The sequence below is a fragment of the Ruminococcus sp. 5_1_39BFAA genome (genome assembly GCF_964240875.1).
In the GTDB taxonomy this organism is placed as follows: domain Bacteria; phylum Bacillota; class Clostridia; order Lachnospirales; family Lachnospiraceae; genus Blautia_A.
Genome location: NZ_CAXSVO010000002.1, coordinates 346,030 through 461,372 on the forward strand (window position 1 = coordinate 346,030; position 115,343 = coordinate 461,372).

Consider the following 115,343-nt stretch of genomic DNA (forward strand, 5'->3'; position numbering starts at 1 on the left):
TGATGAGTATTGAGATCGATGGTGATGAGAAAGCAACAGCCCGTTTTGTAGACAGCCTTAAGATCTTTGAGAGAGGCTGCTCATGGGGCGGTTTTGAGAGTCTTGCCATTGCTTACACCTACAACTGGAACGAAAAACAGCAGGAATTCCTTGGTGTAAACAGAAGCATTGTAAGACTGCATTGTGGTTTGGAAGGCGCGGAAAATCTGATCGAGGATCTGAGACAGGCCCTTGAGAATGTATAATGAGGTGGATTATGGGAACGAAAGAGAAGAAAAAACCCAGTTTGGGATTGGCGATTTTGCCTCTGGTAGTGATGTTTGTTGTTTTATTTACAGGTCTGGTGATCTACAGTATCGATATTAAGATTCTGTTGCTGATTTGTGCGGCATTTACCACGATTCTCTGTATGATTCTGGGATATACGTGGAAAGAGGTTGAAAATGAGATCGTCGAAAAGCTTGCAAAAGCATTTCCGGCTATCATGATTCTGATCACCGTTGGTTTGATGATCGGTGCATGGATTGTAAGCGGCACCATCCCATTCCTGGTAGTGATCGGATTGAAGATCATCAACCCGAAATTTATTATTGTAACTTCCTTCCTGGTAACGGTAATTCTTTCTGTCAGCACAGGTACCTCCTGGGGAGCAGCAGGAACCGTAGGCGCAGCCCTTATGAGTGTTGCAGCCGGTATGGGAGCACCGCTTCCGGCAGTAGCCGGAGCCATCGTAGCCGGAGCATATTTCGGAGATAAAATGTCTCCGCTCTCTGACAGTACAAATATGTCTGCCATTGCATCCGGTACAAACCTTTATAAACACATCGGACATATGTTTTACACTACAGTACCGGGCTTTATCATAAGCTGTATTGTATATGTCATTGCTGGTATATCCTTTGCGAGCAGCGGCGAGATCAGCCAGGTAGATGCGATTATTGAAGCGCTGGAAGCTCTGTTCAATTTGAGCATGCCGGTAGGCTTGCTTCTCCTTGTACCTCCGGTCATTATTGTGGCAGGCTCTCTGATGAAAAAACCAACCATTCCGGTTATGATGATCTCTTCTGCTGTTGCAGTACTCATCGCAATGGCCGTACAGGGATTCTCCTTCTCAACCTGCGCAGCTAGTATGTTAGGCGGATTCAAAATGGAGATGTTTGCAAATCCTGCAATTGATCTGGAAAATGTTGCGAAAGAGGTACCGAATCTTCTGCAGCGAGGCGGTATGTCTTCCATGATGAATACAGCATTAATGGCATTCTGCGGATTTGCGTTTATCGGCGCTCTGACTGTAGCCGGATGCCTGGATGTCATTCTGTCCCGCATCATGAAGCACATCCACAGCACAGGTCAGCTTATTACGATCACAGCAGCACTTGGCGTAATCATCATCACAGTTATTGGTGAAGCATGTGTTACCTTCCTGATGCTGGGCGGACTGTTCAAGGATGAATATATTCGAAGAGGTCTGGAGACAAAGAACCTGTCCCGTACGCTGGAGGACAGTATCACAGTCGTAGAACCACTGGTACCATGGTCCCTGGCAGGTGTGTTTATGACTTCCACCTTAGGCGTTTCCACTGTACAGTATGCTCCGTGGGCATGCCTCTGCTACACAGGTGTAATCTTCGCGATTATCTGGGGCTTCACAGGCTTTGGTATTGCAAAGATTAAAAAAGGTGGAGATAACTACGAGGAATACGTAGAGCTTACAGGAAAAGAACTGTAATTGCAGAAAACAGATAAGTAAATAGAAATAAAGGCTGGTGAATCAAGAGGATTCGCCGGCCTTTTCCAATTTTAAAGAAAAACCGTAGTTATTGATGGTGTCAATGGCATCCAGCGCTGCTGCGGAATTCATAGACTGAATCGCCTTAGCCAGAGTAAGATGATCCGGGACGGTAGTCAGCCAGATGGAGTCGTTTTCGCAGTCAGCATCCGCTCTGCGTACGAAACGGTGATCCCGGATCTTATTGATCAACTGATGGACCGCATTGTTTTGTCCCATTTTATAAAGCTGGCTGTGAAAGCTGTGGTCAAGAGTATGGCTGTAAACATTATCCTGGCAGAGAGCCAGCATCTCCTCCGCAATGGAGACAAGCTTTTCTTTCTGCTCCGGTGTGCCGCGGGTAATGGCATTTAAAACAGCCTGGTGGTCCAGAGCGGACTGCAGTTCCTGCAATTCTTCCAGCGTGCAGTTCCTTAAGCGGATAGAAAGTACATTTTGCTCACCGTAAAGATTGCTGACAAATACGCCGCTTCCGGTTTTGATGTAGATCAGACCGCGGTCTTCCAGAATACGGAGAGCTTCTCTGACAGAATTCCGGCTTGTCTGCAGCATGGACGCCATGGTGCGCTCAGAAGGCAGTTTATCTCCGGGCTGCAGGTCATTTACTTTGATGTAACTGTAAATAGAATCGGAAATTTTAATATATAAAGATTGTTTTTCAACAGGTTTTAGAGCTATAATTTCTTTTTTCATTTTTGCCTCATGATTTCTTAAGATATTATGAATATGGTATTACTTTTGGGACATTCTTGACTCATTATAGACAAACTGTGAAAAAACGTCAAGTCCGGTTCCATATATTCCTATGGGGTTCATATCCGTAAGACTGTACTTTGTACATGAATGAAAAGATTTGGTATTGACAGGTTAAGAAATTGTGATATACTTTGATAATCAAAATATTTTAGAATAAAATAAGATAACAGGAAGATAATTATGGTAGGAAAAATAATCGGAACTGGTTCTTACATACCTGAGCAGGTCTGGGAGAATGAAAAATTGTCCCAGATGGTGGATACCAACGATGAGTGGATCAGGGAACGGACCGGGATTGCGAGAAGACATATTGCAGGGAACAGGGAGCCCACTGTTTATATGGCGGCGGAGGCGGCAAAGGCCGCTTTGGACAATGCGGGAATCCGCGCAGAAGAGGTGGATCTGATCCTGGTGGCAACCATTTCACCAGGCGAGATCATGCCATGTACCGCGTGTGGGGTTCAGGAGCGGATCGGCGCTTCACGGGCCACCTGCTTTGATCTGAGCAGCGCCTGTACCGGATTTTTGTTTGCCTTAAATACTGCCCAGGCATATCTGGGAATGGGAATTTACCGGACTGCTCTTGTGATCGGCGCGGAACGCCTTTCCAATCTTACTAATTGGAAAGACCGCGGTACCTGTATCCTGTTCGGAGACGGCGCAGGAGCGGCAGTGCTGCAGGCATCTCCGGAAGGTTTTTACGTCCAGGTGACACATTCCACAGGAGAAAAGGGCAGCGTGCTCACATGCACCAGCAGGAACCAGGAAAAATACGAGGATATTCCGGCAGCAGCGGAAACCTATATGCAGATGGATGGAAAGGAAGTCTTTAAATTTGCAGTTTCCAGAGAACCGGAGGTAATACGGGAGCTGTTGGAACAGTCAGGTAAAAAGCAGGAGGAGATTCGTTATTACCTTCTTCATCAGGCAAATGAGCGGATCGTAAAGTCCGTTGCCAAACGCCTGGGAGAGAGCATGGAGAAATTTCCTATGAACATTTCGCAATACGGAAACACTTCTTCTGCCAGCATCCCTATATTAATGGACGAACAGAACCGGAAAGGGGCATTTTCATCGGGAGATTTCCTGGTGCTGTCCGGTTTCGGCGGAGGGTTGTCCTACGGGGCAAGCCTGCTTAGATGGTAAAACGAAGAAAGATAAAACCGGAAATACCGCCGGATTCATCGGCGCTAATACAGATAATATAACAATATTAACAAATATGTCTAAGGAGAAAAATTTATGTTAGAAAAAATCATGGAAATCGTAGCAGACTCATTAGGAACAGAGGTTGGAACACTGACAGAGGAGACATCCTTCAAGGAGGATCTGGGTGCAGATTCCCTGGATTTATTTGAAATGGTCATGGCTCTTGAGGAAGAGTTTGATGTAGAAATCCCATCCGAGGATCTGGAAGGTATCAAGACCATCGGTGATGTGGAAGAGTATCTCAAAAAGCTGCAGTAAAACCGGAAAAACAGGAGGCGGATCTTCATGAAAACAGAGCTTACCGAATTACTAGGGATCGAATATCCCATTATCCAGGGAGGAATGGCATGGGTTGCGGAATACCATCTTGCAGCGGCTGTTTCCCAGGCTGGCGGCCTTGGAATCATCGGCGCAGCCAATGCTCCGGCAGAATGGGTGCGGGAGCAGGTGCGTGAGGCGAAAAAGCTGACCCACAAGCCTTTTGGGGTAAACATTATGCTTATGAGCCCCTATGCCGATGAAGTGGCAAAGGTCATTGTAGAGGAAGGGGTGCAGGTGGTTACCACAGGTGCCGGAAACCCTGAAAAATATATGAAAATGTGGAAGGAAGCCGGAGTCAAGATCATTCCGGTCATTGCATCTGTTGCCCATGCAAAGCGTATGGAGCGCTGCGGAGCAGACGCGGTGGTGGCAGAGGGAACCGAGTCAGGCGGACATATCGGTGAGACAACCACACTTGTTCTGGTACCTCAGGTTGCAGACGCAGTGAAGATTCCGGTGATCGCAGCCGGAGGGATCGCAGACGGACGCGGGATCGCTGCAGCGTTTATGCTGGGTGCGAAAGGCGTTCAGATGGGTACGCATTTTGTGACAACAGAAGAATGTCAGGTGCATCAGAATTATAAGGACATGATCCTGAAAGCAAAGGATATTGACACCAGAGTAACAGGCCGATCTACCGGGCATCCGGTTCGGACATTGAGAAACCAGACAACAAGGGAATATCTGAAAAAAGAGGCAGAAGGAGCATCCTTTGAGGAGCTTGAGCAGTTGACAATAGGCGGCTTAAGACGGGCGGTAATTGACGGTGATGTGACCACAGGAAGCGTAATGGCAGGCCAAAGCGCAGGTCTTGTCAAGGAGCAGATGACCTGCCGGGAGCTGATCCAAAAGCTTGTAAAGGAAACCCAGGAGTGTCTGAAAGGAACCGTTTTTTATGAGTAAGATCGCATTTATTTTCCCGGGCCAGGGAGCACAAAAGGCAGGCATGGGAAAGGATTTCTATGATACATATGAAACCTCAAGACAGATCTTTGACCAGGCAAGCCAGTGGCTTTCCCTGGATATGAAGGAACTTTGCTTTGAGGAAAATGACAGGCTGGATCTGACAGAATATACACAGGCTGCGCTGGTGACCACCTGCCTGGCAATAGAGCAGGTAATGGAAGAAAAGGGACTTCACCCGGATGTAACTGCAGGCTTAAGCCTGGGAGAATACTGCGCCATTGCGGCAGCAGGAGGCATGACGGTAAAGGATGCCATCACTACAGTGCGAAAAAGAGGAATCCTGATGGAGCAGGCAGTTCCGGCAGGACAGGGCTCTATGGCAGCCGTTTTAGGTATGGACGGAGCGCAGATCGAGGCGGTGACAGACAGTATAGAAGGAGTTGGGATCGCCAATTACAACTGTCCGGGTCAGATCGTCATTACAGGCAAAAAAGAGGCTGTGGAGGAGGCTTCCCTTAAGCTTAAGGAGGCTGGGGCAAGGAGGATTTTACCATTAAATGTAAGCGGTCCGTTCCATTCGGAAATGCTTACAGAGGCAGGTAAAGAGCTGGGAAGAGTCCTGGAAAAGACAGAGCTTTCCCCGTTGAAAATCCCCTATGTCACAAACGTAACAGCAGAATATATAACGGATATCGGGAAGACAAAGGAGCTTCTGGCAAAGCAGATTTCCTCGTCCGTGCGCTGGCAGCAGAGCGTGGAGAATATGATCGCACAGGGTATTGATACCTTTGTGGAGATCGGTCCTGGGAAAACTCTGGCGGGATTTATAAAGAAAATCAGCCGGGATGTAAGGATTTTTAACGTCCAGACAGTAGAAGATGTTGACAAGGTTTTGGCAGAGATCGGGAGAGAAGCATGACAGAAAAAAAGGTAGCAGTTGTGACAGGCGCATCCCGGGGGATCGGCAGGGCCATTGCGTGTGAGCTGGCATCCCGGGGAATGTTTGTCATCATTAATTATAATGGTTCCAGAGAAAAGGCAGAGGAAGTAAAGGCTGAGATTGAGGCAAAGGGCGGCGAAGGGGAAGCCTGTCAGTGTAACGTGGCGGACTATGAAGCGTGCCGGAGCTTTTTCAAGGAAATTGTACGGAAACACGGACATATAGATGTGCTGGTAAACAATGCCGGGATCACAAAGGACGGACTTCTGATGGCTATGACCGAGGAGGATTTTTCCAGAGTTGTGGACACAAACCTAAAGGGAACCTTCCACTGTATCCGCCATGTTTCCCGCCAGATGCTGAAGCAGAGAAGCGGACGGATCGTGAATCTGGCTTCGGTAGTAGGAATCTGCGGAAATGCGGGACAGGCGAATTACGCTGCATCCAAGGCTGGGGTCATCGGACTGACAAAATCAGCGGCAAAGGAACTGGCATCCCGGGGAATTACCGTAAATGCCATTGCACCGGGATTTATCCGGACGGATATGACCGAGGTACTTTCGGATAAGGTGAAGGAAGAAACCGCGAAAATGATTCCAATGGGAAGCTTTGGCGAGCCGAAGGATGTGGCGAAGGCAGCAGTCTTTCTTGCGTCAGAGGAGGCGCGGTATATCACTGGACAGGTCCTGTGCGTGGACGGCGGCATGGCGATGTAAAACCAGTTAAAATTTGGAGGTTATTATGAAACGAAGAGTGGTGGTAACGGGGCTTGGAGCGGTTACGCCCATAGGAAATGATGTGGAAACCTTCTGGAAAAATGTGAAAGCCGGAACGGTTGGGATCGGAGAGATCACGAGGTTTGATACCTCTGACTATAAGGTAAAGCTGGCTGCTGAGGTAAAGGATTTTTCCGCAAAAGAAAGAATGGATGCAAAAGCGGCGAGGCGTATGGCGCTGTTTTCCCAGTATGCGGTAGCGGCGGCAAAGGAAGCGCTTGCGGATGCGGGGATTGAGATGGAAAAAGAGGACCCGTTCCGGGTTGGCGTGATCGTCGGTTCCGGTATCGGAAGCCTGCAGGCAATGACAGAAGCGCAGCAGAAGCTTATGGAAAAGGGACCGTCCAGAGTGGATGCACTTCTGGTGCCCAAAATGATTTCCAATATGGCGGCAGGAAATATTTCCATTGCGACAGGAGCGCGTGGAAAATGCACCAATGTGGTAACGGCGTGTGCTTCCGGCAGCCATTGTATCGGAGATGCGTTCCGTGCCATCCAGTATGGGGATGCGGAGGTGATGGTCGCAGGCGGCGCGGAAAGCTGCGTATGTCCTGTGGGAATCGCAGGATTTACCAATCTGACGGCATTGAGCACAAGTGCGGATCCCTATCGGGCATCCCTTCCCTTTGACAAAGAGCGGAACGGATTTGTGCTGGGAGAGGGCGCCGGAGTGGTAATTTTGGAGGAACTTGAACATGCCAAAGCCCGCGGAGCCAGGATTCTGGCAGAGGTTGCAGGCTATGGCGCTACGGCGGACGCATATCACATTACCTCCCCTGTGGAGGATGGAAGCGGCGCCGCCAGAGCCATGACCGATGCCATGAAGGAGGCCGGGATCGAGCCGGGAGAGGTGGACTATCTGAATGCCCACGGAACCGGAACTCACCACAATGATTTATTTGAGACAAGGGCCGTCAAAGCAGCCTTTGGAGATGCTGCGAAGAACCTGAAGATCAATTCCACAAAGTCCATGATCGGACATCTTCTGGGAGCAGCAGGCGGCGTGGAATTTATTGTGTGCGTGAAGTCCATTCTGGATGGATTTATCCATCAGACAGTAGGTACAAAGGAGACTGAGGAGGAGCTGGACCTGGATTACTGCATCGGTGCTCCGGTATACCAGGAGGTAAAATACGCCATGAGCAACTCTCTTGGCTTTGGCGGACACAACGCCACATTGCTTGTAAAAAAGTACGAATAAGGGGGCAAATACAATGGAATTTGAACAGCTTATACAGTTAATTGACCATGTATCGGATTCAAAAGTCACCTCTTTTCAGTATGAGGGAGAGAACCTCAAGCTGTCCATGGAATGCGGAGCAGTGCAGACCATTATCACGGGAAATGCAGATTTGGCAGAGCAGGGAACAGTGGGAAACGGAGCGCTTCCTGCAGGTTTTTTGGCTGAGGAAAAGGGAGGAGAGAAGAAGGAGATCCCGGAGGGAAATCTGATAAAATCGCCCCTTGTGGGAACCTTTTATGCAGCGCCTGCCGAGGATGCTGAGCCTTTTGTAAAGCCGGGAGATAAAGTGAAAAAAGGGCAGGTGCTTGGCATCGTGGAGGCTATGAAGCTGATGAATGATATTGAAAGTGATTTCGACGGCGAGGTAGCTGAAATCTATGTAAAAAACGGCGATGCCGTAGAGTATGGAATGCCATTATTCAGGATTAAATAGCGAGGAAAATATGAACCATTTAAACATAAAACAGATTGAGGAAATTCTTCCCCACCGCCATCCTTTTTTGCTGGTGGATTATATCGAAGATTATGTGCCGGGAGAATTTGCAGTGGGATATAAATGCGTGACCTTCCGTGAGGATTTCTTTCAGGGACACTTTCCGCAGGAGCCGGTAATGCCGGGGGTCTTGATCGTGGAGGCGCTGGCGCAGACAGGGGCGGTAGCCATTCTGTCAAAGCCGGAAAACCGGGGCAAGATCGCTTATTTCGGCGGAATCGACAAATGCAGGTTTAAGACAAAAGTTTGCCCCGGCGATAAGCTACGTCTGGAAACCAGGATCATTAAGCAGAAGGGGCCTGTGGGAGTGGGCGAGGCGATCGCCACAGTAGACGGAAAACTTGCGGTGAAGGCAGAGCTGACATTTATGGTTGGATGAAGCAACATTTAGCCGAAGGCTGGACGATTGCGGAATAAAAGGTGAGGTTATGATTCGAAAATTGTTGATCGCCAATCGGGGGGAGATTGCGGTGCGGATTATCCGTGCCTGCAGGGAAATGGGAATTGCATCCGTGGCGGTTTATTCTGAGGCAGATAAAGACAGTTTACATGCACAGCTTGCTGATGAGGCAATCTGCATCGGGCCTGGTCCTTCCTCTGAAAGCTATCTGAATATGGAGCGCATTATGAGCGCAACTATGGTTTCCGGGGCGGATGCCATCCATCCGGGCTTTGGATTTCTTTCGGAAAACGCAAGGTTTGCGGAAATCTGTGAGCAGTGCGGCGTTACCTTTGTAGGTCCGGGATCAGAGGTTATCCGGAACCTGGGTAACAAGCAGATTGCGCGCAATACCATGACTGCAGCGGGAGTTCCGGTGATCCCGGGAACGGATAAACCCATTTTAGACCCAAAGACAGGTGCAAAAGAAGCCAAAAGGATAGGCTATCCGGTCATTATAAAGGCCGCTTTGGGCGGCGGGGGAAAAGGCATGCGAACGGCCTTTTCTTCGGATGAATTTGAACTGGCATTTCAGACAGCACAGAAGGAAGCGCAGATCGCCTTTGGTGACGGTACTATGTACATTGAACATTTTGTGGAGCATCCCAGACATATTGAATTTCAGATCCTGGCAGACAGCCAGGGGCATGTGATCCATCTGGGCGAGCGGGACTGTTCCATACAGAGAAACCACCAGAAAATGATCGAGGAAGCGCCCAGTGCGGCAGTTTCTGAAAGGCTGCGCCGCCAGATGGGAAAGGCGGCAGTGAAAGCTGCAAAGGCAGCCAATTATGTCAATGCAGGAACCATTGAGTTTCTGTTGGAAAAGAATAACAATTTTTACTTCATGGAAATGAATACCCGGATCCAGGTGGAGCATCCCGTGACCGAGTGGGTGACGGGGTTTGACCTGGTGAAGGAGCAGATAAAGATTGCCTCAGGCGAGCCACTTTCTATTACACAGAAGGATGTGAAAATACAGGGACATGCCATTGAGTGCAGGATCAATGCGGAAAATCCGCAGAAAAATTTCAGACCGTCGCCCGGGACCATTACCGGGCTGCATCTTCCGGGAGGACAGGGAATCCGGGTGGATACTGGCATTTACAATGGGTATCAGATCCCTCCTTATTACGATTCCATGCTGGCAAAGCTGATCGTCCACGGTGAAGACCGCCAGGATGCTATCGCAAAAATGAAAAGCGCCCTGGGAGAGGTGATCATTGAAGGCGTGGATACCAATGTTGACTATCAGTTTGAGATTTTGAACAATGAGGATTATCAGGCTGGGAACCTTGATATCGGATTTTTGAGCACCCATGAAATCGGGGGAGTGAAGGTAGATGAAGCTTAATCATACATTTAAACGCACGGTGACAGAGCCGGTTTTTGATGTAAAAGATGAAAATATTGAGAAGCCGGAGGTTCCAGAGGGACTGCTGAAAAAATGTAATGCCTGCAAATCCGCAGTTTTTGTGGAGGAGGTCAGGCAGAATTATTATATCTGTCCCCACTGCCGCAATTATTTCCGCGTCCATGCTTACCGGAGGATCGAAATGATCACAGATGAGGGAAGCTTTGAGGAATGGGACAAAGGGCTGCATTCCGGCAATCCTCTGCGCTATAAGGGCTACCGGGAAAAGGTCGAGGGACTCCGGGAAAAATACGGGCTTGATGAGGCTATCATTACCGGAAAGGCTTTGATCGGCGGAAATCCGGCAGTCCTGGGTGTCTGCGACAGCCGCTTCATGATGGCAAGTATGGGAGAAGTGGTTGGTGAAAAGATTGCCAGGGCGGTGGAGCGGGCGACCAGGGAGAAGCTTCCGGTAATTATATTTGCCTGTTCCGGAGGGGCCAGGATGCAGGAGGGAATCGTCTCTCTGATGCAGATGGCGAAAACCGCGGCTGCCCTGAAACGTCACAGTGATGCCGGGCTTTTATACATCAGTGTACTTACCAATCCCACGACAGGGGGCGTGACTGCAAGCTTTGCCATGCTGGGAGATGTGATCCTGGCGGAGCCGGGAGCGCTGATCGGGTTTGCCGGACCGCGTGTGATCGAGCAGACAATAGGGCAAAAGCTGCCGAAGGGCTTTCAGAAATCGGAATTTTTGCTGGAGCACGGCTTTATTGACAGGATTGTGGAAAGGGAAAATTTGCGGGAGGAACTGAAGCTGCTTCTGGAAATGCACAGTGAGCAGAGCAGGGAGGAGCGAGGTAGTCTCCTGGCAGATCAAACCATGGAGCTTTTGAAGGATGAATCCATACTTCATGACTGCAGCACCATTCCTGACATTATCCGCGGCATCCTGGCTCATCCGTCACTGGTTGGAAATGAAGGGGTCAAAAAGCAGATCACGGAAATTGTGTTTGAGGAAAAAAGCCCCCTGAAAAAGGTGGATGCGTGGGAGCATGTAATGCTGGCGCGGGATAAGGAAAGACCTACAGGCAAGGATTATATTGAGCTGCTTTTTGAGAATTTTACGGAATTCCACGGGGACAGATATTTTGGCGACGACAGCGCTGTGATCGGAGGAATTGCCTGCTTTTACGGGCTGCCTGTGACAGTTATTGTCCAGGAAAAGGGACAGGGGACAAAGGAAAATATTGCCCGCAATTTTGGCATGGTTTCCCCGGAGGGCTATAGAAAGGCGCTCCGCCTCATGAAGCAGGCGGAAAAGTTCGGACACCCTGTCATCTGTCTGGTAGATACACCGGGGGCCTTCTGCGGGCTGGAAGCGGAGGAGCGCGGACAGGGAGAAGCGATCGCCCGGAATCTCTATGAGCTGTCCGGTCTTGCTGTACCGGTGCTTTCCATTGTGATCGGGGAAGGCGGAAGCGGCGGCGCTCTTGCGCTGGCTGTGGCGGACGAGGTTTGGATGATGGAAAATTCCGTTTACTCCATCCTTTCCCCGGAGGGCTTTGCGTCAATCCTGTGGAAGGACAGCAAGCGCGCAAAGGAAGCAGCCGGAGTGATGAAGCTTACCGCCAGGGATTTGGAAAAGCTTGGGATCGTAGAGCATGTGATCCGGGAGAAAGAACGTCTGACAAGAGACAATCTGGGAAAAACCACGGACAGAATGAGTCTTGGCATTGCCGCATTCCTCGCCGGGTACGGAGCGCTGTCCCCGGAGAAGCTGGTGGAGAAAAGGTATCAGAGATTCCGAAAATTGTAGCTGTGCAAAAATCATGGTAAAAAATCACGTTTTATGCTATACTAACACAAGCAGATTATAAATTTGTACAGATGCGGGGAGAAAGAGCGTGAAAAGCAGGGAAGTCATAAACGATGTGTTAGTACACCTTTTTAACGAGATAATGGAACTGGAAGAGCAGGCTATCATAACAGAAGAGTATAAGGATATTTCTAACAACGATATGCACATCATGGAAGCGGTAGGACTGGGCGGAAATAAAATGTCTGACATTGCCGCAAAGCTGAATATTACGTTGGGTTCGCTTACCACCTCTATGAACAGTCTGGTAAAAAAAGGATATGCGGAACGGGAGCGGAGCGAACAGGACCGCCGTGTGGTTTTCATTCATCTTACGGAAAAAGGCCGCAGGGCATACCATCATCACGCGGAATTTCACCGCAAAATGGTGGATGCGGTTATGGACACACTAGACGAAACGGAGATTCCGGTTCTGGGTAAGGCTCTGGAAGGACTTGCCGGCTTTTTCAGGCAGTATAGAAGCTGATATGATTACCATTGAATTAGAGAATTTTGATTTGGAACAGATCTGCAATTCCGGTCAATGCTTCCGCATGAAAAAAATCAGTGAAAACAGATATGCCGTTCACGCGGCTGACAAATATCTGGAGATAGAACAGGAAAAAACGCTGGTTACGTTCCATTGTGAGGAGACGGAATTTCTGTTTTTCTGGATATCTTATTTTGACCTGGATGCGGACTATGGAAGGTACATAAAGGCGATCAATCCCAGAGATCAATATCTGAACAGGGCGGCAGAAACAGGAAACGGAATCCGGATTTTGCGCCAGGATTTATGGGAAATGATCGTATCTTTTCTGATTTCCCAGCAGAATAATATTGTGAGAATCAGACGCTGTATTGAGAATATTTGTACACGCTTTGGAGAAGAAAAAACAACCTGGGATGGGAGAACATATTATGCGTTTCCCAAACCGGAGGCGCTTGCGATGGCTTCTGAGGAGGAGCTTCGTGACTGCAATCTGGGGTACCGCGCCAAATACGTAGCGGGAACAGCCAGAGCAGTGGCGGCAGGTGAGATTTCGCTGGAAGAAATCAGCTCCATGCGGTATAAAAAAGCGAAGGAGCAGCTTTTGACCCTTTATGGCGTAGGGGAAAAGGTGGCAGACTGTATCTGTCTTTTTGCACTGCATCATTTGGAGGCGTTTCCCATTGACACCCACATCCGCCAGGCTTTGGATGCCCATTATAAAAGAGGCTTTCCCAACCGGAGATATAAAGGGATGCAGGGCGTTATGCAGCAATACATTTTCTACTATGAATTGACACAGAAAAAGTAAAAGAGAAAGACGCAGTACCGGTCAGGTTACTGCGTCTATTTTTAATCCGTCATCAGAGTCATCATATTGGACGTCACCGCCCTTTTCGCCTTCTATCACGATGCGGTTAGGCAGGCAGATGATGGTCCCGCCGCCCTCATCAATGGCGCGCTGATGGATGCAGAGCTGGTCGGGGCAGTTTGCTTCAGTCATCCGTACTTTCCCATCCTTGATCTCACATACATTTGTGTCATTAATCCTGATCACCTGATCCTTCGAAAGGGAATAAGTGCCGTACTCTTCCCCGTCCACCGTAATGCGGATCGTCTGGTGGCTGCCACTTCGGGCAAAGCTCATTCCAATCCACAAAATTCCTGCCAGAACCAGGAACCCCAGGATAAAAATCATCTCTTTTTTTTTCAAATGGATAAACCTCTCGTATCGCTTATGTGACAGGAAACAGGGCATTCGACATTTTTCGCTCTTGCAACCTGCTGGTATCGTTGGTATAATTTTCTTGGGTGCTGCCATAACGGTAGGCGGCTAGTCCCTCTTCAGAGGGACTGTGACTCTCTGTTTACATAGAAATCCTCAGATATGTTCTGATGGAAATCTTGTTAAGGAGGAGATGCCGATGTTGACGCTCGAAGGCCTGATCGCTGTCATCAGCTTGTGTATGACGGCGTTTGGGCTGGGTTACTCAATAGGAAGCAATAGTAAGTCACAAAAATAGCCGCCCGGATCCAATAAGCTGAGCGGCATTTTTGTTCAATCAATTTATGTGGACTAGCCGTCTATCGGCAGCACTCTTTCTATAATCATATTATCACCAGATGGGTGATATGTCAAAGATTTTCTAAAAACATTTCACAAACCTGATAAAAGTATAGCAATAGGAAAGAAGATAATCCTGTGAAACCGCTTTGATAGGATTGAAAAGTGTGATAGAATAGCAATGCAATAGGATTGTTTTATGGCTTGAAATGAAGGGATGAAGTAAAATGAAGAAAAAAGCGATATCATGGACATTGGCGCTCTGCGTGTGCGCAGGCGTGTTTGCAGGAATCGGGGAAAAAGAAGCTTTCGCAGAGGAAGCCTCTGTGATCAATGTAGGCGCTCTGAAAGGTCCTACCGCCATGGGAATGGCGCAGATGCTGGACAATGAGGAATGCAATTTTACCATCGTAGCATCTCCGGATGAGATCGTTCCGATGATCGTGCAGGGAAAAATGGACATCGCCGCAGTTCCGGCGAACCTGGCAGCAGTCTTGTACCAAAAGACAGAAAAAAATGTCAGCGTTTTAGCTGTGAACACGCTGGGCGTTCTTTATCTGGTGGAAAACGGTGAAACCATTCAGTCAGCAGAGGATTTAATGGGAAAAACCATCTACGCCAGTGGCAAGGGAGCAACACCGGAATACGCCTTAAATTCTGTACTGACAGCAAACGGGATCGATCCGGAAACAGACGTTACCATAGAATATAAATCGGAACACACAGAGGTTGTGGCTGCCCTTGCGGCAGACCAGACAGCAGTCGGCTTGCTGCCCCAGCCATTTGTAACAACAGCCCTTACTAAAAATGAAAACCTGCGGGTCGCACTTGATCTGAACGATTTGTGGGAGTCCTCCGTAACGGACGACAGCCGGCTTGTGACAGGCGTAGTATTGGCAAGAAACGATTATCTGCTGGAGCATGAAGCAGATGTAGACGCATTTATGGACGCATATAAAGCATCCGTAGAATTTGTAAACAGCGATGTGGAAGCGGCAGCAGAGATCATTGGCGCACACGATATTGTTACAAAAGAGGTTGCACAAAAAGCGATACCGGAATGCAGCATCGTATTCATGGAAGGCGACGAAATGAAGACCATTCTTTCCGGCTATCTGAACACGCTGAACGAGCAGAACCCGGAAATTATCGGAGGACAATTACCGGATGAAGACTTCTATTACAAGCGATAAAAAGCGGATTCTGGCGGCTGCATTTTGGATTCTGATATGGCAGCTTGCCAGTATGTGGCTGAAGCAGGAGATACTTTTGGCATCTCCTGTTTCTGTTATAAAAAGACTTGGAGAACTGATCCTTACCGCAGATTTCTGGCTGTCTGCAGGCTTCAGCTTCGTCAGGATCGTTCTGGGATTTCTATTGGGACTTGCAGCCGGAACCCTCCTGGCCGTGATATCCTACGCATTTACCGTTGCCGCAGTCCTTTTCAATCCCCTGATCACAGTGATAAAATCCACTCCAGTGGCATCCTTTATCATCCTGTGCCTGATCTGGATCCCGTCCAGAAATCTCTCCGTTTTTATCTCCTTTCTGATGGTCCTTCCGGTAGTCTACACCAACATTTTGGAAGGCATCCGTCAGACGGACAGGCAGCTTCTGGAGATGGCAGATGTATTCGGCGTGAACCTGGGAAGAAGAATTCTCTACATTTACGTTTCTCAGGTCATGCCCTATTTTCTCACCGGCTGCAGACTGTCCCTGGGACTGTGCTGGAAAGCAGGCGTGGCAGCCGAAGTCATCGGCATCCCCTCCGGTTCCATCGGAGAAAAACTATACCATGCAAAAATATACCTGAACACACCCGACCTGTTCGCATGGACGATTGTGATCATCCTGATCAGCTTTCTGTTTGAAAAACTTTTCCTGTCCGTTGTAAAAAAACTAATGGAAATCTTAGAGAGGCGGTAAAAAAGAATGGATATTGTAGTTCAAAACATCGAAAAATCCTTCGGCTCCCAACAGGTCCTAAAGAATTTTTCATACACCTTTCCGGCAGGAAAAACCACCTGCATCATGGGCGAATCCGGATGCGGAAAAACCACCCTTCTGCGCATCTTAATGGGCCTGGAAAACCCGGATTCCGGAACCATAACAGGCATCCCCAAAGGAAACCTCAGCGCCGTCTTCCAGGAAGACCGCCTGTGTGAAAACCTCAGCGCCGCCGCAAACCTCCGCCTGGTGAAAAAAAATCTAACTCCCCAGGAGATCGAAAATGCCTTCCAGGAAGTAAACCTCAAAGACGCATGGAATAAACCCGTCCGTACCCTAAGCGGCGGAATGCGCCGCCGAATCGCCATCCTCCGCGCCCTCGCCGCCGAAGCCGACTGCATCCTCATGGACGAACCCTTCAAAGGCCTGGACGAAGAAACCAAACAACGCACCATCCACTACATCCAAACCCGCACCAAAGGAAAAACCCTAATCATCGTAACCCACGAGGAAAAGGAAATATCTCTACTAAACCCTGAATCCATATTAAAAATGTAACCAAAAACCCCGCGCCGCAAGCGGGCCAAAAGGGGGAGCCAGGAGCTTGTTTGGAAATTCATTCCTGCAATCTGCACTTCCCACTTTGCGGTATATTTGCCCCGCACTCGGTCAGCGTAGCCCGCTACGCTTCCCTCATTTGGAGCAAATCTCCCACAAATTGTGAAGCACATCTTGCAGAAAGCAATTTTCAAACAAGCTCCCGGGGGAATGCGGCCTTCGCTCTCCGAGATTGCCCCCTCGCCTTAAACTCCATTTTTGTTACAAATATCCCCCAAACAACACCTCTCACAATAAGGCTTAGTCCTCGCCGTACAAACCTCTCTTCCATGATACACAAGCCTATGGCAGAAATCGCTCCCCTCCTCCGGAGGAACAATCTTCCAAAGTGCCATCTCCACCTTTTTCGGCTCCTTAATATTATCCACCAATCCAATCCTGTTCGTAAGCCGGATACAATGCGTATCCGTCACAATAGCCGGTTTTCCAAACACATCTCCCATGATCAGATTGGCGCTTTTCCTTCCCACCCCGGGAAGCTTCAAAAGCGCATCGAAATCCTCCGGAACCTTATCCTGATATTGCTCATGAAGGATCTTCATACATGCGCTGATATCCCGCGCCTTGCTTCTTCCCAAGCCGCAGGGCTTTACAATGGCCTCAATCTCATTCACATCCGCATTTGCCATAGCCTCAACCGTAGGAAATTTTTCATACAGATCCTTTACCACAACATTAACCCTTGCATCCGTACACTGCGCAGCAAGACGGACACTTACCAGAAGCTTCCATGCCTGGTCATAATCCAGAGTACAGTCTGCCAGGGGATATTCATTTTTTAATCTCTGAATCACTTCCAGAGCAAGTTCTTTTTTGGTCATATGTTTCCTTTCTGCAGGCAAAATATGCCTGCCCTTATCAGATTTTTTTCAATTCCAGGCGGCGGTTTACCTGCTGGAACGCAAAGTAAAAAACAATTCCTTTTAAAATGCTGGAAAGGGTTAGCGCCCACCATATACCGTGTAATCCCAGCGGCGTTCTGGTGAGGATCAGAGCCAGGGGAATCCTGGCGCCAGTGAGCGCAATGCTGATAATACTGCACAGCTTTGTCTTTCCAAGACCGGAAAGAGCGCCGACAGTCATCAGCTCAATGCACATAAAAGGTTCGCTGAAACCGATCACGATCAAGTAACCTACAGCTACAGAAATAACATCTTCTTCATGGAAGAAAAGTCTTGCAATAGGGCGTGGGAAGAATACAAATAAAGCTGTGATAAACAGTCCCCATACTGCCAGAACGCGGAAGGAAATCCTATAACCTTTCCGGATCCTGTCCGGCTGTTTTGCACCATAGTTCTGCGCCATAAAAGCGTTGAGCGCAGCCCCGAATCCGTCTGCCGTATTCCAGGAAATGGATTCAATCTGCCCTCCCACACGCTGGGTTGCTATGGCTCCCGGACCAAAAACGGCAACCATCCTGGTAAGAACCATGGAAATCATACAGTAAACCGTTCCCTGAAGCGCCGTGGGTATCCCAATTCTGAAAACAGCACGGTAATAGCTGCTTTCTATTCTGGAAAACAGCCGGATCTCCCGCAGGATATTGGCGGTTGCTCCCCTTCGGAAAATCCCGGCAAGCAGCACTGCCATAACAAGAATCTGCGCTGTGACTGTGGCGATAGCAGCTCCGGTAACTTCCAGCCTTGGAAATGGTCCCACCCCCAGGATCAGAAGCGGATCCAGGATCATGTTGGTTACAAGCCCTGCCAGATTAGCCTTCAGCGGTGTTTGGGAATCACCCTGTGCGGTATACAATCCTGTGAGCGTAAATGTCATATAAGAAAAAATGATCAGTCCGCAGGTTATCTGCATATAATCCCTTGCATATCTATAAGAAAGCGCATCGCCTATCTGAAAAAAGCTCAGCAGAGGATCAGTGAAAAGCAGGGACAGGACAGTAAAAAGCGCTGCAAACAGCAGTGTGAGCTGTATGGCGGCACAGGAATATTTTATGGCAGATTCTCTGTCGCGCCGTCCCAGCGCCTGAGCCGTATTGACCTGCCCGCCCATTCTTGCCAGGGATACAAGTCCCTGGGAAAGCCAGACATACATGCCGCCGACCCCAATCCCTGCCACAGCCTTGGAACCCAGCAGACCGATCCACGCCATATCTGTGATGTTATACACGGTTGACAAAAAGGAAGAGGCCATGATAGGCAGAGCAAGCTCTGTCAGTGTTCTAAGAATCGGACCTCCTGTAAGGTCCAGTTGTTTTTGGTTCATAAAATCAAGTCCTTTGTATATTGCTTTCATTATTGTAATAGGTGTCGCAGAATTTGGCAAGAGGTGAGTTTTCTAAAGGATTGAAGGGTTACAAGAAAGAGGGTTGTATGGTATAATGTGAACACTTGATGAGCGCAAGCCGCAAGGCGAAGTGCGAATCTAGTGAGAACATATACCTGGACACTTAGAGAATGCAAGCCGAAGGCGCAGCATGAACTTAGTGACCATGGTATAATGTGAACACTTAACGGGTGCAAGCCGCAAGGCGAAGTGCGAATATGTGAACACTTGATGAATGCAAACAGAAAGAAGCGATAAATTATGTCACACTCTATGACACAGGATGAGAAGTATAAAATGATGACAGAGGCGCCCATTCCGCCCCTGATAGGAAAGCTGGCCGTACCGACTATAATCAGTATGCTCATAACCTCCATTTACAATATGGCGGATACATTTTTCGTAGGCAGGATCGGAACCAGCGCAACAGCAGCAGTAGGAGTTGTTTTTCCCATTATGGCGATCATTCAGGCACTGGGATTTTTCTGCGGTCACGGTTCGGGCAATTGTATCTCCCGTCACCTTGGCTCAAAAGATACCAAATCAGCAGGCCAGCTTGCAGCAACAGGCTTTTTCGGCGCACTGATATTGGGGATTGTTACCATGATACTGGGACTTATTTTCTTAGACCCTTTGTCAAGGCTTCTCGGCTCCACAGAAACGATCCTCCCCTATACACGGGACTATCTCCGCATTATTCTCATCGGAGCTCCCTATATGACGGCGCAGCTAGTGCTGAACAACCAGCTTCGTTTTCAGGGAAATGCTTTCTATGCCATGATAGGAATCACTACGGGAGGCGTGCTGAACATTGCGCTTGACCCGCTGTTTATCTTCACATTCCACATGGGAATTTCCGGTGCAGCGCTGGCAACCATCATCAGTCAGTTTGTAAGCTTTGTGCTGCTTCTATATGGCATTAAGGCGTCGGGATGTATTCCCATCAGATTGCGGAACGTAAGTCTGAATCTCGACAGGATCAGAGAGATTGCCGGAGGCGGACTGCCTTCCCTGTTTCGCCAGGGACTTGCCAGCGTGGCGACTATGGTGCTGAATATTGCGGCAAATCCATACGGCGACGCAGCTATAGCGGCCATGTCCGTAGTAAGCAGGATCTCTATGTTTGCCAACTCCGTGCTGATCGGATTTGGGCAGGGCTTCCAGCCGGTATGCGGTTTTAATTACGGCGCAAAGAAATACGGACGTGTCAGAGAGGCATTCTGGTTTTGCGTTAAGGTTTCCACAGCCGTGTTGCTGGTACTGGCAATTTTGGGCGGAATATGTTCCGGAAGCCTGGTAGGAATCTTCCGAAAGGATCCGGAAGTAATAGAGATCGGTACGCTGGCTTTGCGTTTCCAATGTATTACGTTCGTGCTGAATGGCTGGATAGTTATGAATAATATGATGATGCAGACCATGGGAAAAACGACGTATGCCTCCGTTCTGGCAGCCTCACGACAGGGACTTTTCTTTATTCCAGCAATCCTTATCCTGCCTCAGTTTTTGGGCCTCCTGGGAATTCAGGCGGCACAGGCGATCGCAGATGTGTGTACGATGGTTGTGACAACGATCGTGTACCGGATCGTGCAGAAGGAGCTGGCGCGCGAAGAAAAGATGACAGCCGGAAAATCATGAGGGAAAGGGATCAGGAAACATAAAATGGAATGGTTGGATATTGTAGATGAAAACGGCATTCCCACAGGAGAAATCGTGGAGCGCACTAAAGCCCACGCAGAGGGGATACGCCACAGAACGGCGCATGTATGGCTGATGCGCGACAGGGGAAAAGGAATGGAAGTTTTGCTGCAGAAACGAAGTGCAGATAAAGATTCCTTTCCGGGATGTTATGATATTTCCAGCGCAGGTCATATTCCGGCGGGGGTGGATTACCTGCCCTCTGCGATCCGGGAGCTGAAGGAAGAACTGGGACTTGACGCAAAGGAGGAGGACTTTCATTTTTGCGGCAGGAGAAGCCTGTATTGGGAGGACATTTTCTACGGAAAAAAGTTTGCGGATAATCAGGTAACGAACGTGTATTATTTATGGAAAGATGTGGAACCAGAGCAGCTTACGCTTCAGGAGTCAGAGGTGGAATCCGTAAAGTGGATGAATCTTGAAGCGTGTAAAGCAGGGGTAGAAAAACGTACATTTCCCACTTGTATCAGTCTTGAGGAGCTTTATATGCTGCCTATAAAACACATGGAGGATAGAAATGAAAATACGAATGTATAATGTGGGCTGCGGCGATTGCTTCTGTATACGCGACAGAGGAAAGAGCCTGCTGGTGGACTTTGGTACCTGCAACAGCCGGATCAACGGACAGCCCAGAAGTGAGATTTTTGATGTGATCATCTCAGATCTGACCACCATTTCTCATAAAAATCTTCTGCTGACACATTTTCATCTGGATCATTTATCCGGCCTTTTATATATGATAAAAAAGCGCAGAAGCGCATACGAATTTGGAAAAATCTATCTTCCCGATGTTTTTTCAGAGCCGGAAATGAGCCATACTCTGGCATTGCTGTTACTGTCGGATTTAATGAAAAATACGTATCTTCCAAGTAAACAGATCAGCCTTTTTGCGCTGGTTGAGGCGTTGTGCAGAAGGCCCCAGAGGATAGAGCTTCTTTGTAGGGGAAAAGAGTTTGAGGGAAAATATCAGGCCCTCTGGCCGGATAAGGAGATAATCAAGACAGAGGCAGAAGAGGCTTATGAAAAGATCATGCAGAATCATGAGGAAGCAATGGCGGCTCTGACTGATTTTGCAGAAGGCCTGCGCCAACTCGTGTGGAGCATGACAGGGGAAGAAAAAAAGCATCCGTCCTTTGCTGTTATTGACAGGGAGTTTAAGGAGCTTAGAAGCAGAGGGGATTTTCAGCAGCTTTTGTCTGCGCTGGAGGGAGAAAAGGTGAACCTCCGGCAGTTTAAAAATAAGATCAGCATTGTATTTCAAAACGCCAGAGATGGAGAATTGAACCTGCTTTTTACAGGAGATGTGCAGCAGGAGCATCTGAAACAGATTGCGGAGAATTACGACGGAAAATATCCTCTCCATGACCATTACTGGTGCATTAAGGTTCCACATCATGGCTCGCAGACTCACTTTTTTGACTTTGCACCATATACTCCTGAGAATATGCTGATATCCAACGGTATATACTATGCGGATAGGAAGAAGCAGGCCGGGGCATACCGTACATCGGCTCAGTATGCAGGGCTTTTCTATATCAATGACGCCCATATGTACTGTTCGGACTGCAGGTGCTGCGATGGATACCGGAATGGCTGTACCTGTAAGGAATGCGATATAATCGAGCCTTTGTATTACAAAGACATTTAAAAATAACGGAGAGAATCTGACAGGAGGCGTATATGAGAAAAGCAGACTTTGGGCTGGTAGCATTGGATGATGAGCAACTGGTACCGGTGGACCGGGTAGGAGATTTTGAAGTAAGGCCAGGATTTTACGAGATTAATGGGGCTACAGCGCTGCCAAACGGAGTGAATTTTACTATACATTCTCATTATGCGGTTTCCTGCGAGCTGCTTCTTTACCATAACGGGGAAAAGGAGCCGTATGCGGTTCTGCCCTTCCCTGACAGCTACCGGATCGGCAAGGTTTACTCTATGATCGTGTTCGGATTAAAGATCACGGACTTTGAGTATGCATACCGTCTGGATGGGCCTTACAATCCGGAGAGAGGGCTTCTTTTTGATAAGAGCAAGCCCCTTCTGGACCCTTATGCGCGTGCAGTAACGGGACAAAGAGAATGGGGAAAAAATCCAAATGAGGGCTATGGCTATCGGGGATGTGTGGTGGTAAATGATTTTGACTGGGGAAAGGATTGCCAGCCCCGGCATTCCATGCAGGATATGATCATTTACGAGATGCATGTGAGAGGTTTTACCAGACACAGTTCCTCTGGGGTGGAGCATCCCGGCACTTTTGCGGGAGTGCGGGAAAAGATTCCTTATCTGAAATCACTGGGAATCACAGCGGTGGAGCTGATGCCGGTATTTGAGTTTGATGAAACCATGGCGAAGCGTGAGGTAAATGGGAGAACCCTGCTGGATTACTGGGGTTACAACACGGTTTCCTTTTTTTCGCCTAATACAAGCTATTCTTCTCAGCAGGAGCTTAACCGGGAGGGGGAAGAACTGAAAAATCTCATCCGGGAGCTGCACCGGAACGGGATTGAGGTGATCCTGGATGTGGTGTTTAATCATACTGCGGAAGGAAACGAAAAAGGGCCGTTTTTTTCTTTTAAAGGGTTTGATAACAAAATTTACTATATGCTGACTCCGGATGGACATTATTATAATTTCAGCGGGTGCGGAAATACCCTGAATTGTAATCATCCGGTGGTGCAGCAGATAATTCTGGAGTGTCTGCGGTACTGGACCGTTACCTATAGAATTGATGGCTTCCGTTTTGATCTGGCGAGCATCCTGGGACGGAGTGAGGATGGGCTTCCTATGAATCAGCCGCCTCTTTTGAAAAACCTGGCCGCGGATCCGGTGCTGGGAGATGTGAAGCTCATTGCGGAGGCATGGGATGCAGGCGGGCTTTATCAGGTGGGAAGCTTTCCGGCGTGGAACCGCTGGGCGGAATGGAACGGAAAATACCGGGATGATATGAGAAGCTTTTTGAAGGGCGATTACTGGTTTGCGCCGGCGGCTGCGAAGCGGATCAGCGGTTCTCCTGATCTGTATACAGGGCAGTACCGCGGCTATAATTCCTCCATTAATTTCCTCACCTGCCACGATGGATTTACTCTGTATGATCTGTATTCCTATAACAATAAGCACAATTGGGATAACGGATGGGATAATACGGACGGAGCAGATGACAATCGGAGCTGGAACTGCGGGGCGGAGGGAGATACCGATGATCCTGAGATCATCCGGCTTCGGAAGAGATTGATACGAAACGCGTGTGCTGTGCTGATGTGCAGCAGGGGAACCCCTATGTTTCTGGAAGGGGATGAGTTCTGTAATACAAGATATGGAAATAACAATCCTTACTGCCAGGACAACGAGATTTCCTGGCTGGACTGGGGTGATCTGGAGAGAAACAGGGATATTTTTGAATTTTTCCGGTATATGATAAGATTCCGGAAGGCGCATCCGGCGATCAGGGGAAGTGAGTACCCATCGAAGCTTGGGTTTCCGTTTATCAGCGTACACGGTGAGATTCCATGGAAGGGAGAGATCACGGAAAACAGCCGTTTTTTAGGTGTGTTGTTTGCGGGTTTTGACCCGGAGCGGGGGGAAGAGGATCTGGTGTATCTGGCAATAAATGTGTATTGGGAAGCGCAGGAAATCTATTTGCCGCCGTTGCCGGAGGGTTATAAATGGAGGGTCTGTGTCAATACAGGAGAAGAAAATGGTCTGCCGGAGGAAGTATATGTGGAAGACAGATTCTGGATGAGAGACAGGTCAGTGGCAGTGTTTCGGATCTGATACAGAAGGGTTCCGTCAAATATACTATTTCAACGTCGTCCTATCGCATCCACTCGCCGTTAGCAGCAGACCATTGTTCGATAAATTCTTTGTTATTAACTGTTGCGGAGAATGGTTTTGCCAAAAAGACTTTTATTATTTTCAGAACCGTACTGTAATCATCCGTTTTAATATTGATTTTACGAACAAAGGCTTTCCATTTTTTCTGCATTGCTACATCGCCATCAAATTTCATAACCTGTTCAAATTGTTCAAGAGTAAAACTGTGTTCACGATTAGCAAAGGTCTTTCTGAGCGCTTCAGACAAAATCTTGCCATCAAAATTAAATTTATTTGCAAGATAGTATATATCATAATAGTCTTTCATTCTGCTGGAGAATTCCATTAAGCTTAAAATTGCGTCCAATTTCTCTGCCACAGTTGTTTCAAGGGAATAAGTATTTACCATTGGTGCAGTGAAATTTGCGAGTTGCGTTGGAATTCTTCGCTTTTCCTGATTTGGAACAATAACATCGCCAACTCCGAAATCTATGCTGAATGGAGTGCGTGTGTTTTTAATACGGGCAATTAAGGCTGCTCCGATGCCTGCGTATTTTTTGGCTATTGCAATAGGGGCAATGCTTTTGATCTCAAAAGTGACAAAATCATTACCTGTATCACAAGAGATGATTTCTTCTAATACCGTCCGCAACTGTTCCGGCGTATTTGGAATTCTTCTAAGAAGAAAATCCACATCAAGAGTTACCCGGCTGTCAAAATTTGTAACAGAATAGATGAACAATCCGCCTTTCAGAACCAGGTTTTCTGCATATTTTGATTTTTCCAGACGGCGCAGAAATTCTTCCTGACAAAAGAGCTGTAGGCAGAGCTGATAACTTCTTCCGCTTTCTTTAGCCTTGTTTTTTAATCGTGCAAGCACAGAGGCTCCTATATCAGCCATTTAACAACACCTCCATTACATTCATAACTTTTGCATACAGCCGCATTCTTTTGGCATACTTTGAAAGATTGCTTAAATTCTTCTTCTCATCAACGACATAAGCGTTAAGCGCTTTATTAAATAGCTCATGATCAAGTTTTGTACGGTATTTAAAACAGTCACATATTGTACGTTCTCTGTCGTATACCGAAAGAGCTACGCCATTAAAATTATCAACTATTTTGCCAAGTTCCATATATTCTTTTTGAATATAATAAGCTTTCATTGAAATTTCCTGCATTCGTCTTGCAGTTCTTGACATAGAACGAGGGATCGCAATAGACCATTCACGAGGAGCAAAGTCATTATAGCCATAATGAAACAATGCAGATTCGACACAAATGACTCCCTGCGGAAGCAGTGTCGCAATTAGTTGCTCATCGGTTATATCTTTACTTTGGGGAAGTTGATAATAGCCATGTCTTATACGTTCTATAACTCCTTCATTACAAAGTTTAGCCACATCATAATTTTCAAGCCCTGCCATAATAAAATCAGAAGTTCTGGCAATCCCTCCAGATTCTTCAATTATATTTTGAACAATTTCTATTTTATTCAAGTCAAGACACACCAACTTTCTGCACGCACTATTTTGAAACTGTATGTTTAATTATTATAGCACATGAATCAACAAGCTACAATAATAAATGACACGCACTCTATAATTTCTGCGTGTTAAATTAAAATTTTCTTTCCATTCGTGTTTTCGTGTGGCGGTTTATAAATAAACTATATTGAGATACAAGGCATTTGGGCGCCTTCCTTAGGGAGGTGCCCAAATGACCGCGTTTTTTGACGGCTTACAGATAATTTACAGCCAGGATCGCAGCTCCGAGAACAGTAAGAACAACGCCTGTTGCACGGTTCAGTGTGATGGCGCTTGCTTTGTTTGCAAATCTGGCTGCGATTCTTGCCCACAGGAGTGTGGAAAGAACGCAGAAAACCAGGCACCACATATCAGGAGCGCCGCCGATGGCAAAGTGGCTGACAGCTCCGGTAAAGGCGGTGAAAGCCATGATAAAAACACTGGTTCCTACGGCAGTTTTTAATTCGTATCCCAGAACTGTGGTAAGGATCAGGAGCATCATCATGCCGCCGCCCGCACCTACGAATCCGCAGATAAATCCAATGAGGGTTCCGCAGAGAACAGATTGGACAAAGCGTTTTTTAGCGCTGACGGAAGCCATGGATTCTTTGGTGGTCATGACTGGCTTTACGATGAATTTAATGCCCAGAAGCAGAGTCATAAATACGGAAAAATTGCCCATGGCATGACTTGGAACAAGGCTGGAAACCCAGCTTCCTACCATGGTAAAAAGCAGTACCGTAACCATCATGGTAAGGCCGTTTTTGATGTCAAGATTTTTATTTTTGCCATAGGTATAGGCGCTTACGGCGCTGGCTAATACATCGCTGGCAAGAGCGATCCCCACGGCCTGATATGCGGGAATATGCAGGAATGTGATGAGCATGGGACTGATAACAGCAGCAGCGCTCATACCTGCAAAGCCGGTTCCCAATCCGGCGCCGATGCCTGCTATAAAACAGATAAGCAGTTTATACCACATATGTTTATACCTCCTTTAATGTGTCGCGGATAGCGGCGTTGATTTTCCTTGAAATGCGTTCCAGAACGGCAACCTCCTCCTGGGAAAGACTGCCGAATATCCGGACGAATATTTGACGCTGAGCTTCCTGCCCGGCGGTCACGATTTGGGAGGAGGCGGGCAGAAGCTTCAGATGAACGGTTTTATTATTACCGGAATGAAGAGTGCGTTCCAGATATCCCTTATCCTCCAAAAGGTGCAGGCAGGTGGATACATGGGATTTGGTAAAGCGTTTCTGCTCTACAATATCTCTTGCCGTATCGTAGCCCGGATTATTGGCGAGAAACAGCAGAATGTCCAGCTCCATCCGGGAAATGTGGTACTGAGAGCAAAGCGGCTCCATAGTGCGGTCATAGATTTTTTTGGTTAATGTGGAATTGCTGCGGTATTCAGCAAGCATTTCCTGAGGTTTTTTCACGATCAGACACCTCCAATATAGTTCTTTTTAGAACAAAAATATTGTAGCATATAATTGGTACTTGTCAACAGTTTTGGGGAATTTTCATGAAAATATCATTGGGCGGGAAAAATCAAAAAGCTTTTTTAAAATTACAGGAATGTGTTATACTGGATAAAAGGTAAAACCATGGAGATGGAAAGGAGATGTGCCATGAAGCGGTTGTTGGTTGTTGTGGACATGCAGAAGGATTTTATAGACGGGAGTCTTGGAACAAAAGAAGCCCAGGCGATCGTGCCAAAGGTTGCAGAAAAAATCAGGGAATATCAGGCGGCAGGAGATGAGGTCGTCTTTACCCTTGACACCCACGAAGAGAATTATCCTGACACGCAGGAAGGTAAAAAGCTTCCCGTAATCCACTGTATAAAAAATACTGCTGGCTGGGAGCTTGACCAGGCATTGAGAGAATTTAAAGGGAAACGATTTGAAAAGCCCTCCTTTGGCAGCAAAGAACTGGCGGCGTGGGTAGCGGAAGAGGGGTTCGACGGGATTGAACTGATTGGCTTATGTACGGATATCTGCGTGATTTCTAACGCTCTGCTTTTAAAGGCGTATCTGCCGGAAGCGGAAATTACAGTAGATGGTTCCTGCTGTGCCGGAGTGACGCCCCAGAGCCATACAAATGCCCTGGAAGCTATGAAAATGTGTCAGATACAGGTGAAATAAATCAGCATAAAAAAGAGGGATGCCGAATCCCTCTTTTTTGCGCCGTGATGAACGATGCCTGGCATTGTTTTGGCAGTATAATGCCGTTTTTTATAAATGCCAAATATCATGATTATACTGCTCAATTGTTCTGTCTGAGGAGAAGAAACCTGCCTTTGCAATGTTCACAAGCATTTTCTCCGCCCATTTTTCGCGGTCATTGTAATCCTCTAATGCCTGGTTTTTAACACGGATATAGTCTTCCAGATCCAGAAGAGTCATAAACCAGTCTTTGTTTACCAGCTCGTTATAGAGGCTGCGCAAATGCTCCTCTTTTCCAAGGCGCAGCATCTCATCGCTGACAATAAAATCCACGTATCTGCGGATGTTCTCATTACCCTCATAGATTGCGCGTGAGCAGTAGTCGGATTTTGAGTAGTGCTCAATGATCTGCTGGCTGGATTCACCAAAAATGTAAATGTTTTCCTCACCTACAAGATCGCCGATCTCCACATTTGCCCCGTCAAGGGTACCCAGGGTCACTGCGCCGTTCAGCATGAATTTCATATTACCGGTTCCGCTTGCTTCCTTGGAGGCCAGGGAGATCTGCTCGGAAATGTCACATGCAGGAATCAGTTTTTCCGCTGCGCTGACATTGTAATTTTCCACCATTACAACCTTCATATAAGGAGATACATCGGGATCATTTTTCACCAGATTCTGGAGCGTCAGAAGCAGATGAATAATGTCTTTAGCAATGTAATAAGCGGGTGCTGCCTTTGCTCCAAACAGGAAGGTCAAAGGTCTGGAAGGCTTCTTTCCTCCTTTGATTTCCAGGTATTTGTAGATAATATACAGGGCATTTAACTGCTGGCGTTTGTACTCGTGAAGTCTTTTTATCTGAATATCAAAAATGCTGTTTTCATCAATCTCCACCCCTGTATTTGCCATGACAAAATCCTTGCACACCTTTTTGGCGTCCGTCTTGATTTCCAGCAAACGGGATAAAACAGCCGGGTCATGTCGGAATGCCATAAGCTTTTCCAGCTCCGCTGCATCCTTCTTAAAGCCATCTCCAATGAGGGAGGAAATATATGCGGTCAAAGGTCTGTTGCAGTACATCAGCCAGCGGCGGAAGGTGATACCGTTTGTCTTATTATTAAATTTTTCAGGATAAATCTTGTAAAAAGCGTGAAGCTCGCTGTTTTTCAGAATATCGGTATGCAGTGCTGCCACGCCGTTGATGGAAAAGCCATAGTGGATATCCATATGAGCCATATGCACCAGTTCATTTCCGTCAATGATCGCAACCTCGGGCTGAGGATATTTTTCTTTTGCCTTTGCATCCAGCCTGCGGATAATGGGCACAAGCTGAGGTACGATCTCCTCCAGAAAATGGATGGGCCATTTTTCCAGGGCTTCGGCCAGGATGGTGTGGTTGGTGTACGCGCACACATGGGAAACGATCTCGCTTGCCTCGTCAAAGCTGATGCCCTGTTCTGTGAGCAGCCGGATCAGCTCCGGAATGATCATGCTGGGATGGGTGTCGTTGATCTGGATCACCGCATAATCGGCAAGGTCGTGAAGGGTGCATCCCTTAGCTTTCGCCTCATCCAGAATAAGCTGCGCGGCGTTGCTTACCATGAAATACTGCTGGTAAATGCGGAGCTTTCGTCCGGCATCATCGCTGTCATCCGGATACAGAAACAGGGTCAGATTATGGAGAATATCCTTTTTGTCAAAGGCGATCCCATCGTGGACAATGTTTTCATCCGCAATATCAATATCGAAAAGACGGAGACGAATGGACTTATTTTCATAGCCTGCTACGTCGATATTGTACAGGGTGGATTTCAAAGAAAAGCCGCGGAACGGAACCATATAACACACATCGGCAGGGGTGAGCCAGCTCGTATCCGTAATCCATGGGTTCGGTGTTTCCTTCTGGAGTCCATCCTTAAAAACCTGTTTAAACAGCCCCAGGTGATAGTTCAGACCGATTCCTTCTCCGGGAAGCCCAAGGGTTGCAATGGAATCCAAAAAGCAGGCTGCCAGACGGCCGAGACCGCCGTTCCCAAGGGAAGGTTCCGGTTCAACTTCCTCAATTTCTGCCAGGGATTTTCCGTTCTTTTCAAGAAAGTCAGAAACCTCGTCGTAAATTCCAAGATTGATCAGATTATTAGAGAGAAGCTTGCCAATGAGGAATTCGGCGGAAATATAATATATTTTTTTCTTTCCCTCATGGTAGCCTTTTGTCTCCAGCAAATTTTTTGTGTATGTCAGAAGTGCGTTGTATAGTTCTTCGTTTGTACAGGCAGAACAGTCCTTTTGAAACATGTCGTGAATGAATGTTTTTAAAGCCTCCATTGTCGTATTTTCTCCTTCCTGGATGATAAGATTTTATGGTTGCTTAGGCAGTGCCTACTGTTTGATTGCATTTATCTTAGCATGCGCAGATAGAGGAAAAATACAACAAAATTGTTCTGTTATGACATGTTTTTGCGATATTTGTGAGGGGATAACTGGTTCGCCTGCTGGAATTTTTTTATAAAATAACTGGTATTATTAAAGCCTACATCCAGGGCGATTTCCGTGACGGAGCTGTCTGTATGAAGCAGCAGAGCCTTGGCTTTTTCCAGACGAAAGTCGTTCAGATAGGCGGCGACAGTTTTTCCGGTGTACTGCTTAAAAAGCTTCATGAAATAATATTCGCTGTAATTAGACAGTGCAGACAGCTCCTTTGCAGTCAGGGGTTCCCGGTAATGCTGGCTGATGTAATCCAGAACAGTCTTTACGGATGCAAGATTTCTGTTCTGCTCCGCGTCAGCAGTGATGATGTAGTGCCCAATGAGCATTTCGTAGAAGAAATCGTAAAAAAGGCTCTTCAGTTTTACAAAATAAAAGGGGCTTTTTTCGCGGTGGCATTGATGGATTTCAGTGAAAAGCCTGGAAAGCTGTTCATAGTTTGAGTCGCCAGGGGAGATGAGATGGGTAAATTCTGCCTTGTTTTCCAGGAGACGGGAAACGAGACGTTCCTGACACAGATCTCCGGCGGGACTGGTAAGAAAGCTTAGATCAAACACAATACTTCTATAATAAAGAACATTTTTCAAATCGGATTTAATGCCGTGTATAACTCCGCTGTTTACCATAAGAATATCGCCCTGCTTCAGGCGTAGACTTTCCCGGTTAAGCCGTGCCAGGCCGCAGCCCTGGTCGATGAAGAGAATCTCCATTTCCTTGTGCCAGTGGTTATATAAGGAGCGAAAGATCGCGCAGTTGTCCGTGTAAGTCTCTACAGGAAGCTCAAAGGAGCCGTGGCTTTCCAGCTCTTTCAGGGTTTCGTCCACCTGCGGCGGGTGTGTTGTTTCGGACATGAAGACCTCCTTTGCAAGGAAAACAGTATGGTTGGTTTTGGTATGTGGTTGGCTTTATGATATTAGGTTGGAAGGGAATTGTCAACAGGTGGAAAAGGGGGATAGAAAAAGAAAATCGAAAATTAAAAACAATTTTGGAAAAACTTTTGAAAAATACTGAAAAAAATACGGGGGGGGGTATTGTCAAACAATTCCAAAGAAGGTAAAATATATATAACTGTATATAATGTACGGCTAAAATAATTTAATTAGGAGGGCAAAGATGAAGAGAGATATTAAGTTGTTAAACAAATCTCTGGCACTTGCAATCACAGCAGCTATGACCATAACATCCATGTCACCAAGCGTTGTTATGGCTGAAAATGAATTTGCTGCTGTAGAGGAATTCGGCGATGGCTTTGAGGCTGTTGATGCCGTAGAAGCTCCGACCGCAGAAGAAGCCCCAGTCGCAGAAGAAGCTCCGGTTGAGGTGACTGAGGAAGAAGCAGGCTTTGGTGATGAAGCGGCTGCTGAAGCATTTGCAGACGAGTCTATGACAGATGAGGCTGTAGTAGCTGAAGCTGAGTCCGTAAGTGTAGGAACACCTGGCACACCGGCTAAGGTAACAGGTCTGTGGCTTGACACAGAGAGCCAGACTACGTGGCGACCGACTTTAAGGTGGAACTATATTGCAGGTGTCAGCAGATATGAGTTTTCCGTGGCAGACGCTCAGGGCAATGAGTATTACGCTTGGTTAGACTCAGAATATGATGAGACTACAGGTAAATACAATTACAAACCTGTTTACAGTCGTACTTACTATGGAGACAACATGCCGTGTATGGATATAGATTCTCTGAGCGGTTTGCATTCGTATAAGATCCTGGAAAATGGTTGGGAGTATGTGTATGCGGATGCGGAAAAGACCAAGCCTATGGAAAGCTTAACCGCAGGTCAGAAATACACCATCAAAGTTCGTGCAGTCTACACATATCAGGCAAGTGCAAATGATAAAGCCGTTGATACGGCTGGCGAATGGTCTGATGCTGTGGAGTATACAGTTCCAGCAGATAAAGTTCCGGTTCAGATTACAAATCTCAGATTTGCATCTGAAGATGAGGAGTATATGTACTTTGAGTTTGATGGGGCCGTAAAAGCCGGATATATCGAGTGCAGATATACAGACGATGAGAAGTACGCTGAGTTCGAGTATGACTGGGAGTGGAATTGGGCTTCTAATTACAGCGATGGCTACAAGATCAAGCTGAAAAAAGCAGATTATGAAAGCGGCAAGACGTATTATATGCGGGTCGCAAATAATGTGGACGGCGAATATGTTACGGATACAAACGGCAAGACTGTTTGGTCAAACGTAATCAGCTTCACCGTTACCAAACAGGAAAAGCCTCTGAAGGCTATTACAGGCTTTGCTCTGTATAATACCACAAGAACCACTTTTGAATTCCATTTTGATCCTGTATTAGAGAGCGAAGATAACTGGGAACTTCAGTATTCCAAGGATCCGAATTTTGTTACGGATGTTAATAAGAGCACCGGCGAACTTACCATTTACAAATATGCCCTTGAGCCAGGCGTTACTTATTATGTAAGAGCACTTACTTATAAGTACAACGACAAAGGGGAAAAGGAGTATGGACCGGCTTCTGGGATTGTGACGATCTCTAAGGCACAGGCTCCGTCCATCACAAACCTTACGGTTGCTGAAAGAACGCAGAATGAGTTTGTATTTAAATACACAGGTGTTCTGAATAATTACTGCGGTATTGAGTATTGGGTATCCGAGGATGCTGCATTTGCAAACAACCCGGATATTACAGGCGCATATTACGAGACATATGATGAAAACAGCTTTTCTATCAACTTCTCTGAACTGACACCTGGCAAGACCTACTATGTACGCGCCAGAGCGTTCAGTACCGAGGACGCACTGCAGGATGATAACACGGTGGAAGACAGATATTACAGTGACTTTACTAACACAGTAACTGTAAAACCGACGGTTCCTAAGGTATTTGTTTCTTCTGTTGCAGCATCTACAAGCATTACCCTGCGTATGAGTCCGCTTCAGAGAGGTTATGTAACAGGTTATCAGATCCAGAAAAAGGTTGGAAAGAAATACCAGACTCTGACTAAGACTACAGAAGGCGCATATGCGAACAAGAAGCTGAAAGCCGATACGACTTATGCTTACCGTGTAAGAGCATACTATGTGGATGAGAAGACAAACAAGACCACATGGGGAACATGGACCTATTATGATGCTACTACCTGGGGCGGAAACCTGAACCTGGTCGCTACTCCAAAGAGTGCAACCGCTGTGAAGCTTGTATGGAATAAGATTTCCGGTGCTAAGGGCTATGAAGTATACCGTAAGGTGACAAGCTCCAATGCTTCCACATACAGCGCAGCTGCTGGAAGCAACGCATACGAGAAGTGGGTTCTGGTTAAGACCATTACAAAGGCATCCACAAAATCCTACACCGTTTCCAAGCTTACCGCTGGAAGAGATTATGAATTCAAGGTTCGTGCATATAAGACAGTGGGAACCAAGAAATTCTACATTGAAGATACGGATTCTGCAAGCCTTGCTTTTGAGGGAGGCGTTACGGTTATCAGCACAAAGCGCAATACCAACGGCACTGTAAAGGCTAGCTGGAAACCTGTATATTCCGGAAACGGCTACGTGATTGAGAAGTATAATGATAAGACAGATGAATATGAGCTGTTTGCCACTATCGCAAAGGCTTCCACATCTTCCTATACCTTCCCGGCTGCTGTTGGCGAGTCTGTAGACTACAGAATCCGCGCATACAAGAATGGAAATTCTGGAGAGCCTAAGGAATATTCATACAGCAGTGAGATTATTTCCGTTTCACCATATCTGGCTGCACCTACAGGTGTAACCGCAAAGGCAAACAATGCTGACGGAAGCATCACCGTATCCTGGAAGGCTGTTGCAGGGGCTGATTATTATCAGGTATACAGAACTACATCACCGGCACGTACTCAGGATAAGGATACAAATTCTTACTACTATAATGGAGGATATGAGGTTCCTGTTTTAGTAGAGGATGCAAATTCCATAGCTGGATATAAAGTTTCCGAAGATGAGTTGACTGCTACCACTCTTGTTGACAGAGCTGTTAAGTATACGAACACGAATGGTATTGAGAAGACGTTCGTGAAAGGACCGAGCGCAGGCGTTAAATACTACTACTATGTAGTTGCTTACAAATACGGAAATGGCTACGAGAGAGAAAACAACAAGGGTCTTTATTCCAGCGGTGCAAGCAAGGCAGCAAGCGCATCCGTAACAAAGGCAAGCGTTGCAGCTCCGAAGATGAGTTCCGTAAAAGCAACTGCAGGCAAGGTTACGATCACATGGAAGAAATCTGCAAACGCAACCGGATATGAAGTATACCGTTCCACAAAGAAATCTTCCGGTTATACTAAGATTGCTACCACTAAGAGCACAGTTGTAAAATATGCAGATAAGAAAGCTACCAAGGGTAAGAAATACTACTACAAGGTACGCGCTGTCTCCACAAATGAGGCTGGAATCGATATCTATTCCGGTTACTCAGGCGTAAAATCCGCAACAGCAAAATAATACAGTAGCTATTTTGTTCAAGATTGCTATCTGAAATAAGAACCGCCGCAGGTGTGAATTCGCCTGCGGCGGTTTTTAACAGCCAGCCGACATTGCCACCGGAGATGGCAGCAGATTCAGAACAAACGGGACCGCTAGCGTAAAGTTTTAGTCGGAAAATTAAAAATGGTAATAAAAGAGAACACCACTTTGTGATAAAGTATTTAGCGACCAAACTAATACAAACAAAGGAAGGTGTTCTCTATGGTTAAGAGTATAAAACATTTCGCGGAAGAAAGCATCAGTATTTTTGAAAAATTGGAGGATGATTTTTTTAAGCATCCTGAGAAGATGGCAGAGTATATCAAAGGGATCACCAGAGAATTGCATAAGGTTGGTCTCCTTATGATTCAGGAGTCTTTGGAGCAGATGAACCAACAACTGAAGGACAGTGGTAAGAGGACAACGGGATGGTACGTTGAAAAAGACAGTCAGAAGCAGCTGGTCACATCACTGGGAACAGTGCACTTTACAAAAACTCTTTTCGTGAACAGAGAAACAGGTAAGATGGAGTATCTGCTGGACAGAATCCTGGGGCTGGAAAAACACGAAAGGATAACAGAAGATGCTATAGCAGCGATGCTGGAAGAGGCTGTACAGACTTCCTACAGGAGAGGCGGCGAGGAAAGCAGTCTGGAAGGGACTGTGAGCAAACAGACCGTAAAAGCAAAACTGCATGGTTTGAAATTACCTAAAGACACCAGAGAACCTGAAAAGAAAAAGGAAGTTGAATATCTGTATATAGAAGCAGATGAGGATCATGTTTCCCTCCAGTTTCGCGAACGGAAGGGCGATCTGGTTGAAAACAGCAGTGGACAAAAAAACAACTGCCTGATCACAAAACTGGTGTATGTGCATGAAGGAATTGAACCGGAGGCACCGCAAAGCAAACGATATAAGCTGATAAATCCGCACTACTTTTGCAGGGTATGTGACGGAAAAGATAATGAAGCATTCTGGGATGAAATCTATGAATATATCCATGCCCATTATGAGATGGAGAAAGTAAAAAAGATCTATCTGAATGCAGATGGAGGTGGCTGGATAGAAACAGCAAGGACACGGATCAGAGGAGTAGCGTATGTACTGGATGAATTTCATTTACAGAAATACCTGATCCGTCTGATCAGCCATATGAAAGACAGTGCAGATGATGCACTCAGAGAATTGAGAACCGCTATACGCAGGGGAACGAAAGCAGAGCTGTGTGAGATCGTGGAAAGGCTGAAGGATGCGCTTCCGGAAGAAAGCGTAGAATCAGGGAGGAGACGTCTGGAGCAGAGCCGGGATTATATACTGGAGAACTGGGGAGCAGCACGACTGCGTCTGCTCCACAAAGGCGGAGTGATCGGAAGCAGTACGGAGGGACATGTAAGCCACGTCCTGTCAGCAAGGATGAGCTCCAGGCCAATGGGATGGAGCCGGACAGGAGCTGGGAAGATGGCACAGTTGAGAGCGTATTATATAATGGCGGGGATATGCTGGAACTGGTAAGATACCAGAAAGCAGAACGGCCAAAAGCGGCAGGATGTGAACAGGGAATCATGCTGTCGGCCGAGATGTTCAAAAGTGAGAAAAGCAGGTATGGCATACTAGGAAAATATGTGGATGCAATGACGCACAGTGTCAGCCTGGACACAAAGAAAAAAGTATACTTCAATGAACATATCTGGGGATTGTAAAAAGGTGGCAGATGCCGCAGATATACTTAGGTCTGCTTGACGATAGAAAAGGCTGCGGACCGGAGTCCTGTCAAGGACAAAGCCGCAGAGCGGTGTTACACATCCTTGACAGGAACCGGTACACAGCCTAAAAGCACATCCAAGCGGACCTAAGTGGCTCGCTGTCCCGGAAGGGACTTGCAAAAAAGATGAGAATGAAGTAAAGTTGGGATAAGAAAATCTATGCTGGATACTTTATCTGAGCATCAAGGGTAAACTCTAACCCATTTATTCCGACAGTAAACTTACGCAATCAACGGGACCTTTTCTGTTGTAATGACATTTATATTATGATAAGATGAATGTACAGCATAACGATAGGGGAAGTACTTTTTAGTCCCACTACCATATAATCTGATATATGACGTGTCGAAAAGTGAATCTTACATAAAATAAAGGTAGGGTACATGCGGATGAGCAGAAAAGACACAGTCACAAAAGATTACATGAAAGATACAAAAGTGTTTGCGGATGCCTTTAACTATTTGATATATGGCGGCAGACAGGTCATTGACCCGGATAAGCTTCACGAACTGGATACCACAGCCATCGCGCTTCCTTATGGAGTAGATGGGGCATCGGTGCCAGTACAGAAATATCGTGACGAGTTGAAATACCTTACAGCTATGGAAGATGAAAGGGCAGCATATTTGATTCTGGGAATCGAGAACCAGTCGGAGATTCATTATGCAATGCCGGTAAAGGACATGTTGTACGATGCTTTGCAATATGCGGAGCAGGTTTCTCAGGCGGCGAGGTCGTATCGCAGTCGTGGGGAAATGTCAGTTTCCAGCGGAGAGTTTCTGAGCGGTTTTCGAAAGGAAGATAAGCTTCTTCCTGTGATCACACTGGTGATTTTTTTCGGCGCGGAAGAATGGGATGGGCCTATGAGCCTGCATGAGATGCTCTCAGTGGAGGAAAAGGAGATATTGGCGTTTGTGCCGGACTATCGGATTAATCTGATTTCGCCTGCATCTATGGCAGAAGACGAAATAGAAAGATTCCGGACCAGTCTACGGGAGGTTATGCTGTACATTAAATATTCAAAAGATAAAAAGAAGCTTGGATCACTGTTACAGGCTGATGAGAAGTTTAAAAGTGTAGAGCGGAAGGCGGTAGAAGTGATGAATGCGATAACAGGTATACATATGGAAATCGAAGAAGATGAAGAGAAGGTCGATATGTGCGAAGGCATGAAGGGGCTTCTGAATGATGCTAAAGAAGATGGCGTTCGCGAAGCAATCTTGGCCGCCATCCAAAAGATGATGAAATCCCTGGGACTTACAGCGGAGCAGGCGATGAAGGTGCTGGAAATTCCGGAAAAAGATTACCCGGAATATCTTGCCGGAATATCCAAATTGGAGAAGTAGAGAAAATAACAGAAACGACACGTCAAATATGCTGTATGGCGGAACTGCTTTCGGGCGGCTCCGCTTTTTATTGCTTTTTGACCTGCTATTTTATATAATTACGTTAGCACTTGTATATGGAAACAGGGCTTTCTTTATACACCAATACTGATATACCGAATGAAAAAGGAGCACACATCATGTCCATAGATTTTGCCGGGGCAAGGGAAGCCTTTGAGGAATACCTGAATGAATACGACAGGGAAGACGAGAAGATAAAATTAAAAATTGTACATACCTACGGTGTGATAGGATGCGCAAGGGAGATTACCCGGAGAATGGAGTTGAGCCAGGAAGATCGGGAGCTGGCAGCGATCATTGCGCTGCTTCACGACATCGGCAGATTTGAACAGATAAAGCTTTTTGACAGCTTTCAGCCTGACACTATGGACCATGCGGCGTTCGGTGCGAAGCTTCTTTTTGAAGGGGAAAAACCTATGATCCGACGCTTTGTCAGGGAAGATTGCTTCGATGAAATCATTCATACCGCAATTGCAAAGCACAGCGATTTTAAGCTGGAGGGCATCGCAGACAAACGCACTTTGCTCCATGCAAAACTGATACGGGATGCAGATAAGCTGGATAACTGTCGTGTCAAGCTGGTGGAGTCTGTAGAAACCATGCTTGGTATGGATAAAGAGGCGGCTGGAAAAGGAAAGATTTCCCCAAAGGTATGGGAATCCTGCATGAAAAAAGAGTCTGTGCTTTCCGCTGACAGGCAGACAGGAGTGGACTACTGGGTGTCCTATGTGGCACAGTATTATGATGTGAATTTTCCGGAAACATGGGAAATCATAAAAGAAAAAAACTATGTGAGACGAATCGTGGAACGCCTTCATTATAAAGACCCGGAAACGTTTCAGAAGATGGAGCAATTGACAGCAGAAATGGAAGCATATATGGAGAGCGAAATATGCAGGAAAGTTTGACAGATGTTCAGCCCTTCCGCTACAAAGTCATCCGTAGCAAGCGCAGGACAATGGCATTGGAAATACGTCAGGACGGTCAGGTTGTGGTGAGAGCGCCGTACCGGATATCCCAGGTCAGGATTCAACGGTTTGTAGAAGAAAAAGCAGACTGGATACAAAAAAATCTGGAAAAAATACAAAACCAACAGCAGGAAAAAACACAGCTTCCCAAGCTGTCTCAGGAAGAGAGAATAAGGCTTCAGAAGGCAGCAGGAGAGGTATTTTTACAGCGTTCCAGATACTTCGCAGAGCTTTTGAACGTGCATTTTAACCGTATTACGATCCGGGAACAAAAGACGCGGTGGGGAAGCTGCAGCAGCAACCGGAATCTGAATTTTAACTGGAAACTGATGCTTGCTCCGCCGGAAATTCTGGACTATGTGGTGGTACATGAACTGTGTCATCTGAAGGAAATGAACCATTCTCCGGCTTTTTGGCATGAGGTAGAACAGATCTTGCCGGATTATGCCCAGCGGAAAAAATGGCTGAAGGACAATGGCTGGAAGCTGATGCAGGCATGAGAAAATATAGCAAAACGAAAAATAATTAGAAAACAGAAAGCTGGTGACAGTTTGAAGGCAATAGCAGATTTGCATATTCATTCCAGGTATTCCAGAGCAACCAGTAAGGAGGGTACACCGGAATATCTTGATCTATGGGCAAGAAAAAAGGGGATTTCTATAGTCGGAACAGGAGATTTTACCCATCCTGCATGGCGGGAGGAGCTGAATGAAAAGCTTACCCCGGCAGAGAACGGCTTTTACAAATTAAAAGAGGAATATGTTCTGGAAGAGGCAAAACGGATGGGAGGAGAAGCGCCCCGTTTTGTTATAACAGGAGAAATCAGTTCTATTTACAAAAAGAATGACAGAGTACGGAAAGTCCATAATGTCCTTCTCCTTCCCGGTCTGGAGGATGGGGAAAAGTTGGCGCGAAAGCTGGAAACCATTGGAAATATCCACTCAGACGGGCGCCCCATATTGGGATTGGACTGCAGGAATCTGCTGGAGATCATGCTGGAATTATGCCCCAGGGGGATGTTGGTTCCAGCTCATATCTGGACTCCGCATTTTGCATTGTTTGGGGCCTTTTCCGGCTTTGACACCATGGAGGAATGCTTTGAGGATCTGACCCCATATATCCATGCGGTAGAGACGGGCTTATCCTCTGACCCGCCTATGAATTGGAGATTGTCAGCACTGGATCGTTTCCAGCTTGTGTCAAACTCAGATGCACATTCTCCCGCAAAGTTGGGCAGAGAGGCAAATTTACTGGATATTGATTTTTCTTATGACGGACTTTACGGTGCTGTCCAGGAAGGCAAGGGACTGGAAGGAACCGTAGAATTTTTCCCGGAGGAAGGCAAATACCATTACGATGGGCACAGGAAATGCCATATCTGTTTAAGCCCTGCAGAGGCAGAAAAATATAATGGAAAATGCCCGGTGTGCGGTCGGAAAATGACAATAGGAGTAGACCACAGGGTGGTAGAGCTTGCTGACCGTGAGGAAGGCTTTGTGCGGAAAAATGCAAAGCCCTTTGAAAGCCTTGTACCGCTTCCCGAGGTGATCGCTGCTTCCACGGGACGGTCTGCCGCAAGCAGAAAAGTGCTGGAAGAGTATGAGGAAATCCTGGGAAAATTGGGCCCGGAATTTGAGATACTGAGGCAAATCCCCATTGAAGATATCAAAAAAGAGAGCGGATACCTGATAGCGGAGGGAATCCGCAGACTCCGTGCAGGACAGGTTATCCGGCGTCCTGGATTCGATGGGGAATATGGAACGATCAAGCTTTTTGAAAACCATGAGATACAGAATCTGGATGGTCAGATCAGTCTTTTCGGCACAGGAGAGTGGATGCTTCCGGAAGCGGAAAACAATGGAAAGTCGGATACGCCATTCGTGGCTGCGGCAGGCACGATGAGAAATCAGACAGTGGCTGGAAGTGCATGGAATGAGAGCCAGGGGCAGTCTGAGGGTACACAGAATGAGAGGCAGGTGCAGTCTGCAGGTACACAGAATGAGAGCCAGAAGCAGGGTTTGAGCACATTGAATGAGCGTCAGGTGCAGCTTGGGAGCACACTCAACGAGCGCCAGCAGCAGGCGGTGGAAGCCATTGACCGCGCGGTTGCAGTTATCGCCGGGCCGGGGACAGGTAAGACAAAGACACTGGTTTCCCGCATCCTCTATCTACTGGAAAACAGAAAAGTGAAGCCATCCGAGATCACGGCTGTGACCTTTACCAATCAGGCAGCCGCGGAGATGAAGGAGCGATTAACGGTACAGCTAGGCAGCCCGCGCAGCGTACAGCGGATGAATATCGGAACTTTCCATGCTGTCAGCCTGGATTTTTTGAAGAAAAAAGGAATGGATTTCCTGCTGGCAGGAGAGGAAGAGACCAGGGAGCTTGCCAAGGAGATCATTGCCGAATACGGACTTGATATAGCAACGCCTAAGTTTCTTCAGTCATTATCCAGTTGGAAAGTATCAGGCTGTGAGGACGAAAAGGATGAATGTTTCGCCCAGGCTTTTGCGGCTTTCCGGGAGAAAATGAGAGATAGCAGAAAGCTGGATTTTGACGATCTTTTACTGGAAACCCTGAGATGCTTCAAGGAGGCTGAAAAGGAAAATGACAGAAAAAAGCAGCCGTATGAGCAGCCTTTTACCTACCTTCTGGTGGACGAATTTCAGGATATCAGCCCGCTGCAATACGAGCTGATCCTTGCCTGGAATGCCCGCGGAAGGGAGCTGTTTGCTATCGGTGATCCCGACCAGTCCATTTACGGATTTCGGGGTTCGGACGCCCATTGCTTTGAGCGGCTTCAGAAGGATTATCCGGAGCTTAAGGTCATTCATTTGGAGGAGAACTACCGTTCCAGCGGAAAGATTTTGTCCGCTGCGACAGCAGCTATCTCCAACAATCCGGGAGGAGACAGATTTCTCCATGCGAACCGTCCGGAGGGCGTTCCGGTGCGGATCGTAAAGGCAGCAGGAAAAATGCCGGAGGCTATCTTTGCAGCAAAGGAAATCAACCGTCTCATTGGCGGAATCGACATGGTGGATGTGGAACAGCAGGACACCTTCCGGGAGGAAAAAAGAACCTGGACTTTCCGTGATATTGCCATTCTGTACCGTACGCACCACCAGGCGCGGCTGCTGGAAAAATGCCTGTCCCAGGAAGGAATCCCCTATCTTGTAACAGGACGTGAGGATTTTCTGGAAAAGCCTCTGCTCAGAGGAACCATTGCCTTTTTCCATTCACTTTTGGAACCGGAAAAGAAGGAATATGCCATCGATGCAGGAAAGCTTCTGTGGAATCTTGATACGGAGGCTTCGGATCTGGAAAGCAGTATTTACGGGCAGATGGCTGAAAAATACCGGACCAAATGGAAGCGCAGCAAGCCGAAAAAGCTTCTGGAAACCTGGATGGAGGATCTTGAGCGAAAGGATGACAACGATTTTATAAATCTGGCACATATGGGAGCCTGCTATAATACCATGGCAGAGTTTTTGGACGCGCTGCTTTTAGGAGAAGAGGGCGATCTGAAACGCTGCGGCGGGAAATCCTATTCTGCGGATTCAGTACGCCTCATGACCCTGCACGGCTCCAAGGGCCTGGAGTTCCCTGTGGTGATTCTCTTTGGCGTTGGCAAAGGGGAGCTGCCCCTGGAAAACGAAAAATATCCTTCTGATGTGGAAGAGGAAAGGCGGCTTTTTTACGTGGGAATGACCCGTGCAAAAGAGGAGCTGATCATTACTTATGCAGGTGAGCCTTCGGAATTTCTGGAAGAATTACCGAAAGAAGATACAGCAGAGGAAAGAGCAGGAAAGAAACACGCTGTGGAAGCGGCACAGCAGTTGAGCCTGTTTGATTTTCTATGACCGGGAGGGGATAGGATATGTTTGGAAGGAAAAAGAAAGCGGAAAAACCGAAAGCTTATGATGCGGAGCGCCTTCGCCCGGTGATCAAATCCAGCATTTGTACAGGGGAAAAAGTAGCAGGCTTTGCAGACAGAAAAACAGGAAAATTCGAAGATGTGATGCTGATCCGGGGCGATGGGGATCTGCAGGCATTCTGTCTGCTTTACGGATTAAAGGAAGAAGAAATAGGAAAGATCTGGTGAGTAAGCATGGCAATAAAAGTAGGAATTATCTCAGATACACACGGGCTTCTGCGCCCGGAGGTGATGGAAATCCTGAAAACCTGTGACTGCATTCTCCACGGCGGAGATATCAATAAGCCGGGAATACTGGATGAACTGAGGCCTCTGGCAAATATCTATGTGGTGCGGGGGAATAACGACAAGGATTGGGCGGAAGGACTTTCCAAAAGCCTCAGATTCTCCATCGGAGGCGTGAAGTTCTTTATGGTGCATAACAAAAAGGACGTGGATTGGACTCTGGGAGATACGCAGGTCGTGGTGTTTGGGCACAGCCATAAATATTTCCAGCAGGAGATAGACGGGCGGCTGTGGCTGAATCCGGGAAGCTGCGGCAGAAGCCGTTTCGGAGGCGAAGTTACCATGGCGGTAATGACAACTGAGGACGGGCAGTATACCGTAGAAAAAATAGTCATTCCGGCATAGGCACGTCCTCAATCAGTCTCATGAAAGGTTAAATTTTTTTCTGGCAATTTCAGCAATCCAGTGGGCCGTTTCTTCCGGCCCCAGCATGGAGGAGTCTATCATAAGATGTTTGTGATCCGGACAGGATGGGAGGAAACCGGCATACTTTTTATGATAGGCATCCCGTGCTCTGTCAACGTCAGCAATGGTGCGTCTGGCTTCCGCCTCGCCCATTTCCAGACGGTTGATGCAGTTATCGAGCCGCTTTTCCAGCGGGGCATAGATGTAAATGTTCATGTTATTTTCATTGGATTCCAGGATCGCATCGGAACACCGCCCCACCAGAATGCAGCTTGATTTTTTTGCCAATTCTTTGATAATCTCTTTTTGCACATCAAAGATGATATTCTGCATATATTCTTTGTCTGTGCCAAGGGGGAACATCCGCCTCCAAAAGCGGTAGCTGGCCTGTTCCTCCGACTCACTGACCTGGGAGATCGGAAGGTTTAGCTTTTGAGAAACCTCCTCCACAATATCCCTGTCATAAAATTCTACACCCAGCTCCTCAGAAAGTTCTTTGGCTATGGTCCGGCCCATGCTTCCAAACTGCCGGGTAATGGTGATCGTAAATTTATCCATAAATGAAACCTCCTTACGCAGTTACAAGAGTCTTCTGATATTTTCGCACTACACAGCTTAAGGTAAAGCAGATGGCGAAATAGCAGATGGCTTCAAACGCAAACAGCATCAGCATACCGCGCAGATCATAAATAGATCCTAATACAACAGAACAGTTTCTCATAAACTCATTCACATCTACCATCTTCAGGAAGGATGTATCTTTTATGATCGTAATAACCTGGCTGACCAGGGCAGGGATTACCTTTTTTATCATCTGCGGAAGGATGATATACCAAAGAGTCTGGAGAAAATTAAATCCCTGGGACTGTGCTCCCTCAAACTGTCCAACGGGGATGGAATTCAAACCGCCGCGGAAAATCTCTGCCATAACTGCGGAGGTAAAAAGTGAAATGGCAAAGACAGAAACTGCAATTTTATCTCCTCTGACAGTAAAGTAGATCCAGAGGATCCAGAGCAGGTTTGGGGTGCAGCGGAAGAATTCCACATATGCGCCAACCAGAGCCGAAGCCCAGTGCCACTTTCCTTTGGCGTAGGTCCGGATAAGCGCCAGGATAGTACCGAAAAACATACTGATCAAGGTTGCAAGAACTGCAATAATAACAGTCATCCCAAGACCTTTCAGCATAAACGTTACATTTGCTGAGGTAAAAATTTGCTGAAACAGAGTCAACATAAGCCTTCCTCCTTCAGTATTTCATCCACATTTTTTGCCTTAGGAAGCCGCAGAGAGCGGATTTCCAGATAGCGTGCAAGCCGTGCCAGCGGGAAGCAGATCAGGAAGTAAAGCAGGGCGCTGGTGAAATAAGCCTGTGCAAAATACCCGCGCTCAGCGCCCCAGGAATCTGTGAAATACATCAGATCCATGCCGGCAGCCATAGCCAGAATGGAAGTATTTTTCACAAGGTTCAGGGCCTGATTCGCTAAAGGAGGCATAATGATCTTTATGGTCTGCGGAAGGATGATATGATACATGGTCTGCAGATAAGTAAAGCCCTGGGAAGCAGCCGCCTCGGACTGACCTTTTGGAATGGCTTCAATACCGGTGCGGATTACCTCTGAAATATAAGCTCCGTGATAAACACCTACTCCGATAACGCCCAGAACAAATTTGGGAATGCGGTAGCCTGTGCTGGAAAACAGCATGGGCAGAACCATGTAATAAAACATGACCTGCAAGGCAAGCGGTGTATTCTGAATTACTTCCACATAAATGCGGGCGATGATCTTAGCCGGTTTAAACTTCATGGTGGAAAGCATTCCGAAGATAATGCCGAGGATAAGAGCAACCATTAATCCTACAATGGCAATCTTCAGAGTCATGAGAAAGCCGGGAATATAATATTCCGGTATGGCGTCCCACAGAGCCGCCCACCGTTTGGCATCTAATAAACCTTTAATCATATCAATCTTCCTTTACCATTTCATTACTGGATATGCGGGGATATCGCTTACTGGATCTCCCACTCTTCGATCATTTTATCGATGGTTCCGTCATCCAGCATAGAGGTTACCTTGTCATCCACAAGCTTTGCAAGACCTTCATTTTCCTTAGCAGAAGCAACGCCGTATTCCTGTTCTGCGAAACGGTCGTCCAGGATCATATTGGAATCGTTCACATATCCGGAAAGGATCGCACGGTCTACAGAGAAGCAGTCGATCTGATTGGTGGCAAGAGCCTGTGCAAGTGCCGGATATCCGTCAAATTCCTGGAACTCCGGTTTGATATCAATACCGTTCTCCTCAATGTAAGCGTTGAAGCTGTCTTTTGTGGTGGAAGACTGTGCCACACCGATGATCTTCCCGTCCAAGTCTTCGATGGATTCAATGCCGGATGATTTGTTTACAAGAAGTCCAACTGCATCTGTGAAGTACGGAGTGGAGAAATTGTAGGTTTCTTTTCTTTCATCTGTGATGGTGAAGGTTGCGATAACCAGGTCGATCTCTCCATTTTCAAGAAGAGGTCCTCTTGTCTTAGCCGTAACACCCTGGAATTCTACCAGATCTTTTTCCTTTGCTTCATCAGCAGTGCATCCAAAGATTTCACCTGCGATCTCATATGCAAGGTCATCTTCAAAACCTTCGTATTCTTCCGTCTCGGTATTCTGGAGGCTGAATTTCGGAACATCGGCTTTGCATCCTACTTTCAGGACGCCTTTGTCGATGATTGCCTGAACATCTTCCGGTACTTCCTCTGCTCTGACTGAGATGGTGCTGCCAACCATAGTTCCTACCATCATAGCTGCGGCAGCGAGAGCGAATAATCTTTTTTTCATCATAATAAACTCCTCCTTGAAAAATAATTTATATCTGAAGAGATAAAAACCTCCAGAAAACTTAGTGTAATATTTTGCTTAAAAAAGCTTTGGTTCTTTCGTGCTGCGGATTTTCGAAGAAGTGTTCAGGCGTGCCTTCCTCCAGAATGTAACCGCCGTCCATGAAGATGACTCTGTCAGCAACCTCTCTTGCAAATCCCATCTCGTGAGTGACACAGATCATGGTGATGTTTTCCTGTGCCAGCTCCACCATAACATTCAATACTTCCTGAACCATTTCCGGGTCCAGTGCCGAAGTTGGCTCATCAAAAAGGATGAGAGGCTGTTTGGTACAGAGTGCCCTGGCTATGGCGACACGCTGCTGCTGACCACCGGAAAGCTGGGCAGGATAGCTGCCTGCTTTTTCTTTTAATCCTACACGTTCCAGGCAATCCATTGCATGCTGGATGGCCTCTTTTTTGGGCACATGCTGGAGTTTCGTGGGGGCTAACGTAAGGTTTTCCAAAACGGTGAGATGAGGGTAGAGATTAAACTGCTGGAAAACCATGGAGGAATATTTTTTTGCCATTTCCAGGTGATTCTTTTTGGTCACCTCAGTACCTGCAATCGAAATCTTTCCGGAGGTTGGCTCCTCCAGATAGTTGATGCAGCGGATAAAAGTGGATTTGCCGGAGCCGGAAGGTCCGATGATGACCAGCTTTTCTCCTTCCTCTACGGTAAGGTTAATTCCTTTCAGAACCTCTAAATCTCCAAAATTTTTTTTCAGGTTCTCAACTTTTACCATGTCAGCCATTTGGTCTCCTTCTTTCTGATTTCTTATGCCGAAGCGCGGCTGCGTCAGCAACAATCTTTTGATACAAAAAAAGGTGCTCTGTCTGCATTTCCTGCTGACAAAGCACCTTTGCTTATCGGTTTTTGCTATGAGCGTATTATAGGCGCAAATTTTTTGAAAAGTCAATCCTTAAAAAAGAAAAAACATAATTTTGTTAAAATTGACCAATTTGAACCAAATTTTTAGAGAAAAATCGGGAAGTTACTCATGTGCCGGAAAGAAACTCAGAGAGTTTCCGAAAGCTCTTTCAGATGAGCGGTTAATTTTACATTTTCGCTGTAATCTACCGGACAGTCCACGATAACAGGAACATTTTGGGCAAAAGCCTCCTCAAGTGTGGGCAGAAGATCCTCTGCGCGCTCGATGCGATAACCCTTTCCGTGCATAGCCTCAGCAAACTTCACAAAATCCGGATTGCTGAAATCTACACACTCGGAGTGACCGTACTGATCCATCTGTTTCCATTTGATCAGCCCGTAGGAATCATCGTGAAAGATGAGCGTGACAATAGGAAGCTGCTCACGGAAAGCTGTTTCCAGCTCCTGGCAGTTCATCATGAAACCGCCGTCCCCTGTAACTGCCAGAACCCTTTTTTCCGGATAAAGGAGTTTTGCGGCAATGGCGCCCGGCACGGCAATTCCCATGGATGCAAAGCCGTTGGAAATGATACAGGTGTTGGGAAGATAGCAGTGATAGTGGCGGGCGATCCACATTTTATGCGCACCCACATCCGAAATCAGGATATCCTCCGGATTCATGACTTTCCGGATGTCGGAAAGGATCTTCTGGGGCTTGACAGGAAAGCTGAAATCCTCCTCGTACTGATCGTATTCTTTCATCATGAGTTCCTTTATTTTCAGAACGGCTTCCGGTTCTGCACTGCGGCGGCAGCGGTAGGAAATGTTGTCCAGTGAGTTAGAGATATCCCCTACGACCTCCACTGCTGTCTGATAATATTTATTGATGTGGGCAGGGCAGCAGTCTACGTGAATAATGGTTTTATCTTTGTTCGGATTCCATTTTTGAGGAGCATATTCCACCAGGTCGTAGCCTATGGCAATTACAACATCAGCCTCCTCCAGTATCTTGTTCTGGTAATCCTTTTGGGGGATTCCGATCGTCCACATGGAATATTTATTATCAAAAGGGATGATTCCCTTTGCCATCATAGTATGTACAACCGGAATCTTCAGCTTTTCCGCAAAGTTTGTTACAGCCTGGGCTGCCTGGGCGCGGACAGCTCCGGCACCTGCAAGAATAACGGGAGTTTTCGCCTGATACAGCATACCGGCGGCAAACTCAACAGTGTTTAAATCTGCAAATTCCTTTGGCTCCAGCTTTTTAGGAAGAGGATGCTCGTTTGCGGAAACGGTCATTTTTCCAATATCCACGGGTAGGTCGATATGGGTAGCGCCGGGCTTTTGGCTTTCTGCGTATTTAAAGGAAAGCCGGACGATCTCACTGATAGTCTCCGGTTTCCTGACCATCTTGGTTCTCTTTGTGATAGGTTCAAACATTTTGGTAAGATTTAAAAACTGGTGGGAGGTGATGTGCATACGCTCCGTATCTACCTGACCTGTGATCGCTACAAGAGGTGCTCCGTCAGAATCTGCGTCAGCCACACCGGTGACCAGGTTTGTGGCGCCAGGCCCAAGGGTTGCCAGACAAACACCGGCGCGCCCGGTAAGTCTGCCGTAAACATCTGCCATAAAAGCGGCGCCCTGCTCATGGCGTGTGGTAATAAAACGGATTCCTGGATGTTTAGACAGGGCTTCGATGACAGCCAGATTTTCTTCTCCGGGAATGCCGAAAATGACTTCAACACCTTCCTCCTCCAGACATTCAACTAATAATTCTGCGGCTGTTTTGGATGCTTCTTTTTCCATGATTAAATTCCTCTTTCCATTAGAATGTAAATGCCGGGAAAAAAGAAAGGACACACAGACCATTGTCCGTGTGCCCCATTGCACTTTTTTCGAATGCCCTAATTATAGTGACCTGTTTCGGGAAAGTCAAGAGCGGTTTTTGAAAAAAGACCCCTTTGCAATGAGAACAGGATAGGAGTATAATGTCCTCAGCGTATGAGGAAGACAGAGAAAGGGGCATAAGGTTGGAAAAAAAGAAAGTTGACATAAAATTTACGATAGGAATGATCATCCTGGTCGCAGTATTTGTGGTAATGGGAAGTTCCTTTTGGAAGGTAGTGGCTCTGCAGGCGGAAAAGGATATGGCAGAGGAAGCGAGACAGGAAGAGGAGGCCATCCGTGCTATTTGTGTGGAAGCGGGAGAATTGTTGAAGGAACAGGTATTTGTGGACATGGACACGAAAACAGTTTTTAAGGCTGACATCCCGAAAGAAGGAATTTATAACAGGAATGATAAGCTGATCGCAGGAGATGTGCTGGAAAACGGCGATATGGTAAAAATCTACGGAGATAATATTATGACAAGATCAATTCCGGCCCAGTATCCCGGTGTCACAAAGATGAAGCGTATGGGAAGGGCAACCCTGGAGGAGCTTGAGCCATACCTGGAAATTGTGAATAACATGTAGGATCCTGCTAAGAAAGGTGGATAACGTAAGATGAAATACTTAAAGCAGTTTTGGATCATTTTGCTGGTTTCTGCGCTGGGGGAAGGGCTGAGGGTGCTTTTGCCGCTGCCTGTACCGGCCAGCGTTTATGGGCTTATTCTTATGCTGGCGGCATTGCTGTGCGGCGTGATCAAGCTGGAACAGGTGGAAAATGCGGCTGATTTTCTGGTGGAGATCATGCCGGTAATGTTTATCCCTGCAGGCGTGGGGCTTTTAAATGCCTGGGGCGCCTTACAGCCCATTTGGGTTCCGGTGGCAGTCATTACGGTTGTCACTACGATCATCGTCATGGTGGTCACAGGGCGGACAACGCAGTTTGTGATAAAAAAGGACAGAAGGAGGCTGGAGAAGTGACATCATTTTTGGAAAGTTCTTTATTTTTTGGCGCTGCAGTCAGCCTGATCGCCTACGAGATCGGCTTACTCTTAAAGAAAAAGTTTAAACTGGCAGTTTTTAACCCTCTTCTCATTGCGATTTTGTGTGTAATGGGGATACTGACCGTATTGGATGTTGATTACGAAACCTACAATGAGGGTGCAAAATACATCAGCTATCTGCTCACGCCGGCAACGGTCTGCCTGGCGATCCCGCTGTACCGCCAGATGCATCTGCTGAAAAAAAACATCAAAGCAGTTATTGCCGGGATATTGTCAGGGGTGCTGGCAAGTATGGTGAGCGTGCTGGTTTTTGCAAAGCTTTTCGGTCTTTCCCATGAAGAATATGTAACATTGCTTCCGAAATCCATCACCACAGCCATTGGAATGGGTGTGTCAGAGGAACTGGGAGGCATTGTCACCATTACAGTAGCGGTCATCATCATTACCGGTGTGCTTGGGAATATGATCGCGGAAGCAGTATATAAGGTGGCAAAAATCGAGGAACCGATTGCAAAGGGCCTGGCGCTTGGAACCTCTGCCCATGCCATCGGCACAGCGAAGGCCATGGAGATCGGAGAGGTAGAAGGTGCCATGAGCAGCCTGGCGATCGCAGTGGCTGGACTTGTTACGGTGGTTGTTTCTTCTGTGTTTGCAGGCTTGTTGTGATTTGAGATATTGTGCATAGCTTCGGAGTTTTCCGGAGCTTTTTTCTTTTTTTTGATAAAAAAGAACATATATTCGTACTTGATTTTGTGAAAAACAAACAAACTTTCGACAAAATCAGTTTCATCCCGTTTTATTGGACTTATATTGTGGTAAGATATAAATACAGAGAAAACATGTTCGCGAAAATGCGTTCGAAAAAGGAGGAGTATATGATGTGGAGTGCTGATGAGAGGATCAAGGAAAGAAATATGGCGTTTGCAGGCGGCGGTTACACAGAGAACCGTAGAAATGAGAAAAGTAATCGTAAGCTGTCTGGGACTATGGCGATGATCCTTGGAGTTCTGGTAACATTGGAAATTATGGTGGCAGGTGCCATGATATTTAATTTCGACTTCCGTGGAGCGGATGTTATTGCCTTGATCTTTGCTTTTGTGGTATTATATTCAGGAGTCGTAGCGGTACTGACGGATAAATAGGAGCAGAGTATATATGCCGAAATCATTCCAGCAGAAAATGAAAATTTTATATTTGATGCGGGCCTTCATGGAACGTACAGATGAGCGGCATCCCATGACAGTGAAGGATATCATGGCATATCTGGAGGAGTTCGGAATTCGGGTGGAGAGAAAGACCATATACGATGATATCGAAACTCTGCGCGTTTTTGGAATGGATATTGAGAACCGCAGAGAAAGGCCGTCAGGATTCTACCTTGCTGACAGAAATTTTGAGCTTGCGGAGCTGAAGCTTCTGGTGGATGCGGTGCAGTCATCCAGGTTTATCACTGCCGGAAAATCACGGCAGCTCATACAGAAGCTGGAGAGCCTTACCAGTATTTATCAGGCTAAGGAGCTGCAGCGTCAGGTCATTGTAGAGACACGTGTAAAAACCCTGAATGAGAGTATTTATTATAACATTGACGAGATTCATAAGGCGATATCCCAGGAAAAACAGATAAGCTTCCAGTATTATGAGTGGACGGTGTCAAAGGAAATGCGTCTGAAAAAAGATGGAGAACGTTACCGCATCAGTCCGTGGCATATGATCTGGAAGGATGAGAATTATTATCTGATCGGCCTGGATGAGAAAAGCGGGATCGTAAAGCATTACCGTGTAGACAAAATGCTGAAGATCACAGTGGAAGAGGCCGGACGGAACGGAGCGGAGATATTTGAGAACTTTGATGCTGCCAAATTTGCGGCAGGCACATTCGGGATGTTTGGCGGAAGAGAGGAACGTGTAAGCCTGGAATTTGAGAATCGTCTGGTAGGAGTGGTACTGGATCATTTCGGGCAGGAGATCATTATAATAGGCAAGGATGAGAACCATTCCGGTACGCATGTACATGTCAACGTGAGCAGTCAGTTTTTTGGCTGGCTGGCCGGGCTTGGATCCGGGATAACCATAGTATCTCCGGAGAATGTCCGCAGGGAATACAGAGACTTTCTGAAAAAGGCCCTGGAAAACTATGTGTAAAGGAAGAAAAAATGACGGTCAAATCCAGACTTTTGGAATTATTGGAGCAGCATAAAGGGGAAACCATGTCGGGAGAGCGCCTTGCAGAAGAGCTGACATGCACTCGTGCTGCAGTATGGAAGGCAGTAAAGGCGCTTCGGGAAGAGGGCTATACCATTGAGGCAGGACCAAATAAAGGATATATGCTTGCCAGGGACAGCAACCGCTTATCCGTGGAGGGACTCAGGCTTTATCTCAAGGAACCCCAGACTCTGGTAAAGATTTATGACCAGGTGAACTCTACGAATCAGTGGGCAAAAAAAGCCGCAGTGAGCGGTGAGGCAGGACACGGTTCTTTTATCATGGCGTTGGAGCAGACAGCGGGAAGAGGAAGAAGGGGACGCGGCTTTTACTCTCCACGGGATGCAGGCCTGTATCTCAGTGTGATTCTGGAACCAGAGGAAACACTGAAGGAGAGCCTTCTGATCACCACAGCAGCGGCCACAGCGGTATATAAAGCTGTTCGGAAAGTATGCGGTGTGTCATTAGATATTAAGTGGGTCAATGATCTGTACCGAAATGGGAGAAAAGTATGTGGGATCCTGACAGAGGCAGTGACAGACTTTGAAAGCGGTGATATCCAGTTTGCGGTGGTAGGTATCGGGCTGAATCTTTACCTGGTTGAAGAGGAGCTTCCATCTGAGCTTGTTGGAGTGGTTGGTGCAGTATTTGACACTCGGAAGGAGGCTGAGGCGACAGATCGCAATCGTCTGGCAGCAGAGATCGTGAATGCGCTTCTGGAGGAGACGAAGGATTTAAAGCTGTCCCGGGAATATGTGGAGCATAACATTGTGCCGGGCAGAGAAATTGAAATTATAGATGGAGAAAGAAGCCGCCGTGCGAAAGCGCTGTCCATCTGTCCGGATGGCAGACTGCTGGTACAGGAGCATGACGGCGGACAGAGCAGACTTTCCTACGGAGAAGTTTCTATCTGTATAAAAGGGGAGAGCTGATTACCGGAAGGAAATACCAGTTTACAGGCAATAAGGGCTGAAATGATATGCTCATTATATACATGCTGCTGTGACGGCGGAAGTCAAAGTCTTACAGCAGTGCGACAGGGTCATTGACCCTCGCGGAAATATAGAACAGGAGGGATGCGTATGAAGAAAAGAAGAATTTTACAGGTCCTGCTCATTTGTTTCCTGATGCTTGGAATCTGCATGGTACCTGCAAAAAAAGTTCAGGCTGCAGGTCCTACGGCTGCGACACTAAGGGCTAATAAGACCTATAAGACCTATGACATAACCGGAGATGGAAATAAGGACAGGTTCCGGGTCGGAACTGTCTACGACAGCCAGCATGAGGCATGTACGGGACTTTCCGTTCGTATTAATAATAAAGTTGTTTATACCCTTTCTGATTCACATTTTTACAATGTGACCATTGAACGGTATACTTTGAAGAACGGCAAGCCATTTATTTACATTTGCACAAAAGGGGACAATGACTACGCAGATTTATGTGCGCTGTTCCAGTACAGGTCAGGCAAATTCAGAAAAGTCATTGATTTCCGGACACTGTTCGGAAATCACGGGTCGAATAAGAGCGGAAGGATCGTAAAAATTTCCGGAGATACGGTGACCGCCCGGTTTTATCTGATGTCTTATACAGTGGGTCCCTGCAACATCGAATACACCTATAAATATTCCGGCGGTACCCTGAAACGAAGCAGTAAATACGGTACCTTTGACAGTATCTATACCAATGGAAGAGATAATCGTACCTTTGTTGCCAATAGGAACTTCGCGGTATTTAAGTCACCGGGAAGCACCGCAAAGGCCTTCACCCTGAAAAAGGGAAAAAAGGTGACCGCTACAGGCAAGTGCTGGCTGTATAACGGAAAGATGTATATCCAGATTAAATATAAGAAAAACTATGCGTGGGTGAAAGCGGCATCTGTACTTCCTTCTTCACCAAGTCTGCAGTTGTTTTCAAATGTAACTTACGTAGGATAAATATAATTATGTAGTAAACAGGACCGTCACTTTTGTGGCGGTCCTGTTTACGGTAAAGGATTTTGGTGAATCAAAGGTTTGGGTTGGAAGAGTCGGGCAGGGGGGGCTGATTTGGATCTATAACATCTGATTCAGGGCTTGATTGCGGGGAATCATTGCTGCTGGCATCTTCATTCGCAAAGCTGTCTGACTGTTCAGAAGACTGTGAAGCAAATGGCTGTTGGTAAGGGCGATATGGCTCCCAGTAATGCTCCTGGAATTCGTGATCCGCATCTTTACGGCCCAGTCTCTTTTTCTTTCCGGTGAGAATGTAATAGCCGGCAAGGATGATCACGATAGCGATGATAACCTGCGGAATCCGGTAAAGGATATCACTGATCATATATCCCAGATAATTGGGGAATAACCAGTACAGCATATCTGTGAAATTATTCCAGAGAATAGCAACACCAAATACGATCATAAGAATTGCCAGAATCTTTCGGTATTTGGGAAGAAAATCTGCGCCATCTCCCAGGAGTCTGTCTAAATGAAGAATGTAATTATCTTCAATGGAATAAAACTCTTCATCAGGAAGAGATTTTAAATTGTGGACATTGAAGAAGCTATAGAACCAGATGATGGGAAGGAAAATCGTCATAAATCCCAGGTCGAAGCCTCCGGCAATGCCAACGATTGCCCAGAAGAGGAACATAATACTGAGTCCCTGTTTCATAAACCCCATATACATTTCTCCGGCACCGGGTATTAAGGAGCAGACAAATAACCACAGTCCTTTTCGTTTTCTTTGCATTTTTAAAAACCTCCATTTGCTATTTTTTTGGAAAGATTGCTCAGATAATCACTGATCTTATCTGAACCATTGGAAAGTCCTTCACTGATGCCGATGGAAAAATCCTTTAAATGATTAGTAGTTCCAGGTCTTTCGGTTTGCTCAGTCTGCTCGATAACAGCAGTCTGACGGGCGCCAAAGGAAGAAAACTCCGCTTGGCAGATACTAAAAAGCAGGAGTAGGGCTACCAGAACTCCCACAGCCGTATGCAGTCCTTCATATAACAGTTTCATCTTATAAGAAGTCTCAGCAACGGATTTCTCTGCTTTTACATCCATAGAAGCAGTCCTTGCAAGAATCTGTTCTTTGAGATAAACAGGAGCGGCGGCGGGGGGATCCTGGGATTCCCGGTTGATCATCTGGTCCAGACAGTAGTCACAGTTGTCCAGGTGTTCCAGAAAAGCAATCATATCTTTGGTTTCCATCTCGTTATTTTGGAATTTGTCTAAAGCATTTTTATCGATATGCACCTAATCACTCCTTTCAGTCAACATTTTCTTTAACATATTTTTAGCTCGGTAAAGCTGGGTCTGAATGGTTTTCGGGTTTTTATTTTCTTTGCGGGCGATTTCCGTTACAGAGAACTGGTCACAAAAATGAGAGACAGCCACCTCACGGTAAGGGCTTTTCAGGCGTTGGCAGAGCTGCCGCACCTGATTATCAGAATCTGCCAGCAGATATTCCTCCTCGGGGGAAGAGTTGGAATCCGGCAATTGGGAGAAATAGATATCCTCCGTAGGAATTGTGCGCCGTCCGGCCGCTTTCAGGTAGTCCAGGCATTTACGAACTGCAATTTTACTTAACCAGGCTTTTTCATAAGTACCGTCAAAACGGGAAAGATTTTTGTAGGCGGATATAAACACGTCCTGGGTCAGATCTTCGGCGTCAAAAGGGTTGCCGATAGATTTTAAACATATGGAATATACTAAATTCTGATACTGCTCGATCAAATATTCCAGATATTGTTCATGTGTGATGATATCAGCCCCCTTCCTTGCCCGTTCACTAATTATAACGCATTGGTGAAGAAAATCACTTCAAATTGTTTCGGATTTGTAAAAAAAATTGCACAGAGTCATGATTTGGTCTATACTGTTAAGGTAAAGTCAGCAGGAGGATAGACAAATGACGGAAACAAGACGTTTATATTATGAGAATGTATATAAAAAAGAATTTGAAGCAAAGGTGCTGGAGTGCAGGGAAGGAAAGAAGGGCTTTCAGATTATTCTGGATGAAAGCGCTTTTTATCCGGAAGGCGGCGGTCAGCCAAGCGACACAGGATATCTGAATCAGATAAAGGTGAAGGAAGTCCATGAGAAGGACGGAGAATTGCTCCATTATACGGATGAGGCAATAGAGCCGGGAACAACAGTTATGGGAAAAATTGACTGGACGCGCAGATTTGACCTGATGCAGCAGCATTCCGGCGAACATATGGTAAGCGGGCTGGTGCATGAAAAATACGGGTATGACAATGTTGGATTCCATATGGGATCGGATGTGATCACCATTGATTTCAATGGCATATTGGATGATGCTGAGATGGCAGAGATTGAGACATTGGTAAATGAAAAAATCTGGGAAAATGCTCCTGTAGAAATCTTTTTCCCATCTCGCGAAGAACTGGAAAGCCTGGAATACAGAAGCAAAAAGGAATTGACCGGGCAGGTGAGGATCGTACGATTTCCGGGCTGCGATACCTGTGCGTGCTGCGGAACTCATGTGAGCCGTACCGGTGAGATCGGCATGGTGAAACTGCTGTCTGTGGTAAAATTCCGGGATGGTGTGCGTATGGAGATGATATCCGGAAAGCGTGTGCTGAATTATCTGAATATGGTAAACGGGCAGAATCACCAGATTTCGGTGAAGCTTTCCGCGAAAATGGACAAGACTGCCCAGGCGGTGGCAAGGCTGCAGGATGAAAATTTTGCTCTGAAAGGCCGCGTTCACACTATGGAAGAAGAAATGTTTTCCAGAGAGGCGCAGAAGTGGAGTAACGCAGGAAACGTTCTGCTGTTTCAGGAGGGAATGGAAGCGGACAGTGTTCGCAAGCTGGCTGATGCTGTCATGCAGACATGCAAAGGACGCTGCGCCGTATTTTCGAAAAATCCCGACGGAAGCTTTAAGTATGCTATGGGAGAGATAGATGGAGACCTGCGCCAATTTACAAAAGAGATGAACGGTGCGTTAAATGGACGGGGAGGCGGAAAGCCCTTCTTTGTACAAGGCTCCGTGCAGGCAGCAGAAGCGGAGATCAGGAAGTTTTTTGAACAGTAGTCAGAGGTGGGAATATGTTTGGAGAATGCCATGCACATTTGATCATGGATGGTCTGAATTACAAAAAAGCAGTGGAGCTTCACAGGGATGGTGTGAAGGACGGGATAATAAGAAAGCATCTGAAAACATACCAGGGGCTTGGTGTGACTTTTGTGCGGGATGGAGGCGATGCCCTTGGCGTGTCAAAAAGGGCAAAGAAACTGGCTGGCGAGTATGGAATTGATTACAGGACACCGATTTTTGCCATTCATAAAAACGGTCACTACGGAGCTATAGTAGGACGCGGATTTGACAGCATGAAGGAGTACCATGGGCTTGTTCTGGAGGCAAGTGCAGAGGGTGCGGATTTTATTAAGATCATGACAACAGGGCTGATGGATTTTGACAATCACGGCAATGTGACTGGAACTCCTCTTCCGAAGGAGGAGGTCCAGGAGATGGTACATATCGCTCATGAGGAGGGGATGGCTGTGATGAGCCATACCAACGGCGTATACGGAGTGGCAGCGGCAGTGGAGGCTGGTGTGGACAGTGTGGAGCATGGGAATTATATGGACGAAACGGTCATTTCCATGCTGGCAGACAGCGAAACGGTGTGGGTACCGACGCTGGTGACTGTCCGAAATCTGCTGGGATGCGGCAGATATGAGGATACGGTTATACGCTCCATTATGGAAAACGGCGAGAAAAATCTACGGCTTGCCTTTGAAAAAAGAGTGAAGGTGGCGTTGGGAAGCGATGCGGGAGCATATATGGTTCCTCATGGCGATGGAATTATGAATGAATATCAGGCCTTCCTGACAATCCTTGGAGCTACTCATGAGGTGAACGAGTGGCTGAAGGAAGGAGAAGTAAGGATACGTAAAAAATTCAGGAGAGAGCTGTAAAGCCCTCTCCTTACGCATCTTCGATCTTGATAGATGTATAGATATTTGAAGTTTTTGATCTCGATGGGTTGAATGTAATCCGAACCCAGGAGCCTGCAGCCAGCCCTGAGGTGGAATAATTCTGTGCGCCTTCCGTAAAGCAGGTCACAGAAGCACCATCGGAGGTCTGAAGCGTAATGGTATTTGCAGTAGAGCCGGAGATGGTTCCGGTTACGGTAAAAGCCATATTTCTCTCTGCCATGGTATCAGGGTCTTCTCCGGTCACACCGGTGACCGTGATTCCGGCAAAGGTGTTATCCTTAAGCTCTCCGACATAAGAAATATTGACGTAAGAGCCGGGAGCAGCACCGCCTTTAAAGTGAACGGGAATCTGGGAAAGATCCACATCCACGGTCGTTTCTGAACCGGCGGGAAGTACAGTGAGCACATTGGCAGCAATATTCTGGATAACAGCGTGGAGCTGTTTTTCCTTGTCCTTTTCCTGCCGGGTATCCTGCGCCGGATCCGGAGTGGGCGTTGGTTCCGGGACGGTCAGCGGTTCAATATCAGAAATGCTCAGTACCTTCAGATGGCTTGCATTCAGTACAGTAGCAGTTTCATCTTCTGACTGAGCAAATGCTCCTTTAAAATGAATGTAGACCCAGATGCCTGGTTTGATACCATTCTGGTAGTATTGCAGCGTTCCGGTGATCGGATAAGTGGCAGTTTTCCCTTTTTTGGACTTAATGGTTATTGTGTTGGGAGTCAGGCTTTGGACTTCGCCATGAGCGGTGCGTTCCTCCAACTGGTTTTTGTTATGAAACTCATCCACTACCTTTAATGCTTTCACACTGCTGGTATCTGTATCAGAAAGCTGCCCCTCGTAGATCACACTGATTTCATCCCCGGTGATCATTCCGTCCTGGCATTCCAGAGTTGCCTGTGAAACATCAAATACATAGGTTTGCTCATCTCCCTGTACAGTAAGCTGGCTTCCGGTGAAGTCCAGAAGAGTTCCGGTAATCTCATCCATGTAAACCCGGTGCTTTGCTGTGGCAGTCTCCTGTTCGGCGGAATCCTCTTCATTGATATATTCTTTTATCATATCGCCTAAGGTGCAGCCTGTCATGGTAAAGGCGAGACAGGAGCAGATACATAAAGCAATAAGCTTTTTCATTTATATCCTCCGGTGTTTCCTGCCTTAATGTCTGGTCTTATTTTGCTCCTGGTCCGGTGCAGGAGGCTTGGCAGTGAAATCGAAAACTTCTCTGTAAGCGTCCCATTCTTTTCGGTCGTCCGGTGCCCGGTGCATCAGACCTGTACATTCTGTGCAGGCGTTCGTATCAAGGTAATTGTCATACTGAATGTTATAAGGATTTGAATCTGACACATTTTTGATATTTTTCTTTCCGGTATCCATAAGAATTCCTCCTTAATCGTTGATAAAGTCTCCGATTAGTATGTGGGAAAAATTCTGAACTATGCAGCGATACAGCATAACGGAATAATATCTTAAATTTCACCATAAAAAAGTTCCATAATTTGTGCAGATTAACTGGGTATATTATAGCAAAAACATATTGAAATTTCTACAAATTGTGTTATAATCGCCTTAAATAAATAATAGCGAAGTAGGAATTTATGCGTCAAGTGTTCATTGGCTGGGGAGTCGCCGTGAAACGAAAAGCTAGCAAGAGACAAAGAGGCTGCTTACGATATATTTTCCGCACCCGTTGCTACATGTGAGAACATCTCATAATGTGGAGGGATTATTATTATTTATGGTAACTACTCTATTTTTAAAAACATTATGGAGGTGTTTTTATTATGCAAAAAAACAAACAGCAGTGGAGCGTAAAAACGCTTGTATTTATGGCACTTCTCATTGCCATCCAGTTGGTGCTTTCCCGTGTTATGGTCATTGATCTGGGTGTGTACCGCATCACCTTTGGTACAGTGGCAACCATTTTGGCAGGACTCTGGCTTGGCCCTGTAGCCGGCGGTGTGTGCGGTATGACTGCGGACATCATCGGATGCTTCATGAAGGGCTATGCCATCAACCCGCTGATCACGCTGGCTGCTATCACCTGGGGTGTGGTTCCGGGAGTGGCAAAGAAGCTTATGGCAGAGAAGACGAGAAAGGTAAAAACTGCGATCATCTGTGCAGCCATTGTGATCTCCGCCGTACTGGGAACTCTTGTATTCACTACAGCAGGCTTGGTTATGATCGGCGCTAATTTCTATGGCATTATGCCGGGACGTCTGGTGCAGTTTGCCATTATGACACCAATCTACTGCGTGCTCACCAGTCTGTTATATTTCAGTCCTCTGACCAGTCTTGTGGTAGGCAATGTAACCTCCGTAGGTCTGGAGAAAAAGGCGGTATAAACAGTTTTACATAATAAAAATCTGAATAATATTACAATTGAATATTGATTCGATTCCCCAAAAAATAGAGAGCGCAGCGTTTGCTGCGCTCTTTTCGTACCAAAAGAAAAGACTCTATTTGTTCCAACCACATCTGACTTACGGCTGAACACGGAACCAGTAAGTATAAGCATATTGATAACCCAATGAGACATAAAGTGCCTGGGCTGGGGTGTTGCCTTTGACTACCTGGAGATAGGATTTGGAAGCGCCCTTACGCCTTCCTTCCTTCAGAAGCCCGGTGCAGATCTGGCGGGCATAGCCCATATGCCGGAAATCCTCGCGGACATGGATGGCGTAGATGCCGATGTAATCACGGTCCAGGATTCCCAGTCCGGTGGCCACGATTTTTCCATTGTCCCAAATGGAGGCGCAGATGGTATCCTTTACAATGGCACGATACATGGATGGAACTACAGCGCGGTGAACTGGATTGACAGTTCCCTTCAGGTCAAAAAGGCTTTCAATCCACACATCAGGAATGTCATCTGTAAAATTTACTTTGGGATAAGGATGATCCAGAACACCGTCCTCCAGATTCATAGTCATAACCTGGGTAGTATGCTGAATCCCGTAACCGCGGTTTTCCAGCACATAATCAAAATCCGGGGAAACCAGCGGACTGATCTTAAAAATAGCAGGGCTTCCCAGACGGCGGTATTCATTTTCACAGTAGGATACCTTTTCCCGCCAGGACAATGTGGAAGTGCCGAACTGTTCCACGCTGTTGGTGCGGTGTGTATAAAAATACGAAAAACGGAGAATCCACCCGTCATAAAGCTCCATCTTGTGAGAAGGCCATGCGTTCAGGGACATGTCTTCAATTTCTTTGATCATTTTATTCATGGGAAACCACTCTTTCTAATCTTGTCAGGATTGCATTATTATACATAAAAATGCAATAATATGCAATTATAATTTATACTGACATTACAATTTATCCTGAAACTCAGAGAAGAGTTTTTGTGCCAGAATTTTATGCCCTTGTGCAGTGAGATGAATACCGTCAGGCGTGATCATATCCAGCCCATATCGCCGGGCTTCCTCATTCAGATCTTGATGCAGACGGATATAGGGAAAACTGTATTTATCAGCAAGGGTCAGTATTTTGCCGGACATAGCTTTCACATGGGGAATCCAGTTCCGGTATTCAGCGGGCCAGGGGAAAATAAAGGGTTCCATGAGAATGATGGTTTTGGCGGAATTTGTCAGTATTGTTAACAGTTTATCGTAATGCCTTGAAAATTGAAGCATCATATCTGCCTGTTGCTCTGGCGTGCGGCAGGTATTCATCATCAATCCGATATCATTGATTCCAATCAAAATTGTTATAATATCTGCATCTTTCGCAGCATAGCTTTCCGCATTTTCCAGAAGCCGCGCAACAGTAAAGCCGTCGATTCCGCAGTTGATCATTTCATGCAGGATCCCGGCAGAGGCAAGACTGTGGGAGAGCATTTTTACATACCCATTTCCCAGCGGAGAAGAGGAAAAAAAGCGTCCGCAGTCTGTAATACTATCTCCCAGGCAAAGAATACGAGTCATAAAGTATACCCCCATGTAATGAATTGTGATTGCCGTAAATGCGGCTGTTCAGCTGTTTTGAAGCCTATTATATCTCTTTCGTGGAGATTTGTTTATACTTTTTTTAGAAAAATATGGAAAAAAGCACTGGACAAAATAGTACCTCACGTTCTATAATGAGACTCACCAGAAAACATCTGGTATCGAAGCCGTCAGTTCAGACGGAAATTCCCATTTTACTTAAGAGAAAAAATTTAAAGAACCCTACAGAAAAGGGGTGATAATATGCTGTACAATACCGGACTGCCTATTGTAATGGCAGGAGTGGCAATGGTGTTGGATTTACGGACTGCCAGAGTAGACAACGGATGGATCGTATTTTGTCTGGGAATCGGGCTGGCCGCCCGTCTTTTGGAAAAAGGCCCGGGCGGACTGTGGGATGGTTTTATGGGCATTTTACTGCCCGCAGCAGTATTGGGCTGGCTGTTCCTTTTACGGATGCTGGGAGCAGGGGACATTAAACTTCTTTGTGCTCTTGGCAGCATTCTCGGAGCGGCAAAAATTCTGGAATGTATCTTCTTTTCCATGCTCATCGGAGCAGGCATTTCTGCAGCAATTCTTATTTCTACAGGCGGCATCAGCCAGAGATTCCTCTACTTTATCCTGTATGTCAGGGAGCTTATTAGCACAGGGAAGATAACACCCTATTACCGCGGCGGCATGTCATCACCAGAGAACTTTCATTTTACAGTACCTGTATTTCTAAGTGTAGTGCTTTATGCGGGAGGTGCATATTGAAGAAAAACATTTTTGCAGTCTGCGATCTGGAAGTAGACTACGCCCTGAATTTCATGGATTACTTGAATCAGAAGAAAAATATCCCATTTGAGATCCAGGCATTTACCAGCGTGGAAAGCCTGATCGCTTATGGGAAAAAGACACACATTGAGTTGCTGCTGATTTCCGGAAAGGCGATGTGCCGTCAGGTCCGGGAAATGGATATTGGAAAGATTGTGATCCTGTCCGAAGGAGTACATCCTCCGGAGCTGGATCAGTATCCAAGTGTGTATAAGTATCAGTCTTCTTCAGAGGTAATCCGTGAGGTGATGGCGTGTTACGGAGCAGAAAAAGCCGTAGCGCCGGTTGTTTTTCCTGTGTTGAAAAAGACAACGGAAATTTATGGGGTTTATTCCCCGTTAGGGCGTTGTCTGAAAACTTCCTTTGCATTGGCTATGGGGCAGGTGCTGGCCAGGGAAAGAGCGGTACTTTACCTGAACCTGGAAGAATATTCCGGGTTTGAAGAACTGATGGGAAAAGCCTTTTCCCATAATTTAAGTGACCTGTTGTACTACGTGCGCCAGGATAACCAGAATCTTATCCACAGAATGAACAGTATGATACAGACGGTAAATAATCTGGACTATATCCCGCCTGTGCAGACTCCGGGTGATATCCGGGGAACTGCCTGGCAGGACTGGGAGCGTCTGATTCAGGAAATCGTTATGCACAGCTCTTATGAGATTCTGATACTGGATATGGGCAGCGGAATTGACGAGACATTTCAGATGCTGGATATGTGTGCAAGGATTTATATGCCGGTCCTTACGGATGTGGTATCGGTCAGCAAGGTTGCGCAGTTTGAGAACCTGGTGAGAATCTGGGATTTTCCCCAGATTTTGTCAAAGACAGTGAAGGTAAGGCCGCCCTTTCACATGGGAAGCGGACCTGCAGAGGCATATGTTGAGGGGCTTCTGTGGAGTGAACTGGGTGACTATGTAAGGGAAGTGCTGAGAAAGGAGAGCGTATGAGCAGAGAGACATTCCGTAAGCTTCGCCAGCTTTTGATGGAAAAGCTGGATATATACCGGGAGCTTTCTGATAAAGAAATTTTGGATGCTATTGATGAGTTGATCCTGGACAACATGAGGGATTCCCGTTTTTCCATAAAAGAAAAGGTGCAGCTTCGCCAGGAGCTTTTCTACTCTGTAAGAAAGCTGGACGTGCTTCAGGAGCTGATCGAGGATGAAACGGTGACGGAAATCATGGTGAATGGACCGGATTCCATTTTTGTGGAGCAGGAAGGAAAGGTAAAAAAATGGCACAAAACATTTACATCAAGAGAGAAGCTGGAGGATGTGATCCAGCAGATCGTAGGAAAATGCAACCGGGTTGTAAACGAGTCCATGCCAATTGTGGATGCGAGGCTGGAAAATGGTGCAAGGGTAAACGCGGTGATCCATCCCGTGGCTTTGAATGGGCCGATTCTTACGATCCGCCGTTTCCCGGATAAGCCCATTACCATGGAAAAGCTTGTTGAGCTTGGCAGCCTGCCCGCCGGGTGTGCGGAGTTTTTGGAAAAGCTGGTAAAGGCAGGCTATTCCATGGTCATCGGCGGAGGTACGGGCAGCGGAAAAACCACGTTTCTGGGAGCATTGTCAGAATATATTCCAAAGGATGAGCGGATCATTACCATTGAGGACAATGCGGAACTGAAGATCCAGGGAATTCCCAACCTGGTGAGGTTGGAGGCAAAGATGACGAATGGAAACGGTGCAGAGTCTGTGACGATCCGGGATCTGATCAAAACAGCCTTGAGAATGCGGCCGGACAGGATCGTGGTGGGAGAAGTACGGGGCGGAGAGGCGGTAGATATGCTGCAGGCATTAAACACAGGACACGAGGGAAGCTTAAGCACTGCCCATGCCAACAGCAGCCGGGATATGTTGAGCCGTCTGGAAACGATGACCCTGATGGGGGTAGACCTGCCGCTGGAAGCCATACGGCGTCAGATCGCTTCCGGTGTGGACATACTGATCCATCTGGGCAGAATGAGGGATAAATCCAGGAAGGTTCTGGAAATTACGGAGGTCTGCGGCTATGAAGACGGGGAAATACGTCTTTCGCCGCTCTATCAGTGGCAGGAGGGAAAGGGGCTTTTGGAGACAGCCGCTCTCCTCAACAGAAAAAAGCTGGAACGTGCGGGGGTCAGATTATGAGGAAAAAGGAAAAGGGAAAACAGGGTGCAGAAAAAGCAATGCGGAAGCAGGAAACGGAAAGAAGGGATTACGGCAAATACTGCTACAGCCCTGGCGAAGCGGCGAAGTATCTGGCGCAGAGTATGGCATTGTGTGCCTTGGTAGATTATCTGTTTTACAGAAATTTTTGGGCGTTAGCTCTCATGTCTCCGATTCCGGTATTTTATCTGAAATGGAAAAAGAAGCGCCTGATCCACGAGAGAAAGAAGCGGCTGAATTATCAGTTTAAGGATGCGCTGAATTCCATGAGCGTGGCAGTGCAGGCAGGGTACTCCGTAGAAAATGCAGTTTCCGCTTGTGTGCGGGATCTGGAGCAGCTATATGATGCAGACGAGGATATTCTGGAAGAATTTCGCTATATTCAGGCGCAGCAGCATGTAAGCATTCCTGTGGAAGAGCTTTTTCTTGACCTTGGAGAGAGGAGCCAGGTGGAGGATATTGAAAATTTTGCTTCCGTATTTTACACGGCAAAAAGAACCGGTGGAGATATGGGCAAGGTGATCCAGAAGGTTGCACGGATGTTGGGAGACAGGATCGATGTGAAAAAAGAGATAGAAGCCACGCTTTCTGCAAAAAAATCAGAGCAGTTTATCATGAGCCTGATGCCTGCGGGGATTATTCTCTATTTGCGGCTAAGTTCCCCGGGATTTTTGGATGTGCTGTATGGAAATCCCTTTGGAATCTGTGCGATGACCGTATGTCTGGTGATTTATGGAGGCGCGTACTGGATGGGCAGAAAAATAGTAGATATAGAGGTATAGGAGGGAAAATGTGGCTTCATATTGTCATTTTTGTTATAGTCCCGGCAATTGTTGCCGGGTGGAAAATGGGATGGCTTCCCGCGGAAAAATTTGGGACTGCAAAGGGAAGAAGACTGTTTGTGATGGTGACATTGGCAGGAAATATGATCGGACTGGCGCTTACGTTAAAGGACGGCGGAGGCAGCATTTATTCTGAGGGATATGGACTAAAAAAGGAGGAAGGTTCTTATGAGGAGAAATTCATGGTATCCGTGGATGGAGAAGAAGCAGGCAATATCTACATACAAGTACCGGAAAAGGAAATGGAGCAGGAAGAAGAATTACAGCCGGAGGTACTGACAGAGGAAGAAAGCCGTAAACAAAAGCTGCTGGATGCGGTTATAAAGTATAACGAGGACAAGAACGATCCGGATTATTACTATCTGCCTGCCAGATGGAACGGAAAGCCTCTGGTATGGGCAACGCCTCCCGATAACAGCGGAAACCTTCTGGCAGCCCTGTTTCTGGCAGCAGCGATGGCGCTGGTGGCTGTCAAAGCCAGGGAGGAACAGGCGGCTCTTGCAAAAAGGTACGAGCAGCTTTTGATGGACTATCCCGGACTGATCATGAAATTTACACTACTGGTACAGGCAGGAATGACGGTACGCAGAGCATTTCAGAAAATAGCACTGGACTATAAACGGAAAAGACCTGAAAAGCCCAGGATAGCCTATGAGGAAATCGTGACAGCCTGCAATGAGATGGAAAGCGGTGTTTCTGAGGCAGAAGCTTACAGACGGTTTGGAGAACGGTGCGGGCAGGTGAAATATAAGACCTTTGCCACGCTCCTGATACAAAATCTGCAAAAAGGAAGCCGTTATCTTTCCGACATGCTGGAAAAGGAATCCATGGAGGCATGGGATGACCGCAAAAGAAATGCCAGAGTGCTGGGAGAAGCGGCGACTACGAAGCTTCTGGTGCCCATGGTGCTGATGCTTTTGGTGGTCATGGCTGTGATCATGATTCCGGCGTGCCTGTCCTTTTATGGATGATCCGGTGGGAAGAGGTATGGTTCAGTTATCATCCGGCAAACGAGGAAGGAGGTGAAACGTATGAAGGATATCCGAAAGCTGGCAAAGGAATTTGCCATGGAAGAAGATGCTGTGGGTGTGGTGGAGATTATTTTAATACTTGTGGTGTTGATTGGTCTTGTCATTATCTTTAAAGAACAGCTTACAAATCTGGTGAAATCTATTTTAGCTAAAATAACAAGTCAGAGTAACTCCATTTAAACAATATGTCCGTATTAACGGATACCATGATAAGCATAAGAAATGAGGAGGTGTGTTTCCATGGTGAGAAAGGGCAGCATAACAGTATTTACGGCATTGATTCTGAGCCTGGTTGTATCTCTTCTATGCTCGGGAATTGAATCCGTGAGGATGGCGGCAGCCAGAACACAGATTTTGAATGGGCTTGATATCGGCTTATATTCCCTGTTTGGACAGTATGACAAGTCTCTTTTAAAGGACTATGATCTGTTTGCAGTGGATGCTTCGGGCAGCGGTGAGGAATTAGATCTGGCAGGTATATATGATAACCTGGAAAGTTATATGAAACCGATACTGGCACAAAACAGCCAGAAGCTGTCTATAGAAAACGGTGGGATTGCCGGATACCGGCTTCTTACGGATGAGGAGGGAGAGGTTTTTTACCAGCAGATTGTCCGGTATATGAAAGAAACACTTGGAAGCCGTGGAGTGCAGCTCCTCTTACAGAAAATGAGACAGCGGCAGAAAAAGACAGAGGAAGCGGAAAAAGCAGGGAGTGAGGCTGAAAACGGAAATGCGCTGGCGGTCTATGATTCGGAAATGAGTGAGGCTGCTGAAAAAAGTCAGGCAGCGTTGGAAGAGAAAAGGGCACAGGAACAGCAGAGCCAGAGCGAGGAGTTTACGGACGGAGGTTCTTCGGAAGAAGCGGGATTCGGAGGGACGGAGCTTGTTCCGGTTACTGTTCAGAATCCGATTCCTGTTATACAGAGAATCAGGTGGATGAGCCTTTTAGATCTTGTTTTGCCGCCGGACCGGAGCAGGTCGGATAAGAAGATACAAAAAAACGAGCTGGTATCCGGGAGAGAACTGGAGCAGGGGCTGCCTATGAGCGATGAAGTAAAGAGGGACAGCTCTCTGATTTCCCAGGTGTTATACCAGCAGTATCTAATGGATAAGCTGGGAAATTATAGAAGCCCTGGAAAGGGCGGTCTGGAGTATCAGATAGAATATATACTGGGCGGATATGGCAGCGATGAGGAAAATCTAAAATCCATTGCAAGAAAGCTGCTGTTGGTAAGAGAAGGGGTAAATGCCGTATGTCTTGCGGCAGACAGTGTGAGGCGTGCCCAGGCAGAAGCTCTGGCAATCGCTATTGCATCAGGATTTCTCATACCGCCTGCAGCAGGGATCATAGAAGGGGCATTGATTCTGTGCTGGGCTTTTGGAGAAAGCATTTTGGATGTTCGAACCTTATTTGCTGGAGGAAAGGTACCGCTGGTAAAGGATTCGTCCCAATGGCAGCTATCACTGGAGAATTTGCCGGCCTTACTGGAAATTGCAGATGGAACAGGAGCAAATGAGGAAGAAGGGCTGGAATATGAAGATTATCTCCAGGTGTTTCTCCTGGCTGCGAAAAAGGACCGTAAGGTCTGGCGGGGAATGGACATGCTGGAGTTGTCCATGCGAAGTGCAGATGGCTGGGAGGGATTTCGGCTGGATACCTGTCTGACGGCATTGGAAGCTTCCGTGGATGTGAGGGCAAATAAACGAAAAAGCTTTACAGTTACAAGGCAGTATTGTTATACGTAATGCGGTATTGGGAGGGAGGCGCAGAAAGATGCTTTTTCAGGGAGTATTGGTGAATGAAGAACAAATGATAGACAGATGCGGAGATACAGATAGAAGAAAACAAATGAGAAATCACCATGATTACAGACGGAAGGAAAGGAAACGCTCTCGAAGTTTTGGGTTGGTTCTGGCAGCCCCGTTGGTCAGAACAATTCTTTCTGGAAAAGTATCTCTGTGCGTCTCCTTTGGGAAGCTGGTAAAGAAGCTGAAAAAGGCAAGCCTGACTGTGGAGACCGCGCTGGTCCTACCCCTGTTTTTCTTTGGAATGGTAACAATGATTTCTTTTATGGATATTTATAAGCTGCAGACAGAACATTTATCAGCGTTGTGCCAGAAGGTCAAACAGGCGGGGATGTACGCTTATGTGCTGGATGGAAGCGGAGTTGAGGAGATCACTCTGCCGGATATCTATTCCTATCAGCCTGTGGGCGGATTTATTCCACTACCCAAGATACGAATGTTTAATGTGGTAAAGGTCCATGCCTGGACAGGTGCTGAGCATAAAAGCGGGGAAAGCAGCGAAGAAAGCACGGAGGTCATGGTGTATGTGACAGAATCGGGACAGGTTTACCACAAGAAGCTGGGATGTACCTATCTTAATCTGTCTGTCACCCAGGTATCGGGAAAAAGTGTTCCGAATCTTCGAAATGATTACGGTGAGAAATATCATGCCTGTGAGACTTGCAGCCGATATCAGAATCCTTCCGGCACTGTGTATATAACAGAAAAGGGAAACCGGTATCATAATCAGAAAAACTGCAGCGGTCTGAAACGTTCTGTGCGTCTGGTAAAGGAGTCGGAGCTGGACGGAATGCGCTGCTGCAGCCGATGCGGATGAGAGGAGAGAAAAATGCTGAATGAGGTTTGTGCTTTGGTATTCCTGAGTGTGAACAGTTGGTTTGATGTGAAGAAAAGGGAAATATCGTTGGCTGCGGTGGGAATATTTGGGGTGTTGGGATTGCTGTTAGCGCTCTATAATGGGGCGCTCTCCTGGAATTTGCTGGTTCCCATGGGAATCAGTGCAGGAGTGATCGGACTGAGTAACGTGACAGGCGGAGCAGTGGGAATGGGGGATGGTCTGGTTCTGATGGTACTTGCAATCATGCTGAGCGGCGGAGAGTTTTTAGCTGTGCTTTTTATGGGACTTTTGGGCAGCGGCGTCTGTTCGTTGATCATGCTTCTGGTGTTCCGAAAAGGAAAAAAATATGAAATTCCATTTGTTCCGTTTATCCTTTTGAGCTATGTGGGAGGATTGATATTGTGGTAAAGATGGATAAAAAGGGGAGTCTGACCGTGGAGGCTGCACTTTTAATGCCTGTGCTGCTTCTGGTTGTGATGGGAATACTGTATCTGTTCTTCTGGGTTCATAACAGAGCATGGTTGACAGCGGCTGCCTATGAAGCGGCCATTAGCGGGAGTATGGAAGGAATCAAAGAAGAGGGAAAGGTTCAGGAAACTGCAGAAGAAAAGGGAAGAGAGCTTGGAAGCACAGGCTTTTTCGGGGCGGATAATCTCACTGTTCAGGCGACGGCAGGAAAAAAGGTACAGGTAGCGTATAACCTGGATACAGTATCTGGTTTTGGCGGCTTTTCTTGGCACCTGTGTGCAGAGGGAGAGGCCGCGGTGCTAAAGCCGGTGAGTTGGATTCGAAAAGTAAAAGCGGCTGCCGAATTGATCGAAGGACTGGGTGATGGATGATGAGAGCAGAATATAAAAGAGATATGAACCATAATTTCCTGATTCTCCATGAGGAAGAGGAGATCGACACAGGCTCCTACCAGGTGAGAATGCTTGCAGGAAACGCGATTCCTTCTGTATTGAAATGCAGGATACAGGGAATAGACGGCAAATTTATGATTTATTACGACATTACCTCTCGGCAGTCGGTGTCTATGCTGTTTGAGGAGAAAAAGCTGGATTTTGGGGATTTGCAGTTGATCTTTGGCGGATTTGTGCAGGTAATGGAGGAAATGTCAGAGTATTTGCTGAATCCAGGGAGGCTGGTTATCCGTCCGGAATATATGTATGTGGATTTAGAAAAGCGGCAGCTATTTTTCTGCTACCTGCCGGGCTTTGAGGTGGATGTAAGAAAGCAGTTTCAGGAATTGACGGAGTATATTCTGCCTAAGCTGAATCATGAGGACAGCGCAGCAGTTATGTTGGGTTACGGTGTATACAGGCGTGCATTGGAGGATGGCTTTCATCTTGAGCATATCAAGGAGGAGCTTTACCGGGAGAGAGGAGAGGCTATCTCCACAGAGGCGCTTCAGAAACCGGAAAAGCACCAGGAACCAGAGATACCGGAAAATCTTGAATTAGGAGAGGATTTATGGGGAGCAGAAGAATCTGTACAGGGAGCGGATAAGAAAAAGGCAGCAGAAGAACCTAAAAAACCTGGAAAATTTGGGGTTGGATATAAAATCCTGGGCTGCTTGTCCGGCGCGGCTGTTGCTATGGCTGTGATTTCTGCAAAAGTAATGGGGTACCTTCCGGGGATTCCTATGGAAATGCTGCTGGGCGGAATCATAGTGACTATGGGGGTCAGTATGCTGACTTATGCAGCTTTTTCCAGAAGAAAAAGGGAGAGGGCGGAGGCTGTTTCCCTGGCCGTACAGGAAAAGAGCAATACGGACAGTCTCTTTGAGAAAGCTGCGGCAACAGAAGCAGTAAAATCTGAATGCGGGGACAGAATGCCAAAAAACAGAAAGGAAGTCATGACCGTGTGGCCGATGACCGCCCGGCAGGAAGCATGGAAGGATGACGAAGACGACAGGCAAGAGCCGGAGAATTATGGAGAAACCGTAGTGCTCTCAGCCAATATATCGGCAGGTCCATCCAGCCTGGTGAGTCGGGAGCCGGGCGAGCTGGCGACAATCTATTTGAAAGACGAACTGACTGTGATAGGTAAGCTTGCAAATGCCGCAGATGCGGTGATCAATCTGCCTACCGTCAGCCGCGTCCATGCAAAAATCAGAAACAGAAACGGAGAATACTATCTGACAGACCTCAATTCCCGAAACGGTACCTCTGTAAACGGACAGATGCTGCGTCCCGATGAGGACTACCAGTTAAAGGATCAAGACGAGGTGGATTTTGCCCAGGCAAGGTATGTTTTTCTGAAATAGGGCAACCGCAATCTACGCACGGGCATTGGATAAAAAATAAATATAAAAATGATTGACTATCGTTTCAAAACTGCATATACTATAGGTGAACAGATCATGTTTAATTAAAGAGCGTTGCTGCTTTGAGTGCAAACCTTTAATTTAAAAGTGCTTCACTACTTTGAATGTGAACCTTTAATTTAAGTGCTTCGCCACTTAGAAGAGCGAGCCGTTAATTGCAGGGAGATGAGGTTACTCATCTCCCTGATGTTGTATACGGAGGATTGTATGGATTTTTATAGGGTGGATAAAGAATATACGAAATTTCTGCAAAAATATGAAAAAGAGCATAGAGGTACTACAAAAGTGCCGAATATACGTTATGCAGACAGAAATAAATTTGCCGTTGGGACAGTTTTAAAAGTTAATAATATTAATTATTATGTATTAGTGTCATCTTTTGCGAAAAAACAAGAAGGCAATATCTTGATTCGTGTACCAGGTGACAAGCAGGAAGTAAAAGGGTCTTTAAGATTTAATTATATGATACCGGTTCCTGAATACTGCATAGAGAAATTGATTATTAAAGACGTTGAGGATGAAAAGTATAGAATACTATTAAATAAAGAATACGAATTTTGTGTGAATCACGAAGACAAGATACGGAAAAAGGCGAATAAGATTTATGAAATGGTAACACAGAACAAAAAGCAAATATTAACAGATAATAGTTGTGATTTTCGATTATTAGAGAAGGCATATAAGGAATACATAGGATATCATGGGTAAATATATATCAGATTTTGGGTGGGGTATCGGATAAAACGGCGGCGATCGTTTTTCGAAGGCAGCAAAATGGATAAAATTTGGAAAAATTTCAGATATGCTTTGTATTATTACCGCTAATTTGGTATAATAGGGACACTTAAAGAGGTGATTGTTTGGAAGAAATAAAAAAGGCGCCCATGACGGTGCTGTTGATGCTGGTAAACGTGATCGTATTCCTAGCGGTAGAGATCACCGGAGGTTCGCAGGATACGCTGCATATGGTAGACTGTGGGGCGGCGTTTGCACCGCTTATTATAGAAAATAAAGAGTGGTACCGTCTGTTTACCTGCATGTTTCTTCATTTCGGAATGAGCCATTTGGCTAATAATATGCTGGTTCTTTTTGTACTGGGACAAAGACTGGAGCCAGTGGCAGGAAAAGTGCGGCTCCTGTTGATTTATATTTTGGGAGGAGTCGGCGGAAATATTTTTTCCTTTTTCCTGGATCTTGAAAAAGGGGATTACGCAGTGTCTGCCGGGGCGTCTGGCGCAGTATTCGCGGTGATGGGCGCCATGATTTACGTCCTTGTGCGCAACAGGGGTAGGGTACAGGACCTGTCAGCGCGTCAGATTCTTATCATGGCCGCCTTTTCGTTATATTTTGGCTTTACCAGCAGCGGTGTGGACAATGCTGCCCACGTTGGCGGGATGATCTGCGGCTTTTTAATTGCCGTACTTGTCTATCATCCCGGGAGAATTTATCCCAGAAAAATCCGAAATGCAGAGCCTTGACCGAGGGCACTTTCTACTTCGATGCGGCCACCATGCGCCTGAATGATTTGGCGGGTGACAGCCAGTCCTAAGCCGTTTCCGGTGGATTTGAAGGTAACAAAAGGGGTGAATATGTCCGGTAACTGTTCTGCTGATATGCCGGAGCCGTTATCCTGAATGGAAATACAGGCTCCGTTTTTGACTGGAAAAGCCTGTACCAGAATCCTCCCGTGGGGCGGGGAAATGGATTCCTGGGCGTTGCGGAGCAGATTCAGTAAAGCCTGCCGCAGTTTTACACGGTCTATGGGGAGAGTGGGAAGGGAATGGGAAATATCTGTTTCCAGAGCGATTCCCAGATAATTCATAGTGGATTTCACACTGGAAAGAACCGTGCCTAAAAAACCGCATAAATCAGTATCTGCCAAAGTAAGCTTTCCGGCATTATTGTAGTCAGAGAGGTCGTTAAGAAGTTCCCGGATATATTCCAGATTGTCTGTTATGTCATCCCAGCAATCGTAAGCTGTAATCTCAGGATGGGAGGAGGCCAGCATCTGGAGTTCACTGCTTATCAATGCAATGGGATTTCGGATTTCATGGGAAAACATGGATAAGGTACATTGAAATTCCTTTTGTAATTGCTCTGCTGTGGTATTTGCCTGCATATCATCACCTCATGGGAAGTGTAACACCTGAAATTTTTAATATCAACAAATATCGTCTTGAAAAAATCGAGAAAATACGACACGGAATAGGTGAAAAAGACCATATTATGGCACTCCGTGAGTGTTGTAAAATGTATAAATTTAAGGAGGAAATTAACATGGACAACTGCATTTTTTGCAAAATTGCGAATGGTGAGATTCCATCTGCCACTTTATATGAGGATGAGAATTTCCGCGTGATTCTGGATTTAGGCCCTGCAAGCAAGGGACATGCTCTGATCTTGCCTAAAGCCCATGCTGCAAATATTTACGAAATTTCGGATGAAATGGCGGCAAAAGCAATGGTGCTGGCAAAAAAAATGGCTGGAAAAATGACAGAGGCGCTGGAATGTGACGGATTTAACATTGTACAGAATAATGGAGAGCCTGCAGGTCAGACGGTATTTCATTTCCATATGCACCTGATTCCGCGTTATAATAATGATGGAGTAGGAATTACGTGGAAGCCAGGCACTCTTACAGATGAAATGAAGGCGGAGATACTGGAAAAAATGCAAGGTTAAGCAGAACCGGAGAGAATACAAAAGATGAATAGTGAAGAATTCAGGGATTTTTACGGAAATTACTATGAATTCTCAACAAGGATTGCAGCGGGAATTGTGAAAAGCCGTGCAACAGCGGAAGATATCAGTCAGGAAGTGTTTTGCTATTTCTACAAGATCATGGATAGACTGGACAGTGAAAACGAAAAGAAGCTTCATGCGCTTGTAGTAATGGAAACTACAAATAAAGCTAGAGATTATCTTCGCAGAGCACATGTGAAACGGGAAGTGACTTCTTTGGATGAAATCGAAGAAGGAGCGGGTGAAAAACGGGCGGAAAGTGCAGAAGCATTGCTTCTGGGAATTGAACAACGTGAATATGTAAGGATGGTTCTTGAAAAGCTGCGCAGTAAGAACCCGATGAACTATGAAATATTCATGAAGATAACGTTTATGGGTGAAACGCCTGAGATGGTTGCTGAGGAATTCGGTATCACAAGAAATAATGTGAATAACAGGATCCTCAGAACCAGACTCTGGCTAAAAGAAGAATTTAAAAGGCTGTATTAGGAATTGCCCTTTATGCGCGGGTGCATTCTTCGATGAGGTTTACAATATGTTGGATGGAATTCAGGTTGTTTCCACCGGACATAGCATCGATATATGACTGGCGCTCTGCGTAAAGCTTGCGGATTGTATTCAGAAGAACCTCTTCGGTTATTTCTTCTTCCTCAAGAACCATACTGTAGCCCTGACGCTCAAAGGAGCGGGCATTTAAAATCTGATCGCCGCGGCTTGCTTTTGCAGACAGAGGAATCAGAAGGTTCGGTTTGGCGAGGGCAGCCAGTTCGCAGATGGCATTGGCCCCGGCGCGGGAAATTACGATATCAGCAAGGGCAAACATGTCTGGAAGCTGTTGCTGAACATATTCGTACTGGACATAGCCAGGGGTACCCTGTAAACTTTCATCCATTTTACCTTTTCCGCAGATGTGGATTACCTGAAATTCTTCCAGAAGCTTTGGAAGAATTTTTCGAACATTTTCGTTGACAGATGCTGCACCAAGACTGCCGCCGATTACCAGAAGGACAGGCTTGTCCGTATGGAAACCGCAGTAAGCTCTGGCTGCTTCTTTATCACCATGCAATAGCTCCTGACGAATAGGAGTGCCGGTGAGAACTGCTTTGTCCTTTGGCAGACTATTTACTGTCTCGGGGAAATTGCAGCAGATTTTAGAGGCAGAGGAGAGACACAGCTTATTGGCAAGCCCAGGAGTCATATCGGATTCGTGAATTAAAGCCGGGATATGACGTCTATTGGCGGCAATGACAACAGGAACGGTTACAAATCCTCCTTTTGAGAATACAACATCAGGCTTTAACTGTTTTAAAAGCTTTTTGGCCTGTCTATAGCCCTTCAAAACACGGAAGGGATCAGAGAAATTTTTGATGTCAAAGTAACGCCTTAATTTACCGGAAGCAATTCCGTAATAAGGAATGCCCATTTCTTCTATCAGCTTCTTCTCAATACCATCATAGGAGCCGATATAGGAAATTTCATAGCCCTTTTCCTTTAATGCAGGGATGAGAGCGATGTTGGGAGTAACATGTCCGGCGGTACCGCCGCCGGTAAGAATAATATGTTTCATAGGGGCCTCCTGAAATTTCTTTTTATAGATAAATATGAACCCCAATGAAAGAATTGTCAAGAAAAGATGAGGTTCTGGGAGAAAAAAATGAACAGACGAGCAGAGGATGAGGAGCTGGATAAGCTGCTTGATGAAGAACTTATATGGGAAGCAGAAATGATAGAGCATGGTCTTCTCTCAGATAGTGAGATTGAGGAAAGGCACATGTCAAAGGCTGAAATTGACGCTTCCTTTGATAAATTGGTAGAAAAGCTGAAAGCGGAGGGTGTTTACCGTGAGGATGAGAAGCCTCGCGAAGAGTCATCTGAGTGCACCGCAGCGGCTATTTCTATGGAAGAAAATGGAAATAGCGGTAAGGTTATCCCTATGCCTGAACGGAATGCTGACAAAGACAAGGGCCTTAAGAGGAGATACGGGCTTGGTAAGGTTGCGGGCTTAGGGTTGGTTTGCATCTTAAGCGTATTGGGGGCCAGTATGAGTATTGAAGGGAATCGGCAGTATTTCATAGAAAAAATCGATTACTTTATGGGAAATGATACACAAATTCATATTGATAGTGATTTTGATGTGACAGTCAACGAAGAACAGGGGGAACAAAATGCGATCGCTACTATTGAGGAAGTTCTTGGAGTAAAAATGCCAATATTCAGATATCGTCCCCACTCGTTTACGTTTTGTGAGTTCGAGATAGAAGAAACCAGTGAAACGGCCTTGGTCGAATATGAATATAACGATATCATATTAACTTTATTCGTAGACAAAAAAGATAAATATGGAAAAAAAAGCAACTTAAGTTTAGATGGAAAAGAGTTAGGGACAATTTATAGCGATAATGGAGATATCCAAGTAAAAGTAATGAAAATTCAGGATAAAAATGATGAGGCCCCTAGTTATATAGCTACGTGGAACGAAAATGATACATTTTATCAGATTTGTGGAAAGATGGAGGAGACGGAATTTATTAAATTAATTGAAAAAATGCAGTTTTAGAGTGATTAAGGGTAAAAAATTTCGTATTGTATTTGTAATGGGCGTTTGCAGATGAATGGAGGTGATTAAGAGTGAAGTGTAGAATATTAAAAAAGTCAGGAATATTAGCAATTGCCATTGCGGCTTGTATGCTTAGCTCATATCCGGTTTTGGCATCAGATGATAGCAAAATAACAGATGAGGAAACTACAGAAGATCATGCTGAAGATACCAGTTATAGTTTGCTTCGTGGCAATAATCTGAATTTTGGAACAAGTGAAATAACGAGGCTTGCTAGTAATAAGGTTAATCTTTACGGTCTTACACAGTGCCATAGGGATTGCCTGACTGTGTATCTGGATATGGACTTAGAACGAAAGGTAGATGGCTATTACTCAACCTATAAAAGTTGGGAGTTTACGGCTAGTAATGTTAATCACTTAAGCAAAAGTATTGATGTTCTTGTGCCAAGTGGTTATTATTACCGTGTGCGTGGCTACCATGCAGCAGTAAACGGTGGCACAAAGGAGTCTACCACAACGTTGACGAAGGGGATTAAGGTTAAATGATTATGTGAAAATCATTTAACGCCCTTTCCAGCCACCCCGTTTTCGCAAATTTCACAAATACATATTACGTATTACATAATCTGCGAAGATTCACGGTATCAGACGAGAGGCTTTTATAAAAGGGCGCTATCCACAAGTTTTTCTTTTACAAAAGTTGACAGCATGTGAGATTCCTTTATGCAGACATGCTGTCTGGGTTTTGCAGGACGCCTGCTTGCAAAATTAACCACTTTCCGGAGATACCGGGCGAAGCCAAGAGGGAATTTCCTTAAAATCAGCGCTGTCCACACAGTGATTCCGGGAAAGTAACTTTGCGGTGAGCAGGGGAAAGGCTGATAGTCCAAACAATTGTAACTATTAACGCTCACCATTATACGACTTATTACAACTGAATAGCGAGACATGGCTGTGGATCACAGTTCGAAAAATAGTGAAAATACGAATTTGCAAACCTGCATTACCGTTCTGTGGCGCGAAATGACTGCAAGTTATTCTTCGATAAAATGAAACTGTAGACCTCGAAAACGAATGTTAGCTTACTTAGAAACATTAAGTTTTATGTATATCTCTGATGGGAATGATCTTTCTGCTTGGAGAGACGACCAGACCGGTTCGATGATTGATATTCTTGCGATTGGAACGGGAGAGGATAGCAGCATCAAACTGGTTGATAAAATTCTGGAAGGGCATGAGGTTGAAACTTTGATTTTTCCTATGGGAGAAAATAAAGAAGCTTTGGAACGGCACTTTAAAAAAAAAGGAGTATCCAGACTTCTGACTGGCGATGGTTTTTTGAAACGAGGAGATTGGAACTTTACTTATTGGACAGACAATGGACATCTCAGCGTAATAGTTGGGAAAAATGCTGTTAAATTCCTCGTTTGTCGTGTATAATAAATACAACAAAAGTAATTATTGTATTTTTCTCGACAAAAGGGGGAATGCACATGAAGATTACCTTTTTAGGGGCGACACATGAGGTAACAGGGAGTTGCTACTATCTGGAGGCTGCCGGAAAGAAATTCCTGGTAGACTGCGGGATGGAGCAAGGTCCGAATTACTACGAAAATAAGGATATTCCTGTAGCCTGCGGGGAATTGGATTTTGTGCTGCTGACACATGCGCACATGGATCATTCAGGAAATCTTCCCGCTATATATAAAAAGGGCTTCAGGGGTCAGGTGTATGCTACAGAGGCAACCTGTAACCTTTGCGATATTATGCTGCGCGACAGTGCGCATATTCAGATGTTCGAGGCAGAATGGCGTAACCGTAAGGGACGCCGGCAGGGTAAGCCGGAATTTGTGCCAGCTTATACCATGGAAGATGCCATGGGCGTTCTGCGCAATTTCGTGGGCTGTCCGTACAATCAGGAAATCCCTCTGGCAGACGGTCTGCGTGTCCGGTTCGTGGACGCAGGACATCTTCTGGGATCCTCAAGCATTGAGCTGTGGATTCAGGAGACGGGTCAGGAGGAAAAAATTGTTTTTTCCGGGGATATTGGAAATACGGATCAGCCATTGATCAAAGATCCTCAGTATCTTCATGAGGCGGATTATGTGGTAATGGAATCTACCTACGGTGACAGAAGCCATGGGGAACGTCCGGATTATGTGAGGCTGTTAGCTGAAATTATCCAGCAGACCTTTGACAGGGGCGGAAATGTGGTGATTCCTTCGTTTGCCGTTGGCAGAACGCAGGAAATGCTGTACTTTATGAGACAGATCAAAGCGGAAGGACTTGTGCATGGGCACGAAGGCTTTAAGGTCTACGTTGACAGCCCGTTGGCAATTGAAGCTACCAATATTTTTGGTGAGCACCGTTATGACTGCTACGATGAGGAGGCATTGGAGCTGATTCAGCAGGGAATCAACCCTTTGAGCTTCCCGGGACTGAGAGTGTCTGTGACCAGTGATGATTCCAAGGCCATTAACTTTGACGACGACTGCAAGGTTATTATCTCTGCCAGCGGTATGTGTGATGCGGGACGGATAAAGCATCATCTGAAGCACAACCTTTGGAGAGAGGAGAGTACGATTCTTTTCGTTGGCTATCAGGCGATCGGAACTGTGGGACGTGCGCTGCTTGAGGGCGCATCGGAGATCAAGCTTTTTGGAGAAACGGTATATGTGGCGGCTGAGATACGCCAGATGCCTGGTATCAGTGGTCATGCTGATGTGAATGGCCTTTTGGACTGGGCGAGAGCATTTGACCGGAAACCGAAAAAAGTATTTGTTACCCACGGGGAAGACAGCGTGACGGAAATTTTTTCCAAGCGGCTTAGGGAAGAATTGGGCTATGATGCAACAGCACCCTTTAGCGGAACGATCTATGACCTGGCAGCGAACCAATGTCTGTACGAGGCGAAAGGGATAAAAATAGAGAAAATTTCCCTTTCCCATAAGGCATCAAAAGCAGCTCGTGCATACGAGAAACTTGTTTCTATGGGACATCGTCTGATGTCTGTGATCAAAAAGAACCAGGGATGCCCAAACAAGGATTTAGAACGTTTTTCCAGAGAGATACAATCCCTCTGTGATAAATGGGATAGGACGGACCTTTAAAAAATATGTAAAAAACGAATCTCCGGGATGCCAGACCCGGAGATTCGCTTTAGAATTCTTAAATTATCCATCGGGCTATAGCACGGACGACGGGATAAGTCTTATGACAGAGCGCCTTTCAGTGCCAGGGTAAGCTGGTCCGGACATGAAGTAGGCTTGTGACCGCATTTGATTCCCTCCAGGCGCTTGATCACTTCATCTGCATCCATACCCTCTACTAACTGGGAAATTCCCTGAGTATTTCCGGAACATCCTCCCACAAATTTTACATTGTGTACTTTCTTTTCATCATCAATTTCAAATTCGATTGCCATTGCACAGACACCTTTTGTTCTGTATACCATCTTTTTATTCCTCCAGTATTTTAAAATTAATTTTCCATAAGCGGAAATACATCAAACTATTTATCATTCGATGTATGAGTGCCCCTATTATAGCAGAATTGAAAACAAGTTTCCATATGATTTAAAGAAATAACCTTGCCGCAGTAAATTAAACTTTGATAAAAGTCGAAGATTTGTTATAATGAAAGATAATTGTAAAGTAACTATTTTTGAGAGAAAAAGAGAATAAGAAAAATTTGAATATATGGAGGAGTGATTATTATGAATTGTATCGGTATTATTGGAGCAATGGAGCAGGAGGTTTCCAGATTAAAAGAAATGATGGAGGATGTCAGGATCACCAGCAGGGCGTCCATGGATTTTTATGAGGGAATCTTAAAGGGAAAAAAGGTAGTAGTGGTGCGCTCCGGGGTCGGCAAGGTGAACGCAGGTATGTGTGCGCAGATCCTGGCGGATGTTTTTCAGGTGGAAGCTATTATCAATACGGGTATCGCGGGAGGCCTGAACAATGATATCAACATTGGAGATATTGTGCTTTCCACGGATGTGCTTCACCATGACATGAATGCAGTTGGGTTCGGATATCCAAAGGGACAGATTCCGCAGATGGATGTATTTTCTTTCCAGGCAGATGCTGCGCTGAGAGATGCGGCGGCAAAAGCGTGTCAGGAGGTGAATCCGGAGATCCAGGTGTTTGAAGGCAGGATTGCTTCCGGTGATCAGTTTATCTGTGAGCAGAAGGTAAAGGATGAGATTACAAATGAATTTGGCGCTTTTGCCGTGGAGATGGAAGGCGCCGCTATCGGACAGGCTGCATGGCTGAATCACGTGCCGTTTCTTATTATCCGTGCCATTTCGGATAAGGCGGATGGAAGCGCTCATATGGATTACTCGGCTTTTGAAGCGGCAGCAATTGAGCACAGCGTAAAGCTGACTGCACGGATGATTGAGAATCTGTAAGAAAGCAGTGCCTTTGCCGGGGAACGGCAGCCGGTTTCCTGCATATACTGGAATAGATGACAGTGAAGGGAAACAGGTCTTTTCGAATGTATTATAAAGATTTTTATCCGTTTTATACAGCGTTTGGCTCCCCTGTTCTTTTGGATGGAGAAAGGGTACAGGAGGAAGAGTTTGCTCTGATGAAATCTTACTATCCCGATACGGCCAGAAGGATTCAGGAAAAGGTAGAAGAGGAATGCGGGCTGATGGATTATGAAGGAAGCCGCCTTTACGATGAGTACCCTGATAAATACATGCTGTATCACATGGGGCAGTGTATTAAACATGCTGTGGAACCGCAGGCTGAAATGGAAGCCATGTCAGACGGTCTTTTGGATGATTTGGTCCAGGTGCTTCTTTTTCAGGAGATATCCAGAAGAAGATGCCGCAGGCGTCGATGCAGAGGGTGGTAGACTTTGATAGGGTGAATGGAGCAACTGCGAACGGAGTAAACAGTAACCAAATCGGATATTTTTGTAGGTGAATGAAAGAATAGTATATATACAAGAAGGAAGAAAAAAGATATAATGAAAAAAGCTGGACCGTAGTTCTATGGTGCGGGCGACGAAGAGCAAAGCAAGGAACAAGCGAAATAAAAAATATGAAGACATTACAAGAATATTTGGAAGAACAGGTTAATGAAAGGCTGCAGCAGATCGTTTTAAGCGGAAGCAGAGGCGGCGGCCCTTCTAAAGTAAAGATACGTCCGGTGGAGCTAAAGGGGCGGGTGTATTATCAGGCATCCGCTGCCGAGGGCACTAAGATCTTTCATAAAAATTATACAAAAGATGAACTGATCACCTATGTTACAGAAGCTCTGGGTCATGATTTTTCGCAGATGCAGGCCACAGGGCAGACGCTGGACGGGACAGTTCTGGTGAGCAAAAAGGGTAAGATGACAATAAAAACAAAATCCCACCCTGCCGCAAAGCCGGTACAGATGATGGCTCATAACCGGGTAAAACAATATATTTTAAAAGAAGATACGCCCGTTCCGTTTCTGGTGGATTTGGGTGTCATGAATACAAAAGGGAAAGTCATTTCACAGAAATACGATAAATTCCGTCAGATTAACCGTTTCCTGGAATTTATTGAGGATATTCTGCCAAAACTGCCAAAGGAGCGGGAGGTTACGATCCTTGATTTTGGATGCGGAAAATCTTACCTTACCTTTGCTATGTATTATTATCTGAAAGAATTGAAAGGGTATGATGTCAATATCATCGGGCTGGATCTGAAAACAGATGTAATTGAGAACTGTAACCGTCTGGCAGCAGGCTACGGCTACGAGAAGCTACATTTTTTCCAGGGAGATATTGCAGATTACGAAGGCGTTTCCTCTGTGGATATGGTGGTGACGCTGCACGCCTGTGATACTGCCACGGATCATGCGCTGGCAAAAGCTGTGGAGTGGGGTGCGAAGGTGATCTTGTCTGTGCCCTGCTGTCAGCATGAGCTGAACAGGCAGATAAAAAATGATACTCTGGCACCTATTTTGAAATACGGGATTTTAAAGGAACGTATGGCGGCTCTGATCACAGACGGGATCCGTGCCAATCTTTTGGAGAGCAAAGGCTACGATGTACAGCTTCTGGAATTTATCGATATGGAGCATACGCCGAAGAATCTGTTGATTCGGGCGGTAAAGACGGGAAAAAACAGAGATACGAAGGTGATTGCAGATACTATGGAGGCTCTCAATGTGAGGCCGACATTAGAAAGACTTCTGTACCAGTCAGGGGAGATGGGGGAAGAAGTTTAAGGGGAGAACAGAATGAAAAAATTTTTGCGCAGAGCCATTATCTTAATGGTCATCTTTGTGCTGGGCGTGACGGGAAGCGCCTTTTTGCTGAACAGCGAAACCACGGACGACCGTTCCGATATGAATGATCCGGTGCTTCCTGAAATTATGGTGGACCTGGGAGGCAATTATGCCAACCGGATGTATGGATACGCACAGCCTATGCAGGCGGATTTTATCAGGGACAGCCTGACACCGCTGGATGCCACGAAAAAGCTTACATTTGTCATTAATCCTTACGATACGAAGGTAAACAGTCTTTCTTATGAAATACGTACCTCCGATGGCAGTAAGGTGATCGAAAACAGAAAAATTAAAAGTTTAGATAAAGAAAACAGTTACCTGAAGGCTTCCGTGGAAATAGGCAGTGACCTGCGCATGAATCAGGAGTATTCCCTGCAGATTTCCCTGGATACCAATAAGGGAACAGGCTATTATTATACCAGGATTATTTCCAGATCGAATCTCAACGCAGATAAGTATGTAAAATTCGTTAAAAGCTTTTATGAGAAGTGTATGGACAAGACTGCCGCTGAGGATCTGGCGAGCTATCTGGAGCCGGAAACCACGGGCGCAGCCACGAATTTTACGGATATTAATATTAAATCCACTTTTTCGGAGATTAGCTGGGGCAACCTGAAACCGCAGATTTATAAGAGCGGAATCCCTGTGATAAAGGACATTAATGAAACTACGGCGAGCCTTTCTCTGGAATATCAGATGTCTGCAAAGGATGCGGATGGAAATACAGAGATTTACGATGTGACAGAGTTTTACCGCATGCGTTATACGGAGACAAGAATCATGCTGCTGGATTTTGAGAGAAGTGCCCAGCAGGTTTTTGAGGAATCCTCCATACATATATCAGACGACGGTCTTCTTCTGGGAGTAAGAGACAAAAATGTTTCGTATGTTATGAACGATACGGCTGGAGTTTTGGTTTTTGTCCAGCAGGGAGATTTGTGGTCATACTCGCCTGATGACGGAAAGCTTGCCCAGATTTTCAGCTTCAGAAAGCAGCAGGACGGTGATTTCCGGGATTCCAGAACACAGCATGACATTAAGATCATCCGTGTGGATGACAACGGAGATGTGGACTTTGTTCTTTATGGATACATGAACAGAGGAATCAGGGAAGGATACAGCGGTGTATGCGTGTATCATTACAGCAATGACCAGAATGTGGTGGAGGAAAAGATTTTCATTCCATCTACAGAGTCCTATGAATTCCTGAAGGAAGATTTGGGAACCCTTTCCTACGTAAGTACGGACAACCAGCTATTCCTGCTGTTTGCGCAGAAACTGTATCAGATCAATATCAGCGAGGGAACCTGTCAGATCCTTGAGGAAGGGATTAACAGAGAAGATTTCGTGGTATCTGAGACAAATGCTTATGCAGCATGGCAGCTTCAGGAAGGTGAAGGTGCGGGACAAATTCGGGAGATTGAATTTGAGACGCTGCAAACCAGACAACTGGCTGCCGCTGAAGGGCAGCAGATCTGTCCGCTGGGATTTATGAATGAGGATCTGATTTACGGAATCATTGTAAACGGTGATGTGGTAACAGACGATAACGGTCATGAGACACGGGGAATCCACACTCTGCGTATTGAGGGCTTTGACGGAACGGCAAAAAAAGAATATCATCAGGATGGACTGTACATCACCAATGTGACGGTGGGAAGTACGCTGGTGGAATTTGAACTTTCCGCAAAATCAGGCAATACATTTGTTCCTCAGAAAAAGGATACGATCATGAATAATAAAAAGGCAGCGACAAAACAGGTATCGGTAGAGCTTGTCAGCAATTCAAGAACCGGAACTCAGGTACGGCTTGCCTTTGAAGATGAGCCGGAAACGGACGAACCACTGGTGGTTTATGCAAAAATGAGAAGTATGGAAGACCGTCAGGTGGTTCTGGATAAACAGGTATCTCAGGATGAAATTTATTATGTCTATGCAAAAGGGGGACTTGACAGTACTTATTATGACCCGGCGCAGGCTGTCATGCGGGCTGACGAGCAGACCGGTGTGGTACTGAACGGAGCGCAGCAGTATATATGGGAGCGGGGAAATAAAAAGACAAAGCTGACCCTGAATCTGGAGGATGTGCCGGAAATTATGCGCACAGGTTCATTGGACAAGCAGACTCTGCAGGATGGACTGGGAGATGCGGGAACGATCATAGACCTGTCCGGCTGTACGTTGGATGGTGTGCTGTATGAAATCAGCGCCCAGCGTCCGGTGATTGCCAAGACCGGGGCGAACTCCAGCGTGGTCATTATTGGCTATGATGAATACAACACATGGCTTTACGATCCGGCGACCGGAGAGACATATCCTTATGGAATGAACGACAGTACCGCATTATTTGAGGCAGCAGGCAATATTTTTATCAGTTATATTGAAAGCTTTAATTATTAAAAATATTAAGAGTTTTATTTAAGGAGGATGAGAAACTATGCAGAAAGAATTGATGAAAAAATTCCAGGAAGTTTACGGTGGTGAGGGTGATATCAGAGCCTACTTTGCACCGGGACGTGTAAACCTGATCGGGGAACACACGGATTATAACGGAGGCCATGTTTTCCCGTGTGCACTTACAATTGGCACATATGGCCTGGCAAGAAAAAGAGATGACAATAAGCTTCGTTTTTACTCCATGAATTTCTCAAAGCTGGGTGTTATCGAGTCCTCTTTGGAGGATCTGGTTCCTTCAGAAAAAGCCGGATGGACGAACTATCCGAAGGGAGTTATGTGGGCGTTCGAGAAACGGGGATATAAGCTGACAAGCGGCGTGGATTTCATGATCTATGGAAATATTCCAAATGGTTCCGGCCTTTCTTCCTCTGCATCTCTGGAGGTGCTTACAGGAACCATGCTGAAGGATATCTTTGAGATTGATGAGCTGACAATGCAGGATCTGGCTCTGATCGGACAGTATTCCGAGAATAATTTTAATGGCATGAACTGCGGTATTATGGATCAGTTCGCAAGTGCAATGGGCAAAAAGGGCTGCGCGATTTTCCTGGATACCAATACTCTGCATTATGAGTATGCTCCCGTACAGCTTGAGGATGCAAAAATCGTAATTACAAACAGCAAGGTAAAACACAGCCTCGTGGGTTCTGCCTATAACGACAGAAGAAATGAGAGCGAGACGGCATTAAAGGATTTGCAGAAGGTAATAGATGTGAAAACTCTTGGCGATTTAAGCGAGGAGGAATTTGAGGCCCATAAAGATGCTATCCAGGACCCAATCTGCCGGAAGCGTGCAAAACATGCTGTTTATGAGAACCAGAGAACCATTAAAGCTGTTCAGGCGTTAAAGGAAAATAATGTGGAAGAATTTGGAAAACTGATGAATGCTTCCCATGTATCCCTCCGTGATGACTATGAGGTTTCCTGTGAGGAAATCGATATCCTGGTTGATATGGCATGGCAGATCCCTGGAGTGATCGGTTCCCGTATTACAGGAGGCGGCTTCGGCGGCTGTACAGTAAGTATTGTGAAAAACGATGCGGTAGACAATTTTATTGAGACGCTCGGCGCAAAATATAAGGAGAAAGTAGGCCATGAGGCTGAATTCTATGTGGTAGAAATGGGAGATGGAGCTGGCAAATTGGCATAAATACGCAGAGGGAGAATGAATTATGTTTAATGAGAATATCAAAAAGCTGGTGCAGTATGGAATCGAGACAGGACTGACTCCTGTCTGTGAAAAGAATTATACCACAAACCTTCTTCTGGACGTTTTCAAAGAAGACGAGTATACAGAACCGGAGGAAGAGTATGCTAATATTGATTTAGAACAGGTCTTAAAGGAGCTTCTGGATGAAGCTGTGAGCCGCGGTTTAATTGAAGACAGCGTGGTCTACCGTGATTTATTTGACACCAGACTGATGAACTGCCTGATGCCCCGCCCGGCGCAGGTGCAGAAAACCTTCTGGGAAAAATACGAGAAAGACCCGGTTGAGGCTACCGACTATTTCTACAAATTAAGTCAGGACAGCGATTACATCCGCCGCTACCGCGTAATAAAGGACCAGAAATGGACCGTTGAAAGTGAATACGGCACCATTGATATCACCATCAATCTTTCAAAGCCGGAGAAGGACCCGAAAGCAATTGCAGCTGCTAAGCTTGCGAAGGCCAGCAGCTATCCCAAATGTCTTCTCTGTATGGAAAATGAAGGATATGCGGGACGGACCAATCATCCTGCAAGGGAAAACCACAGGATCATTCCAATCACGGTCAATGACAGTCCGTGGGGATTCCAGTATTCTCCGTATGTATATTACAATGAGCACTGCATCGTGTTTAATGGTCAGCATACCCCGATGAAAATCGAGCGGAACGCATTTGTGAAGCTGTTTGACTTTGTAAAAATGTTCCCGCATTATTTCCTGGGTTCCAATGCGGATCTGCCTATCGTCGGCGGCTCGATTTTAAGCCATGATCATTTCCAGGGCGGACATTATACGTTTGCTATGGCAAAAGCGGAGATCGAGAAGCCTGTAACGATCCCGGGCTACGAAGATGTGGAGGCAGGTATTGTAAAATGGCCTCTTTCCGTACTCCGTATCCGTCATAAGGATGAGAAGAGGCTGATTGATCTGGCAACGCATGTATTGGAGGCATGGAGAGGTTACACAGATGAGGAAGCATTTATTTTTGCTGAGACAGACGGTGAGCCGCATAATACCATTACTCCGATCGCACGCAAGAGAGGGGATCTGTTTGAACTGGATCTGACTCTGCGCAACAATATTACCACAGAGGAGAATCCGCTGGGTGTTTACCATCCTCATGCAAAGTATCATCATATTAAAAAAGAAAACATCGGTCTGATCGAGGTTATGGGACTTGCCGTTCTTCCCGCCAGACTGAAGGAGGAGCTGGAGCTTCTGGAAGAGTATATTCTGGAAGGAAAAGATATCTCTTCCAATGAAAAAATCGAGAAACATGCAGACTGGGTAAAGGAATTCCTGCCTAAATATGACCATCTTGACAAAGATAACATTCAGGAGGTTCTGCACAGAGAAGTAGGCGAGGTGTTTATCCACGTTCTGGAGGATGCTGGTGTGTATAAATGTACACCGGAAGGCAGAACTGCATTTATGCGCTTTATTGAGACATTATAATTGTAAAAATATGACAAAAATGGCATCCTCATAAAACATATAAGTAAAGAAATTGTAAAAAAATTATAAGAAATTCTTTACTTATGGTTGAAAGATAAAAATGTTTTCGTTATACTAAAGATGAACCGTGTTGCTGCCTGTATATATAGGATATAGGCAGCAGCGGGAATGTGAAAATGGAGAATATTTGAATCAGAGGAGTGTCTATGAAAAATGTGAAAAAAACGAAAAGAGGACGGATCTGGTGTGTGCTTCTGGCAGCGCTGTTGTTGGTGACAGGCATTCCATTCCCGCCGTCAGTTGCGGGTGTAGTTGGCGGAGTAGAAGACGTGGAGGCTGCCACAAGGTATGTATTGATCCGGTTCTGGGATAACGATGGAGCTACCAGTTATGGAACCCTGCGTATGAGGGCGAAGGCGGGAGAGGAAGTGGAGCTCCCGGCGGTTCCGGCAGTGTCCGGCTATACCAGCCTGGGCTGGGCTGTAAAAAAAGGCTCCTCTACAGTTTCGTATAAGGCGGGAGAGGAGATCACGGCAAATAAGAATCTGAGCCTGTATGCAGTACGCCGGAAGGCGTCATCCTGTACCGCGTCCTTTTATAATAACAAGGGAAAATCGAACACAGCCTTTAAGAAGCTGGCTGTAAAGACCACAAAAGGCTCCTACATTAAGCTTCCGGCGGTTCCGGAAGTAACAGGCTATGAGTGCGTGGGATGGACCACAAAGAAGGGCGCATCGACTCCGGTCTATAAGGCTGGAAAAAAGATAAAAATTACCAAAAACACGAAGTTTTATGCAGTCTATAAAAAGGTTGGGGTTTGCACGGTGAATTTTTATTTGTCCAATGGCAAAAGCAACTCAGCATATAAGAAGCTTGCCATGAAGGTGACGAAGCGGTCCCTGGTGATACTTCCATCTGTACCCGAAGCGAGCGGTTATGTGGGGCTGGGCTGGTCCACTGTGAAAAACAGCTCATCCAGAATATATAAGGCAGGGACAAAATACAGGGTTAAAAAGAATATGAAGTTCTATGCAGTCCGCGAGACTTCAGCAGCGGTAACTCTGTGCAAGAATGATGGTACGGTGTATAAAACCCTGAATGTAGGAAAAGGAAATTATCTTAGCCTTCCGTCTGTGGAAAGCGCATCAGGCTATACCTTTATGGGCTGGTCAACACAGCCGGGGCAGTCTGTGATGAAAACGGGTTCAGGCTATTACGAGGCAGGGGAGAAGATCCTGATAAACGGAGATACGAAGCTTTATGCTGTTGTATTTAACCGTTCCACAGAAACGAACCTGACAGAAACAGATATGCTGGAAGCCAACAGTTGGAGCCTGAAATATAAGCAGGTGATCTTTGTTGGGGACTCCAGAACAGAACGAATGAAGGAAACGCTGAATAAGCAGTTTGCGGCGGGAAGTACAGTAACGAGAAATGTGCAGTATGTTGCGAAAACAGGAATGGGATTAAACTGGCTGAAGAGTGATGGCTACAATGCGTTGATGGAAATTGTAAATCAGAATAGCAGCCTTCAGAAGCCTACAGCAGTTATTTTCAATCTTGGCATCAATGACCTGGCGAGCCTTCCTGAGTATCTGTCCTATATGAAAGAACTGGCAGGAACTCTTAAGGCAAAGAACTGTAAACTGTTCTATATGTCTGTGAACCCGGTAAACAGTAAGATGAATGAAAAAACCAATCACACTGTGAGACAAGAAGCAGATGTACGGCAGTTTAACAGCTATATTAAGAGCAATCTGCGACAGGATTATACCTTTATCGATACCTATTCCTGGCTGATGCAGACCGGCTACAGCACAGATGCGAATGCCTACGGTGTTGACACAGGTGTGGACGACGGACTGCATTACGGAACCAGAACGTATAAGAGAATTTATCACTATTGCCTGGACTTCCTTCAGAGCTTTTAATTAAAAGATTGCAATGCCCCTGTGCCGGGAACGGTGCAGGGGCATGTTGATACTCAGCGTATTTTTGTAAGAATACTCCTTGCACGAAGCACAGGAATAGTCTATACTATATAGAAACGAATTTTGGGAAAAACGAGGAGAAGAGGAATAGATTATGAATTTAACAACAGTAAAAGAGATTTATAAGGAACGGGAGAAATACCTGGACAAAGAAGTGACCGTAGGCGGCTGGGTACGCAGTGTCCGTGACTCTAAGACCTTTGGCTTCATCGTGCTTCACGACGGAACATTTTTTGAAACATTGCAGATTGTTTACCATGATACGATGGAGAATTTTGCCGAAATTTCCAAATTGAACGTGGGTGCTGCCATTATTGTAAAAGGAACACTGGTGGCTACTCCTCAGGCAAAGCAGCCTTTTGAGATCCAGGCAGATGAGGTTTGCGTAGAGGGAGCTTCCGCGCCGGACTATCCGCTGCAGAAAAAACGTCATAGCCTGGAATACCTGAGAACTATTACCCATCTGCGTTCCCGTACCAATACCTTCCAGGCAGTTTTCCGCGTACGTTCTCTCTGTGCTTATGCGATTCACAAATTTTTCCAGGAGAGAGGATTTGTGTATGTGCACACACCGCTGATCACAGGAAGCGACTGCGAGGGAGCAGGAGAAATGTTCCGTGTAACTACTCTGGATATGCAGAATCCGCCTGTAGATGACAAGGGCGCTGTGGACTACAGCCAGGATTTCTTTGGAAAAGAGACAAATCTGACTGTCAGCGGACAGTTAAACTGTGAAACCTTTGCCCAGGCATTCCGCAATGTTTATACCTTCGGACCTACCTTCCGTGCAGAAAACTCAAATACTACCCGCCATGCGGCAGAGTTCTGGATGATCGAGCCGGAGTGTGCGTTTGCAGATCTGGATGACAATATGGATCTTGCAGAGGCAATGCTGAAATATGTGATCCGCTATGTGCTGGAAAATGCACCGGAGGAGATGAATTTCTTCAATTCCTTTGTTGATAAAGGACTTTTGGACCGTCTGAACCATGTAATGAACTCCGAGTTCGGACGTGTAACCTATACGGAAGCTATTGAGATCCTGGAAAAGAATAACGATAAATTTGATTATAAGGTTTCCTGGGGCTGCGATCTGCAGACAGAGCATGAGCGTTACCTGACAGAGCAGATTTTCAAAAAACCAATCTTTGTTACCAATTATCCGAAGGAGATCAAGGCGTTCTATATGAAGCAGAACGAGGACGGAAAGACAGTAGCAGCTATGGATTGTCTTGTTCCGGGAATCGGAGAGATCATCGGAGGAAGCCAGAGAGAGGATGATTTTGACAAGCTGAAAGCGCGCATGGACGAGCTGGGCCTGAAGGAAGAGGACTATGGCTTCTACCTGGATCTGCGTAAATATGGATCAACCCGTCATTCCGGTTATGGTCTGGGCTTTGAGCGCTGCGTAATGTATCTCACAGGTATGGGTAACATCCGTGACGTGGTTCCGTTCCCGAGAACAGTGAATAACTGTGATTTATAATAAGGAGAATTTTCATGAGATTTATTCATCTTGCAGATGTACATCTGGGGGCAGTTCCTGACAGGGGCTGCCCGTGGAGCGAAAAGCGGGAGGGAGAGATCTGGGAAACATTCCGCCGGGTTATTGCGGGCATCCGTGAGAATCCGGTGGATTTGTTATTTTTAGCCGGAGATTTATTCCACCGCCAGCCTCTTTTGAGGGAATTAAAAGAAGTGAATTACCTGTTTTCCACCATCCCCGGGACGAGAGTGTATCTCATGGCGGGAAACCATGATTATATGAAGAAAGAATCTTTTTACCGGGATTTTGCCTGGGCAGAGAATGTAGTATTTTTCCAAAGCGAAAAGCTGACCTGTGTGAAGGATGAAAAGCTGGATGTATATGTATATGGCCTGAGCTATGAGCATCAGGAAATTACGGCGCCGCTATACGACAGCGCCCGCCCGGTGGAAGGAGAGGGTATTCACATTTTGATGGCGCATGGAGGGGATGAAAAGCATATTCCCATGAATGTGAGCGCTCTGAGTGCCGCTGGTTTTGATTATATTGCGATGGGGCATATCCATAAGCCGCAGGTGCTGCTGCGGGACATGGCGGCATATTCCGGGGCTCTGGAGCCTATTGACCGGAACGACCTGGGGCCTCACGGATACATTGAGGGACGGCTGGAGGGAGGGCGGCTTCGGACAGCCTTTGTGCCGTTTGCATCCAGGTCTTATGAGCAGATCCTTCTGGAAGTGGACGAGAATACAACTCAGCTTTCCATGGAGGAGGCGCTAAAAGAAAAGATTTACAAACAAGGCGGACTGAATATTTACCGGGTCATTCTTCAGGGATTCCGCGCACCGGAGCTTTTACTCATACCGGAAAGAGTGAAATCCTTTGGGAATGTGACAGAGGTACAGGATGAATCCAGACCAGCCTATGATCTGGAGGCTTTGCGCAAGCAGTACAGCGGTACGATCATCGGGGACTATATCACCTGGTTCCTGGAAAAGGACAGAAATATTGTGGAGGAGAAGGCGCTGTATTACGGCCTTCAGGCATTGTTGGAGACAAGTATATGATCTTAAAACGTTTGACAATAAAGAATTTCGGCAAAATCCATGAAAAGACGCTGGAGCTTTCTCCTGGAATTAATGTACTCTATGGAGAAAACGAGAGCGGTAAAACAACGACACATACCTTTGTGCGCAGTATGCTGTATGGTATTACCAGGCAGCGGGGCAGAGCAGCGAAAAACGATATCTATGCCCGATACGAGCCATGGGAGAACCCGGCAAATTACGGCGGAACGATCTGGTTTGAAAGCCAGGGAAAAAACTACCGTCTTACCAGAAACTTTTACAAAGAAAACCAGACCGCTGAACTGCTCTGTGAGGACGATGGAGAGCTAATGTCCGTAGAAAACGGTGACCTTGACAAAATACTGGGAAATGTGAGCGAGGCTGTCTATGACAACACCGTTTCCGTGGCACAGTTAAAAAGCGTAACAGGTGCAGACCTGGCAAAAGAACTGGAAAATTATATGGCAAGCTATCAGGGAACCGGAGACAGCTCTGTGGACCTTGGACGTGCCATGCAGATGCTGAAAATGTCCCGCAAGGGCTTTTCTGTGCAGCAGGAAAAACGGCGCAGAGAAGTGCAGAAGGAACAGGAAAAGCTCTCTGCCAAAATGGAATATCTGAGCCAGGAGCTGAATGAGCTGAAAACCCGCCAGAGCAAGGTGGCAGAAAAAGAAGAAAACCTTCAGATAAAACCAGGAGATGACAGTGCTCTGGAGTTGATCGAGGAAAAACTGAAAAGTGTACAGAATAAGAAGCTGGGTCTGACCATTGCAGTTTTAATTGCTGTTGCAGTGGGGCTGGTTGGGGTCTTTGGTCGTACCAGGTCCACCGATATGCTATCCAGAGTTGGCCTGGATCTGTGCATGATACTGGCTGTGGGAGTGATCATCTACTATTTCAGTGCCCGGAGAAAACTGGTCCGCGAGCTGACCCGCCAGAAAAAGCTGAAGGCCCGCTGGCTCTCACAGCAGGAAAAACTAAAATGGAACAGAGAAACCCTGCAGGAAGCCTATGAAGAAAAACGCACAGACTTCACAAACCTTCAAAACGAATACAGAGAATATGAGTCTGAAACCTACCTGCCCGCCCCGGAAGACACCGAAATCCAGGCGCTGGACCTTGCAATGGACACCATCCAGGCGATTTCCGGAAACATTCACCGCCAGTTGGGCCGCCGTCTCCGCCAGCGCACCTCCAGAATCCTGAAGGAAATCACAGGAGGCCGCTACCAGGAAGTCTTCATGGACAAAGACCTTCATCTAACCGTCAATACCCCTGAACGGAGCATCCCCGCAGAACGTCTCAGCCGCGGAACCATGGAACAGGTCTACTTCGCCCTGCGAATGGCCTCCGGCGACCTCCTCTGCGGACAAAACATTTTCCCTGTAATCCTGGACGACATCTTCGGCATGTACGACGAAGACCGCCTAACCTCCGTCCTCCACTGGCTAGAATCCCAAAACCGCCAGGTAATCATCAGCACCTGCAACAAACGCGAAATGCAAATACTAGACAAAGAAGGAATCCCCTACCAAAAACTAACCCTCTAGCCTGACACAATAACACATCGCTGTAGCCCGGCACTATACTTCTCTGCCTGGTTTGCTTGCATTATATCGAGCCATCACAACTCACTGCTATAGACTACCAATGAGCGATGAACATGCCCGTCAATACCACCTATAGCTCTCCAAATCAAAAACCGGGAATGGATCCCAAACAATCCATCCCCGGTTCTAAATTTCATCCCTTAAAACCTTCAAAAACTTATATCTTATGTCAACGAAGCCGCACGCCCAAGCGGGCCAAAAGGGGGAGCGCGAGGGGGAATGCGGCCTTCGCTCTCCGAGCTTTCCCCCTCGCTTACCTATATTGCTCCATATAAGTATTCACACAACGTTTAATCCTATCCACCGGATTCAACAAATGACTAACCGACATATCATGATTCAAAGTATCAATAATCAACGCAATATACTTGCTCATATCGCAATTGATATAATACGGCCGCTCCAAAAGCTCCGGAGACTGGTAAACAAGATTAGTAGTCAACACCTTGTCAAACACACCCTGCTCATGAGCCTCATCAAATTTCTTAAGCCCATCCGTAAAAAGTCCAAAAGTAGAACAAATATAAATTCTGCCCGCGCCTCTCTCTTTCAAAAGAGAAGCAATCTGCAGCACGGTCCCTCCGGAAGAAATCATATCATCCACCAGGATCACATCCTTGCCTGCAAGCTTCGGCCCAAGGAACTCATAAGCCGCAATCGGATGCCGTCCATTTACCACCTTGGAGTAGTCAAGCCGCTTATAATACATTCCCATATCCACCCCAAGGATATTTGCCAGATAAATAGCCCTGCTCATACTGCCTTCATCCGGGCTGATGATCATAAAATGCTCATTATCAATATGGAGCCCTTCTTCATGGTTCAGCAATGCCTTAATAAACTGATAAGACGGCTGAACTGTTTCAAACCCATGGAGCGGCGTAGCATTCTGAATACGCGGATCATGAGCATCAAAGGTGATAATATTTTCTACCCCCATACTGATGAGCTCATGAAGTGCAGTTGCACAGTCCAGAGATTCTCTTCCGATACGCTTACTTTGACGCCCCTCATAAAGATAAGGCATGATCACATTTACACGGCGCGCTTTTCCGCCAATTGCGCCAATTGCACGCTTTAAATCCTGAAAATGATCATCCGGGGACATCAAATTCGTATACTTTCCAATGGAATATGTCATGCTGTAGTTGCATACATCAACAAGAAGATAAATATCATCGCCGCGAACAGATTCTGAAATAACACACTTACCTTCGCCGGAACCAAAACGGGGAGTTTGTATATTGATGGTATAGGAATCTCTCTGATAACCTTCAAAAGCAAAAGAATCCATTTCCGGATGCTTACGCTCATGACGCCATTGAATCAGCCATTCGTTTACATGCTGCCCCAAATCCTTACAGCTCTCCAAAGGAATTAATCCCAGTCTTCCTACAGGAAGTGTTGTTAAATCTTTTGTAGTTGCCTGTGCCATGCTTTATTTTCCTCCTAAAAATATTTTCTGTATTCGAATATCCTTTCCAAACAGCTTCACCATGCGGTAGCTGCTGGCAATGCGGGAAAATGTTCTCTCAGAATAGGTTGCTGAGAAATCTTCCAATTTCAAATTCGTAGAAATAATCGTAGACTTTCTGCGCATGATCCTTTCGTTAATGCACAAAAACAACTGGGAAGAGACAAAGCTGTTCGTAAGTTCTGTTCCCAGGTCATCAATGATCAGCAGATCACAGTCGTAAATAAAATCTTCCCCGGTGGGGGAGTCCTTTTTGGAAAAAGTGTTTCCGGCCAGCATATCAAAAAAATCAAAGGCCGAAAAATACAGCACGCAGTGAGCCGATTCCAGCAGGTCATGTGCAATACAGTGGGAAAGGAAAGTTTTGCCTACCCCGGTATCTCCATATAGAAAAAGGTTATCAAAGGAGTTATCGAAATTCTTTACAAAATCCTTCGCCGTCTCATGTGCGCGCCGCGCCGTTTCCAGAGCGGACAGTCCAGTTGACTCATTTGTTATTGTATCAGAATAAAAGTCAAATGAAAAGTGGTCAAAGTTTTCTTTTTGAAGAATTTCTCTTAAATTTGACTGGGTATAGAGAAGTTCAATCTCTGCCCTCTTAAAACAGGAGCATTTTTGGCTTCCCACATATCCGGTATCCTGACAGAGAGGACAGTCATAAGGCTGTTCCAGATAATCGGCAGAATAGCCGTTTGACACAAGCAGTGCCGTGCGCTCCTGGGAAAGCAGGGAGATGGAAGCCTTCAGATCCTCCATTCCGGAATCCTGTCTGTTAATGAGGGACCGGGCTTTTGCTGCGCTTAAGGTGGCAACCTCCTCATCAATCTCCCGGAGCCTGGGAAGCCTTGTGTAAGCTTCCCGTTGGTGTTCCTCCAGAGTGCGGCGGTTTTTTGCCTGCCTGCGATTGTATTCCCTCATAATGGTATCATATTGAAAATTTTGTAAAGGCACGGTAAGTCTCCTTTTAAGGCGTTTTGCAGCTTTGTGCAGGTGTTTTACTGGTTCAGAAGCCGTTTTTCATATTCATCAAAGTCGTAATCCCTTTGATGGAAATTATTAAAACGGTTGGGTGTTTTGGGTGCAGGCGTGCGGTTTGCGGTGCGCTCCTGCTTGCGCTTCTGGTGCTGGGCATCCAGAACATTGATATCCTGCAGGGTTTTCACTCCTTTTTTCAGCCAGCCGGACAGGATCTTGTCCGCATATTGAAAGCTGGGCTGTCCGGTCTGCATGACCGTGCGGGTACATGCCTCCTGAATAAGCTCCATGGAAAAACCGTAATCCTTAAGCCAGACATTCATGATGGAAATTTCTGAGTCAACGGGATTTCGGTTGCTGATACCCATGGATTTTAAAATCGTAAAATAATCTTTGCCGTAGCGCGAGGTAGAATCCTTTGCCATTTCCACAGTGGAAATCCCATCCTGTGCCCATGCAAAAGCCACAGTTTCGATATAGCGCATACTTTTGTGACCCCGTCCAACACAATATTCAATGAGATAGTCGATCAGGTCCACGGACATTTTAAGTTCATCATAGAAAAACAGGATTTTCTGAATCTCCGTAGGAGTCAGGGCTTTGCCAAGATACTGTTCTGCTATGTAAAGAAGCTGGACGATCTCTTCGTTTTGCTTCAGCTCCCGTACACGGTCCGGGGTAAGGGTTTTCTTTGCCGGTTTGGGGTCCGGGTTTTTTGCGGTCGGTGAGGGTTGTAGCGGTGCAGCGGCGGTCACGGAAGCTTCCGGAGATATTACAGGAGAAACAGAGACTGCCTCCTGTGGAACAGCAGGGGAGGTCTGCGCCGGATTGCAAAGTGCGATCTGTTCGGGATCTCCGTCTGCACGGCAGCGGAGCTTAAGGAGCTGTTCCTTTTCCCAATATTTCAGGGCGCGCAGAATATCCCCCTCCGTACAAAGCAGACGGTCAGCCATCTGCTCCAGACTAAAAGAGGCATTATTGTCCCCAAGCATCCGCAGGAGATAAATGTATACTTTTACAAACTCTCCGTTTGCTCTGGGCATATAGTGGTCGATAAATGTATTGGATAAGGCGGTAACCTCCGAGGGGGAGGTATTATATAAAGTAATCATACTTATGCTAAAACCTCGCTTTTTTGACTATCTTGGATTATAACACAACCCTTTTTAAAAGAGAATAGGTGATTTTGCAATGGGAGTTCTTCCACATTTCAATGTGGATAATGTGGATAATGTGGAAAGCAGGTTGCGAATAATGGTTATGAGAAACCACGGAATGTAAGAAAATTGTAAGATTATCGCAATTTTTGGGTGAGGTTTGTGTCGAATTATGTTAAGTGCATTATGCACAAAAAAATCCACATGCTTTCCACGAAAAAAATGTGTATAAGCATGTGGATAATGTGGATAACTATTTTCCGAGAAGGTGTTCTCCAATATTTACAACGTCTCCCGCCCCCATAGTTATCAACAGGTCACCCTGTGTACAACTTTTTAATAAAAAGTTTTCAATTTCATCGAAGGTGGAAAAGTATTCGCAGGGAGTGCCGAGTTCCTGAATTTTTTTCTGCACATCCTGAGAAGAGATACCGATGGTATTTGTCTCTCTGGCAGCATAAATGTCAGCCAGGACTACGTGGTCAGCCAGTGTCAGAGCCTGTGCAAACTCAGGCAGAAGCGCCTTTGTACGGGTGTAGGTGTGGGGCTGGAACACGCACCAGACTTTTCCATGGGGATAATTTTTTGCTGCCTGGAGAGTTGCCTGGATCTCTGTGGGATGATGGGCGTAATCGTCAATGATGGTAACGCCTGCCACCTCTCCTTTGTACTGAAAACGGCGTTCCGTTCCCGTGAAGCTTCCAAGACCTTTTGCAATGGTGTCATTGGAGATACCAAGAAGCTGAGCCAGGGCAATGGCGGCCAGGGCATTGGACACATTGTGGATACCCGGCACCTTCAGATAAAAGTTTCCGGCTTTCTTGCCGTCTTTTATTACCGTGAAGGAGGCGTGACCGTATTTGTCATAAGTGATGTCGGCTGCCTGATACTGTGCCTGGTTTTCCAGACCATAAGTAATGATCTTGCAGGGCAGGTCTTTGGTGATCTCTTCATACCGGGGTGTGTCTGCGTTGATGATCAGCGCGCCATCGGAAGGAAGAAGCTCTGCAAAGTGCCGGAAGGAATGACGGATGTCATCCAGGTCTTTAAAAAAGTCAAGATGGTCTGCATCGATATTCAGGATAATGCTGATTTTTGGGAAAAAGCTTAAAAAGCTGTTTGTATACTCGCAGGCTTCGGTGACAAAGGTTTCGGACTGGCCTACACGGATATTTCCGCCGATGGTGGGGAGAATTCCACCTACACTGATGGTTGGATCACAGTTACCCTCCAGAAGGATCTGGGAAATCATAGAAGTGGTTGTGGTTTTTCCGTGGGTTCCGGAGACTGCGATGGGTGTCTCATAATTGCGCATGATCTGTCCGAGAAGCTGTGCACGAGTCAGCATAGGGATGCCTTTCTCCACAGCACAGGCAAATTCCGGGTTATCAGGGTGGATGGCGGCAGTATAAACTACAACCTCCACATCATCACCGATGTTAGAAGCGCGTTGTCCGTAAAAAATCTTCGCGCCTTTTTGGGCCAGTGAATCTGTGAGCGGGCTTTCCTTAGCATCTGAGCCGGAAATGATAAAATCTTCTCCCAAAAGGATTTCGGCCAGACCGCTCATGCTGATTCCGCCGATTCCAATGAAATGGATATGGAGCGGCTTCTGAAAGTTTATCTGATACATAACGAATAATCTCCTTAGTTAATTATGTAATGATTTGTTACATTATACCCCGAATGATTGGAAATGAAAAGAGTTTCTTTTTTAACTGCAAAAGGCAAATGACACAATGAATAGTGTCGGAAAAAACAAATAAATGTATAAATTAGACAAATGAAATAGAAAATGTTAATAATTTGTCAAAAAAACATAGGCAATAGCCATAAAAAAAATAAAATTTGAGAAAATTAATTGTAAAAAATGTTCACGAATCAAGTAAAGTATGGTATAATATGAGCACTTAGTGAATGCAAGCCGTAGGTGCAGCATAAACTTAGTGAGAATAACTGAGCCAGTTCGAGGGCACTGAAAGAGAAAACATCAAAAATGCCTGATTCAGTGAGTCGGACTTCCTTAAATAACTTACAACAAGAGGTGATTGCATGATTAAGAAAGAAATGATTGCCATGCTTTTAGCCGGCGGCCAAGGCAGCAGACTGGGAGTACTGACAGAAAAAGTGGCCAAGCCAGCGGTAGCCTTTGGCGGAAAATACCGCATCATAGATTTCCCGCTTAGCAACTGTATCAATTCCGGTATTGATACGGTGGGAGTTTTGACACAGTACCAGCCTCTTCGCCTGAATACTCATATTGGAATCGGAGTTCCCTGGGATCTGGACAGAAATGAGGGCGGTGTAACAGTACTTCCGCCATATGAAAAAAGCACAAACAGCGAGTGGTATACAGGAACTGCTAATGCTATCTTCCAGAATATGGATTACATGGAACAGTATAATCCGGATTATGTGCTTATTTTATCCGGCGACCATATTTATAAGATGGATTACGAGGTTATGCTTGATTTCCATAAGGCGAACAAAGCGGATGTCACCATTGCATGTATGCCGGTTCCCATTGAGGAGGCAAGCCGTTTCGGAATCATGGTAACGGATGACGCCAGCCGCATCACAGAGTTTGAGGAAAAGCCGGAGCACCCCAGCAGTAATCTGGCTTCCATGGGTATCTATATTTTCAGTTGGCCTGCTTTAAAGGAAGCTTTGTATGCACTGAAGGATCAGAATAGCTGTGATTTCGGAAAGCATATCCTTCCGTACTGCAAGGAGCGGAACGAACGTCTTTTTGCTTATGAGTATAACGGCTATTGGAAGGATGTAGGAACACTTGGCTCTTATTGGGAAGCCAATATGGAGTTGATAGATATTATTCCGGAATTTAATCTTTATGAGGAATTCTGGAAAATTTATACAAAGGGCGATATCATTCAGCCGCAGTATATTTCGGCAGACGCTGTTTTGGACCGGTGTCTGATCGGAGAAGGCTCTGAGATTTACGGAGAGGTACATAACTCCGTGATCGGTCCGAATGTTGTCATTGGCAAAGGAAGCGTTGTGAGAAATTCCATTATCATGCGCAACACGACTGTCGGTGAAGGCGTTGTGATGGATAAATCCATCATTGCGGAGGATGTTACCATAGGAAATCATGTGGTCCTGGGCTGCGGCGAGGAAGTGCCTAATGTTTTAAAACCAGCAGTTTATTCTTTTGGAATTGCTACCGTAGGTGAGCGGTCCGTTATTCCCGATAATGTAAAGATCGGCAAGAATACGGCTGTCTCCGGTGTTACCACACAGTCAGATTATCCTGGCGGATGCCTGGAAAGCGGACAAGTAATTGCAGCAAAGGACGGTGACAAAGCATGAGAGCAATCGGTATTATTTTAGCCGGCGGAAACAATAACCGCATGAGAGAATTATCAAACAAGAGAGCCATCGCTGCAATGCCCATTGCAGGCAGCTACAGAAGTATTGACTTTGCGTTAAGCAACATGGCGAATTCCCATATTCAGAAGGTCGCAGTGCTGACCCAGTATAATGCGCGTTCCTTAAACGAACATTTAAGCTCATCGAAATGGTGGGATTTCGGCAGAAAGCAGGGAGGACTTTTCGTATTCACTCCTACGATCACTAAGGACAACAGCCTTTGGTATCAGGGTACGGCAGATGCCATTTACCAGAATCTTTCCTTTTTGAAAAACAGCCATGAGCCGTATGTGGTGATCGCATCAGGCGATGGTATTTATAAGCTTGATTATAATAAGGTTCTGGAATACCATATTGCAAAGCGTGCGGATATCACAGTTGTATGTACTGCATGCCGTGACCAGAGCGAGGTAGAGCGTTTCGGCGTACTTCGTATGAATGAGGACTGCAGGATCGAGGAGTTTGAGGAAAAACCCATGGTTTCCCCGTACAATACTGTTTCAACCGGTATTTACGTTATCCGCAGAAGACAGTTGATCGAGCTGATCGAGAAAGCAGCTTCTGAGGGACGCAACGACTTTGTTCGGGATATTCTCATCCGTTATAAAAATCTTAAGAGAATCTATGGTTATAAGATTGATACCTATTGGAGCAATATTTCTACCGTGGATGCTTATTACAAAACAAATATGGCTTTTCTTGAGCCGGAAATCCGTAACTATTTCTTTAAGCAGGAGCCTGCCATCAAGACAAAGATAGATGACCTGCCTCCGGCTAAGTACAATCCCGGCGCCAGCGTGAAAAACAGCCTGATTTCCAGCGGCTGTATCATCAACGGCGTGGTGGAGAATTCTGTTTTATTCAGAGATGTATTTGTGGGAAATAATTGTGTAATTAAGAATTCCGTTATTCTGAATGATGTATACTTGGGGGATAATACACATATTGAAAACTGCATTGTAGAGAGCCGGGATACCATCCGGGCGAACTCTTATTACTGCGGCGAAGGAGAGGTTAAGATCGTCGTGGAAAAAAATGAACGGTACGTATTATAATTTATCATAAAATTCCACAAAATACGTAGGCGAAAAGGAAAGGGGCAGCAAAAATGAATATTACAGATGTACGTGTGAGGAAGGTTGCAAAGGAAGGCAAGATGAAGGCTGTAGTCTCCATCACCATTGATGACGAGTTTGTGGTGCATGACATTAAGGTGATCGAGGGAGAAAAAGGGTTGTTTATCGCGATGCCGAGCCGCAAGGCTACGGATGGTGAGTACCGTGATATCGCCCATCCCATCAACTCTGCTACACGGGACAGGATTCAGACGATTATTCTGGACAAATATCAGGAAGTGATGGCAGCAGAAGAGGAAGCTGCTGAATAAATGCCGAACTAAAACGAAAAAAGTGCCTGCATTCTGCGGAAACTACGCGGGGTGCAGGTACTTTTTTCGTTTCAAAAGAAAGTAAGCTATTTTGTTCCGCGTGAAGATTTGTTGAACTTTCCTTGGAAACAAAAAACGCAGCTTACGCTGCGAGGCTACGGAGGTCAAAGAATTGGAAAATTACACAATTGTTACGAAAGTTAAATAAAAGTGTTGATTTTTTTAAGAGATGTGTTATACTTGACCTACAAAAAGTAATGAGGAGTTTATAATATGAAAAATAGAGGAGTTTTTTCATTACTGCTTGCAGGACTGTTGACCATCTCTACGGTGACCAGCGTTTATGCAACAGTCACGGAGGAGCAGATTGCAGACATGCAGGCACAGAAGAGTGCAGCTCAGGCGGAGCTGGCTCAGACACAGGGCAATATCAGCAGTCTGGAGTCTAAAAAGCAGGAGCTGGAAAACTATTTAGCAGAATTAAATACACAGTACAATGACTTGACCAACAGCGTCGCAGAACTGGGGATCCAGGCTGCCCAGAAGGAGGACGAGCTGAAGGCGCTTAAGAAAGAACTGAAAAAGGCAAAGAAAACCTCCAAAAAACAGTATGAGGATATGAAGAAGCGCATCGTCTATATGTACGAGCGGGGAGGGGCTTCCATGCTGGAGCTGCTTCTTTCTTCCAAAAGCCTTGTGGAATTTTTGAATCGTGCGGAAAATATTTCGCAGATTTCTAAGTACGACAGAGATATGCTGAAAAAATATGAGGACTTGCAGGCAAGCATCAAAGCGCAGGAGCAGACGGCGGAAGAGGAAGCTCAGGAAATCGACACGCTGCTGAAGGAACGTTCTGCTAAACAGCAGGAAGTACAGGTGATGGCGGCAAACACAAGCTCCAATATCCAGTCCTACATAAACCAGATCAGCGCAAGTCAGGAGGAGATAAGCTATCTGAATGCGCAGATCAGCAGTGCGGATAACAGTATTTCCAGCCTGATGCAGCAGGCCGCGGCAGAACAGGCGGCAGAGGAAGCAGAGCAGGAATACGACGATTTTGATCCGGATGAGGATACTACGGAATCATCCAGCAGTTCTACAAGCAGTGTTATTGTGGTGGAAGAAGTAAGTGAGGAGGACTACGGAAGCTCTGATCCTGGTTATGAGGAGAGTGTTTCCGAATACACGGAAGCAGATTCCGCAGACAGCGGCAGCTATGATTCCTCTGCTGATGGGGGGAGCTCTTCCGGCGGTACTTATCTTGGAAATTTCGTGTTGACTGCATACTGCAATTGTGCCCAGTGCTGCGGAACAGCAGGAAACCTTACTGCCAGCGGAACGGTTCCGACTGCCGGACGGACGGTGGCAATGGCGGGAGTTCCTTTTGGAACACAGCTTTCCATTAATGGGAATGTTTATACAGTGGAGGATTTAGGAACTCCATATGGACATGTGGATATTTATTTTGGAAGCCATTCCGAGGCATTAAGTTTCGGGCTGCAATACGCAGATGTATATCAGTTAAATTAAAACAGAATATTTTACGAAAGAGACAGGGTGCTATAAGATGCGGGTAACACATTTTACAACACCCTGTTTGATTTGCGCTAAAGGCAAAGCATGTACTTTATTTCTGCCACTGTTCGGCGAGGAAATCAGATTAAAGATAAGGAGTTCCGGGAATATAAGGGTAGCTGCCCATTCCGATCAAAAGCTCCAGACCGATCTGGCGGGCTTCCAGGACAGCTTCTTTTACAGCGCTGGCATCTCCGGTGATGGCGAGGATCACTTCATTGGAATGACTGGTGCCAAGACTGGGAGTCATATATCGGGTGATATGTACAGCAGAAGCTTTCATTGCGGTATCTGCCATGACCAGTCCGATTGCAGCAGGGGAGCCGGCCATAAACCCGAATGCTTCACCGGGAACTGCATGAAAACCCATTTGCAAAGCTGCGCCTGCATTGGCAGAGTAAGCAAATTCCAGGTGGCCTGATTCGCTGATGTAAAGTTCTCCTGCATATTTATTCGTAAGCTCCAAAGCCAGCTCAATGGCATGGCGGACGTCAGAGACATCATTTCCGCCAAGAACGATATAATTTCCATGACCGCCCCACCCCTTTGTATCCCGCGGGAAATCGATGGATAAAACTTCCGTGTTGGTAGCCTTTACCGCATCATCAATGGCGGTGATCTGTCCGGCTGCGCCGGTGCGGGAGCTGAAAAGCCCGAGGGAGTGATATTTAGTACCCACATTCATCTCTTTCAGAAGCGTGTCATCCACGCCGGAGATTACCAGCCCTATGGTGTCCAGAACGGCGGTACCCACAAATTCCGTGCGCGTACATTTGGTGCTGATGCTTTTCACATCCATGAAAAATTCCTCCGTGTTTTGCATTTATAAACAGTTTACCATTATCGGAGGGATTTTAAAAGATTTAATGTAAAGATTTTGAGAAAATAATTGTAAACCTTTTAATAGCAACTGGTTGACAATTGAGGGCGGGTGTGCTAGAGTGTACCAGTAAAGAAGTTTAGAAGCGAGGAGAATAGAGTATGAGTACAGTAGCAGCAACAAAAAGTAAAACTTATGACATGGCGTACATAGCTATTTTTGCAGTGCTTATGGCAGTATGTTCCTGGATTTCCATTCCGACTACGGTACCTTTTACCCTGCAGACTTTTGGCGTCTTCATGGCAGTAGGCATTCTGGGAGGAAAAAGAGGGACTTTGTCCGTGTTGGTTTACATTCTTCTGGGAGCTATCGGGGTTCCGGTTTTTGCTGGCATGAGCGGAGGAATCGGTATTATTCTGAACAACACAGGAGGATACATTGTAGGCTTTCTGCTTTCCGCACTGATCATGTGGGGAATGGAGAAGCTTTGGGGCAAAAAGCCTGTTGTCCAGATCATTTCCATGGTTATTGGACTGGCTGCATGCTATGCCCTGGGGACCATCTGGTTTATGATGGTTTATACTAGGAATACGGGTGCAGTAGGCCTTGGAACTGTTCTGGGATGGTGTGTCATTCCGTTTATTATCCCGGATCTTGTTAAGATTGCCCTTGCATTTGTTTTATCCCGGAGATTGCGCAAGTATGTGCCAATCCAGCAGTAAAAAAGGTCAGGCATATCCCATTCGCCCTCATCATGGGATGTGTCTGGCTTATTTTATAGGAAATGGTTACAGCAGCGGATTTACAGCACATATGCGGGAAATCCTGGATGTTTTTATGAGGGATGCAGAAGTCAGGCTTGTTGTGCAGACAGATGAAATTTGCAGCGCCTGTCCTAATAGCCGGGAGGGAAGTTGCCTGACACCGGAAAAGGTAGAGAAATATGACAGGGCCGTGTTGGAAGCCTGCGGCGCAGAAGAAGGACAGGAGATGACTTTCCTGGAATTTGCAGCAGCCGTGCAGGAAAAGGTGATCTCTGCGGGAAAGCGTTTGGAAATCTGCGGGGACTGCCAGTGGAATGAAATCTGCCGGGAACAGCTAAGCCGCTGGGAAAATATTACAATATCATAAAGGGAAAGTTACAGGATTTTTTGTACTATATGGTATGATATAAAAAATGTAAAGGGGATATAGTACAGGAAGGAGGTAACTTTATGAGGAAAATAAAGAGATGGCTGGCAGCAGGGCTGACTGCAGTAGTTTTAATAGGAAATGGGGCGGTTTCCGGAGTACAGCCGATGATGGTCCAGGGGGCTATCGTAGATGGCGATGAGCTGATAGAGGGCCTGAGCAGAGATTCCGGATACTATATTTTGCCGGAGTCATCGCAGAGAGAGCTTTCTTATGATGAGATATCCTGGATGACAGACAGCGAAAAGCAGATGGCGATCAATGAGATCTATGCCCGCCATGGACGAAAATTTGTGATTCCTCAGGTGCAGCAGTATTTCAGCGAAAAGTCCTGGTATCAGGGAACTGTGGAAGCAAGCCGGTTCGATGAGAAGGTGCTGAGCGATTGCGAGGAAAAGAATATTGAGAAGCTTTTGAAAACAACGACCTCATCTTCTTATGTGCTGGAGGGCAGTGATTCCAGGTATATTACGGATGAAGAAGTGGCCGCGCTTACGAAGGATGACATGCAGCTTGCCATTAATGAGATTTACGCCCGCCATGGACGGAAATTTTCCATGAAGGAATATCGGGATTATTTTAACAGCCAGTCCTGGTATAAAGGCACCGTAGAGCCGGAAAAGTTCAATGAGGGTGTGCTGAACGTTTATGAAAATGCAAACATAGCAAAGCTTTCCACGGCAATAAAACAGCGGAGCAGCAGCGCGCCTGCCGCCATTACGAATTTTGCAGGAGCTTATACCATTGAAAAAGGTGACACGGTTGTCCGTCTGGAGATCAGTCTTTATACGGATATCAGCATTTCCAGAGCTATAGCAGGGGACGAGGTGGGAAATATCAGCGTGTCTATCAAAATTGGAGATGAAGTGAATATTTCCCAGGGATACCTGTTCAAGGAGGATGATAATATGTACCTTATCTCGGACAGCGATTTGAATGGCGCGACCCTGACCGTGTTTGACGGCTGTGTCATTTTGCTGGATTCGTGTGGATTTGACGATGTGTATATGCTGGCTGAGAGGTATGTGAGCTGAGAGAAGAAGGCTTGACCATCTTGGAAAAGAGGTTAAGAAAGTTTAAAACAAAATAGCCTGAAATAAGAAGAAAAGTGCAAAGTCTTGTAAAGGTTCAAGGCTTTGCATTTTTGATTGTCGAGGTCATTCTTATTTATAATATACCATATGAGGCAATCCAGCAAGAAAAAAGCCCGGAAATCATTGAATTTCCAGGCTTTAGCACTCAGTCGAAGCGACGGGATTCGAACCCACGGCCTCTGCGTCCCGAACGCAGCGCTCTACCAAACTGAGCCACGCTTCGTCAACTGCAAGTGCTATTATATTAAGTTTTTGAGAATTTGTCAAGCGAAAAATTAAAAAATTATCGGGGTTTTCCGGATTTTTTTGAGGGCGGAAGAATGAAAAGCGGTTTGGGTCATATACATTAATGAAGCAAAAAAATAGGAGGAAACGGTTTGGCTGGTTATCGACGGTTTGTTGCGTATGTATATGAGTACCGGAAAGGGAAAAAAGAAAGCAACTGTGGATTTATAAAGGTTGAAGTACGGGATGCGCGGTGTACTATGGAGGTGCATCTCAATATAGAAGGGGTGACACCGGGGGTAGAGTGCAGGATTTATGGTTTTGTGCGGAAAGACGGGCTGATGAATGGAATCCTGTTGGAAAGCTGTGAGACCGGGGAGGATTCCATAGAATGTCTGATAGAAACAGATGCCCTTAGCATGGGAGGCTCCGGAATTTCGCTTGGAAGAATGGGAGGAATGATCTTTACAACCCAGACAGGAGGCTTTTTTGGGACAGAGTGGGATGATCAACCAATTAAACCAGCCAATTTCCGGGAGATGAAAATTGAGAGTAAGGCAGACAATGCAGAAACAGTGAAATTGAGAGAAAAAGGCGGAATGCGGCAAGGTGAAGAAAAGGCAGGGGAGAATGCCGGGTTAGAGGAAAGAAAACCGGAGAAAAAAGGGGAAAACGGGGAAATAAATCGGGAGGAACAGGAAAGCGGCGAGGAGAGAAACAGGGAGAAGGGGAAGAATACAGATGAGGTACAAATGCAGGCAGAGGAGATTCAGGAGCAGCCCGAATACAGGGTGGAAATGCCTTTGGATGTGGGACAGGAAAGCAGATTAGAGGAATCAGATGAAATGCAGCAGGAGCACGAAGGTGAAGCTGCACAAAGGGAAGAGGAGAGAACGGAAGAAAATGGGGAAATTCCAATTCCGAAAGAGGGAGCGTTTGCTGAAGTAGAAGTCGAGTATCCGGGAAATTCAGACGCAGTTGACATAAAGCGGGCAAGGGAATTTGCAGAATCACAAGAACAAAATACTGCTGCAGAAATGGAAAATGAGGGAGCAATTAATAAAATAGAAAGTGTATCGGCGTCCTGGGAGCCAGACAGAATTAGAGTGAGTAATATCGTGAGGCCGAACCCGCGATCGTCACAGTCAGGTCAGGCTTCGCGCTCAACGAAGCAAAGTCCAGGTCCACAGCCAGGCCCGCGTCCGTATAGGGCATCCTGGGAAACATGCGCTCCCTTTGATGACAGTGATATGGCACAGTGCTGGAAAATCCACCCCAAGGACTTTTCATGCTTCTCCCGGCGCCAATGCGCGCTGCGAAACAACAGATTTTTGCAATATGGACACTACAACTTCGGTCATCTCCTGCTGTGCCGTAAGTCCAACGGGCAATACATACTTGGTGTGCCCGGAAGCTACGACCAGCAGGAGAGGTTTATGGCTAACATGTTTGGCTTCCCCTATTTTAAGGAAAGCCGGATGATCGAAGTGCCAAAAGGCAGGGGCGGTTATTGGTACCGCCTAATCGATGCCCCGAATATCCACTAATGGAATAGTTTTCAGGAGAATACTGCGGAAATGCTGCAATTCCTCCATGGAATAGCTGGTAAAGCCGGGCTGCAGGACTCCGTCGGAGTCCTTGTAAGCCTGGAGATAATAAGCTTTTGCTCCGGACAGCCATTGTCCGATCTCTATGAAATCCTTTTCAGTGTGAAGCTCTTTCACGACTGTGGTGCGGAACTCGTAATCCACATGCCCTTCCATAAGAAAATCCACTGTTTCAAAAATGGAATCCATATCCGGGTAGCGCAAACCGGAAAGCGCCTTGTAGTTGTCAGGACATGCTTTAATATCCATAGCTGCCTTATCGATAAGCCCTTCCTTTACAAGCTCTTTTACAACATAAGGCCTTGATCCGTTGGTATCCAGCTTTACCGCATACCCCAGAGCCTTGATCTCGCGGATAAAGTCCGGCAGTTCCTCAGAAAGGGTAGGCTCTCCGCCGGAAATACATACGCCGTCCAGAATTCCCTGACGCTTTTTCAGAAAGGAAAGAACCTCATCCGTAGGAATCTCCGGCTGTACGGCAGGATGGAGCACGAGACTGCTGTTTTGGCAAAAAGGGCACCGGAAATTACAGCTTCCAAGAAATATAGTAGCAGCCACCTTTCCCGGATAATCCAGCAAGGTTGTCTTGTTATAACCGCAAATTTTCATCATTTGTAAGCACCTCCCAGGGATAATACATTCAACATGTCCCTGCGCTGTACCAAAGCAGGGGAGGAAACGATCCGATATCATTGGCAGGCAGGACAGAAATTATAAGTACAGCATACTCCATATGAAATAAGGTGGCAAGCAAAAATTTTTGCCATTTGACATCAATACAGGAACTCTCTATAATAGACAGAGATATTTGATGGATGGGGAGAAATATGAAGCAACGGGATTTGACACAGGGGAGCATCACAAAAAATCTGATGCTGTTTGCGCTGCCCATGATGGCTGGGAATCTTTTGCAGCAGTGCTATAATATTGCAGATACTTTGATCGTAGGCCGCTATCTGGGGGCAAATGCTTTGGCGGCAGTAGGCTCATCATACACACTGATGACCTTTCTGACTTCCATTTTGTTGGGCATGTGCATGGGAAGCGGCGCGGTTTTTTCCATTAGGTTCGGGGAAAAGGACAGCAGACGGCTGAAGGAGGGAATGATCCATTCTTTTGGCCTGATCGCTGTGATGACGGTGGCCATCAGCATCCTTGTTTTTGCAGGACTTCCGCTGATCTTGAAACTGCTTCAGGTGCCGGATGCGGTAGTTACTTATATGCGCGATTACCTGAAGATCATTTTTGTGGGGATCAGCGCTACCTTTTTATACAATTATTTTGCGGCTCTTTTGCGGGCAGTGGGAAACTCTGTGGTTCCCCTGGCATTTCTGGGAATCGCAGCCGTATTGAACATCATGCTTGATCTGGCGTTTATCCTGTTGGGAGGCTGGGGTGTGGCGGGAGCTGCGGCGGCTACTGTAATCGCACAGTTTGCAGCCGGTGTGGGGATCACAGCATATACGCTGGTGAGATTCCCGGAATTCCGTTTTACCAGAGAGGAGCTGCATTATGACGGCAAAGTATTAAAAGAAATCGCCCAGCTCTCTTTTTTGACATGCCTGCAGCAATCTATTATGAATTTTGGCATCCTGATGGTCCAGGGGAGAGTCAACAGCTTTGGACCTGCGGTTATGGCGGCCTTTGCCGCAGCAGTAAAAATTGATTCCTTTGCGTATATGCCGGTGCAGGATTTCGGAAATGCCTTTTCCACCTTTGTTGCCCAGAATTTCGGCGCGGGTAAAAAAGAGAGGATCGTCCGGGGGATCAGGAGCGCAGTGGTTTCCGCATTCTTGTTTTGCGTTGTGATCAGTGCGGCAGTGTGTTTGTTTGCAGAGCCTTTGATGAAGATATTTGTCCAGGAATCCGAGAGGGAGATTGTTGCCATCGGAGTGGAATATCTGCGTATTGAGGGTGCATTTTATTTCGGGATAGGTCTTCTGTTTTTGCTGTACGGATACTACCGTGCGGTGAAGAAACCGGGAATGTCCGTAATTCTTACCATTTTTTCATTGGGCACAAGAGTGCTGCTGGCATATAGCCTTTCCTCAGTGCCGGCTGTCGGCGTGAAAGGAATCTGGGTGTCTGTGCCCATTGGCTGGGCGCTTGCAGACGCGGTGGGTGTGATTTATTATTGGAAAAGGATGAAAGAGAAAACCATATGACAGAGCAGGAACGTTTTATGAAGGAAGCTATCCGGCAGGCAAAAAAGGCCCGGGCATTAGAGGAGGTTCCGATCGGATGCGTAATTGTGTATGAGGGAAAAATCGTGGCGAGGGGGTATAACCGCAGAAATACGGACAAAAACACTCTTTCTCATGCGGAACTGAATGCCATTAAAAAGGCCAGCAAAAAGCTGGGCGATTGGAGGCTGGAAGGCTGTACCATGTATGTGACACTGGAACCATGCCAGATGTGCGCGGGAGCGCTGGTGCAGTCAAGAATTGACGAAGTGGTGATCGGCAGCATGAATCCAAAGGCAGGATGCGCAGGTTCGGTGCTGAATCTTCTGGAGATTGAGGGATTTAACCATCAGGTGAAAATCACCAGGGGAGTTTTGGAGGAGGAATGTTCCGCTATGCTGTCCGACTTTTTCCGGGAATTGCGGGAAAAGAAGAAACAGCAGAAGATCCTGCGGAAGGCCATTGCAGAGGCAGAAGCCCAGACTGAATAAGGGACAGGAATCGGAAAAAGCTATTGAAAAATCTGTCAGAACATGTATAATGAATATGTAAAAAAGCGGGGAGCTCGCGGAAAGCGGGCTGAGAGTAAGCTGTGTTGCTTTGACCCAGAACCTGATTTGGATAATGCCAACGTAGGGAGATACTTGTATGAATGCTTTTGCGCAGGGATACCTTTATGTTTTGGTACCTGCGCTTTTCTTATTGTATGTGGAAGGTATTCACAGTTCTCCGAAGAAAAAGGAGGAAAAAAGATGTTTGGTAATTGCCTGGAAAATGTCAAAAAATCTGTGCCACTGGTGCACAACATCACAAACTATGTAACGGTAAACGATGTAGCCAATGTACTGCTGGCGTGCGGGGGAAGCCCGATCATGTCTGATGACAGAGAGGATGTGGAGGACATCACATCCATTTGCGGAGGCTTAAATATTAATATTGGAACCCTGAATCAAAATACCATTCCATCCATGTTTCTTGCAGGAAAAAAAGCAAATGAGCTGGGACATCCTGTATTGCTGGATCCGGTAGGCGCAGGGGCCAGCAGGCTTCGCACGGATACAGCGCTGAAGCTTCTGGAGGAAGTAGAATTTACTGTTATCCGGGGGAATATTTCTGAGATCAAAACACTGGCCTATGGAAGCGGAAGCACAAAGGGAGTGGATGCTGATGTGGCGGATGCAGTGACGGAGGAGAGCCTTGCCGATGCCGTTTCCTTTGTGAAGAGCCTGGCGGGAAAGCTTGGATGTATCATCGCTGTTACAGGAGCCATTGACCTGGTTGCCGATGGCGAAAAGTGCTATGTGATCCGCAACGGACGTAAAGAAATGGGACTGATTACAGGAACAGGCTGCCAGCTTTCCGGTCTGATGACTGCCTATGTGGTAGCAAACCCGGAGAATCGCCTGGAGGCAGCGGCAGCAGCCGTTTCTCTCATGGGACTTGCCGGGGAGATCGGCTTTGCCAGGATGCAGGAGGGGGATGGGAATTCTACCTACCGCAACCGGATCATTGATGCCATCTATAACATGGACGCAAAGACTCTGGAAGAAGGGGCAAAATATGAAGTGCGATAGAAAAGACATGGTACTGTATGCTGTGACAGACAGAGCGTGGCTCCACGGGGAAACTCTGTACAGCCAGGTGGAAAAAGCCTTAAAAGGCGGAGCGACCTTTATGCAGCTCCGGGAAAAGAAGCTGGCTGAAGAGCAGTTTTTACAGGAGGCAGAAGAGCTGAAAGAACTTTGCAAAAAATACAACGTCCCCTTTGTGATCAATGATAATGTAGACATTGCTGCAAAAATAGATGCAGATGGTGTACATGTGGGACAAAGCGATATGGAAGCCGGGGATGTGCGGGCAAAGCTGGGCCCTGACAAAATCATCGGTGTTTCTGCCCAGACTGTGGAGCAGGCCGTTCTTGCGGAAAAAAGAGGAGCGGACTACCTGGGAGTGGGAGCTGTATTTACCACAGGCACAAAGCTTGATGCAGACGATGTGAGCTATGAGACTTTAAAGGCAATTTGCCAGGCTGTCTCCATCCCGGTGGTTGCCATTGGAGGGATCACCAGGGATAACCTGATGGAATTAAAGGGCAGCGGGATCGACGGAATTGCAGTGGTCAGCGCGATTTTTGCCCAGGAAGATATTGAAGAAGCAACGAGAGAACTGAAAAGCCGTACTGAGGAAATGCTGAAATGAGAGGTGCGATTTTTGACGTGGACGGCACGCTTTTGGATTCCATGCCGATCTGGATGGATGCAGGGGCGCGCTACCTGAAGGCTTTGGGACTTGTGCCGGAGGAAGGTCTTGGAGATAAGCTTTTTTCCATGACCATGACGGAGGGCGCAGATTATTTGAACCATGCATACGGGCTTCAGAAGGAGCCTTCACGGATCATTACTGAAATTAATGCCATAGTTGAAGAATTCTATTTCGGGGAGGCACCTTTGAAGCCTGGCGCAATGGAGCTTCTTGGTCAGATGAGAGCCGCGGGAATGAAGCTGTCAGTCGCAACGTCCACGGATCATCATCTGATAGAAGGGGCATTCAGGCGGCTGGGAATTCTGGAATACTTTTCGGGGATCTTTACCTGTTCCCAGGTGGGCGCGGGTAAGGATAAACCACTGATCTATGAAATGGCGGCGCAGGCAATGGGAACAGCACCAGCGGAAACCTGTGTTTTGGAGGACGCCCTTCACGCACTTGTGACAGCAAAAAAGGCAGGTTTTTTTACCATTGGAATCTATGATGAAGCAAGCGCTGCCAAACAGGAGGAGCTGCAAAAGGAAGCAGACCTTTACGGTAAATCCTTGAGTGATATACTGGAAAAGCTGAAAGAGGAGCAGAAGTTATGAGAAAAACAGCATTGACCATAGCAGGAAGTGATTCCAGCGGGGGCGCGGGAATTCAGGCTGATATCAAAACCATGATGGCAAACGG

The 115,343-nt window shown here is 46.3% G+C and carries 118 protein-coding genes, 1 tRNA gene and 2 riboswitches (2 of these 121 only partly in view); of the genes, 85 read left to right on the plus strand and 34 right to left on the minus strand.

Features of this window, described 5'->3' with window-relative positions; all coding sequences use genetic code 11:
* Both ACESZH_RS04280 and nhaC read left to right on the plus strand, forming a co-directional pair.
* Positions 1-245, plus strand: the 3' portion of a protein-coding gene (locus ACESZH_RS04280) for a PLP-dependent aspartate aminotransferase family protein (protein ID WP_373212094.1). The gene continues 922 nt to the left of window position 1, outside the view; the window shows 245 of its 1,167 coding nt (coding positions 923-1,167); the start codon falls outside the window, past its left edge; it ends in the stop codon at positions 243-245.
* Positions 246-256: 11 nt separating this feature from the next.
* Entirely contained in the window at positions 257-1,729 is a 1,473-nt protein-coding gene (nhaC, locus tag ACESZH_RS04285) for a Na+/H+ antiporter NhaC (RefSeq protein ID WP_373212091.1), read from the plus strand.
* 42 nt (positions 1,730-1,771) lie between these two features.
* Here nhaC and ACESZH_RS04290 read toward each other — a convergent pair whose 3' ends face one another.
* Complete coding sequence (locus tag ACESZH_RS04290) at positions 1,772-2,482, minus strand: FadR/GntR family transcriptional regulator (RefSeq protein WP_373212088.1); 711 nt, start codon at positions 2,480-2,482, stop codon at positions 1,772-1,774.
* Between the two features lie 243 nt (positions 2,483-2,725).
* Between ACESZH_RS04290 and ACESZH_RS04295 the strand changes: the two genes are divergently transcribed.
* The 12 genes from ACESZH_RS04295 (at position 2,726) to ACESZH_RS04350 (ending at position 13,388) form a co-directional block, all read left to right on the plus strand.
* Complete coding sequence (locus ACESZH_RS04295) at positions 2,726-3,691, plus strand: beta-ketoacyl-ACP synthase III (RefSeq protein WP_373212085.1); 966 nt, start codon at positions 2,726-2,728, stop codon at positions 3,689-3,691.
* 96 nt (positions 3,692-3,787) lie between these two features.
* A complete protein-coding gene (gene acpP / locus ACESZH_RS04300; protein WP_373212083.1) occupies positions 3,788-4,012 on the plus strand; it encodes an acyl carrier protein in 225 nt (74 codons plus the stop codon).
* A 27-nt stretch (positions 4,013-4,039) separates the two neighbouring features.
* Entirely contained in the window at positions 4,040-4,978 is a 939-nt protein-coding gene (fabK, locus tag ACESZH_RS04305; RefSeq protein ID WP_373212081.1) for an enoyl-[acyl-carrier-protein] reductase FabK, read from the plus strand.
* Positions 4,971-5,900, plus strand: coding sequence for an ACP S-malonyltransferase (fabD, locus tag ACESZH_RS04310; RefSeq protein WP_373212078.1), 930 nt, complete (start codon positions 4,971-4,973; stop codon positions 5,898-5,900). Before fabK ends, fabD begins: the two co-directional genes overlap by 8 nt.
* Positions 5,897-6,637, plus strand: a complete 741-nt coding sequence (gene fabG, locus ACESZH_RS04315) for a 3-oxoacyl-[acyl-carrier-protein] reductase (protein ID WP_373212077.1) — start codon at positions 5,897-5,899, stop codon at positions 6,635-6,637. Before fabD ends, fabG begins: the two co-directional genes overlap by 4 nt.
* A 25-nt stretch (positions 6,638-6,662) precedes the next feature.
* Positions 6,663-7,898 carry a beta-ketoacyl-ACP synthase II gene (fabF, locus tag ACESZH_RS04320; protein ID WP_373212075.1) on the plus strand — a complete coding sequence of 412 codons (1,236 nt, stop codon included), beginning with the start codon at positions 6,663-6,665 and terminating at the stop codon, positions 7,896-7,898.
* Positions 7,899-7,911: 13 nt separating this feature from the next.
* Positions 7,912-8,373, plus strand: coding sequence for an acetyl-CoA carboxylase biotin carboxyl carrier protein (accB, locus tag ACESZH_RS04325; RefSeq protein WP_373212072.1), 462 nt, complete (start codon positions 7,912-7,914; stop codon positions 8,371-8,373).
* 10 nt (positions 8,374-8,383) lie between these two features.
* Positions 8,384-8,812: a 3-hydroxyacyl-ACP dehydratase FabZ gene (gene fabZ, locus ACESZH_RS04330; protein WP_373212070.1), complete on the plus strand. Its 429-nt coding sequence runs from the start codon at positions 8,384-8,386 to the stop codon at positions 8,810-8,812.
* Positions 8,813-8,861: 49 nt separating this feature from the next.
* Complete coding sequence (locus tag ACESZH_RS04335; RefSeq protein ID WP_373212068.1) at positions 8,862-10,226, plus strand: acetyl-CoA carboxylase biotin carboxylase subunit; 1,365 nt, start codon at positions 8,862-8,864, stop codon at positions 10,224-10,226.
* Entirely contained in the window at positions 10,216-12,048 is a 1,833-nt protein-coding gene (locus tag ACESZH_RS04340; protein ID WP_373212066.1) for an acetyl-CoA carboxylase carboxyltransferase subunit alpha, read from the plus strand. Before ACESZH_RS04335 ends, ACESZH_RS04340 begins: the two co-directional genes overlap by 11 nt.
* 88 nt (positions 12,049-12,136) lie before the next feature.
* Positions 12,137-12,574: a MarR family winged helix-turn-helix transcriptional regulator gene (locus ACESZH_RS04345; RefSeq protein WP_373212065.1), complete on the plus strand. Its 438-nt coding sequence runs from the start codon at positions 12,137-12,139 to the stop codon at positions 12,572-12,574.
* A 1-nt stretch (position 12,575) separates the two neighbouring features.
* Positions 12,576-13,388 carry a DNA-3-methyladenine glycosylase gene (locus ACESZH_RS04350; RefSeq protein WP_373212063.1) on the plus strand — a complete coding sequence of 271 codons (813 nt, stop codon included), beginning with the start codon at positions 12,576-12,578 and terminating at the stop codon, positions 13,386-13,388.
* 21 nt (positions 13,389-13,409) lie between these two features.
* Here ACESZH_RS04350 and ACESZH_RS04355 read toward each other — a convergent pair whose 3' ends face one another.
* Positions 13,410-13,790 carry a NusG domain II-containing protein gene (locus ACESZH_RS04355; RefSeq protein ID WP_373212061.1) on the minus strand — a complete coding sequence of 127 codons (381 nt, stop codon included), beginning with the start codon at positions 13,788-13,790 and terminating at the stop codon, positions 13,410-13,412.
* Positions 13,791-14,368: 578 nt separating this feature from the next.
* Between ACESZH_RS04355 and ACESZH_RS04360 the strand changes: the two genes are divergently transcribed.
* From ACESZH_RS04360 to ACESZH_RS04370, 3 genes are read left to right on the plus strand one after another with little or no spacing between them, the layout of a single operon-like run.
* The gene (locus ACESZH_RS04360) at positions 14,369-15,334 is read left to right on the plus strand and encodes an ABC transporter substrate-binding protein (RefSeq protein WP_373212058.1); all 966 of its coding nucleotides are present in this window, start codon (positions 14,369-14,371) and stop codon (positions 15,332-15,334) included.
* Positions 15,309-16,067 carry an ABC transporter permease gene (locus ACESZH_RS04365; protein ID WP_373212055.1) on the plus strand — a complete coding sequence of 253 codons (759 nt, stop codon included), beginning with the start codon at positions 15,309-15,311 and terminating at the stop codon, positions 16,065-16,067. Before ACESZH_RS04360 ends, ACESZH_RS04365 begins: the two co-directional genes overlap by 26 nt.
* 6 nt (positions 16,068-16,073) lie before the next feature.
* Complete coding sequence (locus ACESZH_RS04370; RefSeq protein WP_373212052.1) at positions 16,074-16,646, plus strand: ATP-binding cassette domain-containing protein; 573 nt, start codon at positions 16,074-16,076, stop codon at positions 16,644-16,646.
* Here ACESZH_RS04370 and ACESZH_RS04375 read toward each other — a convergent pair.
* From ACESZH_RS04375 to ACESZH_RS04385, 3 genes are all read right to left on the minus strand, one after another.
* Entirely contained in the window at positions 16,547-16,819 is a 273-nt protein-coding gene (locus ACESZH_RS04375; RefSeq protein WP_373212798.1) for a DUF6783 domain-containing protein, read from the minus strand. The genes ACESZH_RS04370 and ACESZH_RS04375 overlap by 100 nt on opposite strands.
* A gap of 72 nt (positions 16,820-16,891) precedes the next feature.
* Entirely contained in the window at positions 16,892-17,527 is a 636-nt protein-coding gene (nth, locus tag ACESZH_RS04380) for an endonuclease III (RefSeq protein WP_373212049.1), read from the minus strand.
* A gap of 37 nt (positions 17,528-17,564) precedes the next feature.
* The gene (locus ACESZH_RS04385) at positions 17,565-18,929 is read right to left on the minus strand and encodes an MATE family efflux transporter (RefSeq protein ID WP_373212046.1); all 1,365 of its coding nucleotides are present in this window, start codon (positions 18,927-18,929) and stop codon (positions 17,565-17,567) included.
* Between the two features lie 321 nt (positions 18,930-19,250).
* Here ACESZH_RS04385 and ACESZH_RS04390 point away from each other — a divergent pair, with 321 nt between their 5' ends.
* Genes ACESZH_RS04390 through glgX form a run of 4 tightly spaced genes read left to right on the plus strand, consistent with a single transcriptional unit; the run spans position 19,251 to position 24,455 of the window.
* Positions 19,251-20,624, plus strand: coding sequence for an MATE family efflux transporter (locus ACESZH_RS04390; RefSeq protein ID WP_373212044.1), 1,374 nt, complete (start codon positions 19,251-19,253; stop codon positions 20,622-20,624).
* Positions 20,625-20,648: 24 nt separating this feature from the next.
* On the plus strand, positions 20,649-21,221 hold the full coding sequence (locus ACESZH_RS04395; RefSeq protein ID WP_373212041.1) for an NUDIX domain-containing protein: 573 nt from the start codon (positions 20,649-20,651) through the stop codon (positions 21,219-21,221).
* Positions 21,202-22,332, plus strand: coding sequence for a hypothetical protein (locus ACESZH_RS04400; RefSeq protein WP_373212040.1), 1,131 nt, complete (start codon positions 21,202-21,204; stop codon positions 22,330-22,332). Before ACESZH_RS04395 ends, ACESZH_RS04400 begins: the two co-directional genes overlap by 20 nt.
* A gap of 32 nt (positions 22,333-22,364) precedes the next feature.
* Complete coding sequence (glgX, locus tag ACESZH_RS04405) at positions 22,365-24,455, plus strand: glycogen debranching protein GlgX (RefSeq protein WP_373212037.1); 2,091 nt, start codon at positions 22,365-22,367, stop codon at positions 24,453-24,455.
* Positions 24,456-24,495: 40 nt separating this feature from the next.
* Here the strand turns inward: glgX and ACESZH_RS04410 are convergent, their stop codons facing one another.
* The 4 genes from ACESZH_RS04410 to ACESZH_RS04425 all read right to left on the minus strand — a co-directional run bounded on the left by ACESZH_RS04410 (position 24,496) and on the right by ACESZH_RS04425 (position 27,459).
* A complete protein-coding gene (locus ACESZH_RS04410) occupies positions 24,496-25,395 on the minus strand; it encodes a nucleotidyl transferase AbiEii/AbiGii toxin family protein (RefSeq protein ID WP_373212035.1) in 900 nt (299 codons plus the stop codon).
* Positions 25,388-25,993, minus strand: coding sequence for a type IV toxin-antitoxin system AbiEi family antitoxin domain-containing protein (locus tag ACESZH_RS04415; RefSeq protein WP_373212032.1), 606 nt, complete (start codon positions 25,991-25,993; stop codon positions 25,388-25,390). The genes ACESZH_RS04410 and ACESZH_RS04415 overlap by 8 nt, the downstream gene beginning before the upstream one ends.
* Positions 25,994-26,234: 241 nt before the next feature.
* Positions 26,235-27,002 (minus strand): sulfite exporter TauE/SafE family protein, encoded by a 768-nt coding sequence (locus ACESZH_RS04420; protein ID WP_373212030.1) that lies wholly within the window; start codon positions 27,000-27,002, stop codon positions 26,235-26,237.
* Positions 27,003-27,006: 4 nt separating this feature from the next.
* The gene (locus tag ACESZH_RS04425) at positions 27,007-27,459 is read right to left on the minus strand and encodes a MarR family winged helix-turn-helix transcriptional regulator (RefSeq protein ID WP_373212027.1); all 453 of its coding nucleotides are present in this window, start codon (positions 27,457-27,459) and stop codon (positions 27,007-27,009) included.
* Positions 27,460-27,651: 192 nt separating this feature from the next.
* Here ACESZH_RS04425 and ACESZH_RS04430 point away from each other — a divergent pair, with 192 nt between their 5' ends.
* Positions 27,652-28,164, plus strand: coding sequence for a cysteine hydrolase family protein (locus ACESZH_RS04430; RefSeq protein ID WP_373212026.1), 513 nt, complete (start codon positions 27,652-27,654; stop codon positions 28,162-28,164).
* Positions 28,165-28,254: 90 nt separating this feature from the next.
* Here the strand turns inward: ACESZH_RS04430 and ACESZH_RS04435 are convergent, their stop codons facing one another.
* Entirely contained in the window at positions 28,255-30,510 is a 2,256-nt protein-coding gene (locus ACESZH_RS04435) for a glycogen/starch/alpha-glucan phosphorylase (RefSeq protein ID WP_373212023.1), read from the minus strand.
* Between the two features lie 119 nt (positions 30,511-30,629).
* Positions 30,630-31,520, minus strand: a complete 891-nt coding sequence (locus ACESZH_RS04440) for an AraC family transcriptional regulator (RefSeq protein WP_373212020.1) — start codon at positions 31,518-31,520, stop codon at positions 30,630-30,632.
* A 56-nt stretch (positions 31,521-31,576) separates the two neighbouring features.
* On the opposite strand from ACESZH_RS04440, the gene ACESZH_RS04445 reads away from it, so the two are divergent.
* The 10 genes from ACESZH_RS04445 to ACESZH_RS04490 all read left to right on the plus strand — a co-directional run bounded on the left by ACESZH_RS04445 (position 31,577) and on the right by ACESZH_RS04490 (position 43,852).
* On the plus strand, positions 31,577-31,726 hold the full coding sequence (locus tag ACESZH_RS04445; protein ID WP_373212018.1) for a hypothetical protein: 150 nt from the start codon (positions 31,577-31,579) through the stop codon (positions 31,724-31,726).
* Positions 31,727-31,782: 56 nt separating this feature from the next.
* Positions 31,783-35,130: a fibronectin type III domain-containing protein gene (locus tag ACESZH_RS04450; protein WP_373212014.1), complete on the plus strand. Its 3,348-nt coding sequence runs from the start codon at positions 31,783-31,785 to the stop codon at positions 35,128-35,130.
* 243 nt (positions 35,131-35,373) lie between these two features.
* On the plus strand, positions 35,374-36,663 hold the full coding sequence (locus tag ACESZH_RS04455; protein ID WP_373212011.1) for an ISLre2 family transposase: 1,290 nt from the start codon (positions 35,374-35,376) through the stop codon (positions 36,661-36,663).
* Positions 36,648-36,851, plus strand: coding sequence for a hypothetical protein (locus tag ACESZH_RS04460; RefSeq protein WP_373212009.1), 204 nt, complete (start codon positions 36,648-36,650; stop codon positions 36,849-36,851). The genes ACESZH_RS04455 and ACESZH_RS04460 overlap by 16 nt, the downstream gene beginning before the upstream one ends.
* Positions 36,852-37,303: 452 nt before the next feature.
* On the plus strand, positions 37,304-38,260 hold the full coding sequence (locus ACESZH_RS04465) for an Rpn family recombination-promoting nuclease/putative transposase (protein ID WP_373212006.1): 957 nt from the start codon (positions 37,304-37,306) through the stop codon (positions 38,258-38,260).
* 179 nt (positions 38,261-38,439) lie between these two features.
* On the plus strand, positions 38,440-39,228 hold the full coding sequence (locus tag ACESZH_RS04470; RefSeq protein ID WP_373212003.1) for an HD domain-containing protein: 789 nt from the start codon (positions 38,440-38,442) through the stop codon (positions 39,226-39,228).
* A complete protein-coding gene (locus ACESZH_RS04475) occupies positions 39,213-39,788 on the plus strand; it encodes a M48 family metallopeptidase (protein ID WP_373212001.1) in 576 nt (191 codons plus the stop codon). Before ACESZH_RS04470 ends, ACESZH_RS04475 begins: the two co-directional genes overlap by 16 nt.
* 51 nt (positions 39,789-39,839) lie before the next feature.
* Entirely contained in the window at positions 39,840-43,148 is a 3,309-nt protein-coding gene (locus ACESZH_RS04480; RefSeq protein ID WP_373211999.1) for a UvrD-helicase domain-containing protein, read from the plus strand.
* A gap of 17 nt (positions 43,149-43,165) precedes the next feature.
* A complete protein-coding gene (locus ACESZH_RS04485; protein ID WP_373211996.1) occupies positions 43,166-43,390 on the plus strand; it encodes an aspartate dehydrogenase in 225 nt (74 codons plus the stop codon).
* Between the two features lie 6 nt (positions 43,391-43,396).
* Positions 43,397-43,852, plus strand: coding sequence for a metallophosphoesterase (locus tag ACESZH_RS04490; protein ID WP_373211994.1), 456 nt, complete (start codon positions 43,397-43,399; stop codon positions 43,850-43,852).
* Between the two features lie 18 nt (positions 43,853-43,870).
* On the opposite strand, the gene ACESZH_RS04495 is transcribed toward ACESZH_RS04490, so the two are convergent.
* From ACESZH_RS04495 to ACESZH_RS04520, 6 genes are all read right to left on the minus strand, one after another.
* Positions 43,871-44,470, minus strand: coding sequence for an AAA family ATPase (locus tag ACESZH_RS04495; protein ID WP_373211992.1), 600 nt, complete (start codon positions 44,468-44,470; stop codon positions 43,871-43,873).
* 13 nt (positions 44,471-44,483) lie between these two features.
* Positions 44,484-45,146, minus strand: a complete 663-nt coding sequence (locus ACESZH_RS04500) for an amino acid ABC transporter permease (RefSeq protein ID WP_373211990.1) — start codon at positions 45,144-45,146, stop codon at positions 44,484-44,486.
* A complete protein-coding gene (locus ACESZH_RS04505) occupies positions 45,140-45,874 on the minus strand; it encodes an amino acid ABC transporter permease (protein WP_373211988.1) in 735 nt (244 codons plus the stop codon). The genes ACESZH_RS04500 and ACESZH_RS04505 overlap by 7 nt, the downstream gene beginning before the upstream one ends.
* A 47-nt stretch (positions 45,875-45,921) precedes the next feature.
* Positions 45,922-46,749: a transporter substrate-binding domain-containing protein gene (locus ACESZH_RS04510; RefSeq protein WP_373211986.1), complete on the minus strand. Its 828-nt coding sequence runs from the start codon at positions 46,747-46,749 to the stop codon at positions 45,922-45,924.
* A 58-nt stretch (positions 46,750-46,807) separates the two neighbouring features.
* A complete protein-coding gene (locus ACESZH_RS04515; RefSeq protein WP_373212795.1) occupies positions 46,808-47,530 on the minus strand; it encodes an amino acid ABC transporter ATP-binding protein in 723 nt (240 codons plus the stop codon).
* A 272-nt stretch (positions 47,531-47,802) separates the two neighbouring features.
* A complete protein-coding gene (locus tag ACESZH_RS04520; protein ID WP_373211984.1) occupies positions 47,803-49,464 on the minus strand; it encodes an acetolactate synthase large subunit in 1,662 nt (553 codons plus the stop codon).
* A 224-nt stretch (positions 49,465-49,688) separates the two neighbouring features.
* Between ACESZH_RS04520 and ACESZH_RS04525 the strand changes: the two genes are divergently transcribed.
* The 7 genes from ACESZH_RS04525 to ACESZH_RS04555 all read left to right on the plus strand — a co-directional run bounded on the left by ACESZH_RS04525 (position 49,689) and on the right by ACESZH_RS04555 (position 54,687).
* Entirely contained in the window at positions 49,689-50,132 is a 444-nt protein-coding gene (locus tag ACESZH_RS04525) for a hypothetical protein (RefSeq protein WP_373211982.1), read from the plus strand.
* Between the two features lie 30 nt (positions 50,133-50,162).
* Positions 50,163-50,525, plus strand: coding sequence for a CidA/LrgA family protein (locus tag ACESZH_RS04530; protein ID WP_373211979.1), 363 nt, complete (start codon positions 50,163-50,165; stop codon positions 50,523-50,525).
* A complete protein-coding gene (locus ACESZH_RS04535) occupies positions 50,522-51,214 on the plus strand; it encodes an LrgB family protein (RefSeq protein ID WP_373211976.1) in 693 nt (230 codons plus the stop codon). Before ACESZH_RS04530 ends, ACESZH_RS04535 begins: the two co-directional genes overlap by 4 nt.
* Positions 51,215-51,423: 209 nt before the next feature.
* Positions 51,424-51,690, plus strand: coding sequence for a hypothetical protein (locus ACESZH_RS04540; protein WP_373211973.1), 267 nt, complete (start codon positions 51,424-51,426; stop codon positions 51,688-51,690).
* Between the two features lie 13 nt (positions 51,691-51,703).
* On the plus strand, positions 51,704-52,690 hold the full coding sequence (locus ACESZH_RS04545) for a helix-turn-helix transcriptional regulator (protein WP_373211970.1): 987 nt from the start codon (positions 51,704-51,706) through the stop codon (positions 52,688-52,690).
* Positions 52,691-52,701: 11 nt separating this feature from the next.
* A complete protein-coding gene (locus ACESZH_RS04550; protein WP_373211967.1) occupies positions 52,702-53,682 on the plus strand; it encodes a biotin--[acetyl-CoA-carboxylase] ligase in 981 nt (326 codons plus the stop codon).
* A 150-nt stretch (positions 53,683-53,832) separates the two neighbouring features.
* Complete coding sequence (locus tag ACESZH_RS04555; RefSeq protein WP_373211965.1) at positions 53,833-54,687, plus strand: hypothetical protein; 855 nt, start codon at positions 53,833-53,835, stop codon at positions 54,685-54,687.
* 70 nt (positions 54,688-54,757) lie between these two features.
* Here ACESZH_RS04555 and ACESZH_RS04560 read toward each other — a convergent pair whose 3' ends face one another.
* Genes ACESZH_RS04560 through ACESZH_RS04570 form a run of 3 tightly spaced genes read right to left on the minus strand, consistent with a single transcriptional unit; the run spans position 54,758 to position 56,469 of the window.
* The gene (locus ACESZH_RS04560) at positions 54,758-55,480 is read right to left on the minus strand and encodes a hypothetical protein (RefSeq protein WP_373211962.1); all 723 of its coding nucleotides are present in this window, start codon (positions 55,478-55,480) and stop codon (positions 54,758-54,760) included.
* Positions 55,481-55,482: 2 nt separating this feature from the next.
* A complete protein-coding gene (locus tag ACESZH_RS04565; protein ID WP_373211959.1) occupies positions 55,483-55,989 on the minus strand; it encodes a hypothetical protein in 507 nt (168 codons plus the stop codon).
* A complete protein-coding gene (locus ACESZH_RS04570) occupies positions 55,990-56,469 on the minus strand; it encodes an RNA polymerase sigma factor (protein WP_373211957.1) in 480 nt (159 codons plus the stop codon).
* 175 nt (positions 56,470-56,644) lie between these two features.
* Here ACESZH_RS04570 and ACESZH_RS04575 point away from each other — a divergent pair, with 175 nt between their 5' ends.
* Positions 56,645-57,796, plus strand: a complete 1,152-nt coding sequence (locus ACESZH_RS04575) for an alanyl-tRNA editing protein (protein ID WP_373211954.1) — start codon at positions 56,645-56,647, stop codon at positions 57,794-57,796.
* A 14-nt stretch (positions 57,797-57,810) separates the two neighbouring features.
* A complete protein-coding gene (locus tag ACESZH_RS04580; protein ID WP_373211952.1) occupies positions 57,811-58,683 on the plus strand; it encodes an amidohydrolase family protein in 873 nt (290 codons plus the stop codon).
* A 10-nt stretch (positions 58,684-58,693) separates the two neighbouring features.
* Here ACESZH_RS04580 and ACESZH_RS04585 read toward each other — a convergent pair whose 3' ends face one another.
* Both ACESZH_RS04585 and ACESZH_RS04590 read right to left on the minus strand, forming a co-directional pair.
* Complete coding sequence (locus ACESZH_RS04585) at positions 58,694-59,839, minus strand: hypothetical protein (RefSeq protein ID WP_373211950.1); 1,146 nt, start codon at positions 59,837-59,839, stop codon at positions 58,694-58,696.
* 24 nt (positions 59,840-59,863) lie between these two features.
* On the minus strand, positions 59,864-60,082 hold the full coding sequence (locus ACESZH_RS04590) for a hypothetical protein (RefSeq protein WP_373211949.1): 219 nt from the start codon (positions 60,080-60,082) through the stop codon (positions 59,864-59,866).
* Positions 60,083-60,287: 205 nt separating this feature from the next.
* Positions 60,288-60,400: riboswitch (THF riboswitch) on the plus strand.
* A gap of 89 nt (positions 60,401-60,489) precedes the next feature.
* On the opposite strand from ACESZH_RS04590, the gene ACESZH_RS04595 reads away from it, so the two are divergent.
* Positions 60,490-61,050: a folate family ECF transporter S component gene (locus tag ACESZH_RS04595; RefSeq protein WP_373211947.1), complete on the plus strand. Its 561-nt coding sequence runs from the start codon at positions 60,490-60,492 to the stop codon at positions 61,048-61,050.
* A gap of 138 nt (positions 61,051-61,188) precedes the next feature.
* On the opposite strand, the gene ACESZH_RS04600 is transcribed toward ACESZH_RS04595, so the two are convergent.
* Positions 61,189-61,935, minus strand: a complete 747-nt coding sequence (locus ACESZH_RS04600) for a GNAT family N-acetyltransferase (protein WP_373211946.1) — start codon at positions 61,933-61,935, stop codon at positions 61,189-61,191.
* Positions 61,936-62,019: 84 nt separating this feature from the next.
* Positions 62,020-62,634 (minus strand): SGNH/GDSL hydrolase family protein, encoded by a 615-nt coding sequence (locus ACESZH_RS04605; protein WP_373211945.1) that lies wholly within the window; start codon positions 62,632-62,634, stop codon positions 62,020-62,022.
* Positions 62,635-62,898: 264 nt separating this feature from the next.
* Between ACESZH_RS04605 and ACESZH_RS04610 the strand changes: the two genes are divergently transcribed.
* From ACESZH_RS04610 to ACESZH_RS04670, 13 genes are all read left to right on the plus strand, one after another.
* The gene (locus ACESZH_RS04610; protein WP_373211943.1) at positions 62,899-63,411 is read left to right on the plus strand and encodes a prepilin peptidase; all 513 of its coding nucleotides are present in this window, start codon (positions 62,899-62,901) and stop codon (positions 63,409-63,411) included.
* Positions 63,408-64,421, plus strand: coding sequence for a hypothetical protein (locus ACESZH_RS04615; protein ID WP_373211942.1), 1,014 nt, complete (start codon positions 63,408-63,410; stop codon positions 64,419-64,421). Before ACESZH_RS04610 ends, ACESZH_RS04615 begins: the two co-directional genes overlap by 4 nt.
* Positions 64,418-65,608, plus strand: a complete 1,191-nt coding sequence (locus tag ACESZH_RS04620; protein ID WP_373211941.1) for a CpaF family protein — start codon at positions 64,418-64,420, stop codon at positions 65,606-65,608. The genes ACESZH_RS04615 and ACESZH_RS04620 overlap by 4 nt, the downstream gene beginning before the upstream one ends.
* On the plus strand, positions 65,605-66,408 hold the full coding sequence (locus ACESZH_RS04625; protein ID WP_373211940.1) for a type II secretion system F family protein: 804 nt from the start codon (positions 65,605-65,607) through the stop codon (positions 66,406-66,408). The genes ACESZH_RS04620 and ACESZH_RS04625 overlap by 4 nt, the downstream gene beginning before the upstream one ends.
* 8 nt (positions 66,409-66,416) lie before the next feature.
* Entirely contained in the window at positions 66,417-67,439 is a 1,023-nt protein-coding gene (locus ACESZH_RS04630) for a type II secretion system F family protein (protein WP_373211939.1), read from the plus strand.
* A 60-nt stretch (positions 67,440-67,499) separates the two neighbouring features.
* On the plus strand, positions 67,500-67,679 hold the full coding sequence (locus ACESZH_RS04635; RefSeq protein ID WP_373211937.1) for a Flp1 family type IVb pilin: 180 nt from the start codon (positions 67,500-67,502) through the stop codon (positions 67,677-67,679).
* Positions 67,680-67,739: 60 nt separating this feature from the next.
* Positions 67,740-69,248: a DUF5702 domain-containing protein gene (locus ACESZH_RS04640; RefSeq protein WP_373211935.1), complete on the plus strand. Its 1,509-nt coding sequence runs from the start codon at positions 67,740-67,742 to the stop codon at positions 69,246-69,248.
* A 28-nt stretch (positions 69,249-69,276) separates the two neighbouring features.
* On the plus strand, positions 69,277-70,125 hold the full coding sequence (locus ACESZH_RS04645) for a hypothetical protein (RefSeq protein ID WP_373211934.1): 849 nt from the start codon (positions 69,277-69,279) through the stop codon (positions 70,123-70,125).
* 12 nt (positions 70,126-70,137) lie between these two features.
* Entirely contained in the window at positions 70,138-70,554 is a 417-nt protein-coding gene (locus ACESZH_RS04650) for a hypothetical protein (RefSeq protein ID WP_373211933.1), read from the plus strand.
* A 2-nt stretch (positions 70,555-70,556) separates the two neighbouring features.
* Entirely contained in the window at positions 70,557-70,985 is a 429-nt protein-coding gene (locus ACESZH_RS04655; RefSeq protein ID WP_373212792.1) for a TadE/TadG family type IV pilus assembly protein, read from the plus strand.
* Positions 70,982-72,412, plus strand: coding sequence for a DUF6382 domain-containing protein (locus ACESZH_RS04660; RefSeq protein ID WP_373211932.1), 1,431 nt, complete (start codon positions 70,982-70,984; stop codon positions 72,410-72,412). Before ACESZH_RS04655 ends, ACESZH_RS04660 begins: the two co-directional genes overlap by 4 nt.
* Before the next feature lie 267 nt (positions 72,413-72,679).
* Positions 72,680-73,180, plus strand: coding sequence for a type III toxin-antitoxin system ToxN/AbiQ family toxin (locus ACESZH_RS04665; RefSeq protein ID WP_373211931.1), 501 nt, complete (start codon positions 72,680-72,682; stop codon positions 73,178-73,180).
* A 152-nt stretch (positions 73,181-73,332) separates the two neighbouring features.
* Positions 73,333-73,950 (plus strand): rhomboid family intramembrane serine protease, encoded by a 618-nt coding sequence (locus ACESZH_RS04670; protein WP_373211929.1) that lies wholly within the window; start codon positions 73,333-73,335, stop codon positions 73,948-73,950.
* Here ACESZH_RS04670 and ACESZH_RS04675 read toward each other — a convergent pair.
* Positions 73,917-74,591, minus strand: coding sequence for a PAS domain-containing sensor histidine kinase (locus tag ACESZH_RS04675; RefSeq protein WP_373211928.1), 675 nt, complete (start codon positions 74,589-74,591; stop codon positions 73,917-73,919). The two genes, ACESZH_RS04670 and ACESZH_RS04675, sit on opposite strands and share 34 nt — an antisense overlap.
* 158 nt (positions 74,592-74,749) lie before the next feature.
* Between ACESZH_RS04675 and ACESZH_RS04680 the strand changes: the two genes are divergently transcribed.
* Entirely contained in the window at positions 74,750-75,154 is a 405-nt protein-coding gene (locus ACESZH_RS04680; RefSeq protein ID WP_373211926.1) for an HIT family protein, read from the plus strand.
* A 24-nt stretch (positions 75,155-75,178) separates the two neighbouring features.
* Positions 75,179-75,703 (plus strand): RNA polymerase sigma factor, encoded by a 525-nt coding sequence (locus ACESZH_RS04685; protein ID WP_373211924.1) that lies wholly within the window; start codon positions 75,179-75,181, stop codon positions 75,701-75,703.
* Between the two features lie 10 nt (positions 75,704-75,713).
* Here ACESZH_RS04685 and ACESZH_RS04690 read toward each other — a convergent pair whose 3' ends face one another.
* Positions 75,714-76,781: an undecaprenyldiphospho-muramoylpentapeptide beta-N-acetylglucosaminyltransferase gene (locus tag ACESZH_RS04690; RefSeq protein ID WP_373211923.1), complete on the minus strand. Its 1,068-nt coding sequence runs from the start codon at positions 76,779-76,781 to the stop codon at positions 75,714-75,716.
* A gap of 87 nt (positions 76,782-76,868) precedes the next feature.
* Here ACESZH_RS04690 and ACESZH_RS04695 point away from each other — a divergent pair, with 87 nt between their 5' ends.
* The 4 genes from ACESZH_RS04695 to ACESZH_RS04710 all read left to right on the plus strand — a co-directional run bounded on the left by ACESZH_RS04695 (position 76,869) and on the right by ACESZH_RS04710 (position 80,883).
* Complete coding sequence (locus ACESZH_RS04695) at positions 76,869-77,771, plus strand: DUF4367 domain-containing protein (RefSeq protein ID WP_373211921.1); 903 nt, start codon at positions 76,869-76,871, stop codon at positions 77,769-77,771.
* A gap of 71 nt (positions 77,772-77,842) precedes the next feature.
* Positions 77,843-78,319 carry a DUF6147 family protein gene (locus tag ACESZH_RS04700; protein WP_373211919.1) on the plus strand — a complete coding sequence of 159 codons (477 nt, stop codon included), beginning with the start codon at positions 77,843-77,845 and terminating at the stop codon, positions 78,317-78,319.
* Between the two features lie 528 nt (positions 78,320-78,847).
* A complete protein-coding gene (locus ACESZH_RS04705) occupies positions 78,848-79,213 on the plus strand; it encodes a hypothetical protein (protein ID WP_373211917.1) in 366 nt (121 codons plus the stop codon).
* Positions 79,214-79,266: 53 nt separating this feature from the next.
* Positions 79,267-80,883, plus strand: a complete 1,617-nt coding sequence (locus tag ACESZH_RS04710) for an MBL fold metallo-hydrolase RNA specificity domain-containing protein (RefSeq protein WP_373211915.1) — start codon at positions 79,267-79,269, stop codon at positions 80,881-80,883.
* A 101-nt stretch (positions 80,884-80,984) separates the two neighbouring features.
* Here the strand turns inward: ACESZH_RS04710 and ACESZH_RS04715 are convergent, their stop codons facing one another.
* On the minus strand, positions 80,985-81,227 hold the full coding sequence (locus ACESZH_RS04715; protein WP_373211913.1) for a TIGR03905 family TSCPD domain-containing protein: 243 nt from the start codon (positions 81,225-81,227) through the stop codon (positions 80,985-80,987).
* Positions 81,228-81,488: 261 nt separating this feature from the next.
* Here ACESZH_RS04715 and ACESZH_RS04720 point away from each other — a divergent pair, with 261 nt between their 5' ends.
* From ACESZH_RS04720 to ACESZH_RS04765, 10 genes are all read left to right on the plus strand, one after another.
* A complete protein-coding gene (locus tag ACESZH_RS04720) occupies positions 81,489-82,187 on the plus strand; it encodes a 5'-methylthioadenosine/adenosylhomocysteine nucleosidase (RefSeq protein ID WP_373211911.1) in 699 nt (232 codons plus the stop codon).
* 86 nt (positions 82,188-82,273) lie between these two features.
* Positions 82,274-82,639 carry a hypothetical protein gene (locus ACESZH_RS04725; protein WP_373211910.1) on the plus strand — a complete coding sequence of 122 codons (366 nt, stop codon included), beginning with the start codon at positions 82,274-82,276 and terminating at the stop codon, positions 82,637-82,639.
* A 188-nt stretch (positions 82,640-82,827) separates the two neighbouring features.
* The gene (locus ACESZH_RS04730; protein ID WP_373211908.1) at positions 82,828-83,988 is read left to right on the plus strand and encodes an SAM-dependent methyltransferase; all 1,161 of its coding nucleotides are present in this window, start codon (positions 82,828-82,830) and stop codon (positions 83,986-83,988) included.
* A gap of 12 nt (positions 83,989-84,000) precedes the next feature.
* Positions 84,001-86,451, plus strand: a complete 2,451-nt coding sequence (locus ACESZH_RS04735; RefSeq protein WP_373211906.1) for a hypothetical protein — start codon at positions 84,001-84,003, stop codon at positions 86,449-86,451.
* A gap of 37 nt (positions 86,452-86,488) precedes the next feature.
* Positions 86,489-87,658 carry a galactokinase gene (locus ACESZH_RS04740; protein WP_373211905.1) on the plus strand — a complete coding sequence of 390 codons (1,170 nt, stop codon included), beginning with the start codon at positions 86,489-86,491 and terminating at the stop codon, positions 87,656-87,658.
* A gap of 22 nt (positions 87,659-87,680) precedes the next feature.
* Positions 87,681-89,171, plus strand: coding sequence for a UDP-glucose--hexose-1-phosphate uridylyltransferase (gene galT / locus ACESZH_RS04745; protein ID WP_373211904.1), 1,491 nt, complete (start codon positions 87,681-87,683; stop codon positions 89,169-89,171).
* Positions 89,172-89,377: 206 nt separating this feature from the next.
* Positions 89,378-91,102, plus strand: coding sequence for an InlB B-repeat-containing protein (locus tag ACESZH_RS04750; protein WP_373211903.1), 1,725 nt, complete (start codon positions 89,378-89,380; stop codon positions 91,100-91,102).
* A gap of 154 nt (positions 91,103-91,256) precedes the next feature.
* Complete coding sequence (gene asnS / locus ACESZH_RS04755; RefSeq protein WP_373211901.1) at positions 91,257-92,648, plus strand: asparagine--tRNA ligase; 1,392 nt, start codon at positions 91,257-91,259, stop codon at positions 92,646-92,648.
* A gap of 14 nt (positions 92,649-92,662) precedes the next feature.
* The gene (locus ACESZH_RS04760) at positions 92,663-93,715 is read left to right on the plus strand and encodes an exonuclease SbcCD subunit D (RefSeq protein WP_373211899.1); all 1,053 of its coding nucleotides are present in this window, start codon (positions 92,663-92,665) and stop codon (positions 93,713-93,715) included.
* Complete coding sequence (locus tag ACESZH_RS04765; RefSeq protein ID WP_373211898.1) at positions 93,712-95,265, plus strand: ATP-binding protein; 1,554 nt, start codon at positions 93,712-93,714, stop codon at positions 95,263-95,265. Before ACESZH_RS04760 ends, ACESZH_RS04765 begins: the two co-directional genes overlap by 4 nt.
* Before the next feature lie 313 nt (positions 95,266-95,578).
* Here the strand turns inward: ACESZH_RS04765 and ACESZH_RS04770 are convergent, their stop codons facing one another.
* The 4 genes from ACESZH_RS04770 to murC form a co-directional block, all read right to left on the minus strand.
* Complete coding sequence (locus ACESZH_RS04770) at positions 95,579-96,760, minus strand: ribose-phosphate pyrophosphokinase (RefSeq protein WP_373211896.1); 1,182 nt, start codon at positions 96,758-96,760, stop codon at positions 95,579-95,581.
* A 3-nt stretch (positions 96,761-96,763) separates the two neighbouring features.
* Positions 96,764-97,750, minus strand: coding sequence for an ATP-binding protein (locus ACESZH_RS04775; RefSeq protein WP_373211894.1), 987 nt, complete (start codon positions 97,748-97,750; stop codon positions 96,764-96,766).
* Between the two features lie 44 nt (positions 97,751-97,794).
* A complete protein-coding gene (locus ACESZH_RS04780) occupies positions 97,795-98,886 on the minus strand; it encodes a DnaD domain protein (RefSeq protein WP_373211892.1) in 1,092 nt (363 codons plus the stop codon).
* A gap of 298 nt (positions 98,887-99,184) precedes the next feature.
* Entirely contained in the window at positions 99,185-100,564 is a 1,380-nt protein-coding gene (gene murC / locus ACESZH_RS04785; protein WP_373211890.1) for a UDP-N-acetylmuramate--L-alanine ligase, read from the minus strand.
* A 419-nt stretch (positions 100,565-100,983) separates the two neighbouring features.
* On the opposite strand from murC, the gene ACESZH_RS04790 reads away from it, so the two are divergent.
* From ACESZH_RS04790 to ACESZH_RS04805, 4 genes are all read left to right on the plus strand, one after another.
* Positions 100,984-102,261, plus strand: coding sequence for a glucose-1-phosphate adenylyltransferase (locus tag ACESZH_RS04790; protein WP_373211888.1), 1,278 nt, complete (start codon positions 100,984-100,986; stop codon positions 102,259-102,261).
* Positions 102,258-103,376 carry a glucose-1-phosphate adenylyltransferase subunit GlgD gene (glgD, locus tag ACESZH_RS04795; RefSeq protein ID WP_373211886.1) on the plus strand — a complete coding sequence of 373 codons (1,119 nt, stop codon included), beginning with the start codon at positions 102,258-102,260 and terminating at the stop codon, positions 103,374-103,376. The genes ACESZH_RS04790 and glgD overlap by 4 nt, the downstream gene beginning before the upstream one ends.
* Positions 103,377-103,429: 53 nt before the next feature.
* Positions 103,430-103,708, plus strand: coding sequence for a septation regulator SpoVG (gene spoVG / locus ACESZH_RS04800; RefSeq protein ID WP_373211884.1), 279 nt, complete (start codon positions 103,430-103,432; stop codon positions 103,706-103,708).
* A 273-nt stretch (positions 103,709-103,981) separates the two neighbouring features.
* Entirely contained in the window at positions 103,982-105,238 is a 1,257-nt protein-coding gene (locus ACESZH_RS04805; RefSeq protein WP_373211883.1) for a hypothetical protein, read from the plus strand.
* A gap of 130 nt (positions 105,239-105,368) precedes the next feature.
* Here ACESZH_RS04805 and pduB read toward each other — a convergent pair whose 3' ends face one another.
* Positions 105,369-106,082 (minus strand): microcompartment protein PduB, encoded by a 714-nt coding sequence (pduB, locus tag ACESZH_RS04810; RefSeq protein WP_373211881.1) that lies wholly within the window; start codon positions 106,080-106,082, stop codon positions 105,369-105,371.
* A 182-nt stretch (positions 106,083-106,264) separates the two neighbouring features.
* On the opposite strand from pduB, the gene ACESZH_RS04815 reads away from it, so the two are divergent.
* From ACESZH_RS04815 to ACESZH_RS04825, 3 genes are all read left to right on the plus strand, one after another.
* The gene (locus ACESZH_RS04815; RefSeq protein WP_373211879.1) at positions 106,265-106,825 is read left to right on the plus strand and encodes a biotin transporter BioY; all 561 of its coding nucleotides are present in this window, start codon (positions 106,265-106,267) and stop codon (positions 106,823-106,825) included.
* Positions 106,806-107,234, plus strand: coding sequence for a DUF1284 domain-containing protein (locus ACESZH_RS04820; protein ID WP_373211877.1), 429 nt, complete (start codon positions 106,806-106,808; stop codon positions 107,232-107,234). Before ACESZH_RS04815 ends, ACESZH_RS04820 begins: the two co-directional genes overlap by 20 nt.
* Before the next feature lie 83 nt (positions 107,235-107,317).
* Positions 107,318-108,328, plus strand: coding sequence for a YARHG domain-containing protein (locus ACESZH_RS04825; protein ID WP_373211875.1), 1,011 nt, complete (start codon positions 107,318-107,320; stop codon positions 108,326-108,328).
* A gap of 209 nt (positions 108,329-108,537) precedes the next feature.
* On the opposite strand, the gene ACESZH_RS04830 is transcribed toward ACESZH_RS04825, so the two are convergent.
* Positions 108,538-108,611, minus strand: a tRNA-Pro gene (locus ACESZH_RS04830).
* Between the two features lie 154 nt (positions 108,612-108,765).
* Here ACESZH_RS04830 and ACESZH_RS04835 point away from each other — a divergent pair.
* Complete coding sequence (locus tag ACESZH_RS04835) at positions 108,766-110,160, plus strand: hypothetical protein (RefSeq protein WP_373211873.1); 1,395 nt, start codon at positions 108,766-108,768, stop codon at positions 110,158-110,160.
* Here ACESZH_RS04835 and ACESZH_RS04840 read toward each other — a convergent pair.
* Positions 110,134-110,832 (minus strand): anaerobic ribonucleoside-triphosphate reductase activating protein, encoded by a 699-nt coding sequence (locus ACESZH_RS04840; RefSeq protein WP_373211871.1) that lies wholly within the window; start codon positions 110,830-110,832, stop codon positions 110,134-110,136. The two genes, ACESZH_RS04835 and ACESZH_RS04840, sit on opposite strands and share 27 nt — an antisense overlap.
* 215 nt (positions 110,833-111,047) lie before the next feature.
* On the opposite strand from ACESZH_RS04840, the gene ACESZH_RS04845 reads away from it, so the two are divergent.
* The 6 genes from ACESZH_RS04845 to thiD form a co-directional block, all read left to right on the plus strand.
* Positions 111,048-112,385: an MATE family efflux transporter gene (locus tag ACESZH_RS04845; protein ID WP_373211869.1), complete on the plus strand. Its 1,338-nt coding sequence runs from the start codon at positions 111,048-111,050 to the stop codon at positions 112,383-112,385.
* A complete protein-coding gene (gene tadA / locus ACESZH_RS04850) occupies positions 112,382-112,894 on the plus strand; it encodes a tRNA adenosine(34) deaminase TadA (RefSeq protein WP_373211867.1) in 513 nt (170 codons plus the stop codon). Before ACESZH_RS04845 ends, tadA begins: the two co-directional genes overlap by 4 nt.
* Positions 112,895-112,950: 56 nt before the next feature.
* A riboswitch (TPP riboswitch) is annotated at positions 112,951-113,060 on the plus strand.
* Positions 113,061-113,155: 95 nt separating this feature from the next.
* Positions 113,156-113,977, plus strand: coding sequence for a hydroxyethylthiazole kinase (gene thiM, locus ACESZH_RS04855; RefSeq protein WP_373211865.1), 822 nt, complete (start codon positions 113,156-113,158; stop codon positions 113,975-113,977).
* Positions 113,964-114,602: a thiamine phosphate synthase gene (gene thiE, locus ACESZH_RS04860; RefSeq protein ID WP_373211863.1), complete on the plus strand. Its 639-nt coding sequence runs from the start codon at positions 113,964-113,966 to the stop codon at positions 114,600-114,602. The genes thiM and thiE overlap by 14 nt, the downstream gene beginning before the upstream one ends.
* Positions 114,599-115,258, plus strand: coding sequence for an HAD family hydrolase (locus tag ACESZH_RS04865; RefSeq protein ID WP_373211861.1), 660 nt, complete (start codon positions 114,599-114,601; stop codon positions 115,256-115,258). Before thiE ends, ACESZH_RS04865 begins: the two co-directional genes overlap by 4 nt.
* Positions 115,255-115,343, plus strand: the 5' end (the start) of a protein-coding gene (gene thiD, locus ACESZH_RS04870; protein WP_373211859.1) for a bifunctional hydroxymethylpyrimidine kinase/phosphomethylpyrimidine kinase. It continues 715 nt past the right edge of the window; only the first 89 of its 804 coding nucleotides appear in the window; it begins with the start codon at positions 115,255-115,257; its stop codon lies beyond the right edge, outside the window. Before ACESZH_RS04865 ends, thiD begins: the two co-directional genes overlap by 4 nt.

Coding starts and splice junctions, on each gene's coding strand:
- ACESZH_RS04695 (WP_373211921.1), top strand. CDS start 76,869: ATGAACAGACGAGCAGAGGATGAGGAGCTGGATAAGCTGCTTGATGAA.
- ACESZH_RS04630 (WP_373211939.1), top strand. CDS start 66,417: ATGTGGCTTCATATTGTCATTTTTGTTATAGTCCCGGCAATTGTTGCC.
- ACESZH_RS04510 (WP_373211986.1), bottom strand. CDS start 46,749: ATGATGAAAAAAAGATTATTCGCTCTCGCTGCCGCAGCTATGATGGTA.
- ACESZH_RS04645 (WP_373211934.1), top strand. CDS start 69,277: ATGCTTTTTCAGGGAGTATTGGTGAATGAAGAACAAATGATAGACAGA.
- ACESZH_RS04575 (WP_373211954.1), top strand. CDS start 56,645: ATGACGGAAACAAGACGTTTATATTATGAGAATGTATATAAAAAAGAA.
- ACESZH_RS04335 (WP_373212068.1), top strand. CDS start 8,862: ATGATTCGAAAATTGTTGATCGCCAATCGGGGGGAGATTGCGGTGCGG.
- ACESZH_RS04685 (WP_373211924.1), top strand. CDS start 75,179: ATGAATAGTGAAGAATTCAGGGATTTTTACGGAAATTACTATGAATTC.
- glgD (WP_373211886.1), top strand. CDS start 102,258: ATGAGAGCAATCGGTATTATTTTAGCCGGCGGAAACAATAACCGCATG.
- ACESZH_RS04820 (WP_373211877.1), top strand. CDS start 106,806: ATGTGCCAATCCAGCAGTAAAAAAGGTCAGGCATATCCCATTCGCCCT.
- fabG (WP_373212077.1), top strand. CDS start 5,897: ATGACAGAAAAAAAGGTAGCAGTTGTGACAGGCGCATCCCGGGGGATC.
- ACESZH_RS04750 (WP_373211903.1), top strand. CDS start 89,378: ATGAAAAATGTGAAAAAAACGAAAAGAGGACGGATCTGGTGTGTGCTT.
- spoVG (WP_373211884.1), top strand. CDS start 103,430: ATGAATATTACAGATGTACGTGTGAGGAAGGTTGCAAAGGAAGGCAAG.
- ACESZH_RS04385 (WP_373212046.1), bottom strand. CDS start 18,929: ATGAACCAAAAACAACTGGACCTTACAGGAGGTCCGATTCTTAGAACA.
- ACESZH_RS04725 (WP_373211910.1), top strand. CDS start 82,274: ATGTATTATAAAGATTTTTATCCGTTTTATACAGCGTTTGGCTCCCCT.
- pduB (WP_373211881.1), bottom strand. CDS start 106,082: ATGGATGTGAAAAGCATCAGCACCAAATGTACGCGCACGGAATTTGTG.
- ACESZH_RS04620 (WP_373211941.1), top strand. CDS start 64,418: ATGAGCAGAGAGACATTCCGTAAGCTTCGCCAGCTTTTGATGGAAAAG.
- ACESZH_RS04505 (WP_373211988.1), bottom strand. CDS start 45,874: ATGATTAAAGGTTTATTAGATGCCAAACGGTGGGCGGCTCTGTGGGAC.
- fabD (WP_373212078.1), top strand. CDS start 4,971: ATGAGTAAGATCGCATTTATTTTCCCGGGCCAGGGAGCACAAAAGGCA.
- ACESZH_RS04370 (WP_373212052.1), top strand. CDS start 16,074: ATGGATATTGTAGTTCAAAACATCGAAAAATCCTTCGGCTCCCAACAG.
- ACESZH_RS04410 (WP_373212035.1), bottom strand. CDS start 25,395: ATGGCTGATATAGGAGCCTCTGTGCTTGCACGATTAAAAAACAAGGCT.
- fabF (WP_373212075.1), top strand. CDS start 6,663: ATGAAACGAAGAGTGGTGGTAACGGGGCTTGGAGCGGTTACGCCCATA.
- murC (WP_373211890.1), bottom strand. CDS start 100,564: ATGTATCAGATAAACTTTCAGAAGCCGCTCCATATCCATTTCATTGGA.
- ACESZH_RS04540 (WP_373211973.1), top strand. CDS start 51,424: ATGATGTGGAGTGCTGATGAGAGGATCAAGGAAAGAAATATGGCGTTT.
- galT (WP_373211904.1), top strand. CDS start 87,681: ATGTTTAATGAGAATATCAAAAAGCTGGTGCAGTATGGAATCGAGACA.
- thiE (WP_373211863.1), top strand. CDS start 113,964: ATGAAGTGCGATAGAAAAGACATGGTACTGTATGCTGTGACAGACAGA.
- fabZ (WP_373212070.1), top strand. CDS start 8,384: ATGAACCATTTAAACATAAAACAGATTGAGGAAATTCTTCCCCACCGC.
- ACESZH_RS04435 (WP_373212023.1), bottom strand. CDS start 30,510: ATGGAGGCTTTAAAAACATTCATTCACGACATGTTTCAAAAGGACTGT.
- ACESZH_RS04560 (WP_373211962.1), bottom strand. CDS start 55,480: ATGCAAAGAAAACGAAAAGGACTGTGGTTATTTGTCTGCTCCTTAATA.
- thiM (WP_373211865.1), top strand. CDS start 113,156: ATGTTTGGTAATTGCCTGGAAAATGTCAAAAAATCTGTGCCACTGGTG.
- ACESZH_RS04495 (WP_373211992.1), bottom strand. CDS start 44,470: ATGGATAAATTTACGATCACCATTACCCGGCAGTTTGGAAGCATGGGC.
- ACESZH_RS04730 (WP_373211908.1), top strand. CDS start 82,828: ATGAAGACATTACAAGAATATTTGGAAGAACAGGTTAATGAAAGGCTG.
- ACESZH_RS04295 (WP_373212085.1), top strand. CDS start 2,726: ATGGTAGGAAAAATAATCGGAACTGGTTCTTACATACCTGAGCAGGTC.
- ACESZH_RS04845 (WP_373211869.1), top strand. CDS start 111,048: ATGAAGCAACGGGATTTGACACAGGGGAGCATCACAAAAAATCTGATG.
- ACESZH_RS04680 (WP_373211926.1), top strand. CDS start 74,750: ATGGACAACTGCATTTTTTGCAAAATTGCGAATGGTGAGATTCCATCT.
- ACESZH_RS04790 (WP_373211888.1), top strand. CDS start 100,984: ATGATTAAGAAAGAAATGATTGCCATGCTTTTAGCCGGCGGCCAAGGC.
- ACESZH_RS04765 (WP_373211898.1), top strand. CDS start 93,712: ATGATCTTAAAACGTTTGACAATAAAGAATTTCGGCAAAATCCATGAA.
- ACESZH_RS04420 (WP_373212030.1), bottom strand. CDS start 27,002: ATGTGGTATAAACTGCTTATCTGTTTTATAGCAGGCATCGGCGCCGGA.
- ACESZH_RS04710 (WP_373211915.1), top strand. CDS start 79,267: ATGAAGATTACCTTTTTAGGGGCGACACATGAGGTAACAGGGAGTTGC.
- ACESZH_RS04735 (WP_373211906.1), top strand. CDS start 84,001: ATGAAAAAATTTTTGCGCAGAGCCATTATCTTAATGGTCATCTTTGTG.
- ACESZH_RS04550 (WP_373211967.1), top strand. CDS start 52,702: ATGACGGTCAAATCCAGACTTTTGGAATTATTGGAGCAGCATAAAGGG.
- ACESZH_RS04600 (WP_373211946.1), bottom strand. CDS start 61,935: ATGAATAAAATGATCAAAGAAATTGAAGACATGTCCCTGAACGCATGG.
- ACESZH_RS04445 (WP_373212018.1), top strand. CDS start 31,577: ATGATATTAGGTTGGAAGGGAATTGTCAACAGGTGGAAAAGGGGGATA.
- ACESZH_RS04515 (WP_373212795.1), bottom strand. CDS start 47,530: ATGGTAAAAGTTGAGAACCTGAAAAAAAATTTTGGAGATTTAGAGGTT.
- ACESZH_RS04590 (WP_373211949.1), bottom strand. CDS start 60,082: ATGGATACCGGAAAGAAAAATATCAAAAATGTGTCAGATTCAAATCCT.
- acpP (WP_373212083.1), top strand. CDS start 3,788: ATGTTAGAAAAAATCATGGAAATCGTAGCAGACTCATTAGGAACAGAG.
- tadA (WP_373211867.1), top strand. CDS start 112,382: ATGACAGAGCAGGAACGTTTTATGAAGGAAGCTATCCGGCAGGCAAAA.
- nhaC (WP_373212091.1), top strand. CDS start 257: ATGGGAACGAAAGAGAAGAAAAAACCCAGTTTGGGATTGGCGATTTTG.
- ACESZH_RS04640 (WP_373211935.1), top strand. CDS start 67,740: ATGGTGAGAAAGGGCAGCATAACAGTATTTACGGCATTGATTCTGAGC.
- ACESZH_RS04840 (WP_373211871.1), bottom strand. CDS start 110,832: ATGATGAAAATTTGCGGTTATAACAAGACAACCTTGCTGGATTATCCG.
- ACESZH_RS04520 (WP_373211984.1), bottom strand. CDS start 49,464: ATGGAAAAAGAAGCATCCAAAACAGCCGCAGAATTATTAGTTGAATGT.
- ACESZH_RS04715 (WP_373211913.1), bottom strand. CDS start 81,227: ATGGTATACAGAACAAAAGGTGTCTGTGCAATGGCAATCGAATTTGAA.
- ACESZH_RS04660 (WP_373211932.1), top strand. CDS start 70,982: ATGATGAGAGCAGAATATAAAAGAGATATGAACCATAATTTCCTGATT.
- ACESZH_RS04475 (WP_373212001.1), top strand. CDS start 39,213: ATGCAGGAAAGTTTGACAGATGTTCAGCCCTTCCGCTACAAAGTCATC.
- ACESZH_RS04465 (WP_373212006.1), top strand. CDS start 37,304: ATGAGCAGAAAAGACACAGTCACAAAAGATTACATGAAAGATACAAAA.
- nth (WP_373212049.1), bottom strand. CDS start 17,527: ATGACCAAAAAAGAACTTGCTCTGGAAGTGATTCAGAGATTAAAAAAT.
- ACESZH_RS04400 (WP_373212040.1), top strand. CDS start 21,202: ATGAAAATACGAATGTATAATGTGGGCTGCGGCGATTGCTTCTGTATA.
- glgX (WP_373212037.1), top strand. CDS start 22,365: ATGAGAAAAGCAGACTTTGGGCTGGTAGCATTGGATGATGAGCAACTG.
- ACESZH_RS04805 (WP_373211883.1), top strand. CDS start 103,982: ATGAAAAATAGAGGAGTTTTTTCATTACTGCTTGCAGGACTGTTGACC.
- ACESZH_RS04675 (WP_373211928.1), bottom strand. CDS start 74,591: ATGCAGGCAAATACCACAGCAGAGCAATTACAAAAGGAATTTCAATGT.
- ACESZH_RS04450 (WP_373212014.1), top strand. CDS start 31,783: ATGAAGAGAGATATTAAGTTGTTAAACAAATCTCTGGCACTTGCAATC.
- ACESZH_RS04580 (WP_373211952.1), top strand. CDS start 57,811: ATGTTTGGAGAATGCCATGCACATTTGATCATGGATGGTCTGAATTAC.
- ACESZH_RS04690 (WP_373211923.1), bottom strand. CDS start 76,781: ATGAAACATATTATTCTTACCGGCGGCGGTACCGCCGGACATGTTACT.
- ACESZH_RS04825 (WP_373211875.1), top strand. CDS start 107,318: ATGAGGAAAATAAAGAGATGGCTGGCAGCAGGGCTGACTGCAGTAGTT.
- ACESZH_RS04490 (WP_373211994.1), top strand. CDS start 43,397: ATGGCAATAAAAGTAGGAATTATCTCAGATACACACGGGCTTCTGCGC.
- ACESZH_RS04485 (WP_373211996.1), top strand. CDS start 43,166: ATGTTTGGAAGGAAAAAGAAAGCGGAAAAACCGAAAGCTTATGATGCG.
- ACESZH_RS04770 (WP_373211896.1), bottom strand. CDS start 96,760: ATGGCACAGGCAACTACAAAAGATTTAACAACACTTCCTGTAGGAAGA.
- ACESZH_RS04595 (WP_373211947.1), top strand. CDS start 60,490: ATGCAAAAAAACAAACAGCAGTGGAGCGTAAAAACGCTTGTATTTATG.
- ACESZH_RS04720 (WP_373211911.1), top strand. CDS start 81,489: ATGAATTGTATCGGTATTATTGGAGCAATGGAGCAGGAGGTTTCCAGA.
- accB (WP_373212072.1), top strand. CDS start 7,912: ATGGAATTTGAACAGCTTATACAGTTAATTGACCATGTATCGGATTCA.
- ACESZH_RS04740 (WP_373211905.1), top strand. CDS start 86,489: ATGCAGAAAGAATTGATGAAAAAATTCCAGGAAGTTTACGGTGGTGAG.
- ACESZH_RS04395 (WP_373212041.1), top strand. CDS start 20,649: ATGGAATGGTTGGATATTGTAGATGAAAACGGCATTCCCACAGGAGAA.
- ACESZH_RS04430 (WP_373212026.1), top strand. CDS start 27,652: ATGAAGCGGTTGTTGGTTGTTGTGGACATGCAGAAGGATTTTATAGAC.
- fabK (WP_373212081.1), top strand. CDS start 4,040: ATGAAAACAGAGCTTACCGAATTACTAGGGATCGAATATCCCATTATC.
- ACESZH_RS04815 (WP_373211879.1), top strand. CDS start 106,265: ATGAGTACAGTAGCAGCAACAAAAAGTAAAACTTATGACATGGCGTAC.
- asnS (WP_373211901.1), top strand. CDS start 91,257: ATGAATTTAACAACAGTAAAAGAGATTTATAAGGAACGGGAGAAATAC.
- ACESZH_RS04340 (WP_373212066.1), top strand. CDS start 10,216: ATGAAGCTTAATCATACATTTAAACGCACGGTGACAGAGCCGGTTTTT.
- ACESZH_RS04865 (WP_373211861.1), top strand. CDS start 114,599: ATGAGAGGTGCGATTTTTGACGTGGACGGCACGCTTTTGGATTCCATG.
- ACESZH_RS04460 (WP_373212009.1), top strand. CDS start 36,648: ATGCTGGAACTGGTAAGATACCAGAAAGCAGAACGGCCAAAAGCGGCA.
- ACESZH_RS04665 (WP_373211931.1), top strand. CDS start 72,680: ATGGATTTTTATAGGGTGGATAAAGAATATACGAAATTTCTGCAAAAA.
- ACESZH_RS04650 (WP_373211933.1), top strand. CDS start 70,138: ATGCTGAATGAGGTTTGTGCTTTGGTATTCCTGAGTGTGAACAGTTGG.
- ACESZH_RS04365 (WP_373212055.1), top strand. CDS start 15,309: ATGAAGACTTCTATTACAAGCGATAAAAAGCGGATTCTGGCGGCTGCA.
- ACESZH_RS04760 (WP_373211899.1), top strand. CDS start 92,663: ATGAGATTTATTCATCTTGCAGATGTACATCTGGGGGCAGTTCCTGAC.
- ACESZH_RS04655 (WP_373212792.1), top strand. CDS start 70,557: ATGGATAAAAAGGGGAGTCTGACCGTGGAGGCTGCACTTTTAATGCCT.
- ACESZH_RS04635 (WP_373211937.1), top strand. CDS start 67,500: ATGAAGGATATCCGAAAGCTGGCAAAGGAATTTGCCATGGAAGAAGAT.
- ACESZH_RS04455 (WP_373212011.1), top strand. CDS start 35,374: ATGGTTAAGAGTATAAAACATTTCGCGGAAGAAAGCATCAGTATTTTT.
- ACESZH_RS04500 (WP_373211990.1), bottom strand. CDS start 45,146: ATGTTGACTCTGTTTCAGCAAATTTTTACCTCAGCAAATGTAACGTTT.
- ACESZH_RS04290 (WP_373212088.1), bottom strand. CDS start 2,482: ATGAAAAAAGAAATTATAGCTCTAAAACCTGTTGAAAAACAATCTTTA.
- ACESZH_RS04705 (WP_373211917.1), top strand. CDS start 78,848: ATGTTAGCTTACTTAGAAACATTAAGTTTTATGTATATCTCTGATGGG.
- ACESZH_RS04585 (WP_373211950.1), bottom strand. CDS start 59,839: ATGAAAAAGCTTATTGCTTTATGTATCTGCTCCTGTCTCGCCTTTACC.
- ACESZH_RS04350 (WP_373212063.1), top strand. CDS start 12,576: ATGATTACCATTGAATTAGAGAATTTTGATTTGGAACAGATCTGCAAT.
- ACESZH_RS04390 (WP_373212044.1), top strand. CDS start 19,251: ATGTCACACTCTATGACACAGGATGAGAAGTATAAAATGATGACAGAG.
- ACESZH_RS04610 (WP_373211943.1), top strand. CDS start 62,899: ATGCTGTACAATACCGGACTGCCTATTGTAATGGCAGGAGTGGCAATG.
- ACESZH_RS04625 (WP_373211940.1), top strand. CDS start 65,605: ATGAGGAAAAAGGAAAAGGGAAAACAGGGTGCAGAAAAAGCAATGCGG.
- ACESZH_RS04530 (WP_373211979.1), top strand. CDS start 50,163: ATGAAATACTTAAAGCAGTTTTGGATCATTTTGCTGGTTTCTGCGCTG.
- ACESZH_RS04555 (WP_373211965.1), top strand. CDS start 53,833: ATGAAGAAAAGAAGAATTTTACAGGTCCTGCTCATTTGTTTCCTGATG.
- ACESZH_RS04605 (WP_373211945.1), bottom strand. CDS start 62,634: ATGACTCGTATTCTTTGCCTGGGAGATAGTATTACAGACTGCGGACGC.
- ACESZH_RS04470 (WP_373212003.1), top strand. CDS start 38,440: ATGTCCATAGATTTTGCCGGGGCAAGGGAAGCCTTTGAGGAATACCTG.
- ACESZH_RS04375 (WP_373212798.1), bottom strand. CDS start 16,819: ATGTGCTTCACAATTTGTGGGAGATTTGCTCCAAATGAGGGAAGCGTA.
- ACESZH_RS04780 (WP_373211892.1), bottom strand. CDS start 98,886: ATGATTACTTTATATAATACCTCCCCCTCGGAGGTTACCGCCTTATCC.
- ACESZH_RS04545 (WP_373211970.1), top strand. CDS start 51,704: ATGCCGAAATCATTCCAGCAGAAAATGAAAATTTTATATTTGATGCGG.
- ACESZH_RS04440 (WP_373212020.1), bottom strand. CDS start 31,520: ATGTCCGAAACAACACACCCGCCGCAGGTGGACGAAACCCTGAAAGAG.
- ACESZH_RS04360 (WP_373212058.1), top strand. CDS start 14,369: ATGAAGAAAAAAGCGATATCATGGACATTGGCGCTCTGCGTGTGCGCA.